Raw genomic sequence first — 115,343 nt, forward strand, 5'->3', positions numbered from 1 at the left:
TACACTTAGTACAATTCCTAAAGCTAAGCAGGTCATCCAAATGGATGTTCCTCCACTACTAATAAGTGGTAACGTTTGTCCTGTAACCGGAAATAATTCTACAGCAACAGCCATATTAATTAATGCCTGAAACACGATTGGCAACCCAACGCCAAGCACTAATAATTTTCCGAAAATTGATTCTGATTTTTGTGAAGCAATTACAATTCTAAATAGTAACCACATGTACATTATTATTAGGAAAAAGCCTCCTATTAAGCCATATTCTTCTATAATGATTGCAAAAATAAAATCGGAAGACGATTGTGGTAAAACATTTTTTTGAATACTTTTTCCTGGACCTAATCCAAAGATTTCGCCAGAAGCTATTGCCATTTTAGCATGTTCCATTTGGTAATCGGCATCAGAATCTGCATTTCCATCAAAAAAGTTTTCAATTCTGTTTTCCCAAGTATCCAATCTATTAGCCATTAAATCTGGAAAAGCTTTTAGTGTAAGCACAAATAAGCCAAGTGCAACAATTCCAACTAGCATCATAGCCAATAAATACCGAATAGGATAACCACCTAAAAACACTAACATTACAACCATTAAAAATATTAATGCTGTTGTAGAGAAGTTAGAAGGCAGTATTAATCCTAAAATTAAAAATACAGGCACCCAAAGTGGTAAAATAGAGTCTTTAAAACTTATGGTTTGATCTTTTATTTTAGACATATATCTGGCGACATACACCATTAATACAACCGAAGCCAAAGTAGAAGTTTGAAAAGACATACCAACAATTGGAATTTGAATCCAACGGCTTGCATTTGCACCTTCTATAGTTGTGCCTTGTAGCATAGTAATAATAAGTAACACTATTACTATTGGTATCATAACCATTGAGAGGCCTCTAAAATAACGGTACGGAATTTTATGAACACCATACATTATGGCAAACCCTAAAAACAAATGCATGAAATGTTTTATAAAATAGCCAAAAGTATTACCTGCTCCTCCAATATAGGCTAAATTACTTGCAGCACTATACACAGGAAGGAATGAGAAAATAGCCAGTAATGCTGCTATTGCCCAAATTAAACGGTCTCCTTTTATGTTTTTAAATAGTTGTTGCATTCCCATCTATTGCTTTGCACCTTCTTCCTAAAGGGAAGATTTATTTTTATAAAAATTTTTATTACTGCTTTCGCAGGAATTTGTTACAAATTTCTTACTGCATCTTTAAATTGTCTTCCTCTATCTTCGTAGTTTTCAAATAAATCGAAACTTGCACAAGCAGGAGATAACAATACATTATCACCAGATTCTGCAATTTTATAGGCTATTTTAACTGCTTCACTCATGTACTGAGTTTCTATAATTACATCTACCATACTCGAAAAATTTTCCATTAGCTTTTCATTATCTACTCCTAAACAGATAATAGCCTTCACTTTTTCGTTAACAAAAGGATATAGCTCGTTATAATTATTCCCTTTATCTACTCCTCCAACAATCCATACTGTTGGTGCATCCATACTCTCTAAAGCGTAGTATGTCGCGTTTACATTTGTAGCTTTAGAGTCGTTTATGTACTGCACTTTATTAATTTTAAGCACTTGCTCTAAACGATGCTCTACTCCATGAAAGTTTTCTAAACTTTCACGTATAGTTTGCTTACGTATTTTTAATAAATGTGCCACAGTGGAAGCTGCCATAGCGTTTTTTACATTGTGCTTTCCTTCTAATGCTAAATTTTTTGTTGGCATAATTATCTGGTTGTTATCTATTGTTATTTTTATATTATCGTTATCTAAATACGCTCCATTTTCTATTGTTTTTACTAATGAAAATGGCAATAATGTAGATTGAATGTTATTGTTTTTGATGAAATTGTTTATCACTTCATCGTCTGCGTCATAAATCAAATAATCGGTTTTGGTTTGATTCATTGCTATTCTAAATTTTGAAGCGATATAATTGTCGAATTTATAATCGTATCGATCCAAATGATCTGGTGTTATATTGGTTAATACAGCAATATGTGGTTTAAAATCTATTATTCCGTCCAATTGAAAACTACTTATTTCTAATACGTAATTTGGATAGTTAAATTCCAAAATTTGTTTTGCAAAACTGTCGCCAATATTACCTGCCAAACCAACTCGCAACTCCTGTTTTAATACATGATGTGTTAAGGATGCTGTTGTTGTTTTACCATTGCTTCCTGTGATACCAATAATAGTTGCATTGGTATATTTTGAAGCAAATTCAATCTCTGAAATCACTGGAATATTCTTTTTTAGTAGCTTTTTAATCAATTCTACTTTATCAGGAATTCCAGGACTTTTCATCACCACATCTGCATTAAGAATTTTTGATTCTGTATGCTTCTCTTCTTCCCATTCAATCTCATTATGTTTAAGAACGTCTTTGTATTTCTCTTTTATTTTTTGGTTATCCGAAACAAAAACTAAATAGCCTTTTGCTTTTCCTAAAAGTGCAGTTCCTACTCCACTTTCTCCTCCTCCTAGTATGACTAATTTCGATTTACGACTCATGGCTTAAGATTTACGAGTTCTTGTCCTCATGGTCTTTATCGATGCTACAATTATTGATAGTAATTCATTCCCATCGGTATGTAATCTTTTTATTTCTGAATGTTCTTTATTTCCAACATCCATTAATAATTCTAGGAAATACATACTTTCATCAGCTTCTTCTTCAACTATTTTTAATTTATTTATAAAGTCTGCTGTCGATTTAGCTCTACAAGCTGCTCTATAATTCGCTCCAACAGAACTTGAACACCTTATTAATTGGTTGCAATACGCATTATATTCTCTAGATACAGGAAATTTTATACATAAATTCCAGCAATCGATTGCGTATTTTTTAGTTCTATTTTTTAATTCTTGTTTCAAATTTCAATCTTATTTCTAAAATCATAAATCGTAATTCTCGTTATCTTAACTTTAAAGTCACTATTGAAAGTATGGCTAGGAAAATGCCAACAATCCAAAATCGTGTGACTATTTTACTTTCGTGATAACCTCCTTTTTGATAGTGATGATGTAAAGGCGACATTTTAAAAATGCGTCGGCCTTCGCCATATTTCTTTCGCGTGTATTTAAACCAGCTAACTTGTAATATTACTGATAGTGACTCTGCAAAGAAAATTCCACACAGTAATGGAATTAATAGCTCTTTACGCACTGCAATTGCTATTACAGCTATAATACCTCCAATTGTTAAACTTCCTGTATCTCCCATAAATACTTGAGCTGGATACGTATTGTACCACAAAAACCCAATTAGTGCACCTGCAAAAGCAGCAATAAACACTACGAGCTCTCCTAATCGTGGAATAAACATAACATTTAGATAATCTGAGAATACAATGTTCCCAGATACAAAGGCAAAAATGGCAAGCACGAACACTATAATAGCAGAACTTCCTGCTGCTAAACCATCTATACCATCGGTTAAATTCGCTCCATTAGATACTGCTGTGATAATAAATATGACTATTGGTATAAAAATTAACCATGCATATTTTGCATAATCTTCGTCTATCCATGTAATAAGATTTGAATAATCAAACTCATTATCCTTCACAAAAGGAATAGTTGTTTTTAAGGATTGTATTTCTGGATTAAACTCTGCTTGAGAGCTTTGTGTAATTAATTCGGTTTCAAACTGAGGGTTAATACGTTCTTGTTTAATAGTAACTCCTGGATGAAAATACATCACAGCACCAACAAAAATGCCTAATCCTACCTGACCTAATATTTTAAATTTACCACTAAGACCAGCTTTATCTTTTTTAAATACTTTTATATAATCGTCTATAAAACCAACTGTTCCCATCCAAAGCGTAGTAACAATAAGCATGATAACGTAAATATTATCTAATTTGGCTACCAACAATACAGGAAGCAATGTTGCAATAATTATAATTATTCCTCCCATTGTTGGTGTTCCTGCTTTTTCTACCTGACCTGCTAAGCCTAAATCTCTAACCGATTCTCCAACTTGCTTTTTTTGAAGAAGAGTTATAATTTTTTTACCAAATATTGTAGAAAATAGCAACGATATAATTATGGCTAATGCAGCTCTAAATGTGATAAATTGAAACACACTTGCTCCTGTTAACTGAAACTCATTTTCTAGATATTCAAATAAATAATATAACATTCTTTTTTATTCTATTGTTAAACCTTTTGACTGCGCTCAAGGTGTCATTTGGTACGTTATTTTTGTAATTGTTTTAAAAATTCTTGAACGATTTTAAAATCGTCAAAATCAAAACGCTCCCCTTTTATTTCTTGGTAGGTTTCGTGACCTTTACCTGCGATTAAAATAATATCCTTTCCTTTTGCTAATTGGCACGCTGTTTTAATGGCCTGCTTTCTATCTACAATGGATAGTGTTTTTTTAAAATCTAAAGGCTCTACTCCTTTTTCTATGGCTTCAATAATAGCTTCTGGCACTTCACTACGTGGATTATCACTAGTAAAAATCACTTTTGTACTTAATGCAGCTGCAATTTGTCCCATTTTAGGTCTTTTAGTTGCATCTCTATCTCCACCACAACCTACAACTGTAATTAGTTGTTCGTTTTTTGTACGAATACTATTTATGGTTTCTAACACATTTTTTAAAGCATCTGGCGTGTGTGCATAATCTACAATTGCAGTTATCTTTTCTTCCGAAATTAAATATTGAAAGCGTCCGCTTACACTCTCCAATTCGCTTATTAATCTTAAAATTTCTTCTTTTTCAAGTCCTAACAATTCCGCTGTAGCGTAAATAGCTAACAAATTATAACCGTTAAACTCGCCAATTAATCTAGACCACACTTCGCTACCATTAATTTTAAGCAATAAGCCTGTAAATTGGTTTTCTAATAGTTGCGCTTTATAATCTGCATGTGTTTTTAAGGCGTAAGTGTTTTTTTCTGCTTTAGAATTCTGAAGCATAAATTCACCATTTTTATCATCTACATTTACTAATGCAAAAGCATGTTTTGGCAACTGATCGAAAAAACGTTTTTTTACATCTCTGTACTCTGCAAACGTATCGTGATAATCTAAATGATCATGAGAGAGGTTGGTGAAAATTCCGCCTTTAAAAACCAAACCTTCAGTCCTGTTTTGATGGATGCCATGCGAACTCACTTCCATAAAACAAAACTCAACACCTTCAGTATTCATTTGTTTTAAATAGCGATTAATGGTTAAAGAATCTGGAGTAGTATGCGTTGCAGGAAACTCTGTATTATCTACCATTATTTTTACTGTAGATAATAATCCAACTTTATAACCTGCTTTTTTAAATAATTGATATAATAGTGTTGCAATAGTCGTTTTCCCGTTAGTCCCTGTAATACCAACTAGGTTTAAATTCTCTGATGGATTACCATAATAATTAGCCGACATCATTGCCAAAGCAATACTCGAATTTTCAACCTCTATATAGGTAATACCAGATTTAATTGTGCTTGGTATTTTTTCGCAAACCACCACTAAAGCACCTTGTTTAACTGCGTTTTCTATATAATCATGACCATCTACAGCGCTACCTTTAATTGCAACAAAAACATCGCTCATACTTACACTCCTAGAGTTAAAGTGGATGTTTCTAATCATTACATTAGTACTACCAACTACGGCATTTATGGTTACTTTATAGAGTATGTCTTTTAATTGATTCACGATAATTCTAATACTACTGTTTGATTTCTTTTTATTTTTTTTCCCTTAGGAATAGATTGCGATTTCACAACTCCAATTCCATTAATTTCTACTTTTAAACCCATATTTTCTAATAACGAAATGGCATCCATTGTTGGCAAGCCAATTACGCTTGGCATTATCGTTTTATAGGTTCTGGAGATGTTGTTATAGTTTTCGAATTCCTGCTCAACGGAAGCTTGCTTAACCTCAAGAGATTTTACCTCATCAATACGTGGTGTATCTGTATAAATTTTTTGAGCTATACGTTTAAACACAGGTCCGGAAACGTCTGCTCCATAATACCCTTTACTAACACTAGGCTTATGAATTACAACTATGCAAGAATATTTAGGATTATCTGCAGGAAAATAGCCTGCAAACGACGAAATATATCGTCTATTTTCGCTCCAATCCTTCATCCAATATTCTGTTTGTGCTGTACCAGTTTTCCCTGCCATCGAAAAATATTCAGAATACAACGAATTTCCTGTTCCACGTTTAACTACATTTTCTAAAATAGTTTGGACTGCTTTTATAGTTTCTGTAGATGCAATTTTTTCATTTAAAACCTTCTTATCAAAACTTTCAATAACTCTGTCTAATTCTCTAACCGATTTTAAAAATCGAGGTTTAACCATTTTACCATCATTGGCAACAGCATTATAAAAAGTTAAGGTTTGTAATGGTGTTAATTCTAAACCATAACCGTAAGACATAGAAGGCAAAGCATTTCTACTCCATTTAGGATGTCCAGGTTCTGGAATAAATGGTTTTCCTTCTCCTATTATTGGTATATCCAATGTTTTATCTAAAGACCAGCTTTTTAACCGATCAATAAATTTTTGTGGATTTTTAGCATAATTATCATCTATAAGTGTTGCCAAACCTATATTTGAAGACACCTCTAATGCTCTAGCAGCTGATATTTTTCCGTAACCTCGAGAATCGTAAATTGTACGACCATAAAATGGCTTAGACCCTAAACGTGTATCCACTACTGTCGAGGTATCAATCACTTTATCTTCTAGAGCAACCATTAATGCCATTAGTTTAAACGTAGATCCTGGCTCGTGAGACTCACCAACTGCATAGTTTAGTTTCTCGTAATAACCACCTTTACTGGTACGACCTAAATTAGAAATGGCTCTAATTTCGCCAGTTTCCACTTCCATAACTACAACGCAACCATGTTCTGCTTCATAATACTCTAACTGTTTTAATAAGGCATGATGTGCAATATCTTGTATGTTTACATCTATAGTTGTGTAAATATCGTAACCATCTTTAGGTTCTTTTTGGTTGTAATCCAACAAGGGTTTCCATTGGCCTTTTCCTATTTTTTGCTTCCAACGTTTACCATCTTTTCCTCTTAAATACAATTCGCCAAAAGCACCATCAATTCCTGCTCTAGTAACATTTCCATCCTCATCATAACGCTCATAACCAATAGAGCGTTGTGCAATTGAACCCATTGGATGTTCGCGCTTTGTTTTTTGCTCTACGATTAATCCACCTTTATAAGCACCTAATTTTAATAATGGAAAATTACGCAGTCTTATATAATCTGAATACCCAATATTACGAGCCAATAAATAGTATCTGTTTTTGTTTTTTCGTGCTTTTTGAAGCTCGCGCAAATAGTAACTAGAAGACTTACCTGTGTACACCGAAAGCGAATCGCTTAAAGCCTTAATGTTATCTTTAAACGTTTTTTCTTTTGAAGCTAAAGCATCTATTCTAATGTCGTATTTTGGAATAGAGGTAGCTAGCAAATTACCATTTACAGAATATACATTTCCGCGATTAGCAGGAATAGTCACGTTTTTAATGGTGCGATTGTCTGCTATCGTCTTGTATTTATCGCCTTCTACAAATTGTATGATTAACAATTTGCCAACAACAAGAATCCCGAAGATGAACATACATCCTGAAACAAAATACAAACGGTTTAATATGTTCTTCTCGTTTACTGCCAAGATTGAACTTTAGTTTTTAGATTTAACTTTTATTTTTTGTGGTGGCACTTCTGAAATTGCCAATCCTTTTTTACTCATTTTTTTTACTACTGAAGATTCTTTTTTAAGCTCCATTAATTTGCCTCGACCTTCAATAAATATGGAACGTAACTCTTTTGCTTCGTTTGCTAACCTTGCAATGTCGTGCACTTTTTTATCTGCACTATGCGAACTTGCAATCATTACTATTGCTAAAAGCGAAATGAAGAGAATTACTCTCCAGTTTTTAAACGAATCGTCACTGACTAAAAACGTTCCTCTTAATATGCTATAGATATTTTTTTTCATTCCCATTTGTCGCTTTGCGACTTCTTCCCAAAGAGAAGAATTTGAATTTGTTATACTTTTTCAGCAATACGCAACTTGGCGCTTCTTGCTCTGTTATTTATTTTTATTTCTTCTTTACTCGGTATTATTAAACCACCTACTTTTTTTAGTGGTACTTCAAATCGGCCAAAAACATCTCGTTCTGGTTCACCTTCAAACAGTCCATTTCTTATAAAACGCTTTACTAACCTATCTTCTAAAGAGTGGTACGAAATCACACTTAAACGTCCTTTAGGCTTTAAAACTTCTGGTGTTTGCATTAAAAACTCTTTTAGCACTTCAATTTCCTGATTTACCTCAATACGAATAGCTTGATAAATCTGAGCCAAAATTTTATTTTCGTGTTTTGGCGATAAAAACTTTTTTAAAATCTCTTTTAATTGCGAACTTGTTTTTACCGCTTCGTCTTTTCTAAACTCTACAATAAGTCTTGCCATTGCTGGAGCAGCTCTTAATTCGCCATATTGCAACAACACGTCTTTTAGCTGTTCTTCTTCATATTCATTAATCACATGGTAAGCAGAGCGCTTGTTGTTTTGATTCATTCTCATATCCAAATCTGCTTCAAATCGTGTAGAGAAACCACGTTCTGCAACATCAAATTGATGTGACGACACTCCAAAATCTCCAAGTATTCCATCTACCTGCTTTACGCCATGAAATCTTAGAAAACGCTTTAGGTATCTAAAATTTTCATGAATTAGAGTGAAACGTTTATCGTCTATTGCGTTTTCCAAAGCATCTTTATCTTGATCGAAAGCAAATAGTTTTCCGTGTTCTCCAAGACGACTTAGTATTTCTTTACTGTGACCTCCACCTCCAAAAGTGACATCTACATACACGCCATTTTCTTTAATATCCAAACCATCTACAGTTTCGTTTAGCAATACAGGATTATGATATTCCATGCTCGTCATCGTCTTGTCCCATAACTTCTTCAGCTAAATCTGCAAAATCTACAGTAGCATCATCTATGGCTTGTTCGTACTTATCTTTATCCCAAATTTCAACAATATTAACTGCAGAAGACATTACGATTTGCTTAGTAATTCCTGCAAAAGCAACTAAATCTTTAGGAATTAACAAACGACCTGTAGCATCTACTTCCACCACTTTAACTCCTGCTGTGAAACGACGAATAAAATCGTTATTCTTTTTTTTAAATCTGTTTAACTTATTTACTTTTTGCATTAACGCTTCCCACTCAGACATTGGATACAACTCCAAGCATGATTGAAAAACAGCTCTTTTCAATACAAAACCATTTTGTAACACAGGAGACAACTGCTTTTTTAAAGCAGCAGGCAACATCAGCCTTCCTTTGGCATCTACCTTAAGTTCGTATGTTCCAATTAGTGTGTTCAAAAGTGATTTTTGAGTTAAAACGTTTAAGTTTCAAATATATTGAAAAATATACCACTTTTTACCACATTTTACCACATTGTTGATAAATATTTGTTTAAAACCTATTTTCTATGGCTGAAATACTATTTTTAAGGAGTCTAAATTCTAGTTATCAAACACTTACATACAGGAGCAATAAGTTATTAAACACTGTTAATATTCCGTTTTAAAAGATAGAAACAGCAAAGAATTAAAATGCTTATAATTTGATTGAATTGCCTATATTTGTTTTCTACACAAACCACTAACTTATTAATGACGCATCAATTAAAGAACGAAGGAAATTACAGCTATATTGAGGTTGGCGAAGGCACACCAATTATAGTCCTTCATGGACTTATGGGTGGATTGAGCAATTTTGATGCAGTAACCGAACATTTTAGTGAATTAGGTTATAAAGTTGTAATCCCTCAATTGCCAGTTTATACAAAATCCTTATTAAAAACCAACGTGAAGCATTTTGCAAAATACTTACACGATTTTATAGAATTTAAAGGTTTTGAAAGTGTTATTTTACTTGGTAATTCTCTTGGTGGACACATTGGATTATACCACACAAAACTATATCCTGAAAAAGTGAAAGCTTTAATTATAACAGGAAGTTCTGGCTTGTATGAAAGTGCAATGGGAGGAGGCTACACCAAGCGTGGCGATTACGAAGTAATTAAGAAAAAAGCACAAGAAGTATTTTACGATCCTGCTGTTGCTACTAAAGAAATTGTAGATGAAGTTTACGAAACTGTAAACGACAGAAACAAACTTATAAAAACGCTTGCTATTGCAAAAAGTGCAATACGACATAATATGGCTAAAGATTTGCCAAAAATGACAACACCAACTTGTATTATTTGGGGAAAAAACGATACTGTAACACCTCCTGAAGTTGCTGTAGATTTTAACAAATTACTACCAGACTCCGAGTTATTCTGGATTGATAAATGTGGTCATGCTGCAATGATGGAGCATCCTGAAGAGTTTAATAAAATTTTGGAAGCTTGGCTTAAAAAGCGTTCTCTATAATAGCTTTTAGCTTCTTACTCTTGGCTACTTACTCCTATGTGTTTACCTTTGTGGTTTACTATTAACTAAAAATTAATTTCCGTTTTTACGGAAACGCTTTGCAATGAAAATAAAATCTGCCGAATTTGTAATGAGCAACTCTGATGTGGCTAAATGTCCTAAAAAGCGGCTTCCAGAATATGCTTTTATTGGTCGTAGTAATGTTGGTAAATCTTCGTTAATAAATATGCTAACGAGCAGAAAGAGTTTGGCAAAAACCTCTGGACGACCAGGAAAAACACAACTCATAAATCATTTTTTAATAAATGAAGAATGGTATTTAGTAGATCTACCAGGTTATGGTTATGCAAAGGTGTCTAAAAGTGCAAAAAAAACATTTCAGAAATTTATAACTCAGTATTTTAAATTTAGAGAACAGTTAGTCACTGCTTTTGTTTTAGTTGACATTAGACACAAACCACAACCTATAGATTTAGAATTTATGCAATGGCTTGGCGAAAATGGGATTCCGTTTTCTATAATATTTACTAAAGCAGACAAATTAAAACCATATGCCATAGACAAACATATTGAGGATTACAAGTCTATTATGTTGGAAGCTTGGGAAGAAATGCCAAACCATTTTATAACATCGAGCTCCAAAGATATTGGCAAGGATGATGTGTTAGAGTATATCCATTCTTTAAACGAAAATATGGCTACGCAAATTTAGAGTGTTAGGTTGTTGGATTATTCGACAATTGGAAAAGTATTTAAACAAAAAAGAGTCTCATTTTGAGACTCTTTTTTCGCTTAGTTATAATTGTAAGATTCTTAAACAGGTTCAAAATATTACTTATTACAAACCTTTTGTTTTTATAAATTATAAATAACTCTAAAAGTTAAAAACCTTGGTTGTATAAAATACTCGCTTGTACTTACAGAGAAACCACCAACATTGTTAGTTAAATTAGAATCTACATCTAATATGTTAGTTGCTTTTATTTCGTATTCCCACTTACTATCATTTTCTTTTCTATACATTAAATTAGCATTTAATAACCCAAAACTATTAGTATTATCTCCTACAGTTTGCCTTGTGTAACCATAATCTGTTCTAAAAGTAAACGTTTTAAAGATTAAAGCATCAAACTCTACAGAAGGACTATTAGTTAAAATTTTAGTGGATCTATCTCCTTGGTTATTGTCACTCACACTATATCTATAGCTGATTTCAAAGTTTGGAGCTTCTCTAAAATTAGAACGTAAGCTAGGTGTGTAAGTTTGCGTATAATTTTGATTTACAGATAATTGATTATTAATAAACTGATTATATTTTTGATAACTAAAATTACCCCTTATACTTGCTTGCAACTTACCAAAACGTCTTTGAAAACGACCTAAAACATTAACAGATTCATCTTCTAAACCAGAATTAAATGGCGTGCTACTTCTAATTACAGAACCTGGCTGAAAGATGGATTGCGTTCTTATATTATCAATATTTTTACTGTAACTTATATTCGCAAATACATTAGTATAATTAAACATATTAAAACTAAAATAACTCAAATTTATATTGTGAGACAATGAATTTTCTAGATTTGGATTTCCAATAAATGTTGAATTATAATTATTTAATACTAAACCTCTAGCAAACTGGTTTACATCTGTAAACTGTGTTTGCATTTTGTAAGATAAATTTAAATTCTCTGAAGATTTTAATTGCACTCTTACATTTAAATCTGGTAATAGTCTGAAAAAATTATTGGTAGTCTCCGTATTAAATTGACTGTTTTTAACACCATAAGCATGTGCAGAAACACCAGGACTAATTGTAAATTTACCTGTTTTATAACGATAATGCATCCCTAAATACACATCGCTAAACGTGTATTTTATATCATTAACATTAGAAACTCCAGCAATATTAGAATTTGTATCTAAATCGCTACCATTATCCAAGGTTTGAAAAATGTTAGAATCGAATTGTTGATTACTATAAATAGTACCTATAGTAAAATTAATATCACTCTTTTTATTTAAAATATTCCAATAATCAAGTTTTGCATCTAACTGATTAGTTTTTACTAATTTCTCTTGATTTATGTTGTAATTAAATTGAGACCTATCTAAACCAATATCTTCTGCTGTTCCATCGTAAGGATCTTCATCATCAAGTGGGTCAGGATTATTAAATCCATTATCATTATTTGTAGGATCGTTTTCTAAAAGCGCGTTATAAAAAGGGTCTTCTTTTTGTAATAAATGCTGAACAGATAAAGCAAAAATATTAGTTTCGTCTAATGTGTAATAATAGTTTAAGTTTTGGTTTATTCTATAAGGATTTGCATCTTCGAGTTGATTAATACCTCCAACAACATTAGAAAACGTACCATTTATTTGTTCGTCTTTAGAGAGACGACCAATAATATCATAATCTAATTGATTATTTGCATTAGGCTTGTATTTTGTGCTAAATTTCAACAAGCCCAAATCACTTTTTTGTTTGGTGTTGCTCTGGGTAAATTCATCAGGAATCCCTAGGTCTCTATTAGTGTATAATACTGAACTATTTTCTTGTAATTCAATTCTACTACTTGCAAAAATGGCAAATCCACTAAGATCAAGTGTGCTTTTTGGTGAATAGCTAAAATTGGCTGCACCAAATTTTGTGTTTAAAGAATTGGCTTGATTATTTTGAAGCTGTCTAAAACCTAAGTCGTTACTTCCTAAATTAATATTTGTACCACTCTGCTGACTAGGCATTTGAAAACCACCTCCAAAATTAAAAATATCTCGTCTAGACAAAGCTAATTCACCAATATTGTTAATATCACCAATAAAATTAATACTCTTTTTAGGACTATAATAAAATAATTTTGGCTGTGCTAAATACAACTCGCCATCTGGTGAATCTCCAACTCCTGCAGTAATAGTTCCAAACCAGAAATTTTTCTTTCCTTCTTTAAGTTTTATATTAATAGCAACATTATCTTGATTGTTAGTAACACCACTTAACTGACTGTTGTTAGAATAATTTTTCAACACTTGAACTTTGTCAATAGCGTTTGCTGGAATATTTTTTGTAGCTAATTTACTGTCTCCATCGAAAAAATCTTTTCCATCAACCATAACCTTGCCAACAGCTTTACCTTCTACTTCAATTTGGCCTTCATCGTTAACCTCTACTCCTGGAAGCTTTTTTAATACATCGCCTAATTTACGTTCTGTACCATTTTTAAAAGAATCTGCATTGTAGGTTATTGTATCACCACTAATAGTTACAGGCATTTCATAAACCAGTTCAACTTCTTCCAAAGAATTATCGACCTCTAAATTAAAATCTCTATTAATACTTTCCTCTTTGGTTTGGATAGTACTTTCCGAAGTTTTTAAACCTATATAACTCACTTGTAAATTATAGGTTGAATTTTTTTCTAAAGACAGTTTAAAACGGCCTTTATCGTCTGTAATCCCATAGGCATCCATGACCTTTGTTTCTTGATTTATGGCAACTACATTTGCTAATTCTAATGGTAAACCTTCTGCATCTTTTACAATACCTTCAAATTTAACTTGAGCAATAGCTGTGCTTGTTACTATTAAAAGTAACATTGTAAAAATATGTTTCATAAAATTGGTTGGTTATTTCTTATTTAAAATGTACTATCAATTATCTACCGCGTCCTCCACGACCTCTACCTCCATACATTTCTCTCATTTCTTTCATTTTATTAGTAACAATTTCAGTGTATTCTGCTCTTGTTACTTCTTGACCTTTAGTTGGTTTTTTAATTTCTTTCTTTTCAGCAGGATTCATAACTATTTTAGAACATAAAATAGTAGTTCTCCCAGAATTGATTTCTAAAATTAAACCAGGTAATCCCCAAAAATCTCCAGGACCATTATTAACTGGAATTTGCATTGTGTACCAAGCGACAACTTCTTCTTCTTTTGGAATTTCGACGTCGTCCATTGTAATTGTTGTGGACTCTTTTTCCGTTGATGCCACATCTGATGAATCTTTTACTTTTTCACCTTCATTAGTTTCTTCTTTATCCTTATCGTCTTTCTTTTTTCTTCGCATTTTAGTCCAATCTGTTTGATCTACAGGTTTCATTGCTACAGCTTTCATGCACATATACTTACCAATTTGCTTGGTTTCCCCTGTCATTTTCCACTCTAGCTTTTCTAACTTATCGGTAATTAAAAATTGTTTACCAAAAAACTCTTTATCTTCTATAAGCACACCTTCTTTCATGTTTTTATATTGCGTACCACTTCCCATTCCCATTCGCATCATCATGCCACGACCTCCACCTGGAGTATCTAATTGCTCATCCTCTACATACATGGATTCAGATTTATTAAATGTTAGAATAAATGTTTTTTCAAACATGCTTTTCATTCTTTCCATAATCATTTTCTTACGCTCAGGACTCATTTCTTTTCCTCCCCAACCATCCATGTCAACAGTTGTTTTAGACATGTAAGTTGCTTCTCCTTGAAAATCTTGTTGAGCAAATGTTGCTACAGTAGCAAAAAGTGTTAAGCATATTGCTAATAAATGTTTTGAAATTGTTTTCATTTGATTATAAAAATTAAATTTATTATTCTAAAAATAGTACTTCTAACTAGGAGTAAGACTATTTTAAAGCATAAACGTTAGTCTTAATTACGTTAAAATTATCTTAAATTAATTTTGTTCATTTTTAAACCCTTGTTTATGGTTCGATTTTTGTATTTTTCAATTTACTATGAAACACTTTTTTCTGTTATTTTTATGCGTTAGCTTTTCGGCTTTAAGCCAAGACAAAAACCAACCTTTAGTTAACACTCAACTACAAATTACTTTAGATAGTTTAATTGCTGTAAATGATCTTAATAGTTTTTACTACACAAAAAACAATGTGTTTTATAAAAAAGAAAAGGAAAAACTCACACAATACAATAATTTACAATTAGGCGAATTAACTTCAGCCAATGCCTTTAATCCCTTAAAAATTAATTTATTTTATTCCGATTTTAATACAGTTGTAATTTTAGATAATCGTTTAGCCGAAATTTACAAAGTCGATTTTAATGCACAGCAGCCTTTTAAAAATGTGTCGCATATTACAACTGGGTTTGACAATACTATATGGATTTATAATCAAGACAACCAACAGCTAGAACTTTACGATTATAAAACCAATAAAACACGCGTACAAACACTACCTATAAATGGGAACATTATAGACATAACAAGCAATTACAACGCGTGTTGGCTACTTACAAATAAGTATTTATATAAATATAATTATTTTGGTAGCTTGGTAGAAAAGCTACCAAATGATGGTTACACTTCAATTATAGAGCATGACGAGACTATATATTTAAAAAAAGGAACGACATTGTTTTTTTTAGACGAAAACACCTCAGAACTAAAAGCAATAAAAACTTCAAAATTGTTAATAAATCAGTTTTTTGTAACCAACGAAACACTGTATATTTACAACGATGGAACGCTTTATCAAAACCGACTAAAAAAGGAATAAATTATGCACGTTGCGATTGCAGGAAACATAGGCGCAGGAAAAACTACGCTCACAAAATTACTAGCCAAACACTATAAATGGGAAGCACAATTAGAAGACGTTGTGGACAATCCTTATTTAGATGATTTTTACAACCAAATGGAACGCTGGAGTTTTAATCTTCAGGTGTATTTTTTAAATAGTCGTTTTCGCCAAGTCTCTCAAATTAGAGAAAGCGGTAAAGATATTATCCAAGACCGAACTATCTATGAAGATGCTCATATTTTTGCACCAAACTTGCACGCTATGGGTTTAATGACTAATCGCGATTTTGAAAACTATAAATCGCTTTTTGATTTAATGGAAAGTTTTGTGCAAGGACCAGATTTATTAATCTATTTACGCAGTTCCATCTCCAATTTAGTGTCACAAATACACAAACGTGGACGTGATTATGAAAACTCAATAAGCATTGATTATTTAAGCAGACTTAACGAACGTTACGAAGCTTGGATTACTGGTTACGACAAAGGAAATTTGTTAATTATAGACGTCGATAATTTAGATTTTGTTGCTAATCCTGAGGATTTAGGAGGCATTATTAATAAAATCGACGCTCAGATTAACGGTTTATTTTAATCTATTTTTTTGGCGTTACCTAAAGGTCGCGCTATCCACTATATCTTTTTTGTGCATAAGCGCACACAAAAAAGGATGCCGTTTCTATCGCTAACGCAAACTAGACCTCAAATTTGGCCTGTTTTTAAACTTCAAATTTTATGTTTAAAACATCCCGTTTCTTAAAGAATAAATCCATTGTCGCGAGCATGCTCAATGGCTTGTTTACTGTTTTCGACTAATAAAATAGGAGTTGATTTATAACTCTCTACAATCCCTTTAACACGTAGCATCTTTTTTTTATGTTTTACGCTTCTTAAATAAATAGCTTTAATTCTATTTGGATAGGCTTCGGCAATTTCTATATAAATATCTGGATCGTGTTCTCCACTATCTCCAATTAATATAAATGGAAGTTTTGGATACGTTTTTAGCAAATTAATAATTTCCTTTTGTTTCTGTGGTTTTTCGTCTAAAGGTTTCTTTTTTAGCAAATTACTAAAACTCCTAAGTAAAATAGGACCTTTTGGGAAGTTGTTTTGTTTTAAAAACAACTCCAAATAACGGTATAAATTCCAAGGACTATGGCTAACATAAAAAATGGGATTTGAGTTTTTACCACTTTTACCTCTGTGTAGTTTGTGGTAAAATTCTGCTGCACCTTCTAAAGGCAATCTGCTTTTAGCATTTTTAAAAATGGTGTTATACAGTAAACGCCATTTTAATCTAGACACCACACCTGTATGCAAAATAGTATCATCAATATCACTAGCAACACCAAACTCTGCCTTTAAAGAAGGGATTAATAACTCTCCAGGAAAACGATTTTGGTTTGTAATAGTGCGTTTAATTTTAGGATTGTGGTAAGACAACACAAAAGGAAGCCAACCCTCTTCATTAGTCATTGATTGCAAATTATCTAAAGTTTCTTCTACTCTAAAATATCCGTTATTATCTGTTTTTGCCTTAATTACAGTATCGTTTGGCAGTCTTAAGTTAATTGCTGTGTTTTTAACCTCATCAGTTTCAAAACGTTTCCAAGTATTTCTAATTAAGCTAAATATATTTTGCTTCTCTAAATTTATAGATTCATCCTCCAGAGCTCTTCCTCTTGCAAAGAAATGCGTTGCTGTACCATAACTTTGGAAGGCTATAATTTGAAAAGGATCTTTTTTAAATAAGCTCATATATGTTAGCTAAGCGATTAAAATTTCAATTTATAATTTAATAAAAAAAGCCACACGTTTTATGGTGTGGCCTAAAATTTGTTGTTGGTTAAATTATTTTATAATTCTAACCTCCTCTATAGTTTTATTTGTGGTTTCTAATGATTTTTCGAAAGCGTTAATAGCGTTTTTTACTTCGTCTTTAGTCCCTGTAAACACTTTTTTCTCAGAAACTTTTTCTCCATTTACAACAGCACTATAATATACTACAGCTTCAGCTACATTATTTGCATCTGCTCTTAATTCCGTTTCTATATTAACTTCGTTAAATTGATTGCTGTTCATTGCAGTTCCATCTGTAGCGTGACCTCCTAAAATTGGAGCAATTACCAAGCCAATTAAACAGGTTAGTTTAATTAATATGTTCATTGATGGTCCAGACGTATCTTTAAAAGGATCACCAACTGTATCTCCAGTTACTGCTGCTTTGTGCGCATCAGAACCTTTATACGTCATTTCTCCATTAATTTCTACACCAGCTTCAAACGATTTTTTAGCGTTATCCCAAGCACCTCCAGCATTATTTTGAAAGATTGCCCAAAGCACACCAGATACTGTAACACCAGCCATATAACCACCTAACATTTCTGCGATAGCTAAGTTATTCATTCCAAAAAGCATTGGGACAAATGCAATAACTAAAGGAAACCCAATAGTTAGTAAACCTGGTAACATCATTTCTTTTAAAGAAGCCTTTGTTGAAATCGCCACACATTTATCGTATTCTGGTTTCCCAGTACCTTCCATAATTCCTGGAATGTCTCTAAATTGGCGACGTACTTCTTCTACCATTTCCATGGCAGCTTTACCTACAGCATTCATTGCTAAAGCAGAGAATACTACTGGTACCATTCCACCAACAAATAACATGGCTAAAACTGGTGCTTTAAAGATGTTAATTCCGTCGATTCCTGTAAAGGTTACGTAAGCCGCAAATAATGCTAACGATGTTAACGCAGCTGAGGCAATAGCAAATCCTTTTCCTGTTGCTGCTGTTGTATTACCAACAGAGTCTAAGATATCTGTACGTTCTCTAACAATAGGTTCTTGCTCACTCATTTCGGCAATTCCACCAGCATTATCAGATATTGGTCCAAAAGCATCAATTGCTAATTGCATAGCTGTAGTTGCCATCATTGCAGAAGCTGCAAGTGCAACTCCGTAAAATCCTGCAAATGCATAAGAGGCCCAAATTGCTCCAGCAAATAATAATACTGAAGGGAATGTAGAAATCATACCTGTTGCTAAACCAGCAATAATGTTTGTTCCTGCACCTGTACTTGATTGTTGCACAATATTTAAAATTGGTTTTTTACCTAAACCTGTATAATATTCTGTTACTGAAGAAATAACTGCTCCAACAAATAAACCAACTAAAGTGGCATAGAATACACGCATTGATGAGATTTCTTGAAGTCCTTCTCCAAAGAAATTCATTTTCATAGTCTCAGGAAGCATATACATACATAACCCAAAACAAGACGCTGCAACAAGAGCAATTGATGTCCAGTTACCAATATTTAAAGCACCCATAACTTGCGCTTCTTTAGCGTCGTTATTTTTTATTTTTACCAGCATTGTACCAATAATAGAAATAATTATTCCTGCACCAGCAATTGCCATTGGTAATAAGATTGGTCCAATACCTCCAAAAGCATCAGAGATTGAACCTCCCATATCTTTAATCACATAGTTACCAAGAACCATAGCAGCTAATACAGTTGCTACATACGAACCAAATAAATCGGCTCCCATACCAGCAACATCACCTACATTATCACCAACATTATCTGCAATTGTAGCAGGATTACGAGGGTCATCTTCTGGAATACCAGCTTCTACTTTACCTACTAAATCGGCTCCAACATCTGCAGCCTTAGTATAGATTCCACCACCAACTCTTGCAAATAATGCAATAGATTCTGCTCCTAGTGAAAAACCAGCAAGTGTTTCTAAAACAATAGTCATATCCATTGTGTTAGTCCACTCGCTTCCCATAAAAAACCAGAAGAAAAAGATAAAGAAAGCAGTTAAACCTAATACTGCTAAACCAGCAACACCAAGTCCCATTACTGTTCCTCCACCAAAAGAAATTTTAAGTGCGTTTGGTAAACTTGTACGAGCAGCTTGTGTTGTACGTACGTTTGTTTTGGTTGCTATTTTCATTCCAATATTTCCTGCGTACGCAGAAAATACTGCTCCAAAAATAAAGGCAACAACAATTAACCAGTGTGTTGTAGGCACAACAAATGATACAATTGCTAATAATATACTTACGATTACTACAAATATTGCTAGTAAACGGTATTCTGCATTTAAGAACGCCAATGCGCCTTCGTAGATGTGATCTGAAATTTCTTTCATCTTGCCATCTCCAGCGTCTTGTTTCATTACCCAAGATTGCTTTACTACCATGTAAATTAATCCTAAAATTGCCAATACTATTGGCATATAAATCATCATTGATTCCATATTATAGTGTTTGATTAGTTTTTAACGAACGCTAAAGTAACAAAATCCGCCAAAATAAGAAAGCTCTTGTAGAGGTATCTACAAGAGCTTCAATAAATAAGTATTTTTAAATGTGGCTAAATGGTGAAATCACCTTTTACTTTATGGTCACTTTTTTCGTAACGTTCTACACATTTGTTTAGAATATCGTAAGCTTCTTGAGCATTTCCCCAACCACCAACATCTACTTTTTTCTTCTCTAAATCTTTATATACTTGAAAGAAATGTGTGATTTCCTTTATTCTGTGAGGATTTAAATCTTGGATATCGTTATAAATATTCCAAATAGGATCTGTAACAGGTACACAAATTATTTTTTCGTCTGGCCCTTTTTCGTCTGCCATGTGGAATACTCCAATGGGCTTTACTTCCATCACACACATTGGAAACGTTGGTTCTGTTCCCATAACTAAAACATCTAAAGGGTCTCCATCTAAGGCTAAAGTTTCTGGAATAAACCCATAATCTCCTGGATACATCATAGATGAAAATAACATACGATCGAAACGTATTTTCTTTAAATCGAAATCGTATTCGTACTTGTTTCTACTTCCTTTTGGTATTTCTATTAATACATCAAATGTTGTGTTTCCTTTTGCTGTCATTATATTTTTATTTTATACTCTTTAAAATAGAGCACTAATTATTTGCCTTTTTTTCGGCTTGCAAAAATACATCTTTATTTAGGTTTTGACAACTAAAAAAAAATTAACGTTTTAAGTATAATTATGGTTTAAACAGATTGCTCCTAATGGCGTATAAAACCAAGCCTATTCTGTTTTTAATGTTTAATTTACTGTATAGTGAATCTCTGTAACCTTCAATAGTTTTAGGACTAAGAAACATGATTTCGGCAATTTCTTTATATGTTTTTTCGCTGCAGGCTAATTTAATAAATTCTATTTCTCTTACTTTTAAAATATTTTCGCTTTCTTTTTTATTTAAGTTTCCAACTAATAATTGTGTAATTGTATTGGTGTGGTAATAGCCCTTTTCTATAACTTGATGTAAGGCTTCTTCTAAAATTTCTTTTTTTGTATCCTTCATCAAATAGCCTTTAGCACCAGATTTAAGCATATTTATTATGGTTTTTTCATCTTCTTCGATAGACAATGCTAATATTTTGATGTTTTTATAATTTTCGGAAACCTGTTTGGTTGTTTCAATTCCGTTTAAGATTGGCATATTAACATCCATTAATATTATGTCTGTTATATTCTTTGGGTCTTTTAGCTTAGTTAGTAATTCTTTCCCGTTTTTACAGGTGTATTTTGTTTCGAAAGCATCGAAATTATTTACGAGCTCGCTTATGGCTTGGGAGAGTAAAATATGATCGTCTACGACTACTACAGAGTGTTTTTTCATACCAGTAACTTTCTAATATTTATAATTTATGATTAGTGTGGTTCCTTCACCTATAATTGAATTTATGGTTAAGTCGGCGCGTACTAGTTTTGCTCTATTTTTCATGTTTTTTAGTCCAATGCCTTCGCTTGTATCTAACGTATTAAAACCTATTCCATTATCTTTAGCTATAAAATTAAATTCTGTTTTTTTATAGTTTATTTCTACATGCAATGTACTTGATTGCGAATGTTTAATTGTGTTTGAGAAAAACTCTTGAAGGATTCTAAATAGTATAACTGCTTCTTTAGAGTCTATATTTATTATCTCGCCTTTTATTATAAATGTTGCTTCTAAAAACTTAAGCCTATTAAACCTATCGATTTCTGCTTGTATAGCTTCAACAAAATTTAGGTTTTTTATTGTTTCGGGATTAATGGCTTTAGAGAGTGCTCTGAGTTCCGATAAGCTTTTTCCTATAATTTCTGCAACTTCTTCTATTTTTTTAGGATCATTTTTAGCGTTTTGAACTTGGATTTTTGCAAGTGTCATTAATTGTCCAATATTATCGTGTAATTCCCAACTTATGTTTCGTAATGTTTCTTCTCGGATTTCGATTTGCGTATTAACAATTTCTTGTTTCAAATAATTTTCTGTCTCTTGCTTGCTTTTTATGAGCTTATTTTTTCGTTTTAAAAACATTAAAAATAAAAGCACGAAGAATCCTCCTAGAATAGCGATTATAAGAATAAACAAAATTAGCTCTACTCCTTCTTGCTCCATAAAAACCCAAATATTAGTGTTAAATTCATTAAAACTGTTGCTATAATTCTTATTTGAAACAAATAAATGTGTGGCCTGGAGTTTACATAAAAATTTTGACTTAGTTTAAAAGGGACAAATGCTAAGTAATAAAAGAAAAAAGCTATGCTAATCCAAAACATGATTTTTTTGTCAATTTTTATAATTTCGTCAGAACTTATTGTCTCTAAAAAGAAATTTAAAATTAGAAATATTATTACAACTCCACCAAACACATAAGGTACAACTTGTGTTTGATTAAGATAATTAATTTTAAGAACAAATACATCTACTGGAATTAACAAACAATAAATTAAAATCACAACGTTAATTCCTTTTACTATTAAACTGTTTTTAAGTGATTTTTTAAATAAGTAGAACAGTGTTATAAAATTAACTACAAAATAAATATTGTAGAATATAAAATTGTAAGAAACTTTAAAAAAAATATTGTAGAGTGTTAAAATAGAGTCATTTAAAGCCATGTAACAAATTAAAAACACAGCATATTTGAGGTAGGAATTTTTAAACTTATACAATTGCGAAAATGCGACTATAGCAGTTATTATCTCTAATAAAATGGCAAAGTAGGTGAACTTCATTTTAAAGTTAATTTACATTGGAGGCACTGTACCAAGCTCATTATCTGCTAAACTTGTGTCTGTATCATTCTCTTTTTTACTCATCATTATCATTCTACTTGCATTTTGTGATTTATTCGGGTTGTACTCCAATGCTGTAAACACTTTATAAGTGCCTTTGTATTTATCTTCTTTTGGGTTTATTGGTGAAATTTTAAAAGGTTTATGATTTAAAATATTATCGGTTTTATTGCCATGCTCAACAAATGTTGGGTTTAATAAAACAGTTTCTCTTCCTCTATAATCTCCTGTTCTATTTACAACCTGTTTTTTATTACTTTCTTTATCACTTTTTTGAGCAGAATAGTCTTTGCCGTAAGCACCTAAATATATGGCTACACCTGAAATTTTAGGTTGGTCTGCATTCTTTTTTTCTACAGCTTCTAAGAAGGCTACATACTCTTTTAAATGCTCTATATCTATCCAGATGTATTGTGTACCACTATAATTTTCTGTTTGTAGTCTGTTATTTTGAGCCTCTTCGATTGCTGGCATTATTGAAACCTGATAATTTTCTCGCATATTGACAGCTTCTTCTAAGGTTAATAGACGACCTTTTCTTTCATATTCGCTTGTGCTAATTACTTCTTTATAATCACAACTAGTCGCGACACATAAGGATACAAATAATAAAAACACGATACTTTTTAAATTTTTCATAATTGGCTATTTACTGATTATACACAAATGTAATAATAAGATTAGGCTTTATTTAGGGTTAAAAACCCCTTTTATTAAAGTTAATACGCTTTAAACCATTAAGGTAAACATTTATTAAACTCCGTTTTTAAACTCTTGCTACAATTTCTATTTGCTCGCAACTTTGTACTCAACATTTCGAGATGTAATTAATTTAAATAAGGCGTAAACCGAAAAGCCTTTAGTAATAGAGTAGGTAGATTAAAATAGATATTATGGCAACAAAAGAAAATTTATCTCAAGTAGAAATATTTGCTAATGAGTTAATTAGCATTCCACAAGCAATTGAAGCTGGTTTATTAAAAAGTTTTGATGATCAAGACATGAAAAATGTAGTTACAATTTATGCTCCTATACTTGTTAATCAATTTAAAGAAGTCTCTGAACTTATAATGAATAGCTTTAATAATGGCTCTGCACAAGAAAAGAAAGATGCAACCGATTTGTTGAGAACTGCCTCTGGCTTAGAACTAGTAAAGAGTGCTAAATCTATATCTAAAAACTTAAAGTCTATTTCATCTAAACTAGGTCTAAACAGTATAATAAAAGAAATTAAAAAACTTATTTTATTTTTATTAGACCTTTTTAATGCTCCAAAATGGTTGATTGATATTATACTAATTATTGATCAAATTCTAAACGCGTTGTTTGGTTTAGATCTTCCAACAACAATGCCTGCAATATTATCGAAAATGGAGGTGTTTTATTTAAAGGAATTAGAATCTCACTCAGACTTAAAAAAAGCAAGAAAAGACCTATTCTCTAATGATGACGAATAGAAAGCCTACCTCTTTAAACCAAAAAAAGCTTAAGTGAATCCCACTTAAGCTTTTTTAGCTTATATATCTTGAGTCAAAATTTACATCATTTTTAACGTGTTTAGCTCTTGCTCTGTTAAATGTTTCCAATGACCACGTGGAATGTCCTTTTTAGTTAAGTGTCCTATTGCAACACAATCTACACTTTCAATTTCATATTTTAAATAATCAAAAATTGTACGCAATATTATATTACCTGTATTTTTAATTTTTAATCCTATTTCTTTTTTAGAAGCACCATCGATAAAGCTAATTTCTTCAACAGTAATAAGTTTTCCATCTACTTTAAAGCCTTCTCTAATTTTTTTAAGGTCTTCAACCTTTAAATTTTTGTTTAATTCTATATGAAACAGTCTTGCTACTCCATTCTTAGAATTGGTAAATTTTTTAGCTATAGCATCATCATTTGTAAAAAACAAAAGTCCTTTACTATTTCTACCTAAACGACCTATTGGTTTAATCCTAGAAGATGTAGCGTTTGCCACCAAATCCATTACTGTACGTCCTTTTCCTTCGCTTGTTGTGGTTGCAAAACCTTTAGGCTTATTTAGTAAAACGTAGGCCTTTTTTTCTGGATTTACACGTGCTCCATCAAACCTTACTTCGTCTGTGAGTTGCACTTTATAACCCATTTCTGTTATTATTTTTCCGTTAACGGATACCAAACCTGTTGCGATGTGCATATCTGCATCGCGACGCGAACATACTCCTGAATTCGCCACGTATTTATTTAAACGAATCTCATCTGAATTAGATGATTTTTTTTGTTGCGAAACTTGTTTTTTTATTGGCGCATTGCCTCTGGAAAAACTTTTAGACTTAGTGTTATTAGTGCCACGTCCTGAGGTTTTTCCTTTTCTATTATTATCTTGATTTCTGCTCATAACCTATTAGAATCCTTTTGTTTTCGGGTACAAAGATATAGTATAATTTGGGATTTAGCGACTTTTAAACTCGTCTTTAATTTTAGGAGTACTGCATGAAGTGTTATACTATAAAATTCGGTTTAATAATAAATCGGTATCTATTAAAACAATACAAAATACACCTGCAACTATTATAAATTTTAAAATTACATGAAGTATAAGGTAATGGGTTTTAGTTTCGGATTTCCAAAGTAACACTAACAAAATAATTAAAAGAACTATGCATAAATAGAAGTATAAATTCATTAATCCTATTTCAAAATACACTAATAATAAAGCTGTTGGAATAAAAGTGAAAATTGTTAAAATTGTCAGCATTTTTTTTGAAGCTTGTTCGCCATAAACAATAGGAATTGTTTTATAGTTAAGTGCCAAATCTCCTTTTATGTTTTCTAAATCTTTTACTAACTCTTTCATAGAGACTACTAAAAACAGAAACATAGCATGAACAAATATTACTTTTTCGAAATTTCCATAATAAATAAATATGGCAAAAAATGGTGTTATTGTTAATAATGCAGACGTTAAATTGCCTAAATACAGCATTTTTTTTAGTTTGTGCGAATACAACCAAATTGCAAAAATATATATAGAAAAGAAAATTACTGCTCTAAAAGACACGTAACTTGCCAATACCACAGCAAAAAAATTAAGCACGAAATAAAACGACAATTTAGTGTTTTGACTCACTAATTTATCTAACATTGTTTTTTCTGGGCGATTAATTAAATCTTTTTCCGAATCGTAAAAATTATTAATAATGTAACCTCCTGCAATTGTAGCTGCAGAAGCTAATACTAGCATTAGCAAATTAATATCTAAAACAACTTTACGTGCAGGAATATGGTGTGCCAATATATACACTGAGGCTAAGTATTGCGCAATAACTATAACCAAAATATTGTAGCCTCTAACTACAGAAAACATGCTGAAAAACTTTAGCAATACATGTTTTTGGTTGCGAGAAAGCATAGTGTTTATTTCTTTGAAAATTTTCTTCTGAAGCGTATAGAATTTAAAAAAACAGAATCTGTAGTTTAATAAATAGGATTTTAATTGGTATTTCTTATTAAAATTTATTAAGAATGTTTACTAGAAATTATAAACCACCTCTAGCTTATGATCTTTAAGGGTTTGTTTAGCAACATCAATATCCTCAGTAAAACCAAGAATATAGCCTCCACCACCAGAGCCACATAATTTTAAATAATACTCATTAGTCTCAATCCCTTTTTTCCAAAGCTCATGAAATTGAGAAGGAATCATAGGTTTAAAGTGATTAAGTACTACTTTAGATAATTGTTTAGTGTTTTTAAACAATGACTTTATATCACCTTTTAAAAAATCGTCCACACAAGCATCTGTATGTTTTATAAATTGATTTTTAAGCATATTCCTGAAGCCTTCTTGCTTCATATTATCCATAAAAATACTAACCATTGGTGCGGTTTCACCTGTAATACCACTATCTAACAAAAAAACAGCGCCTTTACCATTGGTTTGTTGGGTTGGGATACCAGTAGCTTCAATATTCTCTTTAGAGTTTATAAGTATTGGTAAACTCAAATAACTATTTAAAGGGTCTAAGCCAGAGGATTTTCCGTGAAAAAAAGATTCCATTTCAGAAAAAATAGTTTTCAGCTTTAAAAGCTTTTCTCTTGTTAGGTTTTCTAAAACAGTAATTTTGTCTTGTGCATATTTATCGTAAATCGCAGCAACCAAAGCTCCAGAACTTCCAACACCATAACCTTGCGGTATTGAAGAGTCAAAATACATGCCTTTAGACAAATCTTCAGTCATTGACTGCACATCAAAAGCGACTAAACTATTGTCTATATTTTGCAAATACTCTGCAAAACGTTTTAAGCTTGTATTAGACTTAATTGCACTTTCCGATGGATTTTTATCTGTTTTTAAAGCGCCTTTATAAAAGTTATAAGGGATTGAGAGTCCTTTAGAATCTTTAATAATTCCGTACTCTCCAAAGAGTAATATTTTTGAGTAAAAAAGAGGTCCTTTCATGTAGATAAGCAATTGGCTTTAACAAATATACGTATTATTATAATAATTAGTTTAAATCTTGTTAGCGCTACTACATTTTTTTTAAAAACATTAACAAAGTTGAGCTCCAAATCCTATTTGGTCGCTTATAAAATGATTGTTTTGACAATAGCGTAATAACTCTGTTTTTATAAAATTAAGTATCTCTTCTTTTTGGGATTCAGGATATAAAACATGGACATTAGCACCTGCGTCCAATGTAAAACTAATATGTTTTCCTGTTACTTTTCTAAATTCCCAAATGGCATTTATAATATGTAATGTGTTTGGTTTCATTAAAATGAAGTAAGGCATGCTCGTCATCATCATAGCGTGTAACGTTAAAGCTTCGCTTTCAACCACTTCAATAAACGCAGTTAAATCACCAGATTCAAAAATTGAAATTAGACGATCCATATTTTGGTGCGCTTGCAAAAATCGCTCTTTAGAAAAAGGATGATTATGCATTAAATTATGACCAACAGTACTGCTTACTTGCTTTTCACCTTCATCTACCAACAAAATAGTGTCTTGATAATTCTTAAAATTATCGTGAACTTTTAATGGGTATTTAACACCAAACAAATTAGAACTATTTGGAATGTTTTTATGAGCTCCCCAAACTACAATATCACCTTCTATGCTTCGGCAGGCACTACCAGAACCTAAACGTGCTAAAAAAGAAGCTTTTTTATTAAAATATGCTTCTGTTATATTTGGATTGTATTGTTTTTCAATACTCATCAAACATAAGGCTAAAGCACTCATTCCAGACGCTGAAGAGGCTATGCCAGAACTATGCGGAAACGTATTTGTGGTTTGTATTATAAAGTGATACTGTTTTAAAAAAGGGAGATAGGCTTCAATACGTTTAAAAAAAGTTTCAATTTTAAATTTAAAATCATCTTTTTGTTCGCTATCTAAATAAATCTCAAAACTAAAATTCTCATTATCTTCTTTGGGAACATAAGTTAATTCAGTTATCGTTTTGCAATTGTTTAAGGTAAAACTTACAGATGGATTTGCTGGTATTTGATGCTCTTTTTTGCCCCAATATTTTACTAAGGCAATATTACTTGGAGAAGACCACTTAACGGTTCCTTTTACTAATTTTATTTCAGATTCTTTAGATTGGAATTCTGTTTGAAGCATACTTAAAATTTTAGCAAAGATATGATTTTACTTACTTAATTATATAAAACATTACTTCTTTGAGTGCATTTCGTCGAAAATAGCAAAAAAACATTCTGTCAATCGGCAAGTTTTTATATTTTGGCCATCCCGAACGATTACTCAATCTACAAATGGACAAAAAACAAAGAATCCTACTTACCATGTTAGAATTGGTTGTGAAACAAGGTTTCCACGCTACTCCAATGTCTCAGGTTGCCAGAGAAGCTAATGTTGCTGTTGGTACTATTTATCATTATTTTGAAACTAAAGAGCAAATTATTGAGGAACTCTACATGATGATTTTTAAGGATTTTGGTGTAGTTTTAATGGCTAATATTAATGAGGACCAGCCATACGAAGAGCAATTTAAACGCATGTGGCTAAACCTTTATAACTATTTTGTTAGCAACCCATTAGCTTTTCATTTTTCAGAATTTATAGCTGTGCCACCATTAATTCCTAAAGAAACAATTGCTAGAACAGTACCTTACTATATAAATATTAGAGACTTCTTTTTAAAAGGAATTAAAATTGGAAAATTAAGAGATGTACCTGTTAGACTTACTATGCAAATGATTTATGGTAACGTTATTGCAGCGATACGATTAAAAGATAAGGAAGAGCTACCAATGAATCACGATCAAATTGAGCACGCCATTACCATGTCTTGGAACACAATTAAAGCTTAATTTTTAAGCTTAAATACTCTGTGAAACAATATAAGCTCCAGTCCAAGCGTTTTGAAAATTAAAGCCTCCTGTAATTGCGTCTATATTCAATATTTCGCCAGCAAAATAAAGGTTTTTATGGCATTTGCTTTCAAAAGTTTTAAAGTTAATTTCCTTAAGGTTTATACCTCCTGCTGTTACAAATTCTTCTTTAAAAGTGCTTTTACCAGTAACCTGAAATACAGCTTTAGTTAATTGATGTGCTAACTGCTCTAATTGGTCTTTATTAAGATCTGCCCATTTTTGTTGGTCTTGTATTTGAGCAGCTTCCACAAGTTTTTGCCACAAACGTTTGGCTAAATTAAATTGTGCAAACTTTAAAACTGTTTTTTTAGCTAACTCTTGCTTTATTGCTTTTAATTGCTCTAAACAGTCTTCAAACTCTTGTTTAATAAAGTTAACTTCAATTTTAAAGTTATACTTGCGTTTTGCTAACTCTATTGCGCCAAAGGCAGAGAGTTTTAAAATGGCTGGCGCACTCATACCAAGGTGTGTTATAAGTATTGGACCTTCGCTTTCTAAAGACGTTCCAAGTACTTTTATATGTGTGTCTTGTGCTACTACACCAGGAATATTTTTAATGCGCTCATCCTTAATATCAAAAGTGAAAAGCGATGGTACTGGATCTTCAATAGTATGACCTAGTTGTTTTAAAATAGTCCATATTTTTGGATTGCTTCCTGTGGCTACAATTATGGTTTTAGCTTCAAATTGCTTATCATTAGTTTCAATTAGCCAACTGTTGTTTTGTTGAGCGATGTTTTTTACCGAGTGGTTTAATAACACCTCAACATTATGTTTATCGGCTTCAGTTTTAAAACAATCAATTATAGTTTGTGAGGAGTTTGATATAGGAAACATCCTTCCATCGTCTTCAATTTTTAATTCCACACCTCTTTTTTCAAACCATTCTATGGTATCTCCTGTCATAAAGGTGTGAAAAGGACCTAATAATTCTTTTTCACCTCTTGGGTAATTTACTATTAATTCTTGCGGAATAAATTCTGCATGAGTCACATTACAGCGTCCTCCACCAGAGACTTTTACTTTGGTTAGCACTTCTTTTCCGCGCTCTAAAATAGTGATGTTTAGGTCTGGTCTGCGTTCGGCCAAATTTATTGCAGCAAAATAGCCTGCAGCTCCTCCTCCTATAATTATTACGTCTTTTGCTTTCATAATCTGTCTGGGAAATCAGAAATTATTCCATCTACTTCGTAGGTTTTCATTCGTGCAATGGCTTGTTCTGTATTTACTGTCCATGTATTTACCAAATAGCCTTTTGCTTGTGTTGCTTGTACATTTCGTTTAGAAAGTAGTGAGAAATTAGGATGTATTGCTTTCGCTTTTATAGTTTCAGCAAAAGTAATCGCCTCGTCTAAATTCGCTTTTGTAAGCACTGCTAAAGCTATGTTTTTGTTGGCTTTAAACACCTTTTCTAATTCCTGGTGCTGAAAACTCGACACTATAAAATTGGAATATCTCCAACCATTACTTATATAATCTTCAATAATTTTACAACATGCAAGTGCTGTATTTTTGCCTTTTAATTCAATATTTACCAAGCACTTTTTGTCAATAACATCTAAAACTTCCACTAAAGTGGGAATTTTAAAATTCTCTTCAACATATAATGCTTTTAATTGCTGAAGTGTAAATTCCGACACTTCTCCACTTCCGTTTGTTAATCTATCTATTGTAAAATCATGAAACACTACAAGTTCTCCAGAAGCGCACAAATGCACATCGAGTTCAATACCATCTACATTATATTCTAGTGCTTTTTTAAAAGAAGGAATTGTGTTTTCTGGCAAATACCCTTTTGCTCCTCTATGTCCTATTTTTAAAGGCATACTGCTTATAATTTTAAATAATATTTATGATTTTAAATTTGAAATTCCCTCAAATTCTTCTTAGTTTATGTAAAAACCACAATTTATGACTTTTACATTAAAACCTTTATTTTTTTCTTTAATTCTTTTATTAGCTAGTGATTCTGGAAACCTAAAAACTGTTGCAGATATAGATAAGGATTTATCTGAATCTTCTGCTATTGAAATAGTATCAACTTCTAATCTTTATTGGACGATTGAAGATTCCGGTAACGATAATACACTTTATGGTTTAAACGAAAAAGGAAAAATTATTAAGGCTATTGAAATTGAAAATTCTAAAAATAAAGATTGGGAAGATTTAGCCAGTGACACTAATGGAAATATTTACATTGGTGACTTTGGAAACAACTCTAAAAAAAGAAAAAACTTTACTATTTATAAAGTGGCAATAACTAATGATTTAAATGAGGAAGCTACGGCTGAAAGGCTTCATTTTAAATTACCAAAAAAGATGAAATCTGAAAATTTTGAAGCATTTTACCATTATAACAATAGCTTATTTATAATAAGCAAAACAAAATCGAAGGCAAAAGTTTTTAAAATTAATGATAGTTCAGAAAATCAAATTGCAGAGTTAGTTTCTAGCCATAAACTCGATGGAAAAAACAATTTAATTACTGCTGCAGACATTAATGAAACAGGCCAAAGTATAGTGTTATTAAACCATGATAAAGTTTGGAAACTGAGTAATTATAACAATGAAGATATTTTTAGTGGCACTATAGAATCTTACAATTTTGATCATGATTCGCAAAAAGAAGGTGTAGTATTTAAAAACAGCTCTACACTTTTAATTACGGACGAGCACAATAAAAAAGATGGTAAAATTTACCAATACACATTTAAAGATTCTAAATAATAAATTTAATAAATAAGAGGATTTCACAACACATAAAAAATCCTCTTAAAATTTTATTTAAATAACTATACTTTGTCTTTATAGCTTATTTTACACGTTTCGCAGGTATAACTATTTTTACTTACTGTGATTTTGTCTAGTTTACGTGCCACCTCTTTTACAAAAGAGTTGTATGTTTCTTCGCTTGGATTTGGGTTTTGACCTTTTATAAATTTATAATATTCGCCATCCCATTCTTGCTTTCCCCAACAATTAGGACAAACACCTTCTGGAGCTTTTCCTGTTGGCTCATTATTGCTTTTCTTTATAAAATAGGTTTTTATATTTTGTATTAGGCTCATACTTTCTTTTTAAAATTTATACTATTGATGTTTCAAAAATAACTTCTCTAGCTAAAGTTTTGTGAACTGGACAACGCGAAGCAATTTCTTTTAAACGTTGTTTTTGTGTGTTGTCTAAATTACCAACAAATTTTAATTTTTTAGTAATATGATCTAAATAAGTAGGCTTTTCTACTTCTATTTTTAAATCATCACTATGTTTCCTAGAGTGAGTAACATATACAAACACCTCTTGTAAATCCCATTTTTTTCGTTGTGCATACATTTTTAAAGTCATTGCAGTACAGGCAACTAAACCTGCGTTTAGATATTCGTAAGGTGAAGGTCCAAAGTCATCACCTCCAATACTTGCAGGTTCATCTGCAACCATTGTATGGTTTTTTGTTTGTATTACTGTAGTAAAATTATCTTCGATTAAATTTAAATGCCCAACCATTTGCTCTCCTTTGGTCTCTAACATTTTATTCTCTTTAGGCTTAAAATAACGTTGAACCCAAGTCCCAATCACATTACCTGCATAGTTACTATCATTAGTATTGGATAGTAAATGGTCTGCATTATCTAAAGTCACAAAGCTTTTTGGATGATGCGCATTTATATAAATAGTTTCTGCATTTTTAATACCTACAATGGTATCTGTTGGAGAATGCATAATGAGTAAGGGTTTGCGTAGTGTTTTTACAATTGAAGGCAAATCGGTTTTATCAAAATCGGCAACAAATTCTGGATTAATTTTAAATGGTCGTCCTCCTATATTTACTACCACTTCTCCTTTTTCTCTAATCTCATCTATATTGTGCGAAAACAAATGTTTTACATGACTTACTGTTGCAGGAGCTCCAAGTGTTGCCACTGCTTTTACAGCATCTAATTTTGCAGCAGCAGAAATTACAGCAGCTCCACCAAGGGAGTGACCAACTAGTAGAGAAGGCGCTTCGAAGTTTGCTTGTAAATAGTCGCTTACAGCGATTAAATCTTCTACATTAGCAGAAAAATGACTCTCGGCAAATTCGCCTTCACTTTTGCCTAAACCCGTAAAATCAAATCGCACTACTGCAAATCCATAATTGGTTAATGCTCTACTAATATTTTTTACTGCACTTAACGTACTAGAACACGTAAAACAATGTGCGAAAATTGCATAATAATTTGGTTTTTGGTTTGCAGGCAACTCTAAATAGGCTTGTAGTGACAATCCTTTTGAATTTTCAATATTTAATTTTTGACTTTTCATATTAGATGACGTGTTTTAATTTTTCTGGATTTGTAAATTCAGAAAAAGTGTTGATTAGCAGCTTTAATTTAGGCGAAATAAAAGTTTCGCAAAATGGTTTATTTGGATTTTTCTGGTAATAATTCTGTATTGCTTCTCTCGAGGCTTTAAAACTCACAAAAGGATATACTTTTGTAACTATTTTATAGTCGAAATGCTTTTGAAAACTTTCAAGAATAGCATTTGCTTCTTCGCATTGTGCTTGTGAAAACGCATAAATTGCCGAACGGTATTTTGTTCGCATAGAATGATTACTAGAGCTTTTATGAGTTAATAAATGAATTTCGGTTAAAGTTTTTAGCTTTATTTCATTAGGATTAAAATGAACGATTACAGCTTCGGAAAAACTAGAATTTTCTCCCTCTGAAGCCACGTAGCCTTGCTCCACATTTTCAACGCCTTTTAAAGCTTGAAAAACGGCCTCTGTACACCAATGGCAACCTCCTCCAAACGCTATTTTAGTAAGTTTTTTCAATTATATACTTAACAATTCATTTATTTTAAAGTCCAAACGAAGCAATGCAATGTTTGGGTCAGATCCAAAGATTGAATACTCTAATTCGCCATTAGCATTTACTAAAATCCAATGTGGTGTTCCTCTTGCAAGATACTTTTTAAAGGTATTTGCTTCTTGATCTTTATAAATAGGGAAACGTATATAAAAATCTTCTTTTGCTTTTTCAAAATCATGAGACGCATATTTTTGACCTTCAAAACGTGTGTGAATGCCTACAACATTTACTTTATCTCCATTTTCTACAACCACTCTATTAGCATAAGGCAAGGCTCTACCTTTACAACCAGGACAACCTAAGTTAAAAAACATTATGAGTAGAGGCTTCCCTATAAAATCTTTAATATTTGGAGCTTTGCCTTCAAAAATTGGAGATATTTCCCAATTTGGTAATGGTTTATTAATTTCAATCATGTTGTTTACTCATTACATATTAACGGCTTCCTTGCTTTCTAGACTTTTGGACATAAATTTTACTTTATAAAGCTATCAATATCGCGCTCAAAATGACACGTATAGCCATTTGGATTTTTTACTAAATAATCTTGGTGGTCTGGTTCTGCTGGCCAGAATTTAGAATAAGGCTCTAGTGTTGTTGCAACAGTGCCTTCCCATTTTTTTGAGTCGTTAACAATTTTAATCATTTCTTCTGCTTCTTTTTTTTCTTCCTCATTTTGAAAAAATATTGCAGATCTGTAACTAGAACCTATGTCGTTACCTTGTCTATCTACTGTTGTTGGATTATGAATTCTGAAAAAATAATCTAATATGTGTTTAAAAGAAGTTTCTGTATCATCGTAAGTAAGCTCGATACCTTCTGCATGTCCTGGATGGTATTTGTAACTTGGATTCTCATTCTCTCCTCCAATATAACCTACTTCTGTATCTTTTATCCCTTTTTGGGTTCTAAAGAGGTCTTCCATTCCCCAAAAACAACCTCCTGCTATATATGCTTTTTTATAATTTTTCATCTGTATTTAATTTAATGTGTTTTAAAAAATCTATTACTTTTTGCTTTGGCATTTCACAAGGTTTTAATAACTCCTTGCTTGATGTAATATAATAATTCAGGCTAATAAAATCATTGCCTTGTAACTCCTTTGCGTAAATTTTAAATGATTTCCCTGCGTTAAAAGTCTGTTTAGTTATGCTATATTTTTTGTTGTTATAATGCCCTTCAGAGTAACCTTCTGGTATTTTATTTATATAGTTTATCATAGCTTTAAGAGCTACAAGAGAGCATGGAACATCCTACTTTATGCCTTGCCCAATCTGGTCGTTTTGCAAACCACTTTTCGTGTTCTGGTTGCTCATCATAAGGCTTTTTTAAGAGCTGAAACAAGTCGTCTATTAATTTATAATCACCTTTATCTGCATCGTCTATTGCCAATTGTGCCATATAATTACGTAAGACGTATTTTGGGTTAACAGCATTCATTTTTTCTTGTCTTTCTTTGTCTGAAAGCGTTTCGTTTTTTAAACGTAATGCATACTTGTTAAACCAGTTTTTCCATTGGCTTGCAATTGTGTCTGACACTTCATTAGGTACGTAAAATGCTTTTTTCACAACTTTTAATCCTTCTAAAGGCGCTTCGCTTTTAAAATTACTTAACAACCTAAAAAAGAGAGTCATATCTGTCTCTGTAAGTTGAAGCATTTTTTCTAAATCTTGAATTAGTAAACCATCATTTTCATCTACATTTTCTAAACCAAGCTTAGCTTTCATCATGGCTAAATGCTGCGTTTGATAATCTGTTCTAAAGGATTCTAAAACCTCTTGTAGTGCTTCCGTATCTTCAATTAATGGATATAAGGCATTTGCTAATTGGTATAAATTCCAAAGTACAATTTCTGGTTGGTTTCCAAACCTATAGCGTTTAAATTGGCTATCTGTGGTGTTTGGTGTCCAACCCAAATCAAAACCTTCTAACCAGCCATAAGGTCCATAATCTATGGTTAAACCCAAAATAGACATATTATCTGTGTTCATTACACCATGTACAAAACCAACGCGTTGCCAATGGATTACCATCTCTAAATTAAGGTTAGACACTGTTTTAAAAAATTTTAAATAAGTTGCTTTACTTGGTGTTCCTAAATATTTAAAGTGCTGTTTTATTGTGTAATCTACTAACGTTTTTAAGGTTTGCTTGTCTTGTCTTGCTGCTAAAATTTCGTAATTACCAAAACGCAAAAAACTTGGAGCAACTCTTGCTACAATGGCGCCTTTTTCGAACTCAGGATTACCATTATACATTACATCTCGCAACACAGAATCACCAGATAAACTAAGCGATAATGCACGTGTTGTTGGCACTCCTAAATGAAACATTGCCTCACTACACAAATACTCTCGAATAGATGATCGCAACACTGCTAAACCATCTGCAGTACGCGAATATGGTGTTTCGCCTGCACCTTTTAATTGCAGTGTCCATTGTTTACTATTGTGCTCTATTTGTGCTAAATTAATTGCGCGACCATCTCCTAATTGTCCTGCCCAATTACCAAATTGATGGCCTCCATAACACATAGCATAAGGTTTAGTCTCAGGTAATACTTTATTGCCAGTTACCACATTTTTAAACACTTCTGTTTTTAAATCTTTTGGAGAAATGCCTAAACTTCTAGCCATTTCTGGAGAGGTGTGAATCACCAATGGATTAGAGGTTTGCTTTGGAGTTACATAAGAAAAACATGCTTTTTTTACTTGTCTTCTCGTATTTTCTAAAACAGGATCTGCTGGTAAGTGTTGTGTAAATGTATTTTTTGTATTCAATTTCATTTATTAACCGTTCTATTTAATGCTCTATTATGGAATTCCATTTTTCACTGCGAGAAGCTACCGCTTTTACATAACTACATACTGCAACAGCTTTGTAACCTTCCTTAGTAAGTTGCTCAAACGTTTTTAAAACTAATGTTTTACCAATTCCTTGTCCTTGTAATTCTTTTGGTACTTCCGAATGAATTAAATACATTTTATCATCGCGAATTTCATACTCTACTAGTGCGTTTTCTCCATTAGTTTTTAAAATGAATTGTTTTTTATTTTTATCGTGAATACTATCCATGTTACTTAATTTAAGTTTGTTTAACCATTTGTCTAATTCTTCTTTTCTAGGATTTCTTAGTTTCTTTTTTCCTATTGTAATTGTTGGAAAATTTAACTTTCTATTTACATAAAGTCCTCGTAATTCTTCTGCATAGTCTTCATTTTTAACAACATCTAGAAACTGATAGTCTAACCCAGCATTCTCTAGTTCTGCTTTATAATATTGTGTTTTATGGCATATTTCTGATCCATATAATTTTATAATTGGAATCGCTCCCATTTTATAACGTTTTTAAAAATTGGATTGCAGCATCTGCATTGAGATTGAACTCACTAAATACAATATTATCGTGCTTATCTATAAATAAAAACCAAGGCGTTCCTTTTGTTTGGTAATTTTTCATAACATTAGAAACTGATTGTCCATCTTCTCCTGCATCATGTCCAAATGGGATTTCTAACTTATATTGTTGTTGTATATCTACCATTTTTTCAAAGGTGTTTGCTTGGTGTCCTTCAAAAACCGTTTGTATAGCTAAAAATACAATGTTATTGTTTTCTTTTAAAGCATTTACCATTTTCTTTAAATCTGGCAAACCTTTGCTGTGGCAACCTGGACACCAACTTTGAAAACAGTAAATAATTTTAAATTTACCTTTAAAATCTGATAATTTTATTGGAGTTGTTGCTTTTCCTTTTTTATCTACCCATTGGTGTACATTAAATTCTGGAGCTTTAAACACTGGTGTTTGCTCTTTTTGATTTGACATTATTTTGTCCTTTCTTTCGTTAAGTTAAAGTTACAGTAGCGTAACTTATTATTGAATTTTTAATGACTACCAGCTTCCTTTTTTTCTAACTGCATGGATTCCGAATTTATACAATAACGTAATCCGCTTGGTTCTGGTCCATCAGGAAATACATGACCTAAGTGCGCATCGCAAGTATTACACATAACCTCAACACGAACCATCCCAAAAGTGGTATCTCTTTCGTATTTAATAGCATTTTCCTTAATAGGTTGTGTAAAACTTGGCCAGCCTGATCCTGAACTAAATTTTATAGTAGAATCAAATAATGGCGTATTACAACATATACAATTGTATTGGCCTTCATCATAAATACTACAAAGCTCGCCACTGTGTGGTCTTTCTGTGCCTTTTAATCTGGTAATTCTGAATTGCTCTGGAGTTAATTGAGCCTTCCACTCCTTTTCGGTTTTTTCAACACGACGTTCTGGAGTTGGGTTTCCGTTAACGGAAAAGTTGATCACTTCTTTCCAAGTAAGCATAATAATGAGTCCTTTCTTTGTTAAATTAATACAATATGCTTTTCAACATAAATATAGTCGAAATAGTATTGCTTTCCTTACAGTTAATATTAATTTAACTTCTTGTCTAATTTTAACTTATTAAGACTCGATAGTTTTCATCAAATCATTGTAGGTATAAAACTCTTTTTTATTGCTCTTTTTTTGGTATAAAATATTAACACGTAACGCTTTTAAACCTGTGACACCTTGCAAATCCTCTAGTTCTAAAATTTCTACTTCGTTACCTAATTTTTGTTTAGATTGTAAGAATTTAATGTATTGTAAGTACTCCTCTTCGTCTTCCTTTTGAGAATACACAATGGTTAACTTTCCTTTGTCTGTTATACGCTCGTTTGTCCCTTTAATATTGGCTTTATCCACACGTTTTTTAACCACTTCGTATCTGGCATTATATGTTCCATCAACATCAAAATGCTTTTCATCTACTCTAAAACGTATGGATAGTGGTTGGTTAAAAACCAAAACCATAGAGGCAACATCTAATGCAATTGGGTATTCGTGTTGGCGATTATAAAATGCATTTTCCATTTCGCACATAACTTGTAATTGCCATAGTCTAAGGTTATATAAATAAATTTCGTTAAAAGAATTTTCTTTAGTAATGGCTTCTCCAATGTACATATTATGTTCTACACCATCGGTTTTAAAACGTTCAAAAAAATGAGGATACATTTTTTGAGCTTCAACTTGTTTTTTATCTAATAATGACGACATGTTTTTATTAATGAGGCTTATGGTGTCGTCGTAATTTTTTCGGTAGTAATAAATAACATCTAAATTTGTATCTACTTTCGAAAAGTAATCTTCAATATCGTCTTTAATATAAGATTTTGATTGTAATTGAAATTTAAAAAGCGGTTCGATTTCTTGTTTAAAAAAACGTGTGATTTGCTGTTCACTATCCACTTTAAAGTTTGCTCTTAAAGCTTTTTTATAAGTTTTAATTTGAAATAAAAATTGTTCAAAAATCGGAAGCTTTTCAGTTTTAAATGCGCTTTTAACTATGCGTTCTACCATTTTTAACTGAAGCGATAAATCTTTTTGAGTTGCAGTGTTTCTAGCATCTGAAGAGCCTTTTACATCTATTTGACCAAATAATGGATAGACATTTTTAAAGGCAATTTTGCTAAACATTGGGTTTTCTTTGCCTGCGTGCTCTTGCGCCATAAAATGTCTTGCAGCACGCTCAAATTTCCATTTTACACTTGGATGAATTGAGGTACACTCGCGTTGTATAATGGCTTGGATTAAGTTTTCTTCGTCAATTTTAGAGCGTTTAACAGCAGATACTATAAATGGCATAACATCTGCCAACTTATTTGCGTTTAAACTATTTAATGCATGAGTTTTTTTAGACACTAACTCTAAAACAGCTAATAATTGACCATTTTCTGCAATTGGTGCAAAAATAGCACTTTTAAAGCCTTGCTCTGCTAATGCCTTTACTTGTGGAGCTTCGCCTTTTGATTTCTTTAGGCTATTATCGACATCTGAAATTGCAAGATTGGTTTTATCATTTAGTATTTTATTATAGCTATAATGACAAAACAAATTTTCGCAACTAAACTCTTCTTTAGTTTTTAGTAAAAAACTATTTATACTAGAGTCGTGTACTTTCATTAAAGTGTCGTCTTCTTTATTATAAATAGAAAAACCTACTTGTAGATCTTTTAAATTTAATAACGATCGGAAAACTCTTTGAAACTCTAACATAAAGCTTTGGTCTTTACGTTTAGCGCTTCCTATAAGCGTTGTTTTTATATCTGATATGGATTGATCGTCTGTAACATCAAACATATTTGAAATTACAAATCCTTTTGATATATAACTATTTGGTGGAAATTTAGCTTTCCACATTTCAATATTATTAAAGTTATCCAATAATTCGTCTAAATCTTCTTTGGTTAATTTAGGCGCTTTATCGGTTGGTAGAATCTCCATAAAATCTGCATTATACATGATTTTATAGATTCTAACAATGCCATTTTCGTCAGGAATTTCATAGTATAACGGACGCTTAAAATTGGTATTATAACCATAAACGTAGCGCATAATAATTGTACAAGCTAAAATATACCAATCGTTTTCTGGCATATTTTTTATTACAGGTGTAAAGTCTTTACCTGCTTTTGCTAAAATAGTTTTAAAACGTTCTGATGCGTTAAAAACAAAATTATGATAAGGTACACTAGCGGTTTTAATTTCGTTTAAACTTAAAACTTCGCTAAAAGCATCCTGCAATAAAATTTGAATCTCTTTTTTATGTTGCTCTAAAACCGATACTTCACTAAAACCATCTCTTAACACTGGGAAAGGTTTTTGTATTTTTAAAACACGACGTGCCTTCGCAGCAATAAACTCGTCTTTGCTGTTTGCTAATTTCTCATAACGTTCAATAAGTTTATTAAAACTTATTTTAATAGAGAAAGGCAGATTGGTATTGTCGTTTAAATTAGTAATCATAGTCTTTAAGTTACGCAAAAATACGCATTATAACGATTAGTCGTAAAGAATTTAATATGTTGACATGGTATAAATTTTATTTTTATAAAATAAAAACCACAGTCAAATATTATATAAACAAAAAAAATCGGAGTAAACTCCGATTTTTTGTATTAGTTTTTAGTAAAATACAGTTATTGTTTTACTAAAACCAGGTATTGATTGGCTATTAAATCAATTGTATTATCGTTAAGATTTATAGATTTATTAGTCAAATAATCTATATAAGATCCTTTGTAATCAATCTTAGCTTTAAGATCTTTATTAGTGACGTTTGCAATAAAAAGAATTTCGTTATCGCCTTTGGTTCTAGAAAACGCAATAACTTCTTTATCACTAGGTATTGTGTTAAATTTAGCAGCATCTTTTCCTCCGTGTAGAGCAGTATTTGTTTGCTTAAGGGTTGCTAACTTCTCCAATAATTTCCATGTTTTTCCTTTAGTATGCGGAAAGCTATCTTTTTCAAAAAACAATAATCTGTGGTCCAAATCATACTCTTGACCAGAATAAATTAGTGGCATTCCTGGTGTTAAATAGCTTAATACTGTCATTGCTTCTCCATTGTTTCCCATGCGTTCTTTGATGGTTCCATTCCATGAATTTTCATCGTGGTTAGTTACAAAATTCATCAGGATATCATCTGCTTCATAACGCTCTGCATCTGTTGTCATCATTTCTGTCCATGCTGTTGCGTCTTTTTCGCCTTTTGCTATTGCATTCATCGCATGATGTCTATCCCAACCATAAGCCATATCAAATAATCCATCTTTTAATAATTCTGGTTCCCAAGCTTCAGCTAACATAAAAATATCTTTTTGAGCGCGTAATTTAGGGATGGCTTGCTGCCAAAAATCTGTTGGTACAGAACCTGCTACATCGCATCTAAATCCGTCAACACCTTCTTTTGTAATCCAATAGCTCATATCTTCAATCATTTCTTTACGCATGTCTTGGTTGTCGTAATTTAAATCGGCAACATCAGTCCAATCGGTACCTTCAGGATGCACGACTTCAACTTTATCATTTTGTGTATAGTATTCTGGATTAGTTTTTAACCACTCATGATCCCAACCTGTGTGATTAGGAACCCAATCTAAAATGACATAAATTCCATAATCGTGAGCTGTTTTTACTAAGCTTCTAAAATCGTCTATAGTTCCAAACTCTGGATTAATTTTAGTAAAATCGGACACTGCATAATAACTGCCTAAATATTTAGCTTGTTCGTCTTCTGGAAAATCGGTTGCAAACTTACTATCTGCACCACCTGTTGCTTTACGTTTAGTTTCAGAAATAGGAAATATTGGCATTAACCAAATGACTTTTACACCTAATTGTTTTAACTGCGGAATGTCTTTAGTGAATTGCTCAAACGTCCCTTCAGGTGAATATTGACGTATGTTAGCTTCATAAATAATAGCAGTTTCTAAATCTGAATCTGATATTGGTTGAAGCTTTTGTTTTTCTTCTGAAACTGCTTTTGTTTCTGTATGTTTCTGCTCATCTTTACAAGCAAATGCTACTATTAATAAGGCTAATACAATTACTTTTTTCATGTGTTTGTTATTTTAATTCTTCTAATAAAATGATGTTTTGGTCTGATATAATATTGATAGTTCCATTTTTAACTTCAAAATGTTCTCCTGAATAAAAATCTCTTACTTTTTGTCCTTCTTTAAAAACTGAGGACACATTTATGATTTGTGTTTCTTTTGGGAAATCTATAGCTACTATAACTTGATCTTTAAAATCACCATTGGTATATACTCTACTAAATATGTAAGGTGATTCGCTAATCATTACATGTTGTCCTGCTCCAATTGCTGGATGATTACGCCTAAATTGCCCTAGTTTTTGCCAATGGATAAGCAAATCTTGGTGTTGTGACAGCTCATCCCAATTCATAAAACTACGTAAGGTGGCATCACCAACTGTACCTTCAATAGTTAAGTCTCTTGCAGTTTCGTCACCATAATAGATTTGAGATGCTCCAGGTGATAGTAACAATCTGGTTGCAGTTTCAAATGTTTTTTCTCTGTTTTTATCAAACGGTTGACCGTCGTCATGCGATGTTAAATAGTTTAAAACGCCATACCCTTTTAAGTCACTATTTAATATCGTATTATACCGATTAAACTGTTCTTCATAGGATTGTTGTTGTGCATTCCATTTCATTTCAAAATTGATTAAGCTATTAAATGCTTTATCAAAATAATTGACTTTTTTATCTCCAAAATCGAATGCTTTTCCAGCTGAAATTCCGTAATTATAAACTTCTCCTGTTAAATAAAACCCATTATCATCTAAAATCTTATTTGGGTTTTGCTGCTTAAATTCTGCGAAAGCATTATCACAAACCTCTCTAAATTCTTGCCAAACAAATTCCTCAGTATGCTTTACTGTATCCACTCTATAACCATCAATTCCAAAATCTGTAATATAATCACTTAACCACTTCATGATATAAAAACGAGGTGCACGTGGATAGCCTGTTTTTTTGAAAAATGCGTCTAATTCTGCAACTTCTTGCTCATAACGCCCTTCGTCTTTCCATTTTTGCACTAATTGAGGTGGTAATTCTACTGCATCATTACTTTCGGTTTTAATATCTGGTAAGTTTTTTACCAATGTACAAGTGACTGTATTATCGTAATTATCGTAAGTACATTGTGGTTCTGTTCTTACCCAATCACTTGGCCACACAGGATCTTGTTCTGTTACAGGACCAGTATGATTTATAACCGCATCCAGCAAAATACGGATACCTTTTTGATGTGCTGCTTCTACTAAGTTTTTTAAATCGTCTTTAGTACCTAAATTAGCATCAATATTAGTCCAATCTTTGGTCCAATAGCCATGAAAACCATAAGTCAATCCAGTTCCTTCATCTGTTCCTCCATTTATTTGCTCTACAATTGGTGACATCCAAATGGCGTTAACACCTAGATTGGTAAAGTAACCCTCTTCAATTTTTTGTGTCACACCTTTTAAATCGCCTCCTTCAAAACCACGTAACACTGCTGTTTTTTTAGTCCTACCATAATTAACATCGTTAGTTTTATCACCATTATTAAAACGATCGGTCAACAGAAAATATAGGTTTGCTGCTTCCCAAACAAAAGGCGTTTGTGCTTCTTCTTTTTGTTGATGTTCTGCCAAATCTTGACTCGTCTTTTTGTCTGATTTACAAGAGAAAAGTACGATTATTAAAAGTGTTATTATTGGTTTTAAATTTTTCATATTTCTATATTTAATGTGGATTCCTGCTTTTGCGGGAATGACAAAATCACTAATATTTTATTTGTGCTTCAACGTCTTTTGAAGTTTTCCACTTGACTTGAAAAGTCAGTGTTTTATCAACTTCATTATAGTTAAATTCTATTTTTTTTCTATTGAATTTTATGCGTTTTGGTGACTTTGGAAAATTGTGAATTATCACATCTATTGTTTTTGTATTGTTTAAAGAGTACATAAATCCTAGTTCAGCTTCAAACTCTATATTTAAACGCTTTTTGCAAGATTCAGCTTCAAACTCTAAGATTTCATATTGTCCTTTTCTATATGCACTTCTCAATAAACCATCATCATTGTATAGTGTGCGTTCACTTTCTGTAACAGTTTCATCAAAATAGTAATGTAAATCAAAAGTGTTTCCATCATATTCTGTAGTACTTTGCATCGGTTTTGCAGTAGTAATAAATGCACCTCCACGCACGTAAGTTGGAATGTGATTTTCTTCTGTTTTTACTGAAAGACTTTGCCCACCTTCAACCTTTGTATCTGTATAAAAATTAAACCAATTGTTGTTCTCTGGAAAATAAACCTCAGCTTCTGTTTGGTTAGCATTGACTACAGGAGTCACTAAAAAGTCATTTCCCCAAAGGTAAGTTGATGCTATCGTTTGTAATTGTTTATTGTCTGACTCTTCAAAAAATAATGGTCGCATTAAAGGAGCTCCTGTTTGGTTATTTTCGAACACCAAATTGTAGTTGTAAGGTAGTAATTGGTAGCGCAACTGGATTGCTTGCTTTGCTAACGCTTTCGCTTTATCACTTCTATATACAGGTTCTGCAGGCACATCTTCTTGTGCGTGTGGTCTGTAAATAGGTTGAAACACTCCATACTGTAACCAACGAGCATACAACTCATCATCTAGATTATTCCCTGCAAATCCACCTAAATCGCTATGCATATACGCCAAACCTTGTAGTCCCATTTGAAGCGCAATTTCTGGTTGAGATTGTAATCCGCCCCAAGTTCTGTTAACGTCTCCAGACCAAGGAATCATCCCAAAACGTTGTGAGCCAGAACTTCCTGCACGCATTAAAATAAATGGTCGTGTATTTGGAAAGTTTTTAGCATACATCTCCTGAACCAATTCTGCCCAATGGTGACCATAAATATTATGGACTTCGTCTGCTGTTCCTGTAGTGTGAAGCAGCCCTTTAGGATGCACTTCTGGCTCTCCTAAATCGCCCCAAACACCTGACACACCTAAGTCTGCTAAGTCTTTATAAATATTCTGAAACCATTGTTTTCCTTTTGGGTTGAAAATATCTATCAATCCTGTGTTACCAAAATAGAAATCGAAAGTATATGGATTCCCTATAGAATCTTTTGCTAAAACATCTTCTTTAACAGCTTCGTCCCAACGCTTAGAAGTGGTTAACACAAAAGGTTCTGTTACTAAAACTGTTTTCACATTTTGGTCTTTTAACCCTTTAATCATTTGTTTTGGATTAGGGAACGAATCTCTGTAAAATTCTAAATTTCCCATAGTGCCTTGAATGGTTTTTCCGAACCAGAAAATATCAATGATTATAGCATCTAACGGAATGTTTTCGTCTCTAAATTTTTGAGCAGTTCTTTCCACTTCTTGTTGCGAATGGTAACCAAAACGGCTTGAAAAATTACCTAAAGCCCAACGTGGTGGCATAGGTTGTCTGCCTGTTAATTTTGTGTGATTTTTTGTGAGGTCTAACCAAGAATCACCAACCACTATTTGATAGGTTTTTTTACCAGAAATGGTTTCGTACGTGATGGTGTTATCTGCTTTGGAATCTAAATCCAAAAAGCCGATTGGTGCATTATCAAAATGAATGAGGTACTTGTTAGAGGACACCACTATTGGCATAGTGTAATTCATTAACTCGCTTCGCTCTTCGTAACCATAATGTGCTTTGTTGTATAGCTCTAAACGATTACCTCGTCGGTTCATACCTAACGCTCTGGCTCCTCCACCATATAAGATTTCCTCTGGTTTTAAGTTGAAACTAATGGTTTCAAAATCGTCTGTTTTTTGATAGCCATTTTTTATTGAAGTAATTTGTTTACCATCTCTCCAATAGGACATATGAAAAGGCGACTTGGTGATTTTTATTGTTAATTTTTCAGATTGAAAACGAATCTCTGAAGTTGTTTCATTAAATTTTACATTAGAAAATGCTTTATCTAAAACTACAGCATGTGATTTTTTATCAAATGTTTCACCTGTTGGTAAAAATGTGGTTTCGATAATTTCAGGATTGTAAAAATGGATAGAATAACTTCCATCAGAGACCTGAATTTTTAATTGATTATTTTTAAATTCAGCAGAAACAAATTCTCTTTTTTCTATTGCATCTTCAAACAACCACGTAATGGCTTCTTCAAAATTATTTCGCCATAATTCCTCGTTATGTTTTCCCTCTGGAACAACTTTAGATTGTATGTTTTCTTCAGGAAAACCATTGTTTACTAATAAAGACGTTATGGTATTCATGTCTATAACAGTCTGACTAATTTCATTAAATCCTGCATTTTCGCCTTCTTTTCCACCTGCTAAAAAGTACATTTTGGTGTTTTGAAGGTTAGCATGTTGTTTAGTAAATGCTTTAACTTCTGGAGCAAACCAAAAGGCTGGAGAATATACACCTACTTTACCAAAAACTTCTGGGTATTTTAAAGCGGCATAATGCGAAATTAATCCGCCCATAGAGCTTCCAAAAATAGCTGTATTGCTTTTATCTTTTTTGGTGTTATAATTAGTGTCGATGTATAGTTTTAGTGTATTAACAATAAAATCGACATAGGCTTCACCTTCGCCTCCACCATATTTAGCATTGGTCCAAGGTGAATACTCATCTAAACGTTTAGATTCGCCATTATCTATACCAACAACAATAAGCTTTAGGTTGTCTTTAAATAGCTTGTCTAAGGTTTCATCCACATTCCACTCGCCATAACCAGAGGTTCTTGTATCAAACACATTTTGTCCATCGTGCATGTACACCACAGGATAATCCTGCTTTGAGGTGTTGTAATCTGGTGGTAAATAGATCCAAACACGACGTTTTCTGTTTAATTGAGGAATATGAAATTCTTCAGAAAGAATGATTACATTTTTTGAAGCTGTAGAGACTTCTTCATTTTCAAACAAATGACTCCAACCTGCTATATTTACTTTTAATGTGTCGTTTGGTTTTTCAAACTTGTAAATACGATTATCTATAGCTTCGCCTGTATTTGTACTTTCTGAAGTATCCCAACTACCTAAAGTAAACTTAAATAAAATGCGTTGTTCTGTTTTTGGAAGCGTAATTTGATATTGACCATCTACTTGTTGTAATTGGTAGTCTTTATGTCCACCAGACCAACCTTCAAAATCACCAGAAATAAATAGAGATGCGTCTTTTGGTGTGTCTTCAGGTAGCTTTTCCACGATGATGGTAACTTGTGCAACTGTTACTTGGAATAGTAAAAAAGATAGTATGTATATGATGTTTTTCATTTTACAATTTAAAAGATTCTTCACTTCGTTCTGAATGACAAACTAATTAGCTTTTGTGGTTAAAATTAGGCTTCCTCTTTCTTTTAATTGGATGTCATCTTGCCAAACAAAAGTTTCTCCTGTGATGATGTTTTTTAATGTTTTTCCGTTTAAACCGACTTCTTCATAGCGTTTTAAATCGATAGTAATTGGTTCATCATTTTTATTAATAATATGTACAACGGTTTCGCCTTCAATACTTCTAAACAAGAAATACGTTCCTAAAAATGGTGCAAAATGGATGGTTTTACCATTATGAATGGCAGCGCTTGTTTTTCTATAATTCAGTACTTTTTTAAGATACTTTTGCATGTTTTTCTGGTCGTCTGTTAAGCCTTCACCTGTAAATGCATTAATGGTATCACCTTGCCAACCTCCAGGAAAATCGGTACGTATTAATCCATGGTCACCTGGTTTTTTAAAGTCATTCATTAAGATTTCTGTACCATAATAAAGTTGTGGTGTTCTTGGTAACGTTAATAAATAACTTAGTGCCATTTTTGTATTTGGAATATCGCCTTTTAATTGTGTAAAAATGCGACTCATGTCATGATTATCTGGAAAAATCATGATGTCTTTTGGTGAGGTATATGCAAAGTCGTTTGCCAAACCTTCGTACATTTTAACTAACCCAGTGTCCCATTTTTCTTGTTCATTTAAAGCGTCAACGATATGTCTTTGCATTGCAAAATCCATGGTTGATTTTAAATTGGATTTGTAACCATCTTTGTTTTTGTTTCCATCTTGCCAATAGGCAATAAGCAATGGGTTATAACTCCATTCTTCGCCAACGATATTAAAATTAGAATATTCGTTCATGATTGCTCCAGCCCAATTAGCCATAAAGGTTTTATCAGGATATGGATAAGTATCTTGTCTTATTCCGCTTAAATTTAGCGTTTCAATCCACCAAATGCTATTTTGGATACTATAGTTAGCCATAAACGGATTACGCTGATTTAAATCTGGCATTGTACTAACAAACCAACCTTCTGCCATTTCTTTTTTATCACGCTTAGCAGCATACAAATCTTGATTACTTGTACGTCTATGATTGGAATTGTTTAATGGTTTATTATTTTCAAAATTGTCTTGTTGGTTTACCCAATCTTTAAATGGTAAATCTTGCATCCACCAATGCTCACTTCCGCAATGGTTAGCCACCTGGTCCATAATTAATCCAATGCCTTTTTCTTTAGCTTTAGTAGATAACTCTACATAGTCTTCTAAAGTTCCAAAACGAGGATCGACTTGATAAAAATCGGTCATGGCATAGCCATGATAGGACGATTCTGGCATGTCGTTAATTAATAATGGACTAGACCATATTTGGGTAAAACCCATCTCTTGGATGTAATCTAAATGTTGAATGATTCCCTTGATGTCTCCTCCATGTCTGCCATAATCATCTTGTCTGTTAATCGTTTTTTCGTTTAAATTCTCATCGATATCATTGGATGTGTCTCCATTTGCAAAACGATCTGGAGTAATCAAATAAATGACGTCACTGCTATCAAAACCTTGAAAATCTGTTGCGTCTCTTTCTCTATCTTTTAACTCATATGTATGGGTTAGCTGCTTCCCATCTTTAAATTTGAAGTTGATATTAAATTGACCTGCTTTAGTGTTTTCGGTAGTTGCTAAATCTATAAACAAATAATTGGGACTATCAGCTTTATGTACTTTTTCAATTGAAACACCTTGGTAATTGATACTTGGTTCTGCGTCAGAAATATTAGGATGCTTAATCAATAATTGAAACTGATTGTTTTTAAAGCCAATCCACCAATTGGGTGGTTCTACTCTTTCGATATCGTTTTTAATTATGGTTACAGCTTCTGAACTAAGCTTTATTTCTTCATTATTATTGCAGGACAAATTTATAACAACAACTATTAAAATTATTATGTGTTTTAGTGCTTTCATATAATATTGTAAATACCTACAAGGTTTTGAAAACCTTGCAGGAGTATTTCTATGGTACTTTTACCAAATCATTTGGTGAAACTAAAATTAAGTTATTATTTACCATAATATTTAAATCTGTGCTACCTTCCAGTTCAAAAGTAGTTTCGGACTGTGATACATTAACTTTTAAAATTTGATCTCTAAAATTTACTTTAAAGGAGTAGGTTTCCCATTGTTTAGGGATACGAGGTTCAAAATTTAGCATATCATTTTTAATACGCATACCTCCAAACCCTTCCACAATACTCATCCATGTTCCAGCCATACTAGTAATGTGTAAACCTTCTTCAACCTCTTTATTATAGTCGTCTAAATCTAAACGAGAGGTGCGTAAATAAAAGGTATAAGCTTGATCCATTTGATCTAACTTAGCTGCCTGAATACTATGCACGCAAGGTGATAATGAACTTTCATGCACTGTAAATGGTTCATAAAAATCAAAATGGCGTTTTAATGCTTCAGTTGAAAATTGATCCTCAAAGAAATAAAATCCTTGTAATACATCAGCTTGCTTGATGTAAGGCGAACGTAAAATGCGGTCCCAACTCCATTTTTGATTAATTGGTCTGTCCTCTTTCGGTAAATCTGCAACAGTAATTAATTCTTTATCTAAAAAGCCATCTTGTTGTAAATACACTTGGTGTTTTTCAGAATACGGAAAGTACATACTGTCTGCTACTTTTTTCCAAGCTTCTAATTCATTATCTGTGATTTTAGTTTTACCTTCAATACGTAAATAGTCGTCATGATGACCTTCTTTTACTTTTTGAATATTCTCTAACGCATAATCGATACACCATTTTGCCAAATAGTTAGTGTACCAGTTATTATTAATATTGTTTTCGTATTCGTTTGGTCCTGTTACACCTAATATAACGTACTGGTTTTTATCTGTTGAAAACGTAGCACGTTGCTGCCAGAATCTAGCAATAGCAATTAAGACTTCTAGTCCCATTTCCGGAATATAAGTATAATCACCTGTGTAACGATAGTAGTTAAAAATAGCGAATGCGATAGCTCCATTTCTATGAATTTCTTCAAAAGTAATTTCCCATTCGTTGTGGCATTCTTCACCATTCATGGTTACCATTGGATATAATGCTGCTCCATTTGAAAAGCCTAATTTTTCGGCATTTTCAATAGCTTTTTCTAAGTGATTATATCTGTATTTTAGTAAGTTTCTAGCGACTTGTTGGTCTTTGGTTGCCATATAAAATGGGATGCAATAGGCTTCGGTATCCCAATAAGTACTTCCTCCATATTTTTCGCCTGTAAAACCTTTTGGCCCAATATTTAAGGTTGAATCTTTTCCTAAATAGGTTTGATTTAATTGAAAAATATTAAAACGAATCCCTTGTTGTGCCTTAACGTCACCATCAATTGTAATGTCTGACATTTCCCAAATTTTAGACCAAGCCTCTTTTTGATTATCTAAAAGTGCATTAAAGCCCATTTTTGTAACCGCCTTCAAAGTTCTTTTAGCTGCAGAAACTAGCTCTTTTTTATCATGATTTCTATCGACTGTATAACCTCCAAATTTATTGATAGTGTAGGTTTCTCCTTTTTTTACAGGATACTCATAACTAAATGAAGCTAAACTTGCATCTGCATTTATATTAGGTTCTATCAATACTGATTTATCATTGATAAAAACTTTAGACTCCATGAACGTACAGGTATAAAAATCTGTCTTCATCGTTTTTGCCTGGATGAACGCTTGGTGATTTTCGTGACTGACATTTAATGTATCCCAAAATTTATCGTCCCAATTGGTGTCTTCATTAGTAATTCCGCTATCTAAATACGGTTGAAACATGATTTTGGCATCACTATTAATTGGAGTAATATCAAATTTAATAGCTCCAACCTCATCATATTCTAAACTTAAAAATCGTTTAGTTGATACTTTTACTTGAACATTATTTTGTAGCGTAGCTGTAAATGTTCTAGCTAACCAACCTTCTTTCATGTTTAGTTCTCTTCTAAAGTCAGATACCTCAACACAAGTGTTTAAATCTAATTGTTCGCCATTAATTACAACATTAATACCTATCCAATTTGGTGCATTTAATACTTTAGCAAAATACTCAGGATAACCATTTTTCCACCAACCTACTCTAGTTTTATCTGGATAATAAACACCTGCAATGTAGCTTCCTTGAAAGGTTGGTCCAGAATAATGCTCTTCAAAATTAGCACGTTGTCCCATTGCACCATTTCCGATGCTAAATAAACTCTCAGAAGATTTTACGCGATCTGCGTCAAAACCTTCTTCAATTATAGACCAATTGTCTGGTTGTATATAATCTTGATTCATTGTATTATTAAGATATTAGAACATAGATGCTAGATCGCTTCGTTTTTAGACTGACTCTTGCTCTTTAATTATTTGTTTTATAATGAAATACACTTCGACTGCGCTCAGTGTGACATTCAATTTATTTGTTTATTAATTCATTTATGAAGCTGTTATCAATTTCAGTAAAATCTGAAAAAATATAATCGGCTTCATGTAATACGTTTTTCTCTCCAATTCCTATAGAAATCATATTTGCTGTATTTGCAGCTTTAACGCCTGCAACCGAATCTTCAAACACAATACAATTTTCTGGTTTCATCTTTAAGTGCTGTGCAGCAATTAAAAACACTTCTGGATCTGGTTTTGCTTTGCTAACATCGTTACCATCTACAATCGCATCAAATTTTGAAAGTAAGCTGACTTTCTCTAAAATTGGTCGTGCATTTTTACTTGCAGATCCTAATGATATTGGTTGTTTTTGTTCAATTAAATAATTTAATATTTTTGGGACATCTGGCAAGATTTCGTTGACATCCATTTTTGCTATGAAGCTTAAATATTCTTCATTTTTCTTGCCCATTAATGACGCAAACAAATCCTCTGAAATGGTTTTGTTTCCCCATTTTAATATTTTTTCTAATGATTTTACTCGGCTAATACCTTTTAGTTGTTCGTTTTGCTCGTGTGTAAAATCAATATCAATACTTCTAGCAAGGTTTTTCCAAGCTAAAAAATGATATTTTGCAGTGTCAACAATAACACCATCTAAATCGAATATGAATCCTTTTTTTTTCATCTTTATACTTCTTCTGCTTGATAAGTGATTGCGTTTTTATTTGTAATTAAAAGGTTACAAAGTCCAGCTATAATTAAACTTATTCCAGCAATTGTCATGGCATGTATGGCTTCTTCACCTAATAATCCTGAAATAAAGTTTATACCACCAAGTGCTGCAATTATTTGCGGAATAACAATAAACATATTGAAAATTCCCATAATTACTCCCATTTTTTTAGGATCTACTGAGCTTGATAACATTGCGTATGGCATGGAAAGGATACTTCCCCAAGCAAAACCTATTAATATGAAGCAATATTTTAATTGTTCTGGTGAAGAATAACTCATTAATAAAAATCCTAAACCTCCTAAAATAAGAGAGAATAGATGTACTAACTTCCTGTTTATTCGTCTTTTAGAAGTATATAACACTAAAAGAAGTGCAAATGCCATAGAAGACAACCCATAAACTCCCATTGCAGAACCGACTAAATTTGAAGATTTTTGAAATGCTGTATTTGCAGTATCAAAAGCAGTTTTTTGTACAGTATCTGCCATATCGAAAGCGGCTTCTACAGGAGCTGGAGTATTAAATACATGTTCTGTAAGTGCTGGATTTGCCATACTCCACATGGTAAAAAATGCAAACCACGAAAAGAATTGGATCACTCCTAACTTCTTCATTGTAAGTGGCATATTTCCTATATTGTTTAATATATCTGGTATAAAGTTATTTTTTTTTGCTTTTTCGCGTTTAAATTCTTCCATGTCTTCAGGAGGATATTCTGTAGTTGTAAAAACAGTATAAAGAATACTAACTAAAAACACAAAAGCACCTATAGCAAATGCGACTTTTACAGTATCTGTTACTACACCTGAATCTGCAGAATCACTAACTCCAAATTGAGAGACTATCCAAGGTAAATTACTGGCAACCCAAGTCCCAATACCAATAATTAGTGTTTGTACAACAAACCCATAAGAGCGTTGAGAATTAGGTAATTTATCTGCGACTAAAGCTCTAAAAGGCTCCATAGAAATATTAATTGAGGCGTCTAAAACCCATAAGAAACCTGCTGCTACCCAAAGTGCTGGAGAATAAGGCACAAAAAATAACGCTAAAGAGCTTAAAATAGCACCAATTAAAAAGTAAGGGCGTCGTCTTCCCCATTTTACACTCCAAGTACGATCACTCATATAGCCAATTATTGGCTGAACAAGTAAACCAGTTAAAGGTGCTGCAATCCAAAGTAAAGGGATTTCATCTTTACTAGCTCCTAATGTTTGAAAAATTCGAGACATGAAGCCTCCTTGTAAAGCAAATCCAAATTGAATTCCTAAAAAACCGAAACTCATGTTCCAAATTTCCCAAAAACCAAGCGTGCGTTTTTTCATAATAGTATGTATTAGTTATTATACTATTTGATAAGCGAAAAAACCTATCAAAACTTAATGGTGAGAAGTAAAAATATAAGTTTTGATTGCCGTAAAGATATAAAAGTTTTTAAATAGCCAATGTTAATTTTCTATTTTGTTGAAGCACGTTCTACAAGTTCTGTCTCTATTATTACTGTTTCGAACACATCTTCCTCGTCCTCTCTCTCGAGATTATTAATTAACAACTCTGCTGCTTTTTCGCCAATTTTCTGACCATGTTGGCTAACAGTTGTTAATGAAGGTACAGCGTGTTTAGATAGCACACCATCTGTAAAACCTATAATTTGAATGTCGTTAGGGATTTTTAAATTAAGTTTCCTTGCTACTTTCATCGCAGTGATAGCGTAGAGTTCGTTAACAGCAAAAACACCATCAAGGGATTTATTAATTTTAAATAAATTCTCAATTTCTTTTTCTAAAGAATCCAAATGATCTTCGGATAACAATTCATCATCTACTTTTAATATTAAGCTTGCTTTAGGACTAATTTTATGTTCTTCTAGTGCTTGGAGATAGCCTTGTGTTCTCAATTTTCCAACACTTACATAATCTTTAGTGGTTATTATAGCTACTTTTTTACAGCCAGTATTTATAAGCTTAATCACTGCTTTTTTTGCACCTTCTAAATCATCTACTATAACTTTATCACATTTAATATCGTTAATTACTCTATCAAACATTACAATTGGCATTCCTTGATTTATGGTTTCTGTAAAATGATGATAATCTTGTTGTTGTAAAGTTTCTTTAGCAATGGATAATATAAAACCGTCAATGCTTCCGTTAGCTAACATTTCCATATTTATGACTTCTTTAGAAAACGACTCATTAGACAAGCCTACAATTACGTTATAACCTCTTTTATTTGCAACTGCTTCAATACCACTAATGACCTTAGAAAAAAAATGATGAACAATTTCAGGAATTATAATACCTATAGTTTTTGTTTTTCTGTTTTTGAGACTAAGTGCAATATTATTGGGTCTGTAGTTATATAGTTTAGCAAAAGCTTGTACTTTTTGTCGCGTATCTTCACTTATTTCTATGCTATTTCTTAATGCTTTAGAGACAGTAGAAATAGAGACGTCTAATTCTCTTGCTATTTGTTTTAAAGTGATTTTTCGCTTCATTTATATAATTATTTCACCTTTTAAAGGTAGAGATATTTTAAAATTATTGCTAATTTTTATTTATTTTGAATTAAAAACACTAATAATCTAAAAAGTTGTCAACACGAAAACGTTTTCGCTACGAATTACATAATGTATAATAATAATTTAACATGAAATTTATATAATTTTATATCGAGAAGTGAAAATATAATTTTCAAAAAAAAATTAAATTAACTTAATCGTATTCTATGAAAACAATTTTTAAAGGTTTAATATTTGCCTTATTGTTATTTCCAACACTTATTACTGCTCAAAACACGCTTAGTGGTGTTGTTACAGAAGAATCGTCATCTCTTCCTATTCCAGGAGTGAATGTTGTTGTAAAAAACTCCAACAATGGTACAGCTACAGATTTTGATGGTAAATTTCAAATAAATGTAAATTCGGGTGATGTTATTGTATTCTCTTATGTAGGATATATTACTAATGAAATAACATATACTGGCCAATCTACTTTAAATGTAAGCTTAGCGGAGGACGCTGCACAATTAGACGAAGTAGTAATTATTGGTTATGGTAGTGTTAAAAAGGAGGATTTAACTGGTACTACAGATTTATTAACAAGCGAAGATTTTAATAAAGGACCTATAGTTTCTGCTCAATCGTTAATTAGCGGTAAAGTTGCAGGTGTTAATGTTACATCTGGAAGTGGAGCTCCTGGAGATGGCCAGAGTATTAATATTCGTGGAGCAGGATCACTATCCTTAACTACTCAACCTTTATATGTTGTAGATGGAATACCTTTAGATAATGGAGGTGTTGGTGGATCAAGAAATCCATTAAACTTTATAAATCCAAACGATATTGAAACATTTGTGGTTTTAAAAGACGCATCATCAACAGCCATATATGGTTCTAGAGCAGCTAATGGTGTGATTTTAATTACAACTAAAAAAGGAAAAAATAAAGAATTTAAATTTAATGTTAGTTCTCAAGCCACAGTTTATAATCCAATTGATGAAGTTGATGTGTTATCTGCAAATCAATTTAGAGATTTAATTAATACAATTGGAACTCCAGATCAAATTGCTTTATTAGGCAATGCAGATACAAATTGGCAAGAAAAAATTTATACAACTGCTTTTGGTCAAGACCATAATTTTAGCGCATTAGGTAGTGCATTTGGTGTGCCAATGAGAGCCTCCTTAGGATATTCTGAACATGGAGGAATATTAGATGGCGACAATTTACAACGTACTACAGGATCTGTGAGCTTTACACCAAGCCTTTTAGAAAACCATTTAAAAGTAGAGTTAAATGCTAGAGCTATGTATACTGAAAATACATTTGCAGACAGAGGCGCAATTGGTAGTGCTGTTGGGTTTGATCCTACACAATCTGTTTTTGATTCTAACTCTCAATACGCAGGATATTTTGCATGGTTGGATGCAGGAACAGGAAACCAAAACAACTTAGCGCCAACAAATCCTGTGGCTTTATTAGATTTAATCAATGATACTGCGGAAGTAAGACGTTTGGTAACAAATGTAAAATTAAACTATAATATCCATGGATTTGAAGACCTAACTGCTACTGTTAACTTAGGCCTTGATACCTCTAATAGTCATGGTAGAAAAGTAACTTCAGAATTTATACCAACATCAGACGCTACTTTTAATGGCTCTAAAACAAGTTATGTTCAAAATTCAGATAATAAAGTATTTGATGCTTATTTAACTTACAAAAAAACATTAAACGATACACATAATTTAACTGTTGCTGCAGGACATGCTTACCAATCTTTTGAGTTTGATAATTTTAGTAATGATAGTGAAGCCGAAGAAGATGGAAATCAATTTGAATTTATTGATAAATCTAAAAGTGTATTGCTATCCTATTTTGGTAGATTAAATTATGACTTTAATAGTAAGTACTACTTAACTGCTACAGTTAGAGCAGATGCTTCCTCCAAATTAAATCCTGACGACCGTTGGGGAATCTTCCCTTCTCTAGCTGCAGCATGGAATATTCATAAAGAAGGTTTTATGGAAGACTCCTTTTTTAACGAATTAAAATTACGTGTAGGATATGGTGAAGTTGGAAATGTAAATGGCTTAGGAGATTATCAATTTTTAACAAGATATCAAGGTAGTACAGACACAGCTAATTACCAATTTGGTAGTGGCTTTTTCCAAACATACAGACCAGAACCAATAAACAAAGATTTACGCTGGGAAATTGGAAAAACATTTAACTTAGGTTTAGATTATGCATTTTTAAACAGACGTATTTCTGGTTCTATAAATGCCTATGTAAAAGAAACTAACGACTTAATTGCAAGTTCTCTTGTTGATCCTTTTACAAACTTTGGTAATAGAGTTGATGCAAATATTGGTAATATGAAAAATAAAGGTTTGGAGTTTAACTTAAACTTAATACCTTTTAAAACAGATGATTTTGAGTGGTCAATAAATTATAACGTATCTTTTAATGATAATGAAATTACAAAATTATCTGTAGATCAACCTCAAGGAGGGATTTCAACTGGTGTTGGTAATAACGTACAAGTTCATAGAGAGGGAGAGTCTGCTAATAGTTTTAATGTATTCCAACAAGTTTATGACGAGTCAGGAGTCCCTTTAGAAGGTGTGTTTGTTGACCGAAATGGAGACAATATAATTAATGATGAAGATAAATATATAAAAGAAGATCCTTTTGGTGATGTTTTAATGGGTTTAAATACTAATGTAAGCTATAAAAACTGGGATTTCTCTTTACAGTCTAGAGCAAGTTTAGGAAACTATATGTATAATGATGTTGAAGCAAACAGAGGAGTATTAGCAAATGCCACTAACAATAGCATTTTAACAAATATTCATTCAGACTATTACAATAGTGGGTTTACAATTATAAGTGATAAAACGGCTTTAAGTGATCATTTTGTTCAAGAAGCATCATTTTTTAAGATAGATAATATTACAATTGGTTACACATTAGACAAATTAAAAAACACAACGTTTAGGTTTTACGGATCTTTACAAAACGTTTTAATAATAACAGATTACAGTGGTTTAGATCCAGAAATTAATTTAGGAATAGATAATAATTTTTATCCAAGACCTAGATCTTTCGTTATGGGTGTAAACGTTGATTTCTAATTAAAAAAAATGAAAAATGAAAAAAGAACTTAAACATTTATTTGTAATCATGGCTTTGTCTTTAGGACTTGTTTCATGTCATGATGACCTAGATCAATCACCAATTGATCCTGATAGCTTTACCGAAGAAGATGTATTTGCAAATGCAACGGAAGCTAAAAGTGCCTTAGCAAAATTATATGCAAGTTTAGCCTTAACTGGTCAACAAGGACCTGCTGGACAAGCAGACATAGCAGATATAGACGAAGGATTTTCTCAATACTCTAGGATGCTATTTAATTTAAACGAACTAACTACTGATCATGCAGTTGTTGGTTGGGGAGATGCAGGCTTACCAGATTTACATGGCCAATATTGGTCAGGCAGTAACGATTTTACTGAAGCTATGTATTACAGATTAGCACAAGAAGTTTCTTTCTGTAATTCGTTTATAGATAATGCATCATTGTTAACAGATGCAGAAGTATCTAGCTTTATAGCTGAAGCACGTTTTTTAAGAGCTTTTGCATATTATAACTTAATGGACTTATACGGAAACGTCCCTTTAGTCACAGAAGTAACAACAGAATTACCAACACAAGCCTCTAGAGCAGAATTATTTGCTTTTGTAGAAACTGAATTATTAGAAATTCAAGACGATTTAAAATCTAGTGGTACAAACGAATATGGACGTGTAGATGAAGTTGCAGCTTGGGCATTGTTATCTAGGCTTTATTTAAACGCAGAAGTTTGGACTGGTACTGCTCGTTATACAGATTGCGTTACATACTCAAACAATGTTATTAATTCGACTTATAGCATAAATACCAATGATGCAAATGGTAATGGAACTGCCTATGACGAATTATTTTTAGCAGATAATAACACTAATGGAGCTCAAAACGAATTTATTTTTGCACTTAATTTTGACGGTTTAAGATCACAAACTTTTGGAGGAACAACTTTTTTAGTCCATGCTTCAATTGGTGGCTCAATGGATGCTACTGAATTTGGAGTAAATGGTGGTTGGGCAGGCCTTAGAACCACTAAAAATTTAGTCGAAAAATTCGCTACAAACATCGATGACTTAAACTCCACTTTAGGAACTCAATCAGATTGGGGAATCGTTGGAGATGGTACTCCAAATGGATGGGATGGTCCAGATACCGAAATGTATGAAACGGCAAGTAATCAATACGCACTTTATGTAGATTTAACAGATGGTTTCTTAAAATTCAGATTCAATGAAGATTGGGGAAATAACTATGGAGATAACGCAAATGATGGCTCTTTAGAACCTGGAGGTGAAAACATTCCTGTAACTGCTGGAACTTATTATATTACATTAGACTTAAATGCATTAACTTATACAATAACGCCTTTCTCTGCAGATAAAAGAGGAATGTTTTATACTGAAGGTCAAAACTTAGAAATTGAAACCATTCCTCCATTTGAAAATGGATACGCAGTTACTAAATTTAAAAATATTGATAGTAACGGAATGCAAGGTAGCGATTCTGCTGGAGATTTTGTAGATTCAGATTTACCGTTAATTCGTTTAGCAGAGATATATTTAAATTATGCTGAAGCAACTATTAGAGGTGGAGGTGGTGATTTAAGTTTAGCAACAACAAAAATCAATGAATTATTACAAAGAGCAACAGGTGGAACTTCTGCTAATATTTCTAGTGGAGATCTTACATTAGATTTTATTATAGATGAGAGATCTAAAGAATTATACTGGGAAGGTCAAAGACGTACAGATTTAATTCGATACAATTACTTTACAACAGATGCATATTTATGGCCTTTTAAAGGAAATGAGCCTGACGGAACATCAGTATCAAGTTTCAGAAGATTATTCCCTCTGCCAACTAGCATTATTACAACTAACCCTAACCTTTCGCAAAACGAAGGTTACTAATAAGTATATAAAATGAAAAAAATTATAACTAATCCCATTTACTTACTAGGACTTTTATTTGTCTTAGTTGGATGTGATGATAACGAATTGGTGACACTAAACCCAAATGCAAATATATTATTAAGTGCTTCTGAAGTAAGCCTAGTACTAACTGAAGATTCTGCTGAAGCTGAAGTTCTAACATTAACATGGACCGAACCCGATTATGGTTTTAATGCTGCAGCGACTAATAAAATTCAATTAGACTTTGCTGGTGGAGATTTTTCTGCTCCACAAACAATTTCAGCCGGGTCAGATCTCTCTAAAATTTTAATTGGTCAGGAATTAAATAGCAAACTATTATCATTAGGTATCATTCCTAATACAGCAACAGATATTAGCTTTAGAATCCAAACAACACTTAGTGAAAACACTGTTTTTACATCTGATGTAGAAACAATTAATATTACTGCATATTCGTCATTGTTAGACTTATCTACCAATTTAGGTGTCGTTGGTAGTGCTACGCCTGGAGGATGGGATGCTGGATCAGACAGACCAATATTAGACATTCCTTTTTATACAACTAGCACACCTAACCAATATGTAGCTTATGCAACTTTAAGAGATGGTGAAATAAAATTTAGAAAAGATAATCTTTGGGCTGAAAATTATGGTGACGATGGCAACGATGGATCATTAGAACCTAATGGCGCAAACCTTACAGTAACTGCTGGCAGCTATAAAATCACAGTAATTACAGATGATTCTGCTGTACCAATTTCTTACACAATGGAACCTTTTTCTTGGGGACTTGTTGGAAACGGAACTCCAAACGGATGGGATGGACCAGATACTCCTTTAACTTACAATTCTTACCAAGATAATTTTAAAGCTGCAGTTACACTTACTGATGGTGAAATGAAATTTAGATTTAACAATGATTGGGCTGTAAATTTTGGTGATGATGGTTTAGATAGTACGTTAGAAGGCGGAGGAGCTAATATTCCTGTAACAGCAGGTCATTACGTGATAACACTAGACCTTAATACTCAAACTTATGAGTTAGAAGCAATGGATCTTTGGGGATTAGTTGGAGATGCTTCTCCCAATGGATGGGATGGTCCTAACACAAAATTTTTGCCAGATTTTGGGATTAATGAAGGCTTTTATTACATCAATGGCATAACACTATTAAATGGTGAAATTAAAGTTCGTCAAAACGACGCTTGGGCTGTTAATTATGGAGATGATGGTAATGACGGCATTATGGAGCAAGGTGGAGCAAACATTCCTGTTACAGCTGGGACCTATAATGTTATTTTTGATTTCTCTGGAGCTTCACCAATGATTACACTTAATGAGTGGCAATAAAAAATTAAAAATAATTTTAAAAGTCTGCACCTGATATACTTCATTTGCAGACTTTTTTTTACTTAATACAATATAAAATGAAAAAGCTTCTATTTACTTTTTGTTTACTAGTACCATTCCTAGGTAGTTCTCAAGTAACCACTAATCCAACACCAATATTAATTGACCAACCAGTTACAATTACTGTAGATGTTTCTGCTACAACTTGTAACACCATAGAAAACCCAACTAAAGTATATGCGCACTTAGGTGTTGGTAATGATAGTGATGAATATGGTATAAAAGTAGTAGGTAATTGGGGACAAGATGATGGAGTTGGAGAAATGACAAATAATGGAAATGATACTTGGAGTATAACATTTACACCAAATAATTACTTTAATTTAACAGCTTCAGAAGAAGCAGACGTTACTAAAATGGGCATGGTTTTTAGAAACTCAAATGGAACTCAAGAATTAAAGCTCGATGATGGTGGTTGTCAAAACTTCGTATTTAATGTTGGTGCTTTTCAAGTAGATATGATTAACCCAGTATCTAATGGAACTGTTGCTGTAAATAATAACTCTGGCACTCAAATATTAGCGCAAAACACTAATGGTATTGCAAATTATGTACTAAAAGCAAATGGCTCTATAATCAATAGTTCTTCCACAAGTTTTTACAGCTATTTTTTTTCTAATATAACCGAAAACCAATATTGCGAATTAGAAATCACACAAGGTAGCTCTACAATAACAAAAAAGTTTAACATTTTAGTTAACAATACACAAATTTTAGCATTACCAACTGGTTTAGAAAATGGAATAAATTACACAAGTAATACTACTGCAATAGTTGTTTTAGATGCACCTAACAAAGATTTTGTTTACTTAGCAGGCAGTTTTAATAACTGGAATCCTAATACTAGTTTTGCCATGAAAAAGGATACTAGTTCTAATAAATTTTGGTTAGAATTAACAGGTTTAACACCTAATCAAATTGAAACTTATCAATATTGGGTTGTTGATCAATCTCCAATAACTAACTCTCCTACTATAGTAAAAACAGCAGACCCATTTTCAACATTGGTACTTTCTCCTTTTGATGACCCTTTTATACCAAATGCAACTTATCCAAACTTACCAGCATATCCAAATGGTCAAGAAAGAGAAGTAACCGTTTTACAAACAGGTCAAACTGCTTATCCATGGGTTGTTACTAATTTTGAAAAACCTAAAAAAGAAGATTTAGTAATTTATGAAGTTTTAATTAGAGATTTTGATGGAGACAGAAACTTCCAAGACCTAATAGATAAAATAGACTATTTCAAAAATTTAAATATAAATGCTATAGAATTAATGCCAGTAATGGAATTTGAAGGCAATGAAAGTTGGGGTTACAATACTTCTTTTCATATGGCATTAGACAAATTTTATGGTACAGAAGAAAAGTTTAAAGAATTTATAGATGTGTGCCACCAAAACGGCATTGCAGTAATTCTAGACCTTGCATTAAATCATGCCTTTGGAAGAAACCCAATGGTACGTATGTGGATGGATGATCCAGATAATGATGGTTGGGGAGAACCAAGTAGCGAGAATCCTTATTTTAATGAAATTGCAACGCATAGCTATAGTGTAGGATCTGATTTTGATCATTCTAACTCGTTTACAAAAGCATACACTAAGCGTGTGGTAAAACATTGGATTGAAGAATTCAATATTGATGGCTTTCGTTGGGATTTAACAAAGGGGTTTACACAAAATTGTACAGCTTCAAATGAAGGCTGCACTAATCAATACCAAGCAGATAGAGTTGCTGTTTTAAAAGAATATGCAGATTATTCTTGGTCACTAGATAATGATCATTACGTTATATTTGAGCACTTAGGAGGCATACAAGAAGAAAAAGAATGGGCAGATTATAGAGTTAGTGAAGGTAAAGGAATTATGCTTTGGGGAAAAATGACAGCACCTTACAATCAATTAACAATGGGTTATAATTCCAACAACACAATTGATGGAATGGGACATAATAGCAGAAACTTTAACGAACCAAGACTCGTTGGTTATGCTGAAAGTCATGACGAGGAGCGTTTAATGTATAAAAATCTACAATTTGGTAATGCTACAAATAGTAGCCATAATGTAACTAATTTGAACACAGCTCTATCACGCATGTCTGCTTTAGGAGCTGTAACTTTAACTATACCTGGCCCAAAAATGATTTGGCATTTTGGAGCTTTAGGTATGGAAAATTCAATATTTACTTGTAATAATGGTTCTGTTAATGAGCCTGGAGGAAGTGATGGAGATTGCAAATTAGACACAAAACCACAACCACAATGGGTTAATAATTGGTTAAGTGATACAAATAGAAATCAAATATATAATGATTGGTCTAGAATTAACAACTTAAAGATTAACGAACCTGTTTTTGAAGGCGACTACACTATATCTTCTGGTAATTTAACTCCAAGAATAGATGTATTTGACACATCAATACCAAATTCGGAATTAAAACATGTAATTGTATTGGCTAATTTTGATGTAGTCTCAAGAACCATAACTACAAATTTCCCTCCTAATATTACAGACACTTGGTACGATTTAATGGATCCAAATTCTAATACAACCACAAGTAACTCAACAACATCAATTGCAATTCCTGCAGGTCAATTTAGAATGTTTGGAAACAAAGCGCCAGAAAATTTAAGTATTAATGAATATACAAGCACAACTAATTTAAATTTATTTCCTAATCCTGCAAAACACAGTTTTAAAATAAATCAAGATTTAAAAAGCGTTAAAGTTTTAGATATTTCTGGTAAAATAGTAAAGGAATTTAACGGAGATTTCAGTAAAGATTACGAGTATAATATAGAAAAGCTATCTAAAGGACTTTATATAATTCAAACAGAAAATAACTCAGGTAGTTTCTCCAATACCAAATTTATAAAATTGTAATACAATAATTAAAAATTATGTAAGTCTAAGAATTTTCAATATATTAAAAGAATCGACTTAAAACATAAAAAAGCTTCTCTAATTGAGAAGCTTTTTTTGTTTGTACAGGCGGAGAGACTCGAACTCTCACACCTCGCGGCACTAGATCCTAAGTCTAGCGTATATTGCACCAAAGAAACACAAATACACTCATTTTCAATGATTTAAGTGTTTGTCAATTTTCTTTAAAGTCATATAATATCATATGATATCGATATTTGTTGTACCTATGTTGTACCCAAACGCAGATAATAATTTGTATCTTTACATAAGTACTTAATCAAATGATATCCTGATTTGACTTTCGCAAAACAGGTCAACGATGTCAGCAAGTGCAAAAATAGTTCTACGTAAAAAGCCCAACACCAAAGGGCTTTATCCACTTGCAATTCGAATAACTAAAAATCGACGCTCTACTTATAAACTTATTGGTCATTATATAGATTTAGAGGATTGGGATTCAAAAAATAATGAAATAAAAAAATCCCATCCGAATTCTGAAGGTTTAAATAACCTCATAACATCAAAATTATCTGAAGCTAGGAAAGGTCTTATTACTCTACAAACCAACAATAAAGATGCTTCTGCAAATCAAATTAAAAAAGAGATTTACAAACCCACATCAAACCTAACATTTTTTGATTTTGTTGATGAACACCTTGAAGCTCTAGAAGTTGAGGGGAAAATGAATCGTCTTTCTACTGACTCAGCTTGGGTTAGTTATATAGAAAAATATTGTAAAGTAAGACATCTAACTTTTCAAGAAATCGATGAACGGTTTCTCAAAAAATTTAAAATATATTTAAAAGGCAACTGTTCTCTTACCGAAACTACCGCAATGAATGTCATGGTTTTTATTCGTCTGTTATTCAATAGAGCGATTAAGGATAAGGTTGTAAGTAAAGAGCTTTATTGCTTTGGGCCAGGAAAATTCAAAATAAAATTTCCAGAAACTGTCAAAGTTGGACTCTCAGAGAAAGAATTAAAAGTCATCGAGAGCTTAGATAACCTATCTGATGTAGAACGTCATTCATTGAATGTATGGCTTTTTAGTTTTTACTTTGCTGGAATGAGGGTTTCAGATGTTCTAAAAACAAGATGGTCTCAAATTTATGATGGTAGATTACATTACAGAATGGGTAAAAATTCCAAATTGCTTTCTCTCAAAATACCATTAAAAATCGATATAATTTTAGAGGAATATGTTTGCAATAAGAATTATGATGATGACTTTATATTTCCAGAATTAAAAAAAGCTAATCTTGACGATGCTAAAGACTTATACAATAAAATTAAAACTGCTAATAAAAAATTCAACAAGAACTTAAAGTCTATTGCTCTGAAAGCTGGAATAAATAAGAAAGTAACAATGCACATTGCTCGCCACTCATTCGGAAATATTGCTAGAGACACCATCCACCCATTGATGCTTCAAAAGCTGTATCGTCATAGTGATTTAAAAACTACAATTAATTATCAAGCTAACTTCATTCATACAGAAGCTGATGATGCTTTGGAAAGTGTAATCAACTTTTAAGTTATTTTAAAAGTTCTTCGGAATAATAAAAATTTGCCGGTAAGCCACCTGTATGCCAAAAGAGCACATTAGAGTTTTTTTCTATCTTATTATTTTTAAGATGATCTATCATCCCGTAAAAAGCTCTACCAGAATAAACAGGGTCTAACAATATACCCTCACTTTGAGCCAATTGCTTTATGGCCATCTTTTCGTTTTCAGTAATTACTCCATAACCAGGTTTATCATAATCTCTAATAAGTGTTGCATCTTTAATTGAGTACGTTTTTTGAATACTCAATTCTTTTTGACCTTGATGCAGTATCTCTAAAACAGCATCGTCTAGTGTTTTATTTCCTAAACCAATTTTATCTATACTAATTGGCATTAGTTTTATATCAAGATCGTATAAATCTATACCAAGTTTAAGCCCAGCTTGTGTTCCGCCAGAACTTGATGCAAAGAAAATGTAATCGATTTTCAAGTTATTTTCTAAAAGTTGTTCCTTCAATTCTTTAACAGCATCTACAAAGCCGTAAGCTCCAAGTAAATTAGATCCACCATAAGGAATTTCGTAAACATTTCTTTTCTGTATTTCTAAATCTTGCTTTAATTTAATTATATCTTCCCCTTTTCTATTATCTCCAGTAAAATGAATTTTAGCTCCTAATAAATGAGAAAGCAATAAATTACCATTGTAATTTTTAGGCTTCTTACCACCTAACAGTAGATGGCATTCTAGTCCTGCTTTAGCACAAGCTGCTGCTGTTTGTCGGCAATGATTAGATTGTTGGGCTCCAGCTGTAATAATCGTATCACATCCGTTACTTAAAGCTTCATATATAAAAAACTGAAGCTTTCTTACTTTGTTTCCGCCAGATGCTAAACCTGAGTTATCATCTCTTTTGATATACAAATTATAGTTTGGATAGACTTTGGATAAGTTATCCATTCTCTCCAAAGCCGTAGGGAAAAGACCTAGTTTATACTTGTTATTCAGCATTTTACGCTTTATAATTTTTGATTCACACTAAGATAAGTTATATTTAGTACTCTCGGAATTTTAAGTTAAAATATTGTTGTACATGTGGTTATATGTTTTACTTAATTCAAAAATATCGATTTGTCCCAGAATACACCTACGCTTCTTCTATGCATTGGGTGGTGCTTTTCTTGTGCATAGTTATTAGCATAATCATAATTTTTCAGCTTTTTAATATTGGATTTGGTAAGCGTCAAAACATTAAATCTAAGTATCGATATCTAATTTTAGCTATTATTTTTCTACTATATAATCTTTTGAATGGTTTATTACCAGACGATAACTTTCCTGGTCCTAGATTCCTTCAATACATAATAACTTATTCAATTTCAATTGTAATGTGCATCTATCTAGTTTGGTATTTATATAAAGAATTTAATATTAAAACACCAAATACATTTTTCAAAATAAAGAACTTAATTATCATTCTTTCTCTTTGTTTTGCATTACTTTTTATAATCCCCTATTACTATACAGGCTCTCTAGATTTCGCTAGAAGTCTATTTCTAATTTTCCCTACTATACTTTCCATAGTTTTTATTGTATATTTCTTTCTAGTGATTAAAAAGAAAACTAAAAGAGACCGCTATTTTAAAATTCAAACGAATCTAGGTTTAAGTTCAATTTTCTCTTTAGTTATGCTTCCTGCATTAACTTATTTCGGCGATTTTCAGCCCATAACGCATTCCATAATGACGTCATCATTTTTTTTCGTTACTATAATGGAAGTAAATAGCTATTTATATCGATTAAAGAACACCTACAAATTAGATCAAGATATTGCAAACCTATACGGTCTTACAAATAGAGAAAATGAAATTGTACTTCAGATAATAGAAGGCTACAGTTATAAAAAAATAGCTGAAAATATGTTTATATCCTATGGTACAGTTAGAAAGCACGCTTCTAACATCTTTAACAAATCAAACTGTTCGAGCAGACAAGAACTTATTGATAAAGTGAATTAATAAACTAATCTCAATAGCATTTATGAATTGTGTATAAAATTCACATAGCAAATACGCAAAATTTACACAGTTTATTGTCCTTCATTTATGTATTTCTAACCATCTTTATTAAACTAACCTAAAATCTACCAAATACTATTAAAAGTCAATAGATAATCTATTGGGCACCGCGTGTATAACTAAACTTTTGTAATGGATTTTACTTTAAGCAATACTATCTACACTAAGGAACTTGAAAAAATCGAACAAAGTTCTTTATCCATCCTTGACACGTCCAGACAAATCATAATTCTATCTCGCAACACTTTAAATGATTTTAAAAAAGCTATTATTAAAACGGATTTTGTTTCAGTTCCAAAGGAAGTAGAATTCTTCAAACATCAAAAACAAACCTCTTTAATTCAACTTATCTATTATACCGAAATACGTTCTTTTGAACTTCAGTTTCCAAAATCAAATGTTCAAGACCAAGAAAAAGCTTTAAAGAAAAAACTTCGAAAGCTTAATCGGTTCTATTTATACAATATTGATTTCAACCAATATGTTGAAGCTAAACTCCATCACTTTGATAAGCAATATTACACAAGAGGCCATTTAGACCGTTTTCAATCTCATCATCAAAATTCTATTTTCAAGATCCTGATTTTAGTACGCCACGTGATATGCTTTTAGGTAAGATTAAAGCCTACAAGCTTTTTATGAATTACCTAAAATTAAGGCTTGATAAAATCAAAAATAGAAATTCAACCAATTACGTAAATAATACAAATCTAAAATGGACATCTTCTAAATCTGCATTGACAGAATTAATCTATGCACTTTATTATAATCGCGTAATAAATAATGGAAACGTCGACATAAAAGAAATAGCAATTGCGTTACAAAAAGTATTACAATTTGACCTTGGGGATTTCTACAAAATATTTTCTGAAATCAAATCTCGAAAAATAAGCAGAACCAAATTTTTGGATGATTTATCCAATGGTTTACTCCTACAAATGGATAGCGCAGAAGAATAAAATATCTTCCGTTTTTTAACCACATACGGTTGACCTCCTGCTTTCATAATTTTGTTACAATTATATTCTTTTTTAAATCTAAAATTCACTTATTACAACCCCAAAACGTACCAAATAGCATCAAATTTAATAATGTTAAAATTTGACCTTACTCTGGTCGTACTTGTGATTAAAATCCATCAATACTATTCAAATTTGTAGAACGAAAGTCAAATCAGGTCAAGGACTATCATTTTAGTTGAAAGAAAAATGGTAGTTCTTTTCTAAAAATAGTTCTACTATGCCAGCAACAATTATTACTACAGATGATCTCAGAGATTTTAAACTTGAATTGCTCGACGACATCAAAAAACTGTTAATTAAACAAGCACAAGGTAAACTGAAGAAATATCTAAAATCTTCAGAACTCATAGACTTACTGCAAATTAGCCCTGGCACTCTCCAAAATCTTCGAATTAAAGGCACACTACCCTATACAAAGGTTGGTGGAATTATTTTTTATGATTCCGAAGAAATCCAAAAGGTTATGGACAACAACCGTGTGCATCATAAAACGGAATAAATATGTATGAATTATATAAAACATCTCAATGCTGTATTTCAAAAATTCTATGCAGACAAAAGGCTAAACACAACTCATATCAGCTTGTATATGGCTTTGTTTCAGTTTTGGAATTTAAACCGATTTCGAGAAGAATTTTACATAGACAGGCAAGAAGTTATGGAACTCTCAAAAATTGGTTCGACAGCAACCTATCATCGCTGTTTAAAACAGATGGATTCATGGAATTATCTAAAATATTTCCCTTCACACAATCCATATAAAGGCAGTAAAATCAAGTTGTTCAATTTCGGTACAACCTCTGAACAAGCTGTGAATGAGTTTGAAACAACTACTGAACAAGCATTGATACATAATACAAACAGTAATAAACAAATAGAAAACATAAATAAAACTAAGCTACCAAAAAATGAATTTGAAGTGATTGATTTTTTTAAAAAGAAAAAATGGCCTGCTAATGAAGCCAAGAAATTCTACAACCACTATCAAGGCATCGGATGGAAAATTGGTGGCAAAATAAAAATTGAAGATTGGTATGCTACAGCGAATAATTGGATGCTAAAAGCCAACGAATTTGAAACTACAGATGCTGTTCAAAAAAAAACGGACAACCTGAGAACCAATAAAAACAAAGATTATGGTCAACCCTTGTAAAATAGTCGAAGAACACAAAACGTATGACATTGGCACGTTTGATGGCAAAGAAGTGATATACGATTTTGAAAAAATCTTAATCTACCTCGATGTTAAAGGAAAAATGCTCTTTGGTAACCAATTTAAAATCTACGAAGAAGACCGACCAATCATCTTAAAACTCTGCCATTATTTCATAAAAGACAAAGAAAATTGCGAGAAAAATGAGATTGACCCAAATAAAGGCATTTTACTTTCTGGTCCTGTTGGCTGTGGTAAAACGAGCCTAATGATTTTGCTAAAAAACATCGTACCGTTACAAAAACCTTACATCCTAATTCCTTCCAGAAACATCGTATTTGGCTTCAATCATATTGGCTATAAAACCATCGAGGATTATGGCTGTAGACAGTTTTTCTGTTTTGATGATTTAGGTGTTGAACCCATTGGAAGACACTACGGAAAGGACTGTAACGTCATGGGCGAAATCTTACTCTCACGTCACGAACTTTTTATAAACCATCACATAAAAACACACGGAACTACAAACCTAAATGCTGAAGAATTGGAAGGTCTATATGGCAATAGAGTCCGAAGCAGAATGCGAGAATTATTCAATCTTGTAGCATTCGATCAAGATACTAGTGATAAACGAAAATAAATATTTAGGAATTATGAAAATAGCAACTTTTAATGTTCAGAACTTATTCCACAGAGACAGAAGTCTTTTAGAAAAACTAACCGAAAATTTAACTGCCGATTGGACAATAGAGCTTGACAAACTCATGCTTGAACCTTCTAAATCTTTAAACCAACAAGATCGGATTAGAGAACTATCATTTTTAATTGGTTTTGAAAAATCAAGTCCGCGACCTTATGCAGTTTTGAGACGAAAAGCAGGTTTTCTCTTTATGAAAGGCCTTAGCCATTCTATTGACTGCAAAGCTAATAATCTCACAGATTGGAATGGATGGATAAAACTTCAAACCGTTCCCATTCATCCTAAAGCAACACAACATAAAGCCCAAGTTATCGCCAATGTAAATCCAGATATTTTACTACTACAAGAAATTGAGGACAGAGCTTCATTTGAGGACTTTAACCAACTCATTCTACCAGAATTTGACTGTAAACCTTTTGAACACTCTTTTGTGATTCAAGGCAATGATATGGATAGTTTAGAAATGGGAATAGCGCTGCGACATGGCTATAATCTCAAAGCTGTTAGAACCCATAATATCAATGCAGCAACTAACGATGATGGCAAAAATTTGATTGTATATGAAATTAGCACACCATCAAAAGAAACCATTTGGCTATTAAATGCTTATTTAAAAAAGCCAACAAAGAACAGAAAACAATCGGATAGTATTCGAAAAAAACAAGTTTACAAGATTGCTGAAGTTTATAAAAAGCTAATAGCTGAAGGCAAAACTAATGTCATCATCGCAGGTACATTTAACGCACCATCTTATTGTAATTCTTTATCGCCTTTAATTCAAGACACAGACTTAAAAGATATTACAAAACATCTCTCTTTTGAAGTGGATATTGATAAGGGAAACGATGGTACTTATTTCAGATTAGGCGCTTACAGAATGGGTGTAAATATTAAGCAGAAAGATTACATGTTGTTCTCTCCAGCTTTATTCAATAAAATGGAAGATAGTGGCTTAAATCGCAAAGCGATATGGCCAGAAAAGCATCCGCAATGGTCTATCTATAAATCTGTTTCTAATAGAAATGTTGCTGCTAGTGAGCATCCTTTGGTATGGGGGAAAGTTGATATTTGAATTACTTAATTTTATTTATCTCCTTAAAAGAAAAGTCTTTTAAAGCATCATTTATGAAGGTATGTAGCCCATTTTTAATTTCCTCAATCTTATCATTTGACAAATGCTTTGTGATTGAAGGATGAAATAAAATTCTTAATTGTTTATAAAATATAATCAGTCGGTTTGACGTATCTAAGATTGAATTATAATCCTCCTTATTGACAGTTTTTTGTGGAATTAAAATTTCATTCCTATAATCTACATAAAAACCTGCATTTTTTAAGTCATTGAACTTTTTGATGCCCTCAATCCTATTAATTGCCGAACTTACATTTGATAATACAAATGCGGCATCAGATAAAAATTGTAATGTATTATTGAGCCATTTCTTTTTCGTGTTAAGAATTTGCTTTTTGATTTCTCTATTTTCCCATTTATCAATTGTCTCAAATAGAGACATTCCGGTTTCAATAAGCATTTGAAGTGAATGTCTTATTTCATGATTTTTAAAAAATCCTTTAGCATCTTTAAGTAAATACACTCTGTACCCATGACTATGCAACAATACCAATATTGCTTTTATAACTTCTTCGGAACTCAAAATAAGTAAAGAACTTGCGCTGCTATATGATTTGTTTACATCAACTAATACTGAAGAATCAGATTTTAATCGTTTTGCATTTTCAAAGATGTAAATATTTAAATCTTTAGATTTTGCTTTAGATAGATTAATAAAAGTTACTTCTTGCATTGTATTAATACTTTAATTTTTATGGCAATTATTCTACTAATTTGTTTAGCCTATGATCTATATGTGGATGTTGCCATTTACCAGTAATATTGTATAGTTCATAATAAACAAACCATTCTTGTGTCCAAGGGATAATAGTATCATAGAGGTTATGATTTCGTGAATCCCAAACTAAATCATCTGACTTCGCATGATATAAACAAAGTGAGTTATCTGATGGGAACATATGTATTTCGTCATTATAATCAATTTGTGGCGAATCAACGAAAATCTTTGGTGGTGCGACAGCATTGTAAGTTAACGTATATCGGTATTCTGGCGACTGTTCTGTCGGCTTACAAATACCTTTTACAATAAGTACACCTTTACTAATACTACAATCCAAAAAATCAAAATATGTCTTTAGCAACTTTTTTTCACGGATTAAAATAGCTCTTTTAATTAAACCTGCTCTTGATGATTTTTGGATTCTATTTTTATGAAATTTACTTCCCGCCATAATTAGTATGCGGTTTATTTTTCACACTTCCTGAATCGCTTATTGACCCATCTCTTTTTGTATGCGCAGTACCTGATAGAATACTTGCCGATTGAGCTAGTAATGCTTTTTCTTTAGCGTCAACATCTTCATCTGCTCCTAAAGGAAACTTATCTCCAAAGTGTTTTCTCCATAGTTTACTTGATTTTAACTGATTAGGCTCATCTTCAACTGCTTTTGTAGCATCTTTGATGAAGTCGTCAAGGTTGGAAAGAAAGTTATTTTTTCTTGAATCATCGTAATCTGAAAATAAATCATCATATGGTGTTCCAGGAACAATACATTCAAAACTATTGTTTAATGTCGTCTTAATAGTTTCTAATGTCTCTTTTATCGAGATGTCATCTCTATCGTTATATTTAATATTTTTTTCAGCCAAAATGCACATGGCTAATCCACTTGGCATTTTATTTCTTTTAAAATCTCCCCAACCCTTTAAAAACTTTACTACTCTTACTAATTGACCATTCTCATCTTTAGCCCCAGCGAACCAATCAATAACCTCTTTTGGATCACTCTCTTGTAATTCTTCATCTTTAACTGCTAAACGAGGATGTTCCCAATCTTCTTGAAAATAGTATACTGGAAAATCAATATGATAATCTGCTGCATAAATAACTCTAACACATCTTTTTCTATGTTGAGGATCGGCAGAAGTAGCACCAGTTACTGCATCTTTAACCCATTTTTGAAGGGTTGTACCTGTCACTCCTACTTCTCTTTTAAAATAGACACCATCATCTAAATCACAATCATCATCTTTCGTTACAATAGTAGTTTTCATTTTGTAACTACCTTGAATATAAAACTCAGGCACATACTCTGGATGATTATCTTTGAAATATTTTCTAATTCTATCTCTCAATACTCTTTTTGACTCCTTCAGACGGTCTTTTTTTGCCGACTTGATTGTTAAATTAACATTATAGTCTTTAAAAAGTTTATTACAGTTTGCCATATTATAAGTTTTTTTTCTAGGTTTCTTTTCATTAGTGTTTTTGAGTAATAGGTAACTACCTATTGCCAAAATAGGTATCCAATACATCTTTACAATTTTTTTGATATTCTCTGGTTGCTCGTTCAGCTAAAGCCTCCAATTTATTTGCGTTTTTCTCATCCATAGCAACTTTAAAGTTATCATCAAACTCTAAATCAATTCTATGGTAATTAAAATCGTTATTAAAACTATTCAATACAGAAATAGAGTTATGCACTATTTGTGACTGACTTTGCATAAACAATTCGATAATTCTTTTTTTCCAAATCCAATAAAAAACTTGCCATCTTTTTTTCTTCTTGGCATTGGAAAATATTTTTTGCCCTGTTCCTAATGAAAGTAAATCTATATCAGAAAGATCTCTTTCTAATCTAGTCTGTGCTTCTATAAGTGCAATCATGCTCGGATTGTTTGCATAAACACCACCGTCTACCTTATTGGTAAAACTCTCAACCGTTGTAGAATCGATCTTCTTAAAATTATTTGAATAAGGATTGAAAAAAGTAGGTGCTGCCGATGTTGCCATTGCCGCCATATACATAGGTATATGCTTATCTAAAATTAAATCTGATGCATGTGGTGTTTTAAGAACTTGTGTTGAACCATCCGTTAAGCTATAAATAGGAATCAGCAGTTTCGTTTTTGCATCATCTATTCTGGGATGTACATCTTTGTTATGATATTCCTTGAATATATCTTTTAAAAGTTCTTCCAATGGTTCATTATTGTAAAATGCACGTCTAAAAATATTGTATCTTTTTTTTCCAAAAATAGTGTGCGCATTATCTTTATAAAGTTCAAGAATTCGTTTTGCTGGAACACCTAATGAGAGAGCTAATGCTATTATACCTCCAGTTGAAGTGCCTGTTATAATATCGAAATGCTTATGTATTTGTCCTTCTCCTATTTCTTCTTCAAGCAAGGCTAAAAATTTCGCAGGAAAAACACCTTTAATTCCTCCTCCGTCAATGGACAATATTTTAAGTCTTGATTGGTTTTGCATATAAATATTATAATTTCTTTAACATTTATATCAATAAGCTGACCAACATTATTTTAGTGCCATTTTTAATTTAATTGTGACAAAATGTCAATAGTAAATTAAACAATCACAACCTATTGTTTCTACATAAGGAATTAAATAAGGCTACTAAAATTTCTTTTAAAATCTTAACAATCGCAATCATAAACTCACTCATAACCCCAAAAAATTAATAATCGATTGAAGTATAACCAAAGCAACAGCACTTTGAGACTCTTCTTTAGATAAATATATCGCCTCATCAGTTTGAGATAAAAATCCAAGTTCTAAAAGAACCGTTGCATTACTATTGTCGTTATCTCGTAACACCTGAAAATTTCCATATTTTAATCCTCTGTTTTTAATGCCAAGTATATCTGCCAATCCTTTTTGTATCATAAATCCTAAATAGGCAGATTCTTCGGCTTGCACTTCGCTTTTAGGATGAATGAAAACTTCTGTTCCTGATGCTGTTCTGTTTATGGCTTGATTACAATGTAACGAAATAAATATATCAGCTTTTAGTTTTTTGGATAGCTGTGTTCTATCGTTAAGGGATATTAATGTGTCTGTATATCTCGTTAGAAATAACATTATAGGATTCTCAACTAGCTTATTATTGAGCACCATTATTTTAGAAGCAATACCTAAAGCAATATCTTTTTCCTTTATACCATTTCTGGTTGTTGCACCAGCATCTTTTCCACCATGTCCAGGATCTATTACTACAATAGGATTCCTTACTTGGTCTTTACCATTTTGTGCATAAGCATAGTTTAAAAAAACTGTACAGAATAGTAAGAGTGTAATTTGATTTAATGTGTTCATAATAATCGTTTTAGATTACACAATATTCAAGAAATCAATCACTTCCTTAATAATCTTCAAAAGTTTAACACCATCTAGCGTTAAAATTTAGAGATTTTCTTCCTTCATCTTCATTTCATAATAGATTTCACAAAGTAAAATTAGAAACTGCCTCTACAGGCTAAACCAAATAATTATGAAAAAATCAATTTTTGTCTTACTCGTATTCTTGCTAACATCAGCGTCAAGCTTTGCTCAAATTGGTGGTATTGAAGATTCTGTAAACGATGTTTCAGATACCATTAGAACTATTTTCCCCATCATTCTTGGTGTCATTTTCCTTATTGGATTCCTATTTAATGCTGGTCATTTCTTTGGCGAGAACGCAGACCTTAAAAAAGGGATTACTCGTGTTTTAGTATTTGTTCTCATCGCTGGTGCTGTTGTAGGCATCTTCACTTACTTAATAACAATAGTTGTTTAATGACCCTCATCGAGGGCTTTATTAGAAAAGCTATATGAAGAAATACGAAGTATATAAAAACATTAGGAAACGGGCGGTCATTTTTGGCTTGCCCATTTCCCTATTTGCCTTAATGATGGTTTCTATATTATCATCATTATTAATTATCATCTTCTCTTTCAGTTTTGGGTTGATAATTGGCATTCTGATTTTCAATTCAGCCTTATATGTTGCCTTGACTCGCATAACCAACAATCCACAACTTTTTCAGATGGCAAAAGCCTTTCCAAAAATTATAAGCAACAAAAGAAATTCCGGCTTCGATTATGAACAAGATTAATATTTCAACATATCAACCCATTTTAGATATTCAAGACAATATCGTATTTGCCAACAATGGCAATGTGATTCTATGTTATGAAGGGAATCTACCAGAAATCTATTCCTTGTCCGAAAAGGATTTTGAGGATATGCATGGTGCATGGTTTCAAGCTTTGAAATCGTTACCTATTGGAACTGTTGTCCATAAACAAGACATCTACCTTAAGAAATCTTATTCTTCAGAAAAACTTCCAAACACCACCTTTTTAGAAAAAGCAACACACGAGTATTTTAGAGGTCGTGGACACATAGAACATAAATGTTATTTGTTCTTTATTTTAACTAAGAACAAAGCACTCAACAATCCGAAATACGTCAATCCCTTCAGAAAAATTTCAAAGGGAATTGTACAAGAATTGGATGATAACATTAAGAGCTTCGCTAATTCTGTAAACGATTCGGTTTCCTTTATAAATAATAGTAGAAAAATAGAATTTCTTCCGCTAAATGCAGAAGATATTCAGCAATTAACAAGTAGTTATTTTAATGGTTTCAATGAAGGATTTGATACCGATATTTTATTGGAAAAGAAAAGCGTCAATATTGGCGAAAACCACTTTGATGCGCTCGCCATCAACAGCGAATTATGCTTTGGCGAAAATGTTCAAAGTAGCAAAACCAATGAGAAATTCACTTCGGACGATTTTGTATTTCATCAAGGGTTTATTGATGGCTTAGGACTTACACTTAATGAAAACCATATTGTTAACCAAATTCTTTATTTGGATGACAAACAAAAGTGGCGCAAGCTATTGGATAAGAAAATAGAAGAACTTAATAAAAGTTCCAATTTTGGTTCACAGAACAAAGTGGTTCTTACAAAAATTCAACACATTCTAGATCAAATCAATGCAGATGACAATTCACGTATTATACGTGGTCATCTCAATATTGTCTATTGGTCGAAAGATGTCAAAAAACTAGACAAAATCACTTCTAAAATAAAAACCGAATTCAAGGAATTAGATATCATTCCTTATTATCCAAGAGGCGAAGAACGCAAAAATTATATCCTAAATAGCTATTGCTGTTTTTCGTCTAATTTCTCGAACAACGATCTATACGTAACTGATTTAAAGCATGCCCTTTGCTTGTTTATAAATAACACCAATTACAAATCGGATAAAACAGGCATCATCTTTAATGATAGAGAGCATAATATTCCGGTATTAAAAGATGTTTGGGATGAAAAAAAGAAGCGAATCAAGGCTAGAAATTTTGCCATTTTCGCACCTACAGGCGAGGGCAAATCATTTTTAGCGAATAACATTCTGCGCCAATATTTTGAAAGTGGTGTTCGTTTAGTCATAATAGATTTGGGTGGTTCTTATACCAAATTCGCCAAGCTCTATCCTGAAAAATATACCGTATTACGATACGAAAGCGGAAAGAACTTAGGTATCAATCCCTTTTATATTAGTGATGTAAATGATTTAACACCGGAACGGTTAGAGGATTTATCGGTATTTCTTTTTGAATTGTTTGCTTCGGATTTAAAAGTAACTAAAGCGCAATCAGTTTCGGTTAAAAAGATACTGCGCCATTATTACAATAGCACTTCAGAAAATCATTCATTGGAAGGTTATTACAACTTTATAGAAAGGCACCAGGAAAATCTTCTGAGCACATTAAAAATCCATCCCGACTACTTTAATGTTACAAGCTTTCTGCATGTGATGTCTGAGTATGTTGGCGATGGTCTATATAGTTTTCTATTTGAGGTCAGCGAAGACCAAACTTATAAAATAGAAGACAAACGATTAATTGTTTTTGAACTCGACGAAGTAAAGGACAACAAGGAAATCCTGTCTGTAATGTTGAAGCTTATTAAGTCAGCTATTCAAAGAACAATTTGGAAAAACAGAGCTGAAAAAGGTATCATCTTATTTGATGAGTTTGCCAAACAACTGAAGTTTGAAAATGTTCTTGAAAGTGTAGAGTTCTACTATCAAGCTATCCGAAAACAAAATGGCGCTATTGGTATTATTCTGCAATCCATTAATCAGCTTCCGAATAATTCAACATCCGCAAGCATATTAGAAAACACGCAAGTTATCTACAGTCTGAATAATGAAAAAGGTTATGATGAACTGGTTAAAAGACTCAACCTCTCTAGCCATGATCTGAACCAATTAAAATCTATAAAAAACAATCTTTCTGGACAAAGGAAGTACACCGAAATGTTCATCAAAATCGGAAAGGAAAGCAACATTTTTAGGCTCGAAGTTCCAAAAGAAGTGTATGCAGCCTATTTAACCGATGGACGAGAAAATGAGGACATCATAAAGCTCTACGAAGAGCATCATGATATGCAAAAAGCAATAATTCAATTCACATCTAAAAATTAAAAGCAATGAAAGCAATGAAAACAATGAAAACAAAAATCAAAACAGTAGTAATCGGGTTAATCTTTAGTATTGCCTTTTTATTGCCTAGCGGTGCTACCGCCCAAGGTATGCCCACTTATGACAATACCAATTTTATCAGTTTGGTAAAACAACTTGTAGAATCTGGCAAACAGACAGCTCAAATGATTAAGTCTGTGAAATTTCTAAAAGATGCAAAAGAAGCCATAGAAAAAGTGTCGAGTGTGGTACAGCAACTCAGAGCGGTTGAGGAAATTGCGCAAAACAACCAGCGACTTATTCAGGTTATGCAAAACGATTTGCAAGACATTTTGAACTCGCCTTATATAAAACCTGAAGAGGTTACAAGAATTGCAGAATCATTCGATGCGATAGTCCAAAACTCATTGGACACCGTTGAATTTATGGGCGAAATTTTATCCAGCGACAATCTTAAAATGACCGATGCCGAACGTGCAGAAGTTCTTAAAAAGAAGGAACAGGAATCCAAAGAAATGGTTGCAAATATCACTACAAAAACGAAACGATATAGAGATATTATTTCCTTCAGAAAAATGCAAGATAAAGTTAATAATCGCGAAACAAATTATTAGAAATGACCGCAACCATCATTTTAGGAATTGGGCTAGAGTATATCGATACGGTATTTCAAACCATACAGAACAGCAGTTTTTCGCAATATACCATTGCAGGGATGAAAACGCTTGCCGTATTGTTTTTTCTTGTCAATATCCTAAAAAAGTATAACGAAGGTATTGCGGATAAAGATGGCTATTCTTGGGGATTGAGTCCTGGTGAACTCGCAAAGAATTTTGCTGTGGTGCTTTTGGTAATATTTTCAACGCAGGTGTTAGGTTTTTTTGATGGTATTTTAGTTGCTATTGAAGGACAATATCGAGGGACTGCACCTGCGTTATTACCATTGCAATTACAAGATTTACCGCTTGAAGAAGATGTCGGTTTATTAGATGCTGCAAGTATGGCAATGACTTTACTTTATGAAGCTTTAATAACACCACTTTATGGATTCAAGATATTAGCTTTTATGCTGAGTACCATTTTATGGATTCTTGACCTGTTTATCTACCCGCTTTTTTTAGCAGAACGCTTCTTTCTTTTAGGCATTATGCAAGCATTTTTTCCATTGGTTATAAGTTTAGCTGTATTTGAAAAATTCCGCTCTCTTGCCTACACATTTTTCAAACTCTATGCAGCAGTTTATATGTTAGTGCCAGCATTTTTTCTGGTCAATGTGTTTGTCAATGCCATCTATACTGAAATTAACACCAATTTCTGGACCAACTTATTTGGTACCGATTTTGGCCAGGGCTTTTTTGCACCTGTCGTACAATTAGGCTCGGTAGGCTTTATCGTATTCCTGAAATTCAAGTTATATAAACGCGCTACATCCTTTACTCTTAGATTGTTTACTGCCTAAGGCAGATTAAAGATTAGAATATGAAAACACCTTATAGAAATATTTACAACGTCCTAAAGCTGAATCGATTTATCGTTTTAGCAGTAGTCGTTTGTGCATTGCTATCTAGTACTTTTTCGGTTTGGATGGTATTTAATACCAACAAAAACGCGATGAATAGTGCTTTTGCCATTAATACAGATGGAAGTATCATTCCGCTGAAACTCGTCAACCAAAAAGAAAATTTTAAGGTTGAAGCTTTGGCACATTTAGAACTGTTTCACAACTACTTCTATAATATCGATGCAAGCAATTATGAAAAAAATCTTAAAAAGGCACTTTGGCTTGGTAATAGTTCAGTCGATAACTTATATCGTCAGAAAAAAGCGGATGGTGTCTATAATCGATTATTGCAATATTCCTTAGTACAAAAAGTACTGAGCATCGAGTCGCAGATAACAGAAAATAATGGCTCGTATGGTTTTACCACGACCACCATTTTTGAAATCAACAGAGGTTCAATAATCGACACATATGAATTGGTTTCCACCGGAAACCTAATTATGGTTGACCGAAACTTCCCAAACAATCCGCACGGATTGTTAATTACCAATTATTTCGAAAACACTTTAAAAAAATTAAGCAATGAAAGCCCATAATGGGCATTTAAAATACCACTCTTATGAAAATTGAAAAAAACAAAATAGTATTTATAGCAGTATTGGCTATTGTTTTCATATTCCTTATTTCTTATTCCTTGATGGTAATGGGCGATGACGAAAACGAGAATGACAACCTTGAACAGACCTTGATACCAGATTTGGAAGAAAATCAAAAAGAGTATGATTCTAAGTTGGACGCTCTTAATGATTTAAAAGAAGTACGCGAAACCAATGCACCCAGCATCTATGATGAAAAATTAATTGATTCTATGGGTTATTACGATCCAGACCTTCCAGAACGTGAAAGAAAACGTATTGTAGATAGTATTTATAATGCAGGAAAAATTCAATATTCTGATAAAAAATATCAAAACTTCGGACAGAAGAAAGTCGAAAAGAAGCAACCTATAGAAATTGATTCTTCAGAAATACTTAGAGAACTTAAAATTCAAGCTAAAGAATTAGGCCTTGAGCATCAACTGTTTTTTGCAGCTGCACCAAAACCCAATGAACTTTCTATTATCGGCAATACAGACGCAACCATTTACGTGGTTGTTGATGGCGACCAAATTGTTAAGGCTAATACTAGACTGAGAATGCGACTTACTAAAGCTGCAACAATCAACAGTAAACTAATGCCCAAGAACACACTTATATTTGGTTTCATAAGCTTTCAACCTAATCGCGCATTAATTGAAATTGAGAACATCAATCATCATCCCACAAAACTCAAAGCTTTCGATTTACAAGACGGTAGTGAAGGCATATATGTTGAAAATAACTTTAGAGCTGAAGCGACAGGTGAAGTTCTGGACGATGTTATTGGCGATATCAATATCCCAACTGTTCCACAAGTAGGTGGTATTACAAAGGTACTAAGGCGCAGTAATCGAAATGTAAAGGTTACTGTACTGAACAATTATAAACTTATTCTAAAACCAAAATTATAACCCATAATGGGTATTTAAAAACGCACTCTTATGAAAAAGTATATCAACATTTTGACTCTAATTATTGTATCCGCTTCTATGAATGCGCAAACAACAAACACCCTTGATACCATTTATGCAAATGACACTAAAAACGTAGCACTCTTTTTTCCTGAGCCTATACGCCAAGGCATAACAGGTTCAGAAAACTTTATTTTTACTTACAATCGAGAAAAAGAACAATATTTTGGCTTACTGCAAGCTAAACAAGGAAAAGAAAGTAATCTACTGGTAATCAACAGAAATGGCGCAATTTTTTCGTATATTGTAAGGTACAAAGCGCAGCTTTCAAAGCTCAATTATTTTATCCCGATGACAAGTAGTATTGGGAATGAAAAACCAAAAGTTAAAGACTCAATTCAGACTGAAACTTTTGAAAAAAAGATTGATAACAGTACGTATTATTATCAAAAATTCTGCTGTTATCTTCTCGATAGAAGACAATATCTAGGAAGATATACAAGGCGAAATAGCGGTGTTATCATGAGGCTTGAAAATATTGTTTTTGATAAAAAAGAGCTCTACTTCGTTATTCAAATTAGAAATAATTCTACTTTGGATTATGATTTGAATTTCTTGAATCTTTCCATTGAAACGCGACAAAAAGGAAAAAAGAAATCTTTACAACGTTTGTACATAGAGCCTATTTTTAAACATCATCTGCCTTCTAAAATTGTGGTTAATGAAACGGTAAGATTTATATATGTTATGCCTAAATTTTCACTATCCAATGACAGAAGGATAATTTTAGAATTAAATGAGAAAGATGGTGAACGAAATATTGAAATGAAAGTGTCGCATAAATATATCAATAACCCAAATTAATAATATCATGAAAAAAATTGCCATTTACTCGCTTCTAGCCTTATTTATTTCTTGTGCTGGAACAACGAATTCAGATCCTTCATCGGTAGCAGAAATCGTTGCAGAAAGTTTTTATCAAGGCAAAGAAGCCACGCTTAAAAAGCATACAACACCAGAAGGTTTTGCCACATTTTCCAATCTTCAAAAAATGTTTGCTAAACCTAAAGGTTCAGAATCAAATTTTAAACTTATAGATGAAGTTACAGAAGGCGATGTTGCTTGGATAAAATACTCGACCTCTTATGACAAAACACCAGGCATTTTTAAATTGGTAAAGCAAGATGGTGTTTGGAAAGTTACGGTTAGAGATCCTAAGGAAAAAGCGCCTTTGTAAATAAATTATTAAGCACTATTTAAAGTAGTGAAATCGAACATGAAATGTCTTATTACCATATCTTCAGGGTGTTCCGATTCGTAATACTTATTGTGTAAATAATGAGATTTGGATTTCAAAAATTCAGACTTTCTAACATCTTTCTCTAAAAGCTTATTAACCCCATCTACAGTTTTTTCAAGATCTCCTTCGAGCACGTACCCAAGTAGACACCCGTTCTCGTATTTTTTTGAAACAAAGTTGTTAATTCCAGTATTGATATAACGGCGCTTTAAACCAGAATCCTTTTCCTTAAGGTTTTTGGCTTCCATATGATATTCATATTCTAAAGATGAATTTATAGTAACTAATCTGAGGTCTATTCTAGGCAGTTTTGCTGCAAAACCTTTTTCTTTTTTTGAATCATCTTTTGGTAAGTGCTGCTCAACATTCGTAACAATACTCCACTTCAATCTTAATGGATTCTCTTTAATATGTTCGTGTAGCTCAGAAGTAATGTCATTTTCATCCCAGTTGAGTTTTATGACTTTTGTTTCCATAGCTGAAACATAGGATTCTGTTATCAGCTGAAAGCATTTTTCTTCAAAGCCTCTTTTGAAGCTGGCAACTATTACTTTGTTTAACCCCATTTATTATACCTCATTAAGAATTTCCAGTATTAATTCCGAAGCATCTTCAATCGCCATCGATTGGGTCCAGAATCGCCTCTGATTGGGACGAACAATAAAAATCTCGTTACCTGTCTTATAGTTTAATTTTTTTCTAAAATAAATGTTAGTTGCTTTCTTTTGCCATAGAATCTTATCTAGTTTTCTTAGCTCTTTGTCGACGTCTTCCTTGGATTTTATTACACCTTCTTTTTTTGTTCCAAAAGACAATTTAATCATCATCAATGGTGAAAAATATGGTGTTTTAAAAGTCGTTGCACTACAAACTATTTCTTGATTATTAAGAAATTCGTTTAACTCAGAAGAAATTCGTTTCGCATAGTCTGTTACATTTGTTACTGGCAATAGAGCTTTTGATTTTTGTTTGTTTTCAAATAGGTCAAGACTATATTCTAGGCTATCATTAATTATGACCATTTCTCTATCCGTCATTCCCAAAACATCTTTCAAAATGACCTTGTCAATCTTTTCTTCTAATTTGGAATAATCTTTTATTAGAAAATCCGACTTAATGCCACTCATAATTTTATCAAAATGACTAACAATTTTTGACAGATTTTCTTGATTGAGCAAATTTATAATTGCAGGTGTGTCCATCACTTCATCCATGAAAATTTGCTCTCTTTCTATTCCCCAGGAAGAACTAACCATAAATAAAATATAGGTAGTAATTTTTGAGTTGAAAATGGCGGTCAAAGCTTTCTTCTTATCACTCTCAATGTTTCCATTGAAAACATAACAGGCTGTTGTGCAATACGAAAAATAATCTACATAAGAAGCAGTAATTTTTCTATCCCTTTGTCCTTTTTTTAAAATGACGAATGGAACCTCAAAAAGACTTCTTTCAATATTTCTAAAATATTTAATATTCTTTTGGGATGCTTCTATAGGCGTGTAATATCTCTGTATATATCTAGAGTTAATAATATTTTCTGGAATAAAATCTTGATGTTGTTTGTCTCCATGTAATCCTACCTTGGGTAAATTCCAATTGTTATCTGAACTTTTAAAATAAGAGTCATACGATTCTACATGAGATGATATTCTCTCAATAATTTTAATATCACTCATACCTCCCCACATTGCGTTCTTCCAAATTTTAGTGGATGGTTTTTGACATTCCTCTCTAGGAAGATATTTCAAATCTGTACTATCAATACTTACTCCTTCGATAACATTTGATTTTATGTAAGTTTTAGGGGCATAATAAGCAATTGTCTTAGATTTTATCCTTGGTGGTTTTTTTCTATAAAAAACAACACTTATTGGACCAGTTGCTGAACCAAATAATTGACCACCGAAATTTTTAGGGGCTTTTCTTAAAATTGAGAAATTATAAATCTTTTCTACATAACACTCATTAAACAACCACATTCTAAAAGCCTGATATGTAGTAGCATTGTTAGTAAGAACCTTAGTATTAAAAATCAATGCAATTTCTCCGTTTTCGGAAAAGGTCGTCGCTTTATGCAAAAATGGAAGAACCATCTCCTTAGCGAAACCGTATCTTTCACTATAATCTCGAATAGATTGAGATAAGTTTTTAGTACCAAAAGGCGGGTTTCCCACCACCAAATCAAAATCGATTTGTTCTACTTCAGGATTTTGCTTAATTGTATCACTTCGGAATAGATTATTACCTTGTTCAACTAAAGTATCGTCCAACGGGTCGTTTATCAGGTATGGCAAACGATAATCCTTATTTTGCCAAATCGTTTTAGGATTCAAGTTGTCTACCAAAGCTAAATAAAGGCTAAATGCTGCTACCTTGATGGATTGAGGATGTATCTCTACCCCAAATATGTTATCTGTTAGAAGTTTTTTCAGCTCATTAAAATCTGTAAGCTTTTTTGCATTGGCATTTTCGTGACGTTTAACCAAACGCTTGAAGCTTTCTACTAAAAAAATACCCGAACCACAGGTTGGATCTAAAACTTTGACATTAAACTTCTTTTCTGTCCTAGAGATAGGCAATTTCTCATTCAATATGAGTTCAACTAAGGAAGGCGGTGTATAATAAGTACCTGTGTCTTGTTTTAAAGTAGGATTTATTTCGGCAAGGAAGTTCTCATAAATCTCACTCAACAATTCTATTTGAATAATGCTGAAATCAAACAGGCGTAAATCTTCAAAAAGATTCTGTTGAATGGAATTATCATTACCGTTAAAAAAACATTTTTTGATAATTTGCAAATGTTCTCTTGAGATTGATTCATTTCTATCTACAGTAAATACATTACCGTTGAAATATTCTTCTAATTTCTGAAAAAGAGAATACGTTTTATTCGCATCGTCCAAAATGTCGAAATAAGATTTTGCACCTTTTTTTATTTCTGAATAGAACTTTTCATCAGTTGCGCCTCTGTCTTCCAAATACAAAAGAAATAGGGAACGCATTATTATTTTATGGATAAGGTTTATTTCTAATCCTTCTTCTTGTAATTGCTTTGCAGTATGGGTAAGGCTCTCTACAAGGTATTTATCAACTCTTCGTTGAAGGCTTATTTTCTTTCTAATTTCAGACGCTTCTTCCAATGTCCATATGATTCCAGTATCAATAGCAATTGTTGAAAATAGATTCTGAAGTTGTTTGAGTTTGGTTTTGTCCTTGAACTTGTAAGATTCAATTTCGAGTGTTTTAAGTTCCTTCTTATAGTCAAAATCATCTGATTTAATTATAAGAGGTTTCTCTGCACAATTGTATATACGAATTTCAGTTTCCGAATAGACATATAGAAAAATTACTTTTTTGAAGTTCCAGATTTTTTTTTGAGTCTTTGCAACTTGATGAAGAGCGCGGTCATCAAATTTTTCGACCTTTTTTAAAAAAACCGCAGGATAACTATTATGATTTTCGTCGGTACTGAAATAAATTTCATCAATACCGAACTCTTTCACTTGATTGATTGCAACCAACTGACTTTCAGGGATTTGATTAGATCTTGAAGTAATAGAGACAGCTTTATCCAAGCCTAAATTTTCTATTATATCAAAATCAATCATATCAAAAATTACTAACAGTTAGTTACATACTAAATTAATTCCAAAGGTACAAATGATTTTGCGATTTTGGTAATTGAGGTTTTATTAATATTTGCGAAATTATCATCTTTTAAGACATACTACTTTTATTAGGTTTCATTTTCAAACCAAATACCACTCTTTGAGTAAATTTATTTTAAATTTAACTTTACACTACCTATTACACCACCTATTTGACCACCTTTAATAGTTATTCTAAAAATTCAACTTCTTATTTAAGATTTTTTATTGCATCAACTATTGCATCATTTATCGCATCATTTGAATATCGACTTGACCTCTTTATAAATCCTATCAAAATTAGCTTGTAAGTCAACATCAGAATAGTCCTGTTGTTTTGTTGGTAATCGCTTTTCAATTTTAGGCAATTTGAATTGTACTTTTCTGTCTTTTCCATCAGCAAACGTGATAAACTCGCCTTCTTTCAGTCTGAAAAACACATCAGCTCTAATTTTTGCAACCTCACGCTCTCCTGTTGTAATTCGTGTGTCGAAATTAAGATTATGACCTCTGTTTACGCTTGTGGTTTCTTTCTTTACGATTTCAAAAAAGCGTTCGTAATATTTCGCCGTGTCTGGATCGTTTACCTTTCCGAAGAATTGATATGATAAATTACTTAAAATTGCTTTACTCGCCTTATCTCCATACATCATATCATTCTGTATTTTGTCTTGCATCACGTAAATTGTGGCAATATCATAGCTTCGTAATGTAGCTGGAATTCTATGCATATTCAATAGTCTAATCGTTGGTGCTTCTTCAATTAATAGAAATGAGGCATTTGAATTTCGTACACTCATTTGCTTTGTAATGGTATGAATGATAGTAGCTATAATCGGCGAATAGGCAGTCTCATATTTTGGATTATTGACTACTGAAATCGCTAAAGGTTTGTCCTGGCTATTTATGTCGAGCGGAACATCATCTGCGGATAAAGCCATAAAAATACGTTGCGTACTTATTTTTTTGAGCGCATTGGCCAAAGTGCTTTTTACACCAGCAGTTTGTCTGTCGGAATCCTTACCACTAATAAACGCATCAGCCATCGCTCTCGATGTTGTATTCTTACTCAAAAATGCAATTAGACTTGAAGTATTGAGGTATTGGTAAACAGCTATTAAATGTGGTAATGTACAATATTGTGGATGTGAAGTTCTTAACTTCCAAATCAATCCACTAATTAAGCCTTCAGCTGCATCATTAAAAAATTTTGTTGTTCCTATACTTCCGGATTCTCTTTGTTCTAATAGGTTTTCTATAAGCACTCTAGCGACCTCATTTACGCTTTCTTCATTGGTCATATATCTTGGTGCTATTGGATTTACTCTATCATGAATATTATCAAATGAAATCACTTTGAAATCAATCTCGTTTTTTTCAAATAAAGGAAATGCCATTTCTGTGATTTCAAAATTCTTGTAATCGTGAATCACACCAGAAAATTTATGCTTGCTGAAATGCTGAAGAAAATTAAAAACGACGCTTTCTGTTTTTCCACTTCCTGCTGAACCAATTATTGAAGCGCCTCGTTTGATGTTGTTTATTTTGAAACTTCCACCTTTTATTTTAAAATGAACTTGGTGTTTATCATTGGAATCAAAGGTTTCAATTTCCTTGTGAAGAAATACATATAGAACTGTATTAATCAATAAAAGTGGACAACCGATATAAAGAAGCTGGATAACCCAATGCATTAAATATGGACTCAATTTAAAAAGTAGTCCTAAACAAATTACAGTCAAAATGAGGTTTATAAAAAAAGCATATCTCGTCATTTTGAAAAGACTTGAAAACACCAAGCTCATTCCAAACAGTAATCCAATAGTAAACGTGATTCCTTGTATTTCCATGTTATATACCTATTGAACCTGATTTAATTGCTATGTCCACACCACGTTTTAAATACTTTATGGTTTTAAGTGCTAACTGCACTTGATTGGTTGGAATACTCGCCATAGGGACTCCAGATTTTGCAAGCATTTTAAATGCTGCTGCTTTCTCACTTGCTGGCAATCCTAATAATGTTGTGAAGTACAGTTTTGGGTTTTTAATGAAATCTTTTTTCGATTTATAGGATTCTGCATAGTTGCGTTTGTAACCAAAAGTTTTATCAAAAGTGCTTTCGGCTTTTGTGAAAAACGCATCTCGATCAAACCCACGTTTTACAATTTTACCATGCATCTCAACTTCCGAACCTTTGTATTTAGATCCTGGCGATAAACTCACAGAATTTGAGGCATCTTTTCGACTCACTATAATATGAATATGACTTTGATTACCTGCTTTTTTCATGCCTTGAACAATCCGTTTACCATTTTGTCGATGTGGTGCTTCGGCTTCGAGTTTGCTAATTTGAGATTTCATTTTCTTTATATTCCCATCTAATTGATGATTCTCTATTTTTCGAAAATCAGTTTTTAGTTGAAGTATTTTAGTAGCAAAAGGTTGGTTTTCTTTAACCTGTTTATCTGTGCCTTTGAATGTTCTTTGATGCTCAATTTTTGCAAAATATTTTATGTCGTCAACAGTTATTGGTTTACCATTAATTTCTCGATTAAAGGACGTTGCATAATCGTTCATTATGACTCTAGTATATTTCTTTAAATCTTCAGAATTATTCTGTAATTTTCTTAATTCATATTTACTTGGACTAACTGTAATGGAATAAAATTTTGGTTCTTTCTTTTTGAGTTTTGCAGTATTGCCATCGATTTCTTTTACCACATCTTTGGCTTCAATTTCATCGCCATATTGATTGAAAAAATGTTCCACATCTTCTTGCTCCAAACCTTGATTTTCTTTCTCCAGATACTCAGCAAAATCCGCTGAACTTTGTGAATAATCTCCACCTAATTTTTGAGCTGTGATTGTGATATACATAATATTATAATTGATTATTTGAATCATTTTTTTCTACAATTAGCACTTTCTTCTCTTCAACTTCTTTTTCTAAAATCAACTTTTCTTGCTCTGGTTCAAACTCCATAAATAAAGATTGTAACATTGCAGTTGTGGGTTTATCATGGTTCTTTTCTATGTCCTTTATAATGGCAATTACAGCATTGATTCGCTTCTTAATTTCACTCTCCAATGTTTGCATATTTGGTCCCAAAGTTTCATTTGGTGAAATGCCATTGTCCTCAAAAAAGTCCAGCATCAGAAGCAAAGCCATCGATTGTGATTTAGATAATTTTTTACAAAACACTCGAAAACGCTCTGCTACTGAAGTTTTAATCCCGAGCTTCTCAAATCGCTCTTTTTCATATCCTTTATCCATTTTTTCTGAAAAAATTTGTTGTTTTGATTGGGCTGCGAGGATTTTTTCTGAAAAAACCATGTTACATATTCAAATATCAAAACAATCAATCGCCGAAAGGTGCTGATTTTACTAGGGTTTTGAAAAAACTGAAAATCGAAACATCGCGCTAGCGTGTTACCCTCTTGCTATTCCTTTTCGTCCAGCTCGCTGGACAAAAAAAATACCATTACATCCAAAAATGTAATGGCTTTTTCTGTAATACGAATTGAAATTAGATTTTTTAAGAGTGTTTCAATTGAAGTTTAAAAGTATCTTTAACAAACCACTCTTTTTGTTGCAGAATATAAAATATGGGCATAAAAAAAGACCTCTGAAATTTTCAAAGGTCTTACAATTTTTAAAAGCATTTATATATTAAACACGTATGTGTAACTATACAAATTTCTTATTGCTTCTTCGTCTAGCATCTTGTCCAAATTTTGATTATTTGCAGATGCATATTCGATAATGTCCTTTCCATATTTATGCTTAACATCTTCTTTAGAATTGTTAAGCAAACGCTCTTGCGCTTCTTCACTCAAATCGGTAAAATTTATATAAATCATAGCTTTTCGTTTTATAAAATTCCGTTATCTGAAAAACTATAATAATCTCCATCAGGTGCAAAAATCAAATGGTCGAGAAGCTTAATATCAAATAATTTTGCAGCATTCTTAATCTTCTTCGTTAGGCTTTTATCAGCTTCACTAGGCATCAATTTTCCACTTGGATGATTGTGCGTTAAAATGATTGCTACCGATAGCGATTTTAAAATGACCGCAAATAAAATTCTTAAATCTACCAACGTTCCGACAATTCCACCTTGTGAAATTTGATATACGCCTTTTACCTTATTGCTATTATTTAGAAGTACAATTTTAAATACTTCGTGTAGTGCAATAGTATCTTTATCCCAATCCTCAAACAACAATTCGGCTGCATCTTGAGAACTGTTTATTTTTTGCCACATAGATGATTTCAAACCGCCCTTGTAGCTAATTTTTATTTCATTAACTTTGTTCTTCATTATTTCTATTATTAGTTATAGTGAGAATGAAAAAGAGGGCGCATCTTTCCACAGGAACGCCCTCTTTTATTTTCAATTATTCAGTAGCGTTATCCTCGCCTTTAATTCCCAAAAGCAGAATTTCATCAATTACCACTTCGGTAACATATCTTTTTTCTCCCTCTTTGGTTTCATAAGAGCGTGAGGTCAATTTACCCTCTAGTGCTACTTCTTTTCCTTTGCCTACATATTTTTCTACGATTTCGGCAATCTTTCCCCATGCTACAATATTGTGCCATTGGGTGTTTGTCACTTTTTCTCCCTTAGAATCTTTATAAGATTCATTGGTTGCGATTGAAAATTTTGCAACTTTCTTTCCGCTTTCAAGATTTGTGATTTCTGGCTCGTTTCCTACGTTGCCAATTAGCTGTACTTTGTTTTTTAGAGTACTCATAATTAAAAAATTTAAAGATTAATATTGACCTATCTGAACTATTCAGAAAGGCTTTGTTATTGATTTACTTATTATATCCAGAGCGTTTTCCTTTTTTTGTTTTTTTAACTTTTGTTCCGCTTCCTTTTTATTGATTTTGTAAGATTTCATAAGATTCATTTTAGATTTACTTCCCATAGAGCCGACGCTGTTACCTTCTTTTTGTTGCTTGGTGCTGTCCAATATTCAGCTTTGTTTAGACATATAAAAAGTGCGAGGCACGAGCCTGGTTATGCTGTCGTTAAAAGCTGAATGTTGTTATTTTGCTGTCAAAAAAAGGTAAGACGGTGTTGGATTACGGAAGTGATTCTAAAGTCTTTGTGAAATACAAAATCATAGGAAGTGGAACAAAATGCAAATACATTTTTATCGTATTTGGCGGACTTGATTCGCACTTTTTACTTGGAAATGAAGTGTTCCTTTCCAGAGCAACGGAAAGGGTTAACGGAATGAAAAGTCAAAAGTGTGGATTATGTCCAAGACTTATTATAATGAAGTTCTTTTTCTGGAATGAAGTTTTTACGGAATGAAAGGAAATGTGCTGAATGGAATAATAAGATAATCCTCCCTTGTTAGCTGAATATTATTTCAAAACAGTTTCTCTTGAATATCCAAAATACCATCATCTTTTGACACTTTGTTCTTTTTCAAAATACTCTTAAGCGCTTTTCTTCGCTTATCATAAATCCATAATCTCAGATTTTTTAAGAGTCCTTTTTCATAATCTGACAGTTCTTTTGGTGCTATTTCAATCATAGCTTCTAACTGGTCTTTACTTTTAGTCTGCATTGCATATTGAAGCCCTAGCCATGTGTAAATGTTTGCCCATTCTGTTTGCATGGGTGCTTCGTAAGTTCTTGGCATCATATAGGCTAAAGTCTCTGTTAGTGATGCCGTTTTATCTCCAGTCATTGAGCATATTATTCGTGATAATTTGATTCTACCAAGAATATCCTTTGGTATAATATCTTGCCATGCCGATTTAAAAACAATGATTGGACTCGCAAGGCAATCCATAAAATCGAAGACGAAATCGCTCTTATCCTTTTTAGTTGGTTTTACTACTTTTTCTTTTGCTAAAATCGGCTTAGATTCAAAACCGAAATCGAACTGAACTACTTTTAAATTTTCCATGATGTGAGATTTTAGCTTAAACAATTAGTTAATAATACCTGGTAATTTTCAGGATGCTTTTCTCTGTAATAAGCCAAATGACTTTCTCCACTATCGACATCGTAATTTTCACTACTTACTCGATAATGTTCTTCTGCTTCTTGTAATGAGATGCTGGGTTTTTCAGATACTTGTTTCATGATTCTAAGATTTTTTGATTAAACAATATTTGAGCAGTACCCAAACGGAAGCTAAAATCACAGCTCAAAAGGAAACGGAATAAATAAGCGTTGGATGATGCGTAGGCTTTATGCCGTAGTCTTTTGATGGGTGTATTTTACGAGTTTACCTTTGCGCTGATATTGATTGAATAGGTTCTACTTACCTTTTTTTAAAGGACTATATAAAAAAAATAAGAGCCAGCACGAATGCTGACCCTTACTTCCAACAACAAAAGCTAATCGTTTAATTCCTGAATTTTCTTTTCAAGATTTCCTATTCGCTCTTTCAAACGTGCTTCACGCTTGTTTCTCTCTTCTGCATATTCCTTTTCAATATTGGCAATTTTGGTTTTATAATACCCTTGCATCGCATTGTAGAATGAAATGTTCGTTAAGTTATTAACGTGATTGCTTTCGCCAAAATGTACTTGCTTGGTAAGGATGTACCGAATCAACTTATAAAAGGTTTCTTTTTTGAAATTCTTTTTGAAGTTCTCGACAGTTTCAACATCAGTCTTCTTGGATGTGTTACCCAATAATTTTGAAAAGTGTTTTTGTCGACCTACATAGTCCACATTGTTTTCATATAGGGTTAATGAGAAAGCTACCATTTCATCTACCGAAAGTGATTTCTTCTTTTCGATATAATCGGTTTGACGAATCATCTGAACCATATCCTCAAATTGCTTATTGTGCTCGATATGCCTCTTTCGTGTTTCTCTTTCATTGATTTTAACAATTTGCTCTTCAGGCGAACACTCTGCCATTTTTCTATTGGCCAACGGTTCCGAGTATGTAGAATTTTCGATTTTTGAAACTTCTACTAGCTTCACAAAAATTACTTTATGTACATACGTTTTTGGATGAAACATAATACCGTTTACAAATCCATTTTCTTTTGCGGAATTATACACTTCCAATTCTCCCTTGTAATTCTGATTTGCTTCTTCAAGTTCGGCTTTTAGCTCATCTTCAGAATAGTCGTAATGTTGATATTCCGTCTTAATTGCTTCAATTGTAGGTTTAATTGGCTTTTCGATTATTTCAATATCATCCAGAAGGTAGACTTTCAATCCCTTTTTTTCCAGTTGCGATATAACGAGCTGGTTATTCTCGTCATCTGCCCAGTATTTGCGAATTTCAGGAATCAACAACACATTCTCTTTCTTCGATTTTTCAATCAAGTTCAAAAACGACTTGCTTTTCTTCGTTTCATAACAGGCTGATTTTGTACACACCATTTTACCATCGCCAAACAGATTACCTTGATTTGCTGCGTTGAACGGACATGTTGTACATGCTCCTACTTTAGTAATCAACTTTTCATCGACTACATCGAAAGGTGCATTCTCTAAATCGTAGGTCTGGTTTTTAATCATCTGATTAATTTGATGGGCATTAAAATCCTGGCCCATTGTTTCCAACATCATTTGCTGTTCCTCTGGCTCGAAAAGTGCAACACCTACACCTAACGAAATCGTCATTTCGCCATTACGAACAAAGACTTTAAAACCTTCAATTAGACCTGCTAATTTTAAACGTTGCCTTACAAAGTTTTCTGTTCTTCCCAACCGTTTTGAAATCTCCGTTGGCGCATATTTTTCGCTCAGGAATGCTACAGCTTCGGCTTCTTCAGTAGGTTCAACATCTTGTCTTTGCAGATTTTCGATAATTTGAATTTCCAGAACATCATTATTATCGAATGCTCTAACGATGCTCGGAATGGTTTTCTTTTTCGCCAATTTACTTGCGCGATATCGACGTTCGCCCATGACGATGATGTAATCTTTTCCAGATTTTCGGACCGTAATAGGTTGTAGGACACCGTGTTCTTCGATGCTTTCAGCCAGTTGTTTTAGAGCTTCCTCGTTAAAGGTTTTTCTTGGTTGCATTGGGTCAGGAATAATCCTTCCGATAGATAGTTCTTGAACTTGAAGTCCAATGGCGCCTTGTGTCAATTTCTTCTTGACTTCATTTTTCATGGTGGCTGTTGCCTTTCCGTTTTTGCTTGTAGTACTTGCTTTTGTTGTCATAATACTTAAATTTTAGATTAAACAATATTTTTGCAGAACCCAAACAGAAGACAAAATTTCTGCTCAAAAGGAAACGGAATAAATGAGTTGTGGGCGAAGCGTTGGCTTTATGCCGTAGTCTTTTGATGATAATATTTTGCGAGTTTATCTTTGTACCAATATTGATATAGATATCTCTCCCCTTTTTTAGCAGAAATAAAGTATGAATCTAAAAAATGCTCTAGTTTTAAGGTACTAGAGCAACCTTTAATTATTGGATATTAAACCATTTCATATATTTCATTGAATAGTTTTTTATCCCACTTTTCTTGTTGTGAAAATGTCTTCTTCAATGTATTGTGTAACATGGAATTGAAGGCATTGTAGCCTAACCATAAATTCGGTTCCTCGTTTAGCAGTAGTGCTTCGTAGTTCAAGGTTTCAAGAACTTCACGGGATTTCTTTGAAGGCTCTTCGTTTTTATCACTACATTCATATTTGAACAGCTTAGTTTTATCCAAAATTGCTTTTACAAATTCTTTTGTGTCGATGATTTTAAAGTCTTTCATCTTTTCAAATTTCTTGACGATGGTATAAAACTCATTGTTCAGGAACTTATCGAATAAGCCATTCATTCTTGGCATAATCAATTCTGTATTATTTTTGCTATGCTTTATGGAAAACTCAATTTCTGCTTGCGAAACGTGCAGTCCATTTGAGCATACTTTTCTGTAAAAACCAAAATGTCCGGAAGTCTTCTCACTACCATCATAAGAATTTTTAAATCGTAGCATGGGTAGTATTAAATCTTCCTTGTTTTTCAATTTAAACTGATTGCTATCTTCAATGATAAAATCTATTATGAAAGACCTATCATTTCTATTAACGCTTCGTTTGTGATAGTTTAGTCCAGCATCCAAAAGCATCTGTTCCGCTTTTTTGAAGAATAATTGATTGGGAATATGGCCATAACTGTTTGATACCACATTAACGATTTTACCATTTGAGATAATGGCATTTTCAAGTCCTCTACGAGATTCCATCTGCGTGAGGCTTTTTAAGGATTTCATTTCTGAAGAAACAAAAATCTCATCTTGTTGTAAATTACTTAAATACATAATATTTGATTTTAGATTAAACAATATTTAAGCTAGAACCAAACGGAAGCTGAAATCACAGCTCAAAAGGAAACGGAATAAATAAGCGTTGGATATTGCAATGGCTTTATGCCGTAGTCTTTTGATGGGTGTATTTTACGAGTTTAACTTGCTTCACATATTGTATGAATAACTCTTTTTTTTAATAACGCTCTTGTTACTAAATATAGATTAATAAAATAAAAATCAGGTATAATTTAAAAACTAAAAACCCTCACAATTGTGAGGGTTTTTAGTTTACAAAAATACGCTTCAATAAGCTTTAATCAACCCATTTCATGCGCTGTAATCTAACAGCATTCAATATTGCTAACAATGCAACACCAACATCTGCAAAAACCGCTTCCCACATAGTTGCTAAACCACCTGCACCTAATATTAGAACAATTACTTTTACACCGAATGCTAATATGATATTTTGCCAAACAATTTTGCGAGTGGAACGACTAATTTTAATAGCCCTAACTACTTTTGAAGGTTGGTCTGTTTGAATAATAACATCTGCGGTTTCTATTGCGACATCACTTCCCAATCCACCCATTGCAATTCCTACATCACTTGCTGCTAAAACTGGTGCATCATTAATGCCATCGCCTATAAAAGCAATCTTATTATTGGGGTTTTGTTTTAAAATTTCAACTTCATTCAATTTGTCTTCTGGTAATAAACCACCTTTAGCAATTTCGATATTTAATTCGGAAGCTACTTTTTGAGTTATGGAATCCTTATCGCCAGAAAGCATCATAATATTTTTAATACCTACTTTATGTAATGCAGTAATGGTTTCTTTTGCATCGTCCTTTAATTCATCTGCAATAACCACATAACCTGCGAATTTGTCATCAATAGCCACCAAAACAATTGATTCTACAGTATTTTCCGTTTCTGATGAAACTTCAATATTATTAGCAGTCATCAACGCTTTATTACCAACTAAAACCGTTTTACCATTTACAATACCTTTTAAACCTTTTCCTGCTATCTCTGAAACTTCGGATGCCTCATAATCTTCGCCTTCTGCTTTATATTCTAAAATGGCTTTGGCAATGGGATGTGTGGATTGTTCTTCCATCGCCATCAGGTATTTCATAAACTCTTTTTCATCCCAATTGTTAGCTTCAATCTTCTTAATTTTAAAGACACCTTTAGTAACTGTTCCTGTCTTATCCATTACCAATGTATTTATCTTGGTCATGGCGTCTAAAAAAGAAGCTCCTTTAAATAAAATTCCATTCTTTGAAGCTGCACCCAATCCGCCGAAATAACCCAACGGAATTGATATAACCAACGCACAAGGGCAGGATATAACTAAAAATATTAAGGCACGATATAACCAATCTCTAAACACATAATCATCTACAAAAAAGTACGGTAAAAATGTAACCGCAATAGCTAGAAAGACAACTATTGGCGTATAAATACGTGCAAATTGTCTGATGAATAATTCTGTTTTTGATTTACGAGCTGTAGCATTCTGCACCATATCGAGAATTCTGGCAATGGAACTATCCTTAAACTCTTTGGTGGTTTCAATTTCAATAACGCCTTCCATATTAATACTGCCTGCAAATACTTTTTCGCCTTTTGCAATGGTATCAGGTTTACTTTCGCCTGTTAATGCTGCGGTATTGAATGAACCTTTTTCGGAAAGTAGGATACCATCTAAAGGAATTTTTTCTCCAACACGGACTTGCACTTTTTCGCCAATTTCAACGGTTTCTGGACTAACAGAAATGTAATCATTATTGCGATATACCAATGCTTCATTTGGACGTACATCGAGCAAAGCTTTAATATTACCTTTTGCTCTGTTTACTGCGGCATTTTGGAATAATTCCCCAACTGCGTAAAACAACATGACTGCAACACCTTCAGGATATTCGCCAATAATAAAGGCTCCAATAGTGGCAATGGACATTAAAAAGAACTCTGTAAACACATCGCCTTTTTTGATGCTTTCCCAACCTTCTTTTACTACAGGAAATCCAACAGGTACATAAGCAATGCCATACCAAGCAATACGAATCCAATCTTTGAAAAAAGCAACATCAAAATAGTCTAATGCAATACCAATCATTAGCATTGAAAAACTTATAATTGCTGGTACATAGGCTTTAATATTACTTGAGTTGCCACTATGATTGTGACCATCATCGTGACTATGTTGTTCTTCTGAATTTGGTTTTAAATCTCTTAAATTGATTTTCTTTTTTTTCATCATTATTTAATTCTTTAGATAAGATATATTTATATCCAACGTCTTACTTTTTTTGCATACTCTAAATAATCATTCTCGAATTCTCTTTTTAAAAACTCTTCTTCTAATCGAATTTGGGTATTTATACTTATTGTCGATAATGAGATTATCAATAATGTAAAAGCGTTTGGAATCACTAAAAACAATCCAATATTTGCAATCATTATTCCTAAAAATATTGGGTTTCTTGAAATTGAAAACAATCCTTTGATAACTAATTTTGTCTTGTTTTTCTCATCGATCCCAATTCTCCATGAATTGGCCATTTGTGATTGAGCAATACAAACTACAATTAGAGAAAGAAATAAAAATCCCAACCTATTTTAGACAAGATATTATTTTCTAAATACCAAAATGGAAGCAGGTAATCATACCAATTGTTTTTAAAAGCATAAATACCTACAATGATAATCTCAAACAATGTGATAAATGTAAAAACCTTACCATTATAACCGTGAGCATCATCTATTTTATTAAAAGTTATTGGGTTAATTCCAGTTTTTTTCCAAAGTAAAATTGATCTGATTACAAAGACTAGAAAAAAATATAATATGAGATATGCGAATAACAACATCGTTTCTAATTTTATGTAAAAATGCTCAAAAAACCAATGCAATGGAAGTGCATTATTAACTGCTGCATTTATCGCAAATACCCTTTACTACCAAGTTTACATTTTCTGAAACAAAACCATCAGGCACTTTAATTTTCGGGATTTTATGTTCTGTTAAACAAACGGTTTCGTTACAGTTGTTACAATGAAAATGTAAATGTAAATCGGTTTCAATTTCGCAATTACATCCTTTTTCACAAAGCGCATATTTTGTTATTCCTGTACCATCGTCTATTTGATGGACGATACCCTTATCTTCAAATGTTTTTACTGTTCTATACAATGTAGTTCTATCTGCTTTATCAAAAGCACTTTCGATATCACTTAATGTTACTGCTATTTGTTTCTCAGCAAGAAACTTATAAATTAATAAACGCATTGCCGTAACACGTATATTTTTTGACTCTAATAATTGTTCTATGGTTTGCATAATTAATGTTCGTGTTCTGCTTCTCCTTTTTTCATTTCAGCAATTAAATAATACGCATTATTATAAGCGAATTTTGTGGCTTTATCTTGTTCTTCAGCAAATTTAACCGCTATCCAATTACCATCTTTTTCTCCTAAAAGCACTTCAACTGGCTTAAAACTCCAATCGTCATTTTCTTTTTCTACTGAAAAGACATAAAATCTATCGCCTTCTTTTATAATTGCGCTTTCTGGCAATGCATGAGTTTCTGCGTTCTCAACTTGAATTTTACCTTTAATATACATTCCTGGAATTAGATTCCCTTTTTTGTTTTCAATTTCGGCATGGACGTGTAGTGCTTTAGGATTATCTTCAAAAGTTTTGCTTACCGAATAGATTTCTGCTATAAGATCTTCGTCTGTATTAGATTGTAAATTGAAAATTACTTTTTGACCTTTCTTTACTTTATAAACGTCTTTTTCGAACACCATTAAATCTGCATGAACGTGATGCGTGTTTACGATTTCAAAAAGTTCGGTTTGCGGTTCTACATATTGTCCTGTTTTTACTTCAACTTTTTGGACAAAGCCTTCTATTGGACTACGTAATGATATACTTTGAGCAATGGTTCCATTTCGTACTAATGACGTGTTTATGTTTAATAGTCTCAATTGAGCTTCCAATCCATTTACCATAGCTTTAGAGGCATCATATTCTGCTTCGGCTTTTTGAAAACTTGCACCAGAGCCAACTCCTGCATCATATAATTTTTGCTGACGTTCATAGTTCTTCTTTAAAAAATTACTGTTGCTAAAAGCATTTAAATAATCGGTCTGCATTTTTATAATATTAGGATGAGATAGATATGCAACCACTTGACCTTTATTAACTTTATCGCCTTCAATAACTTTTATTGATACCACATTTGCACCAACTACAGAAGTTATTGCTGCTTCGTTTTGTGGTGGTACTTCTAATGTTCCATTGGCTTCTACATAACCGCTCATATTACGCAATGCTAGGGTGTCTGTTTTCATTTTTAAGGCATCAAACTGTTGCTGTGATAACATCACTTCTTCTTCATCACTATGAGCTTCTTCGGCTTCTGGCTTTACATCTTCATTGTGTGCATGACCATCGCCTTCTTTATGGCTTTCTTTATTTCCACAAGCAACTACTAAAAGTGAAACTGTTAGTAATGTTAAGATTATATATCGTGTGTTTTTCATTTTCTTATTTATTAAAATATTGTAGTTGAAATGTGCTTTCTAAATAATTTATTAATGCTTCTTGAGCTTGTAATTCAGATTGAATAGCTTCTTTTATGAGTTGTGTAAACCCTGTATAATCTATCTCTCCTTCTTTATAGGCAAATAAAGCCCCCAATTTTTGTTCTTTCACAAGTGGTAACACCTCATTTTTATAGAAAAACCAAGACGTTTTCCATTTTTGATAATTCTCTTTTGATTGTACAAACTTGGATTGTACTTCTTGTTTTTTGAACTGAATGTTCGTATCAGCAATTTCCTTATCGATTTTTGCGGTTTTAACCTTTGCTTTATTTGTACCAGACAAAAAAGGAATGGAAACACCTGCTTGATAGGTATAAAACCCTGAATTACCATTTAAGTTTTGTAAACCACCTTGAAGATTTAACTTGGGTAAATTATCTGCTTTGGCAGCTTTATATGTGGCTTCTGCTTCTGTTACCTGTAATTGTGCTATACCATATAAGGGATGCTCTTCTAAGTTAAAAGTATCAACATCAATTTCACTAGTAATTTCAAAATCATTGGGAACGGTATAGAATGTATCAGAAACCAACCATAGGTTTAACTGTTGTAATGCAATACCATATTCACTTTTTGATTGCATAAATTTATTTTGAATCTGTAAAGCTTGATTTTTAGCTGCTGAATATTCTAACCTTGAAATAGCTTCTACTTCATAATTTAATGCTACTGCTTTTTCAAAATTGGTATAAATTGAATCTAACTCTCTGTATAAATTATAATTCCTTTTACTCTGCAAGGCATTTGCCCAGGCTTTTTTCACTTCCAATTCTAAATCTAATTCTGAAAGTTGAAACGCTTTTTGAGCTAGTTGAATGCGTTGTTCTTGCAATCGTTTTTTTGCAGAAACACCAAACACATCAATGTTACTTTGACCAATTCCTATAGTTGTATAAATACCATTTCCGTTATTAATTTCCTCGCCTCCAGTAAAAATTTGAGTCGTACCAAAATCATAAGCTGTACTTTTTAACTGCTCTTGTTTGCTAATTTCTAATTGCTTTTGTTTTAAAAGCGGGAAATTTTCTTTTGATAATTTAACTGCTTCATTCATTGAAATAATTGGTAACGTATCGTTAACTTCTTGGGCGTTTCCTGTTATTGGCAACAAAAGCATTAAAGCTACCATAGCAGTAACTGTAATTATTTTTTTGTCTGCTCTAAACTTGAATGATTTGTTTTCTACCCAATGATATAATATAGGTAAAACGAACAATGTTAATAATGTAGACGTTAATAAACCACCAATTACAACCGTTGCTAAAGGCCGTTGTACTTCTGCACCAGCTGATGCAGAAATTGCCATAGGTAAAAACCCTAAAACATCTGTAAAAGCGGTTAGCATAATTGGTCTAATTCTTCGTTTTGTTCCCTCTATAATTCTATCTTTAAGATTGGTAACACCTTCATCTTTCAACTCATTCAAACCACTAATCATTACTAATCCATTTAAAACCGCAACACCAAATAAAACAATAAAACCAACTCCTGCTGAAATACTAAATGGCATATCTCGTAACCACAATGCTACGACACCACCAATGGTTGCCATAGGTATTGCGATATAAATCATTAAGGTTTGTGGCAAGGATTTTAAAGCAAAATATATGAGCACAAAAATAAGTAATAACGCAATTGGCACAACGGTTTGCAATCGGTTACTTGCGCGTTCTAAATTTTCAAATGCTCCACCATACCTAATAAAATATCCTGATGGTAATTCAAGTTTAGCATCTAACTTGGATTTTATTTCTGTTACCAACGATTTTACATCACGTCCTCTTACATTAATACCAACATAGGTTCTTCTGTTTGTATTATCCCTACTTATTTGCATTGGACCAGCTTTGTAGCTTATATCTGCAACTTCACGAAGTGGAATTTGAGTACCAGATGGTAAATTGATGTACAAGTTTTGAACATCTGAAATATCCTTTCGGTTTTGAGAATTTAATCTTACTACTAAATCGAATCGTTTTTCGCCTTCAAAAATAATTCCTGCTGTACCGCCTGCAAAAGCAGATTGAACGATTTGATTCAAGGTATTTATTTGCAGTCCGTATTGGGACAATTTATTTCTATTGTACGTAATGGTCATTTGTGGTAACCCTGTTGTGGCTTCCGCTTTCATATCTCCAATTCCATCTGTACCTGCAATAATTTTGGATATTTCTTCAGCTTTTTGAGAGAGTATATTTATATCTTCTCCATAAAGTTTTATAGCAATATCCTCTCTGACACCTTCAAGTAATTCATTAAAGCGCATTTCGATAGGTTGTGTAAATTCATAGTTAACACCAGGAACCATTTCAACCGCTTCTTTCATCTTCTCTATCAATTCATCTTTTGAAGTAGCTGTTGTCCATTCACTTTTTGGTTTCAAAATCACAAAAACATCTGCCAAATCCATTGGCATTGGATCTGTTGGTATTTCGGCAACACCAATTCGACTTACAATTTTTTCAACTTCTGGAAACTTTGCTTTTACAATTTGTTCAATCTTTGTCGTCGTTTCAATAGTTTCTGTAAGGGAACTGCCTGGTTTTAAAATGGCGTGAAATGCAATATCGCCTTCATCGAGTTGTGGGATGAACTCGCCTCCCATTCGACTAAACATAAAAACTGTTATTCCGAATAGCACGACTGCAATGCCTATAATCCATTTTCCTTTTTGTATCGCTTTAACTAATATAGGTTGGTATTTTTCTTCTACCCAATGCACAAATTTATCGCCATAAGATTTTTTGTCTGACTTTGGTGCTCTTAAAACCAAGGCAGACATCATTGGCACATACGTCAAACAAAGTACCATTGCACCAATCATTGCAAAAATGAAAGTCAATGCCATCGGTTTGAACATTTTTCCTTCAATCCCTTCTAATGCCAAAATAGGCAAGAAGACAATTAGAATAATTAGCTGACCAAAAAAGGCTGCATTCATCATTTTTTTTGAAGCATTAGAAGCCACTTTATCTCTTTCTTTTGCAGTAAGTTTCTTCTTTTTTAGCACTTGTGATGCAATAAGAAAAACGGTACTTTCTACTATAATTACTGCACCATCGACAATAATACCGAAATCTATTGCTCCTAAACTCATTAGGTTAGCCCAAACATCAAATACATTCATTAGTATAAATGCAAACAATAACGATAATGGAATAGTGGATGCGACTATTAAACCACCTCGCCAATTTCCTAATAAAAAGATAAGTACAAATATTACTATTAATGCGCCTTCAATAAGGTTTGTTGCTACAGTTGATGTAGTTTCTGCGATTAACTTACTTCGATCTAATAAAGGTTCGATAATCACACCTTCTGGTAATGACTTTTCTATTAGAGCCATGCGCTCTTTTACATTCTCGATAACATCGTTTGAATTTGCGCCTTTAAGCATCATTACCAAACCGCCTACAACTTCGCCTTCGCCATCTTGTGTTAATGCACCATAACGAATCGCTGAACCAAATTGTACTTTGGCAATATCGCCAATAGTTATAGGAATATTATTGACGTTTCTTACTGTGATTTTTTTAATATCATCCAAACTACGCACTAAACCTTCGCCACGTATAAAATTGGCTTGATGGTTCTTTTCGATATATGCACCACCTGTATTTTGATTGTTGTTTTCTAGAGCCTCAAAGACATCAGTAATTGTTAATCCGATTGCTCGCAACTCATTTGGATCAACAGCGACTTCATATTGCTTAATTTTTCCGCCAATAGCATTAACTTCAACAACACCTTCTACCATTGCCATTTGACGTTGTACAATCCAATCTTGCATGGTGCGCAAATCAGTAACTGAATATTTCTCTTTGTATTCTGGTTTGACTTTAAGTGTGTATTGATATATTTCTCCTAGACCAGATGAAATAGGACCCATTGAAGGTTCTCCGAATCCCTCGGGAATTTGTTCTTTGATGTCGTTGAGTTTTTCAGCGACTAATTGACGTGGCAGATACGTTCCCATATCATCGTCAAAAACAATAGTAACGACTGATAAGCCAAAACGAGAAATTGAACGAATCTCTTGGACATTAGGTAGATTGCTCATTGCTACCTCTACTGGATAGGTTATGATTTGCTCAATATCCTCTGTTCCTAAATTTGGTGCTTGCGTAATGACTTGTACTTGGTTGTTGGTAATATCTGGTACCGCATCTATAGGTACTTGAGTCATACTCCAAATACCAGCTCCAACAATGGTAAACGTTAGCAAACCAATAATGAATTTGTTATTGATTGAAAAATCAATGATTTTATTAATCATAGAATTATAGTTATAATGAATTTATAAATAAAGAATAGTTACCAAAGAGTATCGATGGTAGCATAGATTTATAATACACCTGCGTAGCAGGTATTCATTAAACTTGTGGTGGTTGTAAAACGGAACTCGTGAAGTCTTTTTCTGAACCGCTTAGGTATAAAACATCTTTTGTGGAAATAAAAGATATTCCTAATTTTAAATCTGGAATATCAAAATGCACAGCACTTACATGGCAGCATTGACAAATACAAAAAGGCGAACATAAATCTGAATCTTGATGTTGATGGTCATTGTCCATTCCTTGTGAAATTTCTGTTTGAACCTCATTATCAAGCGTAACATTATCTTCGCAGGGTGCTAAATTAAGCGCGAAAATATAAATTGATAATATAAAAGCTAAAAATTTCATCGTAGCAAAGATATAAATTATTTAATGCAATGGTATTGCAAATAACGTTAGTATGATTTTTCTATATTAGAAGAGCCTTAAATAACAAGGCTCTTCTATATTTATTATTAATGGTCATGGTCTGAATGATCCTCTTCCTTTATCTCCTTATTGATTCATCATCATTTCGTGGTCGTATTGACAACATCCAGGTAGGTTACTGTAAGCATCTTCATCTCCTGAAACTTTTTCTGTATCGTAACCTGATGCTGCTATTGCCTTGTGAATTGCCATTGCATCTGTTTTAGCATCATCAAAAGACACATCTATTTTCTTTTTATCGACATCCCATGTTGCATTAGCAACACCTTCAACTTTGTTAGCAGCTTTTTCGATGGTTTTTTTACACATTCCACAATTACCTCTAACACCAAAAGATATGTCTACCATAGCCATGTCTTTAGATACTTCCGTTTTTGTTTCTGTTGTTTCTTGCTTGGTTTCGTTTTTACAACTCGTTAAACCTATAGCCATAATTACAGCTACACTTAAAATTACTTTTTTCATTGTTAAAAAATTTAATTGTTATTATTTGATTTTTATTATTCTATTACTTGTTTTACTTCTCCACAGGTTAGCATTGCGCCACCAAAATATGGATTGATTACTTTTTCTTCCCTGCTCAACCAGTACGCACCGTTGTTATCGTCTACCATCGGACAAAACTCAACAAAGACTTTTTCATTGATACCAAATGTCTGAATCGCGCTAATTAAATGTGATGAAAGATGCTTAAAATGATTTCGTTGTGATTCAATATTTGATGCATTTGAAATTGATGTGGCAGATGCTTTTATTTCTTTTTCTAATGACATCCAATGACCATGAACCTCTTTATCTTTTAATAGCTTCATTTCAACTTTAGATAAATTACCCAGTAGTCTTTTTGATTCAGTTATTACGTTATTAGATTCATCTTTAAGTAAAGAATCTTTTAATTTGATATAATCATTAAAAACGACTTTCAATTGATTCTGAAAACCCTTGGACACTTTTACCCTCTCATTCATATTAGAATGATTCGCGTTATTTGCTGAAGGATTATTTTCCATTCCAAGATGTCCTTCATGACCAGTAATAACTTTTCCGCCTTCTTTATTCATCATTGATTTTTTACCTTGTAATTGCGCTGCTGCATCAACGGTAAATGTTCCATTTGTTACTATCTCATCATCAATTTTCAAACCCTCTAACACTTCATAATTATCGCCAATTTGATTCCCTAATGTAATTTTTCGCATTTCAAAAACAGGTTGAGCAGGGTCTGTTTTTATATAGACAACTGAACGTTCTCCAGTCCATAAAACGGCTGTGGATGGAATGGTTAATGCTTGTTCTTTACTTGAAGTCATCCCTTTAAATTTTCCTTCAACAAACATTCCTGGCTTAAAAACATCCTGTTTATTATTAAGTATCGCTCGTAATTTTACAGTTCTTGTTCTGGTATCTAAAACAGGGTCTATAAAATCTACTTTAGCTTCAAATTCTTTATTAGCATAAGCATTGGTAGTGACTAAAATCTTTTGTCCTTTTTTAAATAAATCGATTTGATTTTCATACACATCAAAATTTGCCCAAACTGTACTTAGATTTGCTATTTTGAGCAAAGGTTGGCCTTGTTTGATATAATCGCCTTGTTCTACTAATTTTTCAGAAACTGTTCCTGAAACCGTTGCATAGACAGGAAAGTTTTCTTTAACCTTACCAGAAGTTTCAATTTGATTAATTTGATTTTCAGAGAGCTTCCATAATTTTAATTTGTTGCGCACAGCTTTATATAATGCAGGTTGTGATTCTTTTAATGAAGCTGCTGTAATGAGTTCTTGTTGCGCTGCATATAATTCGGGCGAATAGATAGTTGCCAATAACTGTCCTTTTCTAACTTCCTCGCCTGTAAAACTCACATTTAGACGTTCTATTCTTCCTGAAAAATAACTGACTTGAACGGCATTGGCTTCTTCATTCTCTACAATTTTTCCAGATAATTTAACTGTATTATCTTCTACTTTACCATTGCCAACTATAGAGGTTTGAATATTTGCCAATGCCATAGCGTTTTCTGTAAGCTTGAATTGGTCTGCTAATAAGCCGTCAGCACTACTTGCTGCAGGAATTAAATCCATCCCGCAAATTGGGCAATCTCCAGCTTCTGGTTGCATAATCTGTGGATGCATAGAACACGTCCACATTTGATTAACTTCAGATACCGCATCGTGATTATGTTCAGTTTCTTTAGTAGATGAATTACCAAATAGAAACCATCCTAACAAAAGTCCAACTGCTAATATCCCTATGTAAATGACTATTTTATTATTTTTCATTCTCTAATCTTTTTATCATTGCTTTCATGTCTTCTATTTCTTTTCGTTGCGCTTCAATAATATCATCTGCCAGCTTTCTAACTTCTGGGTCTTGAATATCTGCACGCTCACTTGTAAGTATAGCAATTGAATGGTGTGGAATCATCCCTTTTAACCAAAGTACGTCTCCTACAATTGGTGCTTGTGCTCTAACTAATCCTAACGCACTAATAAAAAGCACTAGACTCCCTATAAGTATTGCCATATTTTTCTTTTTGTTTTTATACATTTTCAGCATGAATAATAGCATGATTACTGCCATTGTTGAAATCCCTAAGCAAACCATATAAAAACGAGTCAAGCTGAAATATATGTGGTCTACGGCATAGGTATTTAAGTACATTGTTATATACATAGCTATAAAGGATAACCCTAACATTAAAAAAAATGTTTTATAGTTTCCTTTATTTGAGTGTTGATTTGAATTTTCCATAATTATTTGATTTTATATTTAAACTTTAATTGTTCTTAATCTTAATGCATTTGCGATAACCGAAACAGAGCTAAAACTCATGGCTAACGCTGCAATCATAGGCGAGAGTAAAATTCCGAAAAACGGAAACAAAACACCTGCTGCAATAGGCACTCCTAATGTGTTATAGATGAGAGCGAAAAACAGATTTTGTTTAATATTCTTCATTACGGCATCACTCAAATGTCGCGCCTTGACAATACCGTGTAAATCTCCTTTTACCAAGGTTATCATAGCACTTTCTATAGCAACATCTGTTCCTGTTCCCATTGCGATACCTACATCACTTTTAGCAAGTGCTGGTGCATCATTAATACCATCGCCTGCCATAGCAACAACTTTTCCTTTTTCTTGTAGTTTCTCTACTTCTTTGAGTTTATCCTCAGGCAACATACTTGTTTTAAAATCTGTAAGATTTAATTCTGATGCTACTGCTTGCGCTGTGTCGTGATTATCGCCTGTTAACATGATGACTTCAATACCTTTATCTTGAAGTTCCTTAATAGCTTTGGCGCTAGTCCCCTTAATTTTATCTCCTATAACTACATAACCAGTAACCGTTTCATCTATGGATAAGTATGAAACCGTTTTACCTTGTTTTTGATAAGTTTTAGCTTCTTCCTCCATTTGTGAGGTTATCTCTGCATTAGCATAATCCATCATCTTAGGATTTCCCAATGCTATTTTTTTATTATCAATAGTAGCTTCTACACCTTTACCTGTAACTGCGCTAAATGCATCTGATTTTAAAATTTCAGAATTTTGTACTTTTCCATATTTAACCGTAGCTTCCGCTAATGGATGTTCGCTGTTATTGTTCAACGAAACAATATATTTCAGAATGTCATTTTCGCTAAAATCAGCATCAAAAGAACCTACTGTTTCAACGGTTGGTTTTCCTTCTGTAATTGTTCCTGTCTTATCTACAATTAGCGTCGTAACCTTATCCATTTTTTCAAGTGCTTCGGCATTTTTAATCAATACACCATTTTGAGCACCTTTACCAACACCAACCATTACAGACATAGGTGTTGCTAATCCTAACGCACAAGGACAAGCTATTATCAAAACAGCAATAGCATTCACAAAGGCATAAACATAAACTGGTTCTGGTCCCCAAATTGCCCAAACTGCAAAAGTTAGTAATGAAATAATGACCACAACAGGCACAAAATAACCTGATACTTTATCGGCTAAATTCTGAATTGGTGCACGACTTCTACTGGCATTGTTAACCATGTGAATGATTTGAGAGAGTAGCGTATCACTTCCTACTTTTTCCGCTTTCATCAAGAATGATTGATTTCCATTAATTGTTCCGCTACTTACTTTATCATTTACTGTTTTATTAACAGGAATTGGCTCTCCAGTAATCATTGACTCATCAATGGTTGTATCTCCTTCTGTTATCGAGCCATCCACAGGAATCTTATCGCCTGGTTTTACTTTTAGAATATCATTTAATTCAATAGCATCGATGGTTACTTCAACGTCTTCGCCATCTACTACTTTTATAGCTTTATTGGGTGCTAACTTTAACAATTCTTTTACAGCCGAATTGGTTTTACTATGCGCACGAGCTTCTAAAAGCTGTCCTAAAAGCACCAATGTTAGAATAACGGTTGCTGCTTCAAAATAAACGTGTACTGCTCCAGATTCTGTTTTGAACTGACTTGGAAAAATATCTGGAAAGAACATGCCAAAAACACTAAATAACCAAGCGACACCTGCACCTATTCCAATAAGTGTAAACATATTAAGATTCCATGTTTTTATACTCTTATAGGCACGTTCAAAGAACATCCAAGTCGCATAAAATACAACTGGAATGGATAATGCGAACTGAATCCAATTCCAATATTTTTGTTCCATGATGTCATACAATGGATTATTGGTCAGCATTTCACTCATTGCCATTAAAAAAATTGGTAATGTAAAAGCAACAGCAATCTTAAACTTCTTTAATAATTTTTTATAGGTCTTCTCTTCTGCTGAACTATCTGCTTCCATTGGAACTAAATCCATTCCGCATTTAGGACAAGCACCTGCTTCATCTTTTATAATTTCTGGATGCATCGGGCATGTCCATTGCTGTGATGAAGTTGTGGATAGATTTTGTTCTTCAACTAAATCCATTCCGCAGACGGGGCAATCGCCCGGTTTATCATAGGTCTTATCTCCTTCACAATGCATTGGGCAATAAAATGTACCCGTACATTTACCTTTTGGCTGTTTTTCCATTTCTACTTTGGTATGATGGTATTCTCCTAATTTTTGAATACTATATTTTCCGCCATCTTTCTTTAAAGCTTCTTGAAACCTTTCTATTGGAATATGAGATTCCATTTCGATTGCTGCTTCTGCTTTTTCTAAATCAACAGAAGCCTTTGAAACACCTTTCACTTTTGAAAGTGTTTCTTCTACGTGACTGCGACAACCGTTGCAAGTCATTCCGTGTATGTGATATGTATGTTTCATTATTGCTGTGTTAAATAATTAATAATTGTAGTTTGCACATAGTAGGTTTTAACAGACTCAATTTGATTTATTTGAAACTTCAGTTGCAATTCTTGTATGTCCAAAACATCATTAAAATCAATCGTTCCTGTTTCGTAATTTTTAATAAGAATCTCTTCAGCATCTTTAGCTTGCTTTAAGTTCTTCGTTTGGGTTGCATAACTTATTCTTGCTGAAATCTTATCGTTTACTGCTTTATCCAATAGTATTTCTAATGCATTTGTGCGCTCTTGTTTTTGTGCCAAAATCTCTTGCTGTTGCAACTCATTTTGTTTGGTTTGGGATTTGTACTTATTATTAAATATGGGAATTGATACTGATACCATTGGCATAATTATATCTTTTCCATTGTCACTAAAATCCATGTTAGGACGTTTATCAACATTGATATAATCTAAACCTAAACCAATCATTGGACTACTTTCTTTTTGATTCAATAATTCAGATTGCTCTACAGACTGATAGAGTTTATCGAATTTTAGTAATTCAGGATGTAGAGATAAATTTCCAGAATTGATTTCAAAATCTTCTGAAGGAATTATTAACTCATTAATAACAGAAACTTGTACATCCTTATCACGATTTAAAAGCTTATTAAAAGTAGTTTGTTCTGCTAAAAATTGTTGAACCAAAACATCTAATAACTGTTGCATTTCATTTTGACGCATTTGCAATCGTAAAACATCTACAGCTGAAGCTTTGCCAACTTCAACCGATGTTAATGCTAACGTTTCGTAGGTTTTAAGTAGTTTAATATTCTCGTTTAAAACGTCTTGTTTTGCTTTATTAGCGTAGAGATTATAATAGGATTGCGATACAGAAGCCATCAGTTTTCTTTTGGCAATAACAATGTCCTCGTATTTAGCATCTGCCAAAGCACTCACATAGTTTTCTCTTGCGGTAATATTACCAAACCAAGGCAACATTTGTTTAGCTGATACTTTGAAGCGTTGCGCTCCTGTTCGGGTTTCTGGTTCGCTTACGAAGTAACCCACACCAAATTCGGTATTAGGCAATGTATTTACTTCATTCACTTTTTCGGAAGCAATACTATACTGTAATTCAAACTTTTGAATTTCAGGATTGTTATTTAATGCTTCATTAATAAGCGTTTCTAATTCTTGTGCATTAGAAACACTAAAAGTTAATAAACCTATGAGTGTATAAATTATTCTTTTCATTTGTTTGCTCTTTTCAATTTAAACTCTTCTCTCCAGCTGTATAATACCGGTACAATAAAATAAGAGGTAATATCTATAACCATTCCGCCAAATATTGGAATTGCCATAGGTATCATAATATCACTTCCTTTTCCTGTGGATGTCAATACTGGTAACAGCGCCAAAATGGTAGTTACAGTAGTCATTAAACACGGACGAATACGTTTTTCGGCTGCTTGTAATGCGGAAGCTCTAATACTCTTTTTATCAGAAGGTTTTTCACGCTCAAAAGTTTGCTTGAGGTATGTTGCCATAACGACACCATCATCTGTAGCAATACCAAATAATGCTATAAAACCTACCCAAACCGCAACACTTAAATTGATAGTTTTCATATTGAAAAGGTCTCGCATATTCTCTCCAAACAAACTAAAATTGAAAAACCAATCTTGACCGTAAAGCCATATCATTATAAAACCACCCGCAAAAGCAACTGTTATTCCTGTAAAAACCATGAGTGACGTAGTAACAGATTTGAATTGGAAATATAGAATCAAGAAAATAATAGCAAGTGCTAATGGAACGACAACAGAAAGCGTTTTTTCTGCTCGTAACTGATTTTCATAAGTGCCTGTAAATTTATAGCTGATGCCCTTTGGAACAGTTAATTCTCCTGAATCTATTTTCTGTTGAAATAAAGCTTGCGCATTTTCAACAACATCAACTTCTGCAAACCCATCTAATTTATCAAACAACACATAGCCAACTAAAAAGGTATCTTCACTTTTTATGACTTGTGGACCTTGCTCATACCGAATCGTCGCTAATTCACTTAATGGAATAGGACTTCCTTTTTCAACAGGAATATAGATGCCTTTTATATCTTCAGGATTACCTCGTAGCTCTCTAGGGTATCGCACTCTAACAGCATAGCGTTCTCTTCCTTCTACAGTTTGAGTAATAGCCATACCGCCAATTGCTACTTTCAGCACACTTTGTACATCTTCTATAGATACACCATAACGTGCTATTTTTTCTCTATCAATATCAATAAGTAAATAAGGTTTCCCTACAATTCTATCTGCAAAAACAGCTTGCTCTTTTACACCTTCTGCTTGTTTAAGAATGGTTTCTAACTGCAATCCAAACGCTTCAATTTGTTTTAAATCTTGTCCTTTTACTTTTATTCCCATCGGTGCACGCATTCCTGTTTGAAGCATTACCAATCTGGTTTCTATCGGTTGTAATTTTGGTGCAGAAGTAACTCCTGGTAATTTGGTAACTCTAACTATTTCATTCCAAATATCATCAGGACTATTAATTTCTGGTCGCCAATTACGATAGAATTCGCCATCATTATCTTCGATAAGTTGAGCATGTATAACTTTTGTAAAAACAACATTTTCGGAATTATTAGGATTGGCGATAAATGTTCCATCTTTCAATTCAAAAGCACCATCATCGTTTACTTTGTAACGTTGTCTTTTTCCTTTTGAGTTACGCATGTATTCAGACTTATACTGAATCATGTTTTCGTACATAGATAAAGGCGCAGGATCTAATGCAGATTCTGTTCTACCAGACTTTCCTACTACGGTTTCAATTTCTGGAATAGTGGCTACAGCCATATCCAATTGCTGAAGCACACGTTTATTTTCCTCAACACCTGAGTGTGGTAATGAGGTTGGCATTAATAGAAAAGAACCTTCGTTTAGAGATGGCATAAATTCTTTTCCTGTATTGTTCATAATCCATCCTCCAGAAACAAGCACAGTTGCCGGAATAATTAAAAACAATAACTTGTTTGCTAAAGCCCAATTTAAAATTTGACCATAATACTTTCTGAAAATTGAAAATATTCCTAAAATTCCGAAGCAAATAATAGCTACAAAAATAAGATTGACTAAAATACTTCTGTCAAAGCCTAGTGGTCTCCAATATTCGGCAAGTAAAAATATAATGGCAGTACACGAAATAATAATATTTACAAGATTGCTGTTTTTCTTATTTAGTTTACCAAAGACTCCAAGTAAACCAGTAATACCAAAAGCAATTAAAATAATCCCTAACCAATATCCAGTAACCATAATTGCTATTCCAGCAATTATTAAAGCACCATTTATGATGTATTTAAATGACTTTTTAAGTGATGTTTTTCTGAATAAATAAGCTGCTAATGGTGGGATTAGAAATAAGGCAATAACCAAAGATGCTGATAACGCCATCGTTTTGGTAAATGCTAATGGTCTAAACAATTTTCCTTCTGCACCAATCATTGTAAATACAGGAACAAAGCTGATAATTGTAGTTAATACCGCAGTTAAAATCGCTCCAGAAACTTCGGAAG

The 115,343-nt window shown here is 32.7% G+C and carries 98 protein-coding genes, 1 tRNA gene and 1 pseudogene (2 of these 100 running past the window's edge); 27 read left to right on the top strand and 73 right to left on the bottom strand.

Annotated features, from left to right (window positions below):
- From ACVC5O_RS14385 to mraZ, 9 genes are all read right to left on the bottom strand, one after another.
- On the bottom strand, positions 1-1,119 hold the 5' portion of the coding sequence (locus ACVC5O_RS14385) for an FtsW/RodA/SpoVE family cell cycle protein (protein WP_452222179.1). 78 nt of this gene lie to the left of the window's left edge; the window shows 1,119 of its 1,197 coding nt (coding positions 1-1,119); the start codon lies at positions 1,117-1,119; its stop codon lies off the left edge, out of view.
- 83 nt (positions 1,120-1,202) lie between these two features.
- The gene (gene murD / locus ACVC5O_RS14390) at positions 1,203-2,543 is read right to left on the bottom strand and encodes a UDP-N-acetylmuramoyl-L-alanine--D-glutamate ligase (protein ID WP_452222180.1); all 1,341 of its coding nucleotides are present in this window, start codon (positions 2,541-2,543) and stop codon (positions 1,203-1,205) included.
- 3 nt (positions 2,544-2,546) lie between these two features.
- Positions 2,547-2,906, bottom strand: a complete 360-nt coding sequence (locus ACVC5O_RS14395; RefSeq protein ID WP_452222181.1) for a four helix bundle protein — start codon at positions 2,904-2,906, stop codon at positions 2,547-2,549.
- A 40-nt stretch (positions 2,907-2,946) separates the two neighbouring features.
- The gene (mraY, locus tag ACVC5O_RS14400) at positions 2,947-4,179 is read right to left on the bottom strand and encodes a phospho-N-acetylmuramoyl-pentapeptide-transferase (protein ID WP_452222182.1); all 1,233 of its coding nucleotides are present in this window, start codon (positions 4,177-4,179) and stop codon (positions 2,947-2,949) included.
- Between the two features lie 56 nt (positions 4,180-4,235).
- Positions 4,236-5,699, bottom strand: coding sequence for a UDP-N-acetylmuramoyl-L-alanyl-D-glutamate--2,6-diaminopimelate ligase (locus tag ACVC5O_RS14405; RefSeq protein WP_452222183.1), 1,464 nt, complete (start codon positions 5,697-5,699; stop codon positions 4,236-4,238).
- On the bottom strand, positions 5,696-7,642 hold the full coding sequence (locus tag ACVC5O_RS14410; RefSeq protein WP_452222389.1) for a penicillin-binding protein: 1,947 nt from the start codon (positions 7,640-7,642) through the stop codon (positions 5,696-5,698). The genes ACVC5O_RS14405 and ACVC5O_RS14410 overlap by 4 nt, the downstream gene beginning before the upstream one ends.
- A 63-nt stretch (positions 7,643-7,705) precedes the next feature.
- Complete coding sequence (locus tag ACVC5O_RS14415) at positions 7,706-8,023, bottom strand: FtsL-like putative cell division protein (protein WP_452222184.1); 318 nt, start codon at positions 8,021-8,023, stop codon at positions 7,706-7,708.
- Positions 8,024-8,073: 50 nt separating this feature from the next.
- Entirely contained in the window at positions 8,074-8,970 is an 897-nt protein-coding gene (gene rsmH, locus ACVC5O_RS14420; RefSeq protein ID WP_452222185.1) for a 16S rRNA (cytosine(1402)-N(4))-methyltransferase RsmH, read from the bottom strand.
- Entirely contained in the window at positions 8,957-9,427 is a 471-nt protein-coding gene (gene mraZ / locus ACVC5O_RS14425) for a division/cell wall cluster transcriptional repressor MraZ (RefSeq protein WP_452222186.1), read from the bottom strand. Before mraZ ends, rsmH begins: the two co-directional genes overlap by 14 nt.
- A 294-nt stretch (positions 9,428-9,721) precedes the next feature.
- Here mraZ and ACVC5O_RS14430 point away from each other — a divergent pair, with 294 nt between their 5' ends.
- A complete protein-coding gene (locus ACVC5O_RS14430) occupies positions 9,722-10,486 on the top strand; it encodes an alpha/beta fold hydrolase (protein ID WP_452222187.1) in 765 nt (254 codons plus the stop codon).
- A 103-nt stretch (positions 10,487-10,589) separates the two neighbouring features.
- Positions 10,590-11,198 (top strand): ribosome biogenesis GTP-binding protein YihA/YsxC, encoded by a 609-nt coding sequence (gene yihA, locus ACVC5O_RS14435; protein WP_452222188.1) that lies wholly within the window; start codon positions 10,590-10,592, stop codon positions 11,196-11,198.
- Between the two features lie 143 nt (positions 11,199-11,341).
- Here yihA and ACVC5O_RS14440 read toward each other — a convergent pair whose 3' ends face one another.
- Both ACVC5O_RS14440 and ACVC5O_RS14445 read right to left on the bottom strand, forming a co-directional pair.
- A complete protein-coding gene (locus ACVC5O_RS14440; RefSeq protein ID WP_452222189.1) occupies positions 11,342-14,101 on the bottom strand; it encodes an outer membrane beta-barrel protein in 2,760 nt (919 codons plus the stop codon).
- Positions 14,102-14,141: 40 nt separating this feature from the next.
- Complete coding sequence (locus ACVC5O_RS14445; protein ID WP_452222190.1) at positions 14,142-15,056, bottom strand: GLPGLI family protein; 915 nt, start codon at positions 15,054-15,056, stop codon at positions 14,142-14,144.
- A gap of 169 nt (positions 15,057-15,225) precedes the next feature.
- Here ACVC5O_RS14445 and ACVC5O_RS14450 point away from each other — a divergent pair, with 169 nt between their 5' ends.
- Together ACVC5O_RS14450 and ACVC5O_RS14455 are read left to right on the top strand one after the other, a co-directional pair.
- Positions 15,226-16,005 carry a hypothetical protein gene (locus ACVC5O_RS14450; protein ID WP_452222191.1) on the top strand — a complete coding sequence of 260 codons (780 nt, stop codon included), beginning with the start codon at positions 15,226-15,228 and terminating at the stop codon, positions 16,003-16,005.
- 3 nt (positions 16,006-16,008) lie between these two features.
- A complete protein-coding gene (locus ACVC5O_RS14455; RefSeq protein WP_452222192.1) occupies positions 16,009-16,623 on the top strand; it encodes a deoxynucleoside kinase in 615 nt (204 codons plus the stop codon).
- 161 nt (positions 16,624-16,784) lie between these two features.
- On the opposite strand, the gene ACVC5O_RS14460 is transcribed toward ACVC5O_RS14455, so the two are convergent.
- The 6 genes from ACVC5O_RS14460 to ACVC5O_RS14485 all read right to left on the bottom strand — a co-directional run bounded on the left by ACVC5O_RS14460 (position 16,785) and on the right by ACVC5O_RS14485 (position 23,785).
- Positions 16,785-17,789, bottom strand: coding sequence for an App1 family protein (locus ACVC5O_RS14460; RefSeq protein WP_452222193.1), 1,005 nt, complete (start codon positions 17,787-17,789; stop codon positions 16,785-16,787).
- Positions 17,790-17,882: 93 nt separating this feature from the next.
- The gene (locus ACVC5O_RS14465) at positions 17,883-20,300 is read right to left on the bottom strand and encodes a sodium-translocating pyrophosphatase (RefSeq protein WP_452222194.1); all 2,418 of its coding nucleotides are present in this window, start codon (positions 20,298-20,300) and stop codon (positions 17,883-17,885) included.
- A gap of 116 nt (positions 20,301-20,416) precedes the next feature.
- A complete protein-coding gene (locus tag ACVC5O_RS14470) occupies positions 20,417-20,944 on the bottom strand; it encodes an inorganic diphosphatase (protein ID WP_452222195.1) in 528 nt (175 codons plus the stop codon).
- A 121-nt stretch (positions 20,945-21,065) separates the two neighbouring features.
- Positions 21,066-21,704 (bottom strand): response regulator, encoded by a 639-nt coding sequence (locus tag ACVC5O_RS14475; protein ID WP_452222196.1) that lies wholly within the window; start codon positions 21,702-21,704, stop codon positions 21,066-21,068.
- 12 nt (positions 21,705-21,716) lie between these two features.
- Positions 21,717-22,466 (bottom strand): sensor histidine kinase, encoded by a 750-nt coding sequence (locus ACVC5O_RS14480; protein WP_452222197.1) that lies wholly within the window; start codon positions 22,464-22,466, stop codon positions 21,717-21,719.
- A gap of 632 nt (positions 22,467-23,098) precedes the next feature.
- The gene (locus tag ACVC5O_RS14485) at positions 23,099-23,785 is read right to left on the bottom strand and encodes a hypothetical protein (RefSeq protein ID WP_452222198.1); all 687 of its coding nucleotides are present in this window, start codon (positions 23,783-23,785) and stop codon (positions 23,099-23,101) included.
- A gap of 254 nt (positions 23,786-24,039) precedes the next feature.
- On the opposite strand from ACVC5O_RS14485, the gene ACVC5O_RS14490 reads away from it, so the two are divergent.
- Complete coding sequence (locus ACVC5O_RS14490) at positions 24,040-24,603, top strand: hypothetical protein (protein ID WP_452222199.1); 564 nt, start codon at positions 24,040-24,042, stop codon at positions 24,601-24,603.
- An 80-nt stretch (positions 24,604-24,683) separates the two neighbouring features.
- Here the strand turns inward: ACVC5O_RS14490 and ACVC5O_RS14495 are convergent, their stop codons facing one another.
- From ACVC5O_RS14495 to ACVC5O_RS14510, 4 genes are all read right to left on the bottom strand, one after another.
- A complete protein-coding gene (locus tag ACVC5O_RS14495) occupies positions 24,684-25,526 on the bottom strand; it encodes a pseudouridine synthase (RefSeq protein ID WP_452222200.1) in 843 nt (280 codons plus the stop codon).
- Positions 25,527-25,634: 108 nt separating this feature from the next.
- Positions 25,635-26,540: a geranylgeranylglycerol-phosphate geranylgeranyltransferase gene (locus tag ACVC5O_RS14500; RefSeq protein WP_452222201.1), complete on the bottom strand. Its 906-nt coding sequence runs from the start codon at positions 26,538-26,540 to the stop codon at positions 25,635-25,637.
- Positions 26,541-26,660: 120 nt separating this feature from the next.
- Complete coding sequence (locus ACVC5O_RS14505; RefSeq protein WP_452222202.1) at positions 26,661-27,590, bottom strand: mevalonate kinase family protein; 930 nt, start codon at positions 27,588-27,590, stop codon at positions 26,661-26,663.
- 90 nt (positions 27,591-27,680) lie between these two features.
- On the bottom strand, positions 27,681-28,760 hold the full coding sequence (locus ACVC5O_RS14510) for a diphosphomevalonate/mevalonate 3,5-bisphosphate decarboxylase family protein (protein ID WP_452222203.1): 1,080 nt from the start codon (positions 28,758-28,760) through the stop codon (positions 27,681-27,683).
- Between the two features lie 152 nt (positions 28,761-28,912).
- On the opposite strand from ACVC5O_RS14510, the gene ACVC5O_RS14515 reads away from it, so the two are divergent.
- Positions 28,913-29,470 carry a TetR/AcrR family transcriptional regulator gene (locus tag ACVC5O_RS14515; RefSeq protein WP_452222204.1) on the top strand — a complete coding sequence of 186 codons (558 nt, stop codon included), beginning with the start codon at positions 28,913-28,915 and terminating at the stop codon, positions 29,468-29,470.
- Positions 29,471-29,479: 9 nt separating this feature from the next.
- On the opposite strand, the gene ACVC5O_RS14520 is transcribed toward ACVC5O_RS14515, so the two are convergent.
- On the bottom strand, positions 29,480-30,685 hold the full coding sequence (locus tag ACVC5O_RS14520) for an NAD(P)/FAD-dependent oxidoreductase (protein ID WP_452222205.1): 1,206 nt from the start codon (positions 30,683-30,685) through the stop codon (positions 29,480-29,482).
- Entirely contained in the window at positions 30,682-31,359 is a 678-nt protein-coding gene (locus ACVC5O_RS14525) for a glycerophosphodiester phosphodiesterase (RefSeq protein ID WP_452222206.1), read from the bottom strand. Before ACVC5O_RS14525 ends, ACVC5O_RS14520 begins: the two co-directional genes overlap by 4 nt.
- An 85-nt stretch (positions 31,360-31,444) precedes the next feature.
- Here ACVC5O_RS14525 and ACVC5O_RS14530 point away from each other — a divergent pair, with 85 nt between their 5' ends.
- Positions 31,445-32,260 (top strand): hypothetical protein, encoded by an 816-nt coding sequence (locus ACVC5O_RS14530; RefSeq protein ID WP_452222207.1) that lies wholly within the window; start codon positions 31,445-31,447, stop codon positions 32,258-32,260.
- Positions 32,261-32,325: 65 nt separating this feature from the next.
- Here the strand turns inward: ACVC5O_RS14530 and ACVC5O_RS14535 are convergent, their stop codons facing one another.
- From ACVC5O_RS14535 to ACVC5O_RS14625, 19 genes are all read right to left on the bottom strand, one after another.
- Positions 32,326-32,601 carry a hypothetical protein gene (locus tag ACVC5O_RS14535; RefSeq protein ID WP_452222208.1) on the bottom strand — a complete coding sequence of 92 codons (276 nt, stop codon included), beginning with the start codon at positions 32,599-32,601 and terminating at the stop codon, positions 32,326-32,328.
- 16 nt (positions 32,602-32,617) lie between these two features.
- A complete protein-coding gene (locus ACVC5O_RS14540) occupies positions 32,618-33,835 on the bottom strand; it encodes a bifunctional alpha/beta hydrolase/OsmC family protein (protein ID WP_452222209.1) in 1,218 nt (405 codons plus the stop codon).
- 1 nt (position 33,836) lies between these two features.
- Entirely contained in the window at positions 33,837-34,349 is a 513-nt protein-coding gene (locus ACVC5O_RS14545) for a peptide-methionine (S)-S-oxide reductase (RefSeq protein WP_452222210.1), read from the bottom strand.
- The gene (locus ACVC5O_RS14550; protein ID WP_452222211.1) at positions 34,350-34,802 is read right to left on the bottom strand and encodes a TlpA family protein disulfide reductase; all 453 of its coding nucleotides are present in this window, start codon (positions 34,800-34,802) and stop codon (positions 34,350-34,352) included. It lies immediately after the preceding gene.
- A 59-nt stretch (positions 34,803-34,861) separates the two neighbouring features.
- Complete coding sequence (gene msrA / locus ACVC5O_RS14555) at positions 34,862-35,359, bottom strand: peptide-methionine (S)-S-oxide reductase MsrA (protein WP_452222212.1); 498 nt, start codon at positions 35,357-35,359, stop codon at positions 34,862-34,864.
- The gene (locus ACVC5O_RS14560; protein WP_452222213.1) at positions 35,346-35,606 is read right to left on the bottom strand and encodes a peptide methionine sulfoxide reductase; all 261 of its coding nucleotides are present in this window, start codon (positions 35,604-35,606) and stop codon (positions 35,346-35,348) included. The genes msrA and ACVC5O_RS14560 overlap by 14 nt, the downstream gene beginning before the upstream one ends.
- Before the next feature lie 4 nt (positions 35,607-35,610).
- The gene (locus ACVC5O_RS14565; protein WP_452222214.1) at positions 35,611-37,173 is read right to left on the bottom strand and encodes a protein adenylyltransferase SelO; all 1,563 of its coding nucleotides are present in this window, start codon (positions 37,171-37,173) and stop codon (positions 35,611-35,613) included.
- Positions 37,174-37,189: 16 nt separating this feature from the next.
- Positions 37,190-37,723, bottom strand: a complete 534-nt coding sequence (locus ACVC5O_RS14570) for an N-acetyltransferase (protein WP_452222215.1) — start codon at positions 37,721-37,723, stop codon at positions 37,190-37,192.
- A 1-nt stretch (position 37,724) separates the two neighbouring features.
- A complete protein-coding gene (locus ACVC5O_RS14575) occupies positions 37,725-38,213 on the bottom strand; it encodes a peroxiredoxin family protein (RefSeq protein WP_452222216.1) in 489 nt (162 codons plus the stop codon).
- Between the two features lie 59 nt (positions 38,214-38,272).
- On the bottom strand, positions 38,273-38,734 hold the full coding sequence (gene msrB, locus ACVC5O_RS14580) for a peptide-methionine (R)-S-oxide reductase MsrB (RefSeq protein WP_452222217.1): 462 nt from the start codon (positions 38,732-38,734) through the stop codon (positions 38,273-38,275).
- A gap of 120 nt (positions 38,735-38,854) precedes the next feature.
- Positions 38,855-41,239: a GAF domain-containing protein gene (locus ACVC5O_RS14585; RefSeq protein ID WP_452222218.1), complete on the bottom strand. Its 2,385-nt coding sequence runs from the start codon at positions 41,237-41,239 to the stop codon at positions 38,855-38,857.
- A gap of 173 nt (positions 41,240-41,412) precedes the next feature.
- Positions 41,413-42,834 (bottom strand): alpha-amylase family glycosyl hydrolase, encoded by a 1,422-nt coding sequence (locus ACVC5O_RS14590; protein ID WP_452222219.1) that lies wholly within the window; start codon positions 42,832-42,834, stop codon positions 41,413-41,415.
- 7 nt (positions 42,835-42,841) lie between these two features.
- A complete protein-coding gene (locus tag ACVC5O_RS14595) occupies positions 42,842-44,518 on the bottom strand; it encodes an alpha-amylase family glycosyl hydrolase (protein WP_452222220.1) in 1,677 nt (558 codons plus the stop codon).
- A 49-nt stretch (positions 44,519-44,567) separates the two neighbouring features.
- The gene (locus tag ACVC5O_RS14600) at positions 44,568-48,047 is read right to left on the bottom strand and encodes a TIM-barrel domain-containing protein (protein WP_452222221.1); all 3,480 of its coding nucleotides are present in this window, start codon (positions 48,045-48,047) and stop codon (positions 44,568-44,570) included.
- A gap of 42 nt (positions 48,048-48,089) precedes the next feature.
- The gene (locus ACVC5O_RS14605) at positions 48,090-50,012 is read right to left on the bottom strand and encodes a glycoside hydrolase family 13 protein (RefSeq protein ID WP_452222222.1); all 1,923 of its coding nucleotides are present in this window, start codon (positions 50,010-50,012) and stop codon (positions 48,090-48,092) included.
- Positions 50,013-50,061: 49 nt separating this feature from the next.
- Positions 50,062-52,371 (bottom strand): glycoside hydrolase family 65 protein, encoded by a 2,310-nt coding sequence (locus ACVC5O_RS14610; protein ID WP_452222223.1) that lies wholly within the window; start codon positions 52,369-52,371, stop codon positions 50,062-50,064.
- 121 nt (positions 52,372-52,492) lie between these two features.
- Positions 52,493-53,149: a beta-phosphoglucomutase gene (pgmB, locus tag ACVC5O_RS14615; protein WP_452222224.1), complete on the bottom strand. Its 657-nt coding sequence runs from the start codon at positions 53,147-53,149 to the stop codon at positions 52,493-52,495.
- Between the two features lie 2 nt (positions 53,150-53,151).
- Positions 53,152-54,525: an MFS transporter gene (locus ACVC5O_RS14620; RefSeq protein WP_452222225.1), complete on the bottom strand. Its 1,374-nt coding sequence runs from the start codon at positions 54,523-54,525 to the stop codon at positions 53,152-53,154.
- 131 nt (positions 54,526-54,656) lie between these two features.
- A complete protein-coding gene (locus tag ACVC5O_RS14625; RefSeq protein WP_452222226.1) occupies positions 54,657-55,697 on the bottom strand; it encodes a LacI family DNA-binding transcriptional regulator in 1,041 nt (346 codons plus the stop codon).
- A gap of 230 nt (positions 55,698-55,927) precedes the next feature.
- On the opposite strand from ACVC5O_RS14625, the gene ACVC5O_RS14630 reads away from it, so the two are divergent.
- The 4 genes from ACVC5O_RS14630 to ACVC5O_RS14645 all read left to right on the top strand — a co-directional run bounded on the left by ACVC5O_RS14630 (position 55,928) and on the right by ACVC5O_RS14645 (position 65,038).
- Positions 55,928-58,837: a SusC/RagA family TonB-linked outer membrane protein gene (locus ACVC5O_RS14630; RefSeq protein WP_452222227.1), complete on the top strand. Its 2,910-nt coding sequence runs from the start codon at positions 55,928-55,930 to the stop codon at positions 58,835-58,837.
- A 16-nt stretch (positions 58,838-58,853) separates the two neighbouring features.
- A complete protein-coding gene (locus ACVC5O_RS14635; RefSeq protein ID WP_452222228.1) occupies positions 58,854-60,740 on the top strand; it encodes a RagB/SusD family nutrient uptake outer membrane protein in 1,887 nt (628 codons plus the stop codon).
- Positions 60,741-60,752: 12 nt separating this feature from the next.
- Positions 60,753-62,093 (top strand): SusE domain-containing protein, encoded by a 1,341-nt coding sequence (locus tag ACVC5O_RS14640; protein ID WP_452222229.1) that lies wholly within the window; start codon positions 60,753-60,755, stop codon positions 62,091-62,093.
- Positions 62,094-62,170: 77 nt separating this feature from the next.
- Complete coding sequence (locus ACVC5O_RS14645) at positions 62,171-65,038, top strand: alpha-amylase family glycosyl hydrolase (protein WP_452222230.1); 2,868 nt, start codon at positions 62,171-62,173, stop codon at positions 65,036-65,038.
- A 103-nt stretch (positions 65,039-65,141) separates the two neighbouring features.
- Here ACVC5O_RS14645 and ACVC5O_RS14650 read toward each other — a convergent pair.
- Positions 65,142-65,231 (bottom strand) — tRNA-Leu (locus tag ACVC5O_RS14650).
- A 168-nt stretch (positions 65,232-65,399) separates the two neighbouring features.
- Here ACVC5O_RS14650 and ACVC5O_RS14655 point away from each other — a divergent pair.
- On the top strand, positions 65,400-66,614 hold the full coding sequence (locus tag ACVC5O_RS14655) for a phage integrase SAM-like domain-containing protein (RefSeq protein WP_452222231.1): 1,215 nt from the start codon (positions 65,400-65,402) through the stop codon (positions 66,612-66,614).
- Position 66,615: 1 nt separating this feature from the next.
- Here ACVC5O_RS14655 and ACVC5O_RS14660 read toward each other — a convergent pair whose 3' ends face one another.
- Positions 66,616-67,596 (bottom strand): D-cysteine desulfhydrase family protein, encoded by a 981-nt coding sequence (locus ACVC5O_RS14660; protein WP_452222232.1) that lies wholly within the window; start codon positions 67,594-67,596, stop codon positions 66,616-66,618.
- Between the two features lie 731 nt (positions 67,597-68,327).
- Here ACVC5O_RS14660 and ACVC5O_RS14665 point away from each other — a divergent pair.
- The 6 genes and pseudogenes from ACVC5O_RS14665 to ACVC5O_RS14690 all read left to right on the top strand — a co-directional run bounded on the left by ACVC5O_RS14665 (position 68,328) and on the right by ACVC5O_RS14690 (position 72,610).
- Positions 68,328-68,603 (top strand): response regulator transcription factor, encoded by a 276-nt coding sequence (locus ACVC5O_RS14665; RefSeq protein ID WP_452222233.1) that lies wholly within the window; start codon positions 68,328-68,330, stop codon positions 68,601-68,603.
- A gap of 192 nt (positions 68,604-68,795) precedes the next feature.
- Positions 68,796-69,622: pseudogene (locus ACVC5O_RS14670) on the top strand (RteC domain-containing protein).
- Between the two features lie 280 nt (positions 69,623-69,902).
- A complete protein-coding gene (locus ACVC5O_RS14675) occupies positions 69,903-70,184 on the top strand; it encodes a helix-turn-helix domain-containing protein (protein ID WP_452222234.1) in 282 nt (93 codons plus the stop codon).
- 6 nt (positions 70,185-70,190) lie between these two features.
- The gene (locus ACVC5O_RS14680) at positions 70,191-70,838 is read left to right on the top strand and encodes a hypothetical protein (protein WP_452222235.1); all 648 of its coding nucleotides are present in this window, start codon (positions 70,191-70,193) and stop codon (positions 70,836-70,838) included.
- Positions 70,822-71,478 carry an ATPase gene (locus tag ACVC5O_RS14685; protein WP_452222236.1) on the top strand — a complete coding sequence of 219 codons (657 nt, stop codon included), beginning with the start codon at positions 70,822-70,824 and terminating at the stop codon, positions 71,476-71,478. The genes ACVC5O_RS14680 and ACVC5O_RS14685 overlap by 17 nt, the downstream gene beginning before the upstream one ends.
- Before the next feature lie 13 nt (positions 71,479-71,491).
- A complete protein-coding gene (locus ACVC5O_RS14690) occupies positions 71,492-72,610 on the top strand; it encodes a hypothetical protein (RefSeq protein WP_452222237.1) in 1,119 nt (372 codons plus the stop codon).
- A 1-nt stretch (position 72,611) separates the two neighbouring features.
- Here ACVC5O_RS14690 and ACVC5O_RS14695 read toward each other — a convergent pair whose 3' ends face one another.
- From ACVC5O_RS14695 to ACVC5O_RS14715, 5 genes are all read right to left on the bottom strand, one after another.
- Positions 72,612-73,343: an AbiV family abortive infection protein gene (locus ACVC5O_RS14695; protein WP_282030765.1), complete on the bottom strand. Its 732-nt coding sequence runs from the start codon at positions 73,341-73,343 to the stop codon at positions 72,612-72,614.
- A 28-nt stretch (positions 73,344-73,371) separates the two neighbouring features.
- The gene (locus ACVC5O_RS14700) at positions 73,372-73,842 is read right to left on the bottom strand and encodes a hypothetical protein (protein WP_282030764.1); all 471 of its coding nucleotides are present in this window, start codon (positions 73,840-73,842) and stop codon (positions 73,372-73,374) included.
- Positions 73,829-74,926: a CBASS cGAMP synthase gene (locus ACVC5O_RS14705; RefSeq protein ID WP_452222238.1), complete on the bottom strand. Its 1,098-nt coding sequence runs from the start codon at positions 74,924-74,926 to the stop codon at positions 73,829-73,831. Before ACVC5O_RS14705 ends, ACVC5O_RS14700 begins: the two co-directional genes overlap by 14 nt.
- Positions 74,895-75,881: a CBASS cGAMP-activated phospholipase gene (locus ACVC5O_RS14710; RefSeq protein ID WP_282030762.1), complete on the bottom strand. Its 987-nt coding sequence runs from the start codon at positions 75,879-75,881 to the stop codon at positions 74,895-74,897. The genes ACVC5O_RS14705 and ACVC5O_RS14710 overlap by 32 nt, the downstream gene beginning before the upstream one ends.
- A 192-nt stretch (positions 75,882-76,073) precedes the next feature.
- Entirely contained in the window at positions 76,074-76,727 is a 654-nt protein-coding gene (locus ACVC5O_RS14715) for an N-acetylmuramoyl-L-alanine amidase family protein (protein WP_452222239.1), read from the bottom strand.
- Between the two features lie 175 nt (positions 76,728-76,902).
- On the opposite strand from ACVC5O_RS14715, the gene ACVC5O_RS14720 reads away from it, so the two are divergent.
- The 9 genes from ACVC5O_RS14720 to ACVC5O_RS14760 are packed head-to-tail and all read left to right on the top strand — an operon-like array spanning position 76,903 to position 84,182.
- Complete coding sequence (locus ACVC5O_RS14720; RefSeq protein WP_452222240.1) at positions 76,903-77,190, top strand: hypothetical protein; 288 nt, start codon at positions 76,903-76,905, stop codon at positions 77,188-77,190.
- Positions 77,191-77,224: 34 nt separating this feature from the next.
- Positions 77,225-77,509 (top strand): hypothetical protein, encoded by a 285-nt coding sequence (locus ACVC5O_RS14725; protein ID WP_452222241.1) that lies wholly within the window; start codon positions 77,225-77,227, stop codon positions 77,507-77,509.
- Positions 77,496-79,898, top strand: a complete 2,403-nt coding sequence (locus ACVC5O_RS14730) for a TraG family conjugative transposon ATPase (RefSeq protein WP_452222242.1) — start codon at positions 77,496-77,498, stop codon at positions 79,896-79,898. The genes ACVC5O_RS14725 and ACVC5O_RS14730 overlap by 14 nt, the downstream gene beginning before the upstream one ends.
- 23 nt (positions 79,899-79,921) lie before the next feature.
- The gene (locus ACVC5O_RS14735; RefSeq protein ID WP_452222390.1) at positions 79,922-80,509 is read left to right on the top strand and encodes a conjugal transfer protein; all 588 of its coding nucleotides are present in this window, start codon (positions 79,922-79,924) and stop codon (positions 80,507-80,509) included.
- 2 nt (positions 80,510-80,511) lie between these two features.
- The gene (locus tag ACVC5O_RS14740; RefSeq protein WP_452222243.1) at positions 80,512-81,354 is read left to right on the top strand and encodes a hypothetical protein; all 843 of its coding nucleotides are present in this window, start codon (positions 80,512-80,514) and stop codon (positions 81,352-81,354) included.
- Between the two features lie 20 nt (positions 81,355-81,374).
- Positions 81,375-81,992 (top strand): conjugal transfer protein TraK, encoded by a 618-nt coding sequence (locus tag ACVC5O_RS14745; protein ID WP_452222244.1) that lies wholly within the window; start codon positions 81,375-81,377, stop codon positions 81,990-81,992.
- 23 nt (positions 81,993-82,015) lie between these two features.
- A complete protein-coding gene (traM, locus tag ACVC5O_RS14750; protein WP_452222245.1) occupies positions 82,016-82,945 on the top strand; it encodes a conjugative transposon protein TraM in 930 nt (309 codons plus the stop codon).
- A gap of 30 nt (positions 82,946-82,975) precedes the next feature.
- The gene (locus ACVC5O_RS14755; RefSeq protein ID WP_452222246.1) at positions 82,976-83,809 is read left to right on the top strand and encodes a DUF4138 domain-containing protein; all 834 of its coding nucleotides are present in this window, start codon (positions 82,976-82,978) and stop codon (positions 83,807-83,809) included.
- Between the two features lie 7 nt (positions 83,810-83,816).
- Positions 83,817-84,182, top strand: a complete 366-nt coding sequence (locus ACVC5O_RS14760) for a hypothetical protein (protein ID WP_452222247.1) — start codon at positions 83,817-83,819, stop codon at positions 84,180-84,182.
- An 8-nt stretch (positions 84,183-84,190) separates the two neighbouring features.
- Here ACVC5O_RS14760 and ACVC5O_RS14765 read toward each other — a convergent pair whose 3' ends face one another.
- From ACVC5O_RS14765 to ACVC5O_RS14880, 24 genes are all read right to left on the bottom strand, one after another.
- On the bottom strand, positions 84,191-84,811 hold the full coding sequence (locus tag ACVC5O_RS14765; protein ID WP_452222248.1) for a hypothetical protein: 621 nt from the start codon (positions 84,809-84,811) through the stop codon (positions 84,191-84,193).
- Positions 84,812-84,814: 3 nt separating this feature from the next.
- The gene (locus ACVC5O_RS14770) at positions 84,815-87,853 is read right to left on the bottom strand and encodes an HsdM family class I SAM-dependent methyltransferase (RefSeq protein WP_452222249.1); all 3,039 of its coding nucleotides are present in this window, start codon (positions 87,851-87,853) and stop codon (positions 84,815-84,817) included.
- 296 nt (positions 87,854-88,149) lie between these two features.
- Positions 88,150-89,742: a type IV secretory system conjugative DNA transfer family protein gene (locus tag ACVC5O_RS14775; protein ID WP_452222250.1), complete on the bottom strand. Its 1,593-nt coding sequence runs from the start codon at positions 89,740-89,742 to the stop codon at positions 88,150-88,152.
- 1 nt (position 89,743) lies between these two features.
- Entirely contained in the window at positions 89,744-90,772 is a 1,029-nt protein-coding gene (gene mobB / locus ACVC5O_RS14780) for a MobB family relaxase (RefSeq protein WP_452222391.1), read from the bottom strand.
- A gap of 4 nt (positions 90,773-90,776) precedes the next feature.
- Positions 90,777-91,229, bottom strand: coding sequence for a BfmA/BtgA family mobilization protein (locus ACVC5O_RS14785; protein WP_452222251.1), 453 nt, complete (start codon positions 91,227-91,229; stop codon positions 90,777-90,779).
- 329 nt (positions 91,230-91,558) lie between these two features.
- Positions 91,559-91,756, bottom strand: coding sequence for a hypothetical protein (locus tag ACVC5O_RS14790; protein ID WP_069831866.1), 198 nt, complete (start codon positions 91,754-91,756; stop codon positions 91,559-91,561).
- A gap of 11 nt (positions 91,757-91,767) precedes the next feature.
- A complete protein-coding gene (locus ACVC5O_RS14795) occupies positions 91,768-92,217 on the bottom strand; it encodes a JAB domain-containing protein (protein ID WP_203255961.1) in 450 nt (149 codons plus the stop codon).
- 76 nt (positions 92,218-92,293) lie between these two features.
- Positions 92,294-92,650 (bottom strand): single-stranded DNA-binding protein, encoded by a 357-nt coding sequence (locus ACVC5O_RS14800; RefSeq protein ID WP_452222252.1) that lies wholly within the window; start codon positions 92,648-92,650, stop codon positions 92,294-92,296.
- Between the two features lie 627 nt (positions 92,651-93,277).
- A complete protein-coding gene (locus tag ACVC5O_RS14805; protein WP_421150536.1) occupies positions 93,278-93,823 on the bottom strand; it encodes a hypothetical protein in 546 nt (181 codons plus the stop codon).
- Between the two features lie 11 nt (positions 93,824-93,834).
- On the bottom strand, positions 93,835-94,002 hold the full coding sequence (locus ACVC5O_RS14810; RefSeq protein WP_193744009.1) for a hypothetical protein: 168 nt from the start codon (positions 94,000-94,002) through the stop codon (positions 93,835-93,837).
- A gap of 257 nt (positions 94,003-94,259) precedes the next feature.
- Entirely contained in the window at positions 94,260-96,056 is a 1,797-nt protein-coding gene (locus ACVC5O_RS14815) for a ParB/RepB/Spo0J family partition protein (RefSeq protein WP_452222253.1), read from the bottom strand.
- A 260-nt stretch (positions 96,057-96,316) separates the two neighbouring features.
- On the bottom strand, positions 96,317-97,153 hold the full coding sequence (locus ACVC5O_RS14820) for a DUF932 domain-containing protein (protein ID WP_372938767.1): 837 nt from the start codon (positions 97,151-97,153) through the stop codon (positions 96,317-96,319).
- Positions 97,154-97,454: 301 nt separating this feature from the next.
- Positions 97,455-99,410 (bottom strand): heavy metal translocating P-type ATPase, encoded by a 1,956-nt coding sequence (locus tag ACVC5O_RS14825; protein WP_452222254.1) that lies wholly within the window; start codon positions 99,408-99,410, stop codon positions 97,455-97,457.
- Positions 99,411-99,439: 29 nt separating this feature from the next.
- On the bottom strand, positions 99,440-99,766 hold the full coding sequence (locus tag ACVC5O_RS14830; protein ID WP_452222255.1) for a methyltransferase family protein: 327 nt from the start codon (positions 99,764-99,766) through the stop codon (positions 99,440-99,442).
- A 312-nt stretch (positions 99,767-100,078) separates the two neighbouring features.
- The gene (locus ACVC5O_RS14835) at positions 100,079-100,492 is read right to left on the bottom strand and encodes a Fur family transcriptional regulator (RefSeq protein WP_421150539.1); all 414 of its coding nucleotides are present in this window, start codon (positions 100,490-100,492) and stop codon (positions 100,079-100,081) included.
- A gap of 2 nt (positions 100,493-100,494) precedes the next feature.
- Positions 100,495-101,700, bottom strand: coding sequence for an efflux RND transporter periplasmic adaptor subunit (locus ACVC5O_RS14840; RefSeq protein WP_452222256.1), 1,206 nt, complete (start codon positions 101,698-101,700; stop codon positions 100,495-100,497).
- A gap of 4 nt (positions 101,701-101,704) precedes the next feature.
- A complete protein-coding gene (locus tag ACVC5O_RS14845; protein ID WP_452222257.1) occupies positions 101,705-106,039 on the bottom strand; it encodes a CusA/CzcA family heavy metal efflux RND transporter in 4,335 nt (1,444 codons plus the stop codon).
- A 97-nt stretch (positions 106,040-106,136) separates the two neighbouring features.
- Positions 106,137-106,448 (bottom strand): DUF6660 family protein, encoded by a 312-nt coding sequence (locus tag ACVC5O_RS14850; RefSeq protein WP_452222258.1) that lies wholly within the window; start codon positions 106,446-106,448, stop codon positions 106,137-106,139.
- A 147-nt stretch (positions 106,449-106,595) separates the two neighbouring features.
- Complete coding sequence (locus tag ACVC5O_RS14855; protein ID WP_203255968.1) at positions 106,596-106,994, bottom strand: heavy-metal-associated domain-containing protein; 399 nt, start codon at positions 106,992-106,994, stop codon at positions 106,596-106,598.
- A 35-nt stretch (positions 106,995-107,029) separates the two neighbouring features.
- Positions 107,030-108,808: an efflux RND transporter periplasmic adaptor subunit gene (locus tag ACVC5O_RS14860; RefSeq protein ID WP_452222259.1), complete on the bottom strand. Its 1,779-nt coding sequence runs from the start codon at positions 108,806-108,808 to the stop codon at positions 107,030-107,032.
- Positions 108,798-109,280, bottom strand: a complete 483-nt coding sequence (locus ACVC5O_RS14865; RefSeq protein ID WP_452222260.1) for a DUF305 domain-containing protein — start codon at positions 109,278-109,280, stop codon at positions 108,798-108,800. Before ACVC5O_RS14865 ends, ACVC5O_RS14860 begins: the two co-directional genes overlap by 11 nt.
- 18 nt (positions 109,281-109,298) lie before the next feature.
- Positions 109,299-111,797, bottom strand: coding sequence for a heavy metal translocating P-type ATPase (locus tag ACVC5O_RS14870; protein WP_452222261.1), 2,499 nt, complete (start codon positions 111,795-111,797; stop codon positions 109,299-109,301).
- A complete protein-coding gene (locus ACVC5O_RS14875; RefSeq protein WP_452222262.1) occupies positions 111,797-113,017 on the bottom strand; it encodes a TolC family protein in 1,221 nt (406 codons plus the stop codon). The genes ACVC5O_RS14870 and ACVC5O_RS14875 overlap by 1 nt, the downstream gene beginning before the upstream one ends.
- Positions 113,014-115,343, bottom strand: partial view of an efflux RND transporter permease subunit gene (locus ACVC5O_RS14880; protein ID WP_452222263.1) — the 3' portion only. The gene runs 1,399 nt beyond the window's last position; only the last 2,330 of its 3,729 coding nucleotides appear in the window; its start codon lies beyond the right edge, outside the window; its stop codon occupies positions 113,014-113,016. The genes ACVC5O_RS14875 and ACVC5O_RS14880 overlap by 4 nt, the downstream gene beginning before the upstream one ends.

Source organism: Lacinutrix salivirga, assembly GCF_053604675.1.

Bases quoted from the DNA above. Each gene is read 5' to 3' on its own strand.
- murD (WP_452222180.1), bottom strand. From the start codon at position 2,543: ATGAGTCGTAAATCGAAATTAGTCATACTAGGAGGAGGAGAAAGTGGA.
- mraY (WP_452222182.1), bottom strand. From the start codon at position 4,179: ATGTTATATTATTTATTTGAATATCTAGAAAATGAGTTTCAGTTAACA.
- ACVC5O_RS14410 (WP_452222389.1), bottom strand. From the start codon at position 7,642: ATGTTCATCTTCGGGATTCTTGTTGTTGGCAAATTGTTAATCATACAA.
- ACVC5O_RS14415 (WP_452222184.1), bottom strand. From the start codon at position 8,023: ATGAAAAAAAATATCTATAGCATATTAAGAGGAACGTTTTTAGTCAGT.
- rsmH (WP_452222185.1), bottom strand. From the start codon at position 8,970: ATGGAATATCATAATCCTGTATTGCTAAACGAAACTGTAGATGGTTTG.
- ACVC5O_RS14430 (WP_452222187.1), top strand. From the start codon at position 9,722: ATGACGCATCAATTAAAGAACGAAGGAAATTACAGCTATATTGAGGTT.
- yihA (WP_452222188.1), top strand. From the start codon at position 10,590: ATGAAAATAAAATCTGCCGAATTTGTAATGAGCAACTCTGATGTGGCT.
- ACVC5O_RS14440 (WP_452222189.1), bottom strand. From the start codon at position 14,101: ATGAAACATATTTTTACAATGTTACTTTTAATAGTAACAAGCACAGCT.
- ACVC5O_RS14445 (WP_452222190.1), bottom strand. From the start codon at position 15,056: ATGAAAACAATTTCAAAACATTTATTAGCAATATGCTTAACACTTTTT.
- ACVC5O_RS14450 (WP_452222191.1), top strand. From the start codon at position 15,226: ATGAAACACTTTTTTCTGTTATTTTTATGCGTTAGCTTTTCGGCTTTA.
- ACVC5O_RS14455 (WP_452222192.1), top strand. From the start codon at position 16,009: ATGCACGTTGCGATTGCAGGAAACATAGGCGCAGGAAAAACTACGCTC.
- ACVC5O_RS14460 (WP_452222193.1), bottom strand. From the start codon at position 17,789: ATGAGCTTATTTAAAAAAGATCCTTTTCAAATTATAGCCTTCCAAAGT.
- ACVC5O_RS14465 (WP_452222194.1), bottom strand. From the start codon at position 20,300: ATGGAATCAATGATGATTTATATGCCAATAGTATTGGCAATTTTAGGA.
- ACVC5O_RS14470 (WP_452222195.1), bottom strand. From the start codon at position 20,944: ATGACAGCAAAAGGAAACACAACATTTGATGTATTAATAGAAATACCA.
- ACVC5O_RS14475 (WP_452222196.1), bottom strand. From the start codon at position 21,704: ATGAAAAAACACTCTGTAGTAGTCGTAGACGATCATATTTTACTCTCC.
- ACVC5O_RS14480 (WP_452222197.1), bottom strand. From the start codon at position 22,466: ATGGAGCAAGAAGGAGTAGAGCTAATTTTGTTTATTCTTATAATCGCT.
- ACVC5O_RS14485 (WP_452222198.1), bottom strand. From the start codon at position 23,785: ATGAAAAATTTAAAAAGTATCGTGTTTTTATTATTTGTATCCTTATGT.
- ACVC5O_RS14490 (WP_452222199.1), top strand. From the start codon at position 24,040: ATGGCAACAAAAGAAAATTTATCTCAAGTAGAAATATTTGCTAATGAG.
- ACVC5O_RS14495 (WP_452222200.1), bottom strand. From the start codon at position 25,526: ATGAGCAGAAATCAAGATAATAATAGAAAAGGAAAAACCTCAGGACGT.
- ACVC5O_RS14500 (WP_452222201.1), bottom strand. From the start codon at position 26,540: ATGCTTTCTCGCAACCAAAAACATGTATTGCTAAAGTTTTTCAGCATG.
- ACVC5O_RS14505 (WP_452222202.1), bottom strand. From the start codon at position 27,590: ATGAAAGGACCTCTTTTTTACTCAAAAATATTACTCTTTGGAGAGTAC.
- ACVC5O_RS14510 (WP_452222203.1), bottom strand. From the start codon at position 28,760: ATGCTTCAAACAGAATTCCAATCTAAAGAATCTGAAATAAAATTAGTA.
- ACVC5O_RS14515 (WP_452222204.1), top strand. From the start codon at position 28,913: ATGGACAAAAAACAAAGAATCCTACTTACCATGTTAGAATTGGTTGTG.
- ACVC5O_RS14520 (WP_452222205.1), bottom strand. From the start codon at position 30,685: ATGAAAGCAAAAGACGTAATAATTATAGGAGGAGGAGCTGCAGGCTAT.
- ACVC5O_RS14525 (WP_452222206.1), bottom strand. From the start codon at position 31,359: ATGCCTTTAAAAATAGGACATAGAGGAGCAAAAGGGTATTTGCCAGAA.
- ACVC5O_RS14530 (WP_452222207.1), top strand. From the start codon at position 31,445: ATGACTTTTACATTAAAACCTTTATTTTTTTCTTTAATTCTTTTATTA.
- ACVC5O_RS14535 (WP_452222208.1), bottom strand. From the start codon at position 32,601: ATGAGCCTAATACAAAATATAAAAACCTATTTTATAAAGAAAAGCAAT.
- ACVC5O_RS14540 (WP_452222209.1), bottom strand. From the start codon at position 33,835: ATGAAAAGTCAAAAATTAAATATTGAAAATTCAAAAGGATTGTCACTA.
- ACVC5O_RS14550 (WP_452222211.1), bottom strand. From the start codon at position 34,802: ATGATTGAAATTAATAAACCATTACCAAATTGGGAAATATCTCCAATT.
- msrA (WP_452222212.1), bottom strand. From the start codon at position 35,359: ATGAAAAATTATAAAAAAGCATATATAGCAGGAGGTTGTTTTTGGGGA.
- ACVC5O_RS14560 (WP_452222213.1), bottom strand. From the start codon at position 35,606: ATGATAAACTATATAAATAAAATACCAGAAGGTTACTCTGAAGGGCAT.
- ACVC5O_RS14565 (WP_452222214.1), bottom strand. From the start codon at position 37,173: ATGAAATTGAATACAAAAAATACATTTACACAACACTTACCAGCAGAT.
- ACVC5O_RS14570 (WP_452222215.1), bottom strand. From the start codon at position 37,723: ATGGGAGCGATTCCAATTATAAAATTATATGGATCAGAAATATGCCAT.
- ACVC5O_RS14575 (WP_452222216.1), bottom strand. From the start codon at position 38,213: ATGTCAAATCAAAAAGAGCAAACACCAGTGTTTAAAGCTCCAGAATTT.
- msrB (WP_452222217.1), bottom strand. From the start codon at position 38,734: ATGCTTACTTGGAAAGAAGTGATCAACTTTTCCGTTAACGGAAACCCA.
- ACVC5O_RS14585 (WP_452222218.1), bottom strand. From the start codon at position 41,239: ATGATTACTAATTTAAACGACAATACCAATCTGCCTTTCTCTATTAAA.
- ACVC5O_RS14590 (WP_452222219.1), bottom strand. From the start codon at position 42,834: ATGAAAAAAGTAATTGTATTAGCCTTATTAATAGTAGCATTTGCTTGT.
- ACVC5O_RS14595 (WP_452222220.1), bottom strand. From the start codon at position 44,518: ATGAAAAATTTAAAACCAATAATAACACTTTTAATAATCGTACTTTTC.
- ACVC5O_RS14600 (WP_452222221.1), bottom strand. From the start codon at position 48,047: ATGAAAAACATCATATACATACTATCTTTTTTACTATTCCAAGTAACA.
- ACVC5O_RS14605 (WP_452222222.1), bottom strand. From the start codon at position 50,012: ATGAAAGCACTAAAACACATAATAATTTTAATAGTTGTTGTTATAAAT.
- ACVC5O_RS14610 (WP_452222223.1), bottom strand. From the start codon at position 52,371: ATGAATCAAGATTATATACAACCAGACAATTGGTCTATAATTGAAGAA.
- pgmB (WP_452222224.1), bottom strand. From the start codon at position 53,149: ATGAAAAAAAAAGGATTCATATTCGATTTAGATGGTGTTATTGTTGAC.
- ACVC5O_RS14620 (WP_452222225.1), bottom strand. From the start codon at position 54,525: ATGAAAAAACGCACGCTTGGTTTTTGGGAAATTTGGAACATGAGTTTC.
- ACVC5O_RS14625 (WP_452222226.1), bottom strand. From the start codon at position 55,697: ATGAAGCGAAAAATCACTTTAAAACAAATAGCAAGAGAATTAGACGTC.
- ACVC5O_RS14630 (WP_452222227.1), top strand. From the start codon at position 55,928: ATGAAAACAATTTTTAAAGGTTTAATATTTGCCTTATTGTTATTTCCA.
- ACVC5O_RS14635 (WP_452222228.1), top strand. From the start codon at position 58,854: ATGAAAAAAGAACTTAAACATTTATTTGTAATCATGGCTTTGTCTTTA.
- ACVC5O_RS14640 (WP_452222229.1), top strand. From the start codon at position 60,753: ATGAAAAAAATTATAACTAATCCCATTTACTTACTAGGACTTTTATTT.
- ACVC5O_RS14645 (WP_452222230.1), top strand. From the start codon at position 62,171: ATGAAAAAGCTTCTATTTACTTTTTGTTTACTAGTACCATTCCTAGGT.
- ACVC5O_RS14655 (WP_452222231.1), top strand. From the start codon at position 65,400: ATGTCAGCAAGTGCAAAAATAGTTCTACGTAAAAAGCCCAACACCAAA.
- ACVC5O_RS14660 (WP_452222232.1), bottom strand. From the start codon at position 67,596: ATGCTGAATAACAAGTATAAACTAGGTCTTTTCCCTACGGCTTTGGAG.
- ACVC5O_RS14665 (WP_452222233.1), top strand. From the start codon at position 68,328: ATGACGTCATCATTTTTTTTCGTTACTATAATGGAAGTAAATAGCTAT.
- ACVC5O_RS14675 (WP_452222234.1), top strand. From the start codon at position 69,903: ATGCCAGCAACAATTATTACTACAGATGATCTCAGAGATTTTAAACTT.
- ACVC5O_RS14680 (WP_452222235.1), top strand. From the start codon at position 70,191: ATGAATTATATAAAACATCTCAATGCTGTATTTCAAAAATTCTATGCA.
- ACVC5O_RS14685 (WP_452222236.1), top strand. From the start codon at position 70,822: ATGGTCAACCCTTGTAAAATAGTCGAAGAACACAAAACGTATGACATT.
- ACVC5O_RS14690 (WP_452222237.1), top strand. From the start codon at position 71,492: ATGAAAATAGCAACTTTTAATGTTCAGAACTTATTCCACAGAGACAGA.
- ACVC5O_RS14695 (WP_282030765.1), bottom strand. From the start codon at position 73,343: ATGCAAGAAGTAACTTTTATTAATCTATCTAAAGCAAAATCTAAAGAT.
- ACVC5O_RS14700 (WP_282030764.1), bottom strand. From the start codon at position 73,842: ATGGCGGGAAGTAAATTTCATAAAAATAGAATCCAAAAATCATCAAGA.
- ACVC5O_RS14705 (WP_452222238.1), bottom strand. From the start codon at position 74,926: ATGTATTGGATACCTATTTTGGCAATAGGTAGTTACCTATTACTCAAA.
- ACVC5O_RS14710 (WP_282030762.1), bottom strand. From the start codon at position 75,881: ATGCAAAACCAATCAAGACTTAAAATATTGTCCATTGACGGAGGAGGA.
- ACVC5O_RS14715 (WP_452222239.1), bottom strand. From the start codon at position 76,727: ATGAACACATTAAATCAAATTACACTCTTACTATTCTGTACAGTTTTT.
- ACVC5O_RS14720 (WP_452222240.1), top strand. From the start codon at position 76,903: ATGAAAAAATCAATTTTTGTCTTACTCGTATTCTTGCTAACATCAGCG.
- ACVC5O_RS14725 (WP_452222241.1), top strand. From the start codon at position 77,225: ATGAAGAAATACGAAGTATATAAAAACATTAGGAAACGGGCGGTCATT.
- ACVC5O_RS14730 (WP_452222242.1), top strand. From the start codon at position 77,496: ATGAACAAGATTAATATTTCAACATATCAACCCATTTTAGATATTCAA.
- ACVC5O_RS14735 (WP_452222390.1), top strand. From the start codon at position 79,922: ATGAAAACAAAAATCAAAACAGTAGTAATCGGGTTAATCTTTAGTATT.
- ACVC5O_RS14740 (WP_452222243.1), top strand. From the start codon at position 80,512: ATGACCGCAACCATCATTTTAGGAATTGGGCTAGAGTATATCGATACG.
- ACVC5O_RS14745 (WP_452222244.1), top strand. From the start codon at position 81,375: ATGAAAACACCTTATAGAAATATTTACAACGTCCTAAAGCTGAATCGA.
- traM (WP_452222245.1), top strand. From the start codon at position 82,016: ATGAAAATTGAAAAAAACAAAATAGTATTTATAGCAGTATTGGCTATT.
- ACVC5O_RS14755 (WP_452222246.1), top strand. From the start codon at position 82,976: ATGAAAAAGTATATCAACATTTTGACTCTAATTATTGTATCCGCTTCT.
- ACVC5O_RS14760 (WP_452222247.1), top strand. From the start codon at position 83,817: ATGAAAAAAATTGCCATTTACTCGCTTCTAGCCTTATTTATTTCTTGT.
- ACVC5O_RS14765 (WP_452222248.1), bottom strand. From the start codon at position 84,811: ATGGGGTTAAACAAAGTAATAGTTGCCAGCTTCAAAAGAGGCTTTGAA.
- ACVC5O_RS14770 (WP_452222249.1), bottom strand. From the start codon at position 87,853: ATGATTGATTTTGATATAATAGAAAATTTAGGCTTGGATAAAGCTGTC.
- ACVC5O_RS14775 (WP_452222250.1), bottom strand. From the start codon at position 89,742: ATGGAAATACAAGGAATCACGTTTACTATTGGATTACTGTTTGGAATG.
- mobB (WP_452222391.1), bottom strand. From the start codon at position 90,772: ATGTATATCACAATCACAGCTCAAAAATTAGGTGGAGATTATTCACAA.
- ACVC5O_RS14785 (WP_452222251.1), bottom strand. From the start codon at position 91,229: ATGGTTTTTTCAGAAAAAATCCTCGCAGCCCAATCAAAACAACAAATT.
- ACVC5O_RS14790 (WP_069831866.1), bottom strand. From the start codon at position 91,756: ATGATTTATATAAATTTTACCGATTTGAGTGAAGAAGCGCAAGAGCGT.
- ACVC5O_RS14795 (WP_203255961.1), bottom strand. From the start codon at position 92,217: ATGAAGAACAAAGTTAATGAAATAAAAATTAGCTACAAGGGCGGTTTG.
- ACVC5O_RS14800 (WP_452222252.1), bottom strand. From the start codon at position 92,650: ATGAGTACTCTAAAAAACAAAGTACAGCTAATTGGCAACGTAGGAAAC.
- ACVC5O_RS14805 (WP_421150536.1), bottom strand. From the start codon at position 93,823: ATGGAAAATTTAAAAGTAGTTCAGTTCGATTTCGGTTTTGAATCTAAG.
- ACVC5O_RS14810 (WP_193744009.1), bottom strand. From the start codon at position 94,002: ATGAAACAAGTATCTGAAAAACCCAGCATCTCATTACAAGAAGCAGAA.
- ACVC5O_RS14815 (WP_452222253.1), bottom strand. From the start codon at position 96,056: ATGACAACAAAAGCAAGTACTACAAGCAAAAACGGAAAGGCAACAGCC.
- ACVC5O_RS14820 (WP_372938767.1), bottom strand. From the start codon at position 97,153: ATGTATTTAAGTAATTTACAACAAGATGAGATTTTTGTTTCTTCAGAA.
- ACVC5O_RS14825 (WP_452222254.1), bottom strand. From the start codon at position 99,410: ATGAAAAAAAAGAAAATCAATTTAAGAGATTTAAAACCAAATTCAGAA.
- ACVC5O_RS14835 (WP_421150539.1), bottom strand. From the start codon at position 100,492: ATGCAAACCATAGAACAATTATTAGAGTCAAAAAATATACGTGTTACG.
- ACVC5O_RS14840 (WP_452222256.1), bottom strand. From the start codon at position 101,700: ATGAAAAACACACGATATATAATCTTAACATTACTAACAGTTTCACTT.
- ACVC5O_RS14845 (WP_452222257.1), bottom strand. From the start codon at position 106,039: ATGATTAATAAAATCATTGATTTTTCAATCAATAACAAATTCATTATT.
- ACVC5O_RS14850 (WP_452222258.1), bottom strand. From the start codon at position 106,448: ATGAAATTTTTAGCTTTTATATTATCAATTTATATTTTCGCGCTTAAT.
- ACVC5O_RS14855 (WP_203255968.1), bottom strand. From the start codon at position 106,994: ATGAAAAAAGTAATTTTAAGTGTAGCTGTAATTATGGCTATAGGTTTA.
- ACVC5O_RS14860 (WP_452222259.1), bottom strand. From the start codon at position 108,808: ATGAAAAATAATAAAATAGTCATTTACATAGGGATATTAGCAGTTGGA.
- ACVC5O_RS14865 (WP_452222260.1), bottom strand. From the start codon at position 109,280: ATGGAAAATTCAAATCAACACTCAAATAAAGGAAACTATAAAACATTT.
- ACVC5O_RS14870 (WP_452222261.1), bottom strand. From the start codon at position 111,797: ATGAAACATACATATCACATACACGGAATGACTTGCAACGGTTGTCGC.
- ACVC5O_RS14875 (WP_452222262.1), bottom strand. From the start codon at position 113,017: ATGAAAAGAATAATTTATACACTCATAGGTTTATTAACTTTTAGTGTT.